The organism is Bacillus sp. SH7-1 (genome assembly GCF_008042405.1).
Taxonomy (GTDB): domain Bacteria; phylum Bacillota; class Bacilli; order Bacillales; family Bacillaceae_G; genus Bacillus_A; species Bacillus_A thuringiensis_N.
Genome location: NZ_QNUD01000030.1, coordinates 1 through 115,343, shown reverse-complemented (window position 1 = coordinate 115,343; position 115,343 = coordinate 1). Strand labels below are relative to the sequence as shown.

The window sequence follows — 115,343 nt, the reverse complement described above, 5'->3', positions numbered from 1 at the left end:
AATTACGAAGCGGCCAGTTGGGTTGATGAAGAATTTCGTTTCTCCATCCATTAATTCTGCTGGAACTACAGCCTTAATTACATGCTCTTTTAAATCGCGATCGATTTCTTCCCATGTAACATCTGGATGATGCTGTGTAGAAATTACAATTGTATCTACACGTACAGGTTTACCATTTTCATCATACTCAACTGTAACTTGCGTTTTTCCATCCGGACGTAAGTATGATAATGTGTCATCTTTACGTACTTCAGTTAAACGGCGAGCTAATTTGTGAGCAAGCGAGATTGGAAGTGGCATTAATTCTTGTGTCTCATTACATGCGAAACCAAACATTAAACCTTGGTCTCCTGCACCAATTGCCTCAATCTCAGCGTCAGTCATTTGACCTTCGCGTGCTTCTAGCGCTTGGTCAACACCCATAGCGATGTCAGCAGATTGCTCATCGATAGATGTTAAAACTGCACAAGTTTCTGCATCGAATCCGTATTTTGCGCGTGTGTAACCAATGCCTTGAATTGTTTCACGAACGATTTTTGGAATATCTACGTAAGTAGAAGTCGTAATTTCCCCCGCTACCAATACTAAACCAGTTGTTACAGTTGTTTCACAAGCTACACGTGCATTTGCGTCTTTTGATAAGATCGCATCTAAAATTGAATCAGAAATTTGGTCACAAATTTTATCTGGATGTCCTTCAGTTACAGACTCAGATGTGAACAGATGACGTTTTTTTGTCATGTGGTAAACCTCCCTACAGTAATTGTATATATTGTACGGAACTCATCCTTAATTTGCCACAAACTGCGACATACATTTATTCTCCCACAAGCATACAGAAAAACCTTTCCTACTTTACATAGAGGAAAGGTTTAATTTGCTACTTGCATACTGCTTTTTGCCCTTCGCTCTTATCGTTCGAGACCTGTAGCCTCGCACAGGTTTTAGCACCTATTCACCTGTATTTACCACTACAAGTGAGGTTGCTGGGCTTCATCGGGCCTGTCCCTCCGCCAGCTCGGGATAAGAGAGTATCCGTCCCAACCTATACTAAAGAAATGATATTCATTTGTCAATTAATATTCACATTTTCCTGAAAGTTTTTCTCAATGCGCCTAAATTGAAATATTAATAAGGAAATAATGTATTCACACAAACAAAAAGAAATAAATAGTATACATTATTTATATAATTGTGTTATACTCTTGTTGGGGATTACGAGAAATATTTCATTAAATGAAAAGGATGGTATATAAATATGAGTACTGTGAATGTCCAAATTGGTTTACACGAATTATTGAACGGAAGCAATGCACAGATTCAACTAAGTGTTCCGCAATTAGTGGAAAAAGTATTAATGCGAAATGAAGGGAAATTGACTTCGACTGGTGCCGTTTCTGCTTCAACAGGAAAATATACAGGACGTTCTCCTAAAGATAAATTTATTGTGAAAGAAGCATCGGTTGCTGACAAAATTGCTTGGGGAGCTGTGAATCAACCGATTTCTGAAGAACATTTTAATAAATTATATACTAAAGTTTTAGAATACTTAAAAGAAAAAGAAGAGTTATTCGTCTTCAATGGATTTGCAGGCGCTGACCGCAATTACCGCCTACCAATTCAGGTTATTAATGAATATGCATGGCACAATTTATTTGTACATCAATTATTCATTCGTCCAACTGAAGAAGAATTAACAACTCATGAATCAGAGTTCACAATTGTTTCTGCGCCGAATTTCAAAGCTGATCCAGCTGTTGACGGTACAAACTCTGAAGCATTCATTATGGTTTCATTCGAAAAACGTATCGTACTAATTGGTGGTACAGAATACGCTGGAGAAATGAAAAAATCAATCTTCTCTATTATGAACTTCTTACTACCTGAACAAGATATTCTTTCTATGCATTGCTCTGCAAACGTAGGTGAAGAAGGCGACGTGGCACTATTCTTCGGATTATCTGGAACAGGTAAAACAACATTGTCTGCTGATCCAAACCGTAAATTAATCGGCGATGATGAGCATGGATGGTCTGATAACGGTGTATTCAATATTGAAGGCGGTTGCTACGCAAAATGTGTAAACCTTTCTCACGAGAAAGAACCACAAATTTTCGATGCAATCAAATTTGGATCTGTTTTAGAAAACGTTATCATTAATAACCAAACGCGTATCGCAGACTATAACGATACTACTTTAACAGAAAATACTCGTGCTGCATACCCTATGCATGCGATCGACAATATCGTACTGCCAAGTGTTGCTGGACACCCAAATACAATCATTTTCTTAACTGCTGATGCATCTGGCGTATTGCCTCCAATCAGTAAGTTATCAAAAGAACAAGCTATGTATCATTTCTTAAGTGGTTACACTAGTAAACTAGCAGGAACAGAGCGCGGTGTTACATCTCCGCAAGCAACATTCTCAACTTGCTTCGGTTCACCATTCTTACCACTTGATGCATCTCGCTATGCTGAAATGCTTGGTGAAAAAATCGAGAAACACGATGCGAAAGTATTCTTAGTAAACACTGGCTGGACTGGTGGCGAATACGGCGTTGGAAAACGTATGAACTTAGGTTACACTCGTGCAATGATTCAAGCTGCATTAAACGGCGAACTTGCGAAAACAGAAACAGCTAAACATGACATCTTCGGTCTTGAAGTTCCACTTCACGTACCAGGTGTACCTGACGAAGTGTTAATGCCTGAACAAACTTGGGCTGATAAAGCTGCTTACAAAGCAAAAGCAATCGAGCTTGCAAATGAATTCAAAGAGAACTTCAAAAAGTTCGACAGCGTATCTGAAGACATTATTAACTTAGGCGGTCCAATCGCTTAATTGCAAACTTTCTGTTGGAATAACCCTTTTACTCATATGAATAAGTGTCGTGTAACCGTAAAGTTCCGCGTACTCACCGACAAAACCCAATGCGGCTTAACGGTTCACACACTTACATAAAAAAGAAGCTTACGTTTTTTACGTAAGCTTCTTTCTATATCTTCTCTCTTCATCCGTGATGTAGTTCGGAAAAATTACAGAAAATTCATTTTATAATTATTCACTTTTCGTTTTTTATGATAAAATTTACATATACAGGAAAGGGTGAGTCCTATGAAAAATTTTTCTCGTACAGGAAAAATATTATTCAGTTATGGAGCCATTCAAATGTTTTGGGGACTTGTGATGCTTAACGTTAATTTATTTGAGCATACAAGTGAAACGATAAAATACATCATTCTAATTACCGGACTAGTTTGTTGTATTATATCCAACTTTTTCAAAGAACCTAAGGGTCATACTAATACTTGATTTCATATTAACTTACTGGAAGCAGAAACCTGTATTTTATGCAAAGCTACGCTTCCTGTTGTACTATCCATCGCCGGATTCTCTATTCCATCTAAAAAGATGCTTTTTATCTTTTTAGCTCTTCGTTAATTCTTTTTCATCTTTCATGCTATAGTATCCTAAATTAACAACAATTAAGAAATAGCCGCCCATAATCCCTACTGCAAATGCCCACATCACCATGTGGTGCTCAATTTCGTACATAATAATAGCACCTAAAATAGCCGCAGCAAAACGATTAAACATACCAAGCGTCGGTGCTTTCGTTTTCTTTACGATACTATCTCCAAGCTTCTCAATTCGTCTCCCTAAAAGCCAAACGCAATACATACTTACGATAAGTCCAATTCCAGCGCCTAAAAAATGTGCTGAAAACGGTGTTAACATCCATCCTATTAACAAAATACCTAGTATATAATACGATTGAATTTTAAATGACCTTAATGACATACTAATCATGCTGTTCTCCTCTTCAGTAATTTTTATCTATCCAACAAAAAATTTCTTTCAAGTTTATACTGCTTACATCCATTTCAATCAAATCAAAAACAACATAAACGATATATTTACGTTGTTTAAATGTTTTTAGGAAATAATATTATACAAGATTTCAAACATCATATTCTTATAATTTGTGACGTTTTTCCAAACATTTTTCGTCCATTTATGAAAAAAGTGATATCAATCTATGAACATACGGATATGATGTAATAAGCACACAAATAAAGGGGGCGTCTAATGATTTATTTTTTAATGGCTCTCATCCACCTTATTATCCCTGCACTTATTGGACTTTCATTGTATTGGTACACGAAAAACCATAGTATTTTCTACGCTGTCCTCGGTGTCCTTCTTCCAGGTATTATTCTTATCACACTCTTCCGTATTCCATTTTTAAACTTAATCCCACTTATTACTGCTATCTTATTTCTCGTCTTCTTACCAAAAATAAAAAAATAGGAAAGCAGATCATAGGTGATCTGTTTTCCTATTTTGATATAGGTTCCCCCGCAATAGAATGAACTTTTACTTTCTCCGATTTCACAAACCATAGACCGAAAAAAATGATAATTCCACCGATTATTTGTTGAAACGATACATATTCATCTGCCCATACAGCTGCAAATAAAACAGCTACAAGCGGCGTTATATACATATATACCATCGTATGTGACGCCCCAATTTTTTGAACACCAACATACCACATCACTAAACCAAATACCGTTACAAAGAAAATCGAATATAGTAAAGCAAATAATGTCATTCCATGTGTAATGTGAAATGGCATTATAAATACGTGTGGTCCACTTAACAATAAGAGCGGAATCGCACCAACTAATGCTGACCATGCGGTAACACGTAGTGCTGAATATTTTTTAATTAATGGACCAGCTAAAACAGGATAAAGCCCCCAGCATATTGATGTAATGAGCCCAATCCCATTCCCATAAAAAGAACTAGCAAGTGAATGCCCTGCTACTAAAACTAATGCTGCCCCACCAAAAGCAATCATAGAACCGATTAACTTTCGAGAAGAAAATTTTTCTTGTTTCAAGAAAATCGCAAATAACGTTGTAAAAATAGGTGAAATAGAAATGAGTAAAGAGGCATTTGTAGCGGATGTATATTTGACAGTTTCCATAAATAATGTTTGATACAGTATAATACCTACAACGCTAACGATGATTAATCTAGGTATATCCTTTCGCTCCATATAAATCGACTTTTCAATAAAAAATGTAAGAAGTAACATAAGCGGTGCCGCCGATATCATCCGAAGTGCAGTAAACTCAATTGCTGTAAATTCTAAAAGTCCATATTTCGCAATCGTAAAATTAATACCCCAAATAATAACGACTGTTAAAAGTAATAACTCAATTCCCCATCTTCTCATGCGTATCCCCTCCGCAAATAAAATTATACAGAAAATTCAATCATATGTACATTTCATTATGTGAAAAGATCTTTATATCTTGCGAACCTTTTGGTACATGAAATTATATCGGCGATTTTCTGGATATATCAGCGCAACTCCGATTATATCGGCGATTTTCTAAATATATCGGCGCAACTCGAATTATATCAGCGATTTTTTAAATATATCGACTTACCAACAAAAAACGATAATAATAGCGACTTATCCAATAAAAAAAGGTGGTTCCAAAATACATTTTGGAACCACCTTTCCTTTACTACACTCGAACGTGTAACTTCATATTTGGATTATAAAACTGGCTCGGACTCTTCAACTGAAAAGTTCCTCCACCTTCATGCCAATCAACTGTTAACTTATCATCCATAAATACAAGCTTTGTGCGATCTGCGATAAAGCTAAACTGACTTGATTCAATATCTACATCTCGCTCATCTTTTTCTGCTACAGCTACTAAATCAATGATGCCGCTCATTACACAACCGCAACCTTCATTATCGTAAAATAACTTTATATATTTCGCTTCACTTGGAATCGTATCCATAATCTTTTTATATGCTGTTTCTGTTACAGTAACGTACATATGTTATTCATCCTCTCTTCTCATATCATTCATATATTGTACCACTATTTTTCTCGGAAAATATATACAGAAAATTAAGAACGATATACGGTATATGTACTAAAGGAGGTTGTATCACTTATGCTCAAATTACTGCGATACCCCATCTTCTTAGGCCTACTCGGTAGCTTTTTAATTTCTAGCGGAATGGTATTACAACATACACTTCCCTATTCTCCTTCTCCTGGTTGGATTTTAGGTTTTATTTGTTTCCTATCCGCTTCTTATTTTGCTATAAAAAAATAAAAATCACTTTAAAAATGTACGATTGATTTACAGTTAATTTTGACGTAGATGTTACTTTGGTTCCACAAGAAAAATGGTGGTTCTAACGGAAACACTGGGCCCACCGGTAGCACCGGTGCTACTGGTAGTGCCGGACCTTCCAGTGCTGGTTTCCAAAGTACCACCGCCTTTAGTCTAGCAGCCGCTCCCAACTATAAAAAAGGACAAGTTGTAACTTATACGAGTAGCGGCTATGTTGTAAAGAAAGATGCGCCTCAAGGTTTTCCTAATATATCTCCAGATTATATCGTATTAGTGAAAAGTGGACCTACGGGGAGTACTGGACCTTCTGGGAGCACCGGGCCCACTGGCTCTACTGGGCCGACTGGCACTGCGGGTAATGCTTCAGCAAAAAGTATTGTGTTTCAAGGAACAAACGCTGGTTTTCAACGTATAGCGGGTTCTCCTGGAATTGACTCTAATGTTATTCCATATGTCACTGTTGGATCTGGTAGTATAGTTGGTTTTGCTGCGTCTATAAATGTAAATAACTTACCTGCTGCTGTTTATACGATTGATATTTGCAGGAATGTCCCCACAAACCTCACTGCCCCTACCTCTAGTTACATTCTATCTACTATTACCGTAACTACTACTGACAAAATTACCGGAACTATAGTATTTTCCATTAAACCGACAGATACTGGCTCGGGACAAATTCAAGTGTTTAATCCTACTCCAGCAATAGGTCCCGCTACTATAAATTGGATTAGCGTTACAACTGGAAATCCAGTTTCTAGAGAAGATGCTATATCTCTTTATATTAACCCTGGAATTACTGAAAGTGCAGTATATTCTATTTTTCTAATCACTAATATTTAGTTCTCTCTTAAAAATAATTTATTTAACAAAAAAGAGATCACTCTCAAATAAGTGATCTCCCTTTTAAAAATAGTTTTTCATGATGTCGGTAATATAACCTTCACAGTCGTTCCAACCCCAACTTCACTTTTAAAACTCATTTTACCGTTGTGGTCTTTAATAATTTTTTCTGTAACTACTAAACCTAAACCAGTTCCCGTTTCTTTTGTTGTGTAAAAGGCTTCATTTAGCTTCGGAATTTTGTCTTTTGGAATACCGCAACCCTCATCCTTAACTTGAATAATGATTGCATCTTCTACAGTCACTTTAATCGTAATCGTTCCGCCAACTGACATTGCTTCAATCGCATTTTTAATTAAATTAAAAAATACTTGTTTTAATCGTTTTTCATCGCATGTAATTAATGGTATGTCTTTACTATAAATACCTTGTATGTGCACGCCTTGATTTAAAGCAGGCTTCCCCATAACTCGAATAACATAAGCGATAATCTCTTCTATATTATGAACTTCTGATTCTATTGATTTAGATTTCTCAAATCCACTAAGTTCTATAGCGATTATATGAATTCGTTCTACTTCTTGCTTCATAATATCACTATATATTTTATCCTCTGGATATTTAATCGCTTGCTTATTTACAAATTTATCCAAATTAGCTAGTGGTCTTTTAATTTTGTAACCAATAACTGTAGCCATTTTCCCAACAGTTGCTAGCTTTTCTGTTTGTTGTATTTCTTTATCCATCATCTCAAGCGTACGAACGTAAGATTGAAACCTCAAAAACATAATCCAACATATGACAGTAAATACGCTATATAATGCCATCGGGATTAAAACGAGTGAAGAGTGAATAATGATTCCTATGAGAGCGTATTTTCCAACAAGTATGCTTGGGACTAGCCAAAAATATCTTTTGTTCACAAAGAGTGGGGCAAATAAAATAAAAAATCCTTCTACTATATTCCCACCATCAAACTCAGCATCACTATCGTAGTAAATCATAAAATTATGGATAAAATCTAATAGGTTATATCCAATTAGTATAATATACTTCACTGCAAATGGATTCTTCCATTTCATGAAATATACTCCAATACAAAATAAGATCACCATTAGAAAATAAAGCCATAAACCTAAACCATCTTCAAATTGTCCTACTCCTTCTTGCTCTCCTCCTATTAAAGGTACAATAAATTCGTAGGCAAGATCGTATACAAAAAATATAATAAAAAATAAACTTAAAAATATTTTCAGCGCCTTCATTTCTTCATTTTTAAATATATCGTCTTTATTCATATGGTAACTCCTAGCTTTTCTCCCACTTGGATTTCACTATTTCCACGTTGCTTCGGGAGAATGATATCTATTCTGGTTCCAATATCTCTTTCACTTGAAATATGTAATTCACCAAGATGCTGCTCAGTAACAAGCCGATTCGCTACCGTAAGTCCCAAACCAATTTTATCTTGTTTCGTTGTATAAAAGGCCTCTGTAACACGAGCTAAATTTTCTTTCTTAATACCGTAACCATTATCGATTACACTTAGTATTACATAATCTTGTCCTTTATTTTCTAACCGTAACTCTAATATGCCACCTTGCTCCATTGCCTCCAGAGCATTTTTTATGACATATAGAAAGACTCCTCTTATTTTCCGCTCATCACATTCAACTTCTATCGTCTTTTCTTCCACATTAGAAATAAGCTGAACGTTGCATTCATTCATTTTTTCGCGAAGAATTGTTACTGCTTGTAATGCAATTTCACCTATATTATATTTCTTATAAATAGAAGGTTTACATGTAGCAACTTCCATCAATTCACTTATCATATTATTCATATTTTCTATTTCAAAAATCATCTGTTTGTAAATAGGGTCCTCTGCATGCTTCTCTCGTTGTAATTGCGTAAACCCTTTTAATGAAGCAAGTGGATTTTTAATTTCATGTCCCACTGTCGCTGCCATTTTTCCGATCACTGCTAATTTTTGTGATTCACTAGCAATCTTAATACTTTTCTTTACCGCTGAAAGGTATTGTATAAAGCGATTTAAAATGATATATGCCACTATTAATACGAGTGTATACATAATGAGGAACATAAACGCTTTTACTTCCTCTAATACAAATAAGTAAATTACATATTTCGCTACAATAGTTGAAAGTACAAACACAAAATATTTTTTATTTAAAAATATAGGTACAAAGAAGATGAGAATAATTTCTATTATATTTACCCCATCAAATGCCGCCTCATTATAAAGAATATACGAAAGTATATTAGCAATCTCTATTCCTAAGTATGCAAATATACATGCATATTTAACGAAATTCGCTTTCTCTTTCTTTATTAAATATACATTCACACCAAGTATTGCTGTTCCACAAATAACTTGCCATAATATGCTATGTCCCTTATCCGTTAGTGATTTATTTTCTAATACAATTGCATATAAAACTTGGTATGAAACAACTATGACATATAGCACCCACAAAAGGATTTTTGCATTCCTTTCTTCTTCTTTATATGATAAAAAACTTTCTTTCACTTCAACACCCCTTCAAAATAATATCTCGAAGAATACCATTTATTATAATAAATGATTTTCTTAGACAAACAAAGAGAAATCGAACATTTGAGGGAAATCATGCCAATACAGCGAATTATCTTCAGGCTATATAAGCATAAAAGCTATAAACAATAATACTTATATTATGGGCGCAAAAAAATAAAAAAGCATAACAACGCTTTTGGGAAAGAGTGTATGAATAGGAGGATCATTCATGTTTGTTACCGTCGAGAAAGATGTGCATATTTTTGTGCAAGACGTTAATCCCGGACCCGGTAGTAAAACTGTTTTCTTCGTCCATGGCTGGCCTTTAAATCATCAAATGTACCAATATCAACTCAATGTGTTACCACAGCACGGTTTCCGCTGCATCGCTATGGATATACGCGGAAACGGGCAATCTGATAAACCGTGGACTGGTTACACATACGATCGTTTAGCAGACGATATCGCCATTGTTCTGGAAGCACTTCAAGTAGAAAATGCTACATTAGTTGGTTTCTCAGTAGGTGGTGCTCTTTCTATTCGGTACATGTCTCGCTATAATGGTCATCGTATTTCTAAACTTGTATTAGTCGATGCTGTTTCCCCCTCTTTCGTTAAAAATCAAGAATCTCCCTATGGTGTCCCAAAAGAACAAGCAGATACCCTTATTAATCAAATGTATGCCAATCTGCCTAAATTTTTAAATGATGTATCTTTATCATTTTTTAATAGAAACTTAGGATCTGCTACATTAGAATGGTTTTCTTATCTCGGTATGCAGTCTGCTTCCTACGCTCTCATCAAAATATTACAAGCAGCCGCAAATGAAGACGTAACAAAAGATTTAAGTAAAATTAACGTCCAAACAAAAATATTCCACGGTATTCACGATCAACTTATCCCTTATAAAAGCGCTGAACTCACACAAAAGCGGATTAAAAACTCTCAGTTACATCCTCTTACAAATAGTGGTCACGGTTCTCCAATCGATCAAGCGGATGAATTAAATGAAGAACTTATAAAATTTTTACGTTCATAAAAACCTATGCCAAATCGCGTTGATATGAACGCAGTTTTTGAAAAGATTAAAATTTACATATTTCTCACAAATCAATCAATAAAACGATTTCATTTTCATTTATACTAAATGTACAGGTAATACTCCCTAAACCCAGCTTGTCTGGTTACCCCGTTAAATACTATAAAAAAGAACTTGTATCGTTATACAAGTTCTTTTTGTTTTTCTATTTAAAAAGTATATCTTTACTATACTGCTTTCCAGCAAGTAAATCATATTGGAGCATTTTATATTGCTCTAACATTTCTCTTTGTTCTTTTGTTAAATCTGTTATCTCTTCCCCATCTTTATTAACCTTTAACTCATCTCTCAGAACCGGTATTTCTTTATGCATTTCCGATAAAAATTGATAAAATGGTGATTGATTTAATCCTGCATAATCAAAAACAAGACTAGAAAAATAAATTGGACTTACTAAACCTAAATTGTCATTTGGCAAATCGAAATTCGCATACATTAACAATGGTGTTTCTGACATAATTAATCTTTCTCTCACCGTCTCTTCATTTTCTATATATCCTGCTTCTTTATAAATAGATTTGTTAGTTCCTAACATAGGTAAATGATCTCCAAAGAAGACTAATAAAGTAGGCCTGTCTAACTCATCAAGCTGCTCGATTAAATATTGCAACGCTTCATCCGACAGTCTTACCCCTTCTGTATATGCTTCTAATTCCGCTTTCGATTCCTCTTCTGTTAATCCACTAATTTCTATTTTATTTTCACCAAACATATTTGGTGTATATGGAAAATGATTTTGCATCGTCACCGCATGAATAAATGTAGGTTGTTTTCTCTTTTTTAATTCATCTATTATTTCTTTACTCATAGATAAATCACCAATATTATCTCCAACTACTTCTGTATTTTTCATCGTGTCTTCTGCATTAAAATTATCGAATCCTAATGTTTTATATACATCTTCCCGTTTATAAAACGATCGATTAAAGGCATGAATTGCACTTGCATAATACCCTTGCTTTTTCAATTCACTTGCAATAGATGGAACTTCTTTCTGACTTGGAATAGCTTGTTGATACGGTATAGAACCTGGCATTAAAAGGCTCATCGAGTAACTCGTTAATGCTTCAAATTCTGTATTCGCTGTATTCCCTCCAAATGTAGGAGCTATTGTTTGTCCCCCTGGGAAATTCTCTGTATAACGATGTAAATTCGGCACTGGATCTTCGCTAAATGAAAGATTCGTTAATTTTGTCGGATCCCAAAATGCTTCACTCATAATATATATAATGTTCGGCTTCTCTGCCTTTTTTTGCGCTTTTACTTTACCACCATATTGCTTTTCTATATCCTTTGCAATTTGCTGCATATTTTCTTTTGAATATTCCTCTGGCTCTTTTATGACTGTCGTATCTAAATTACTTAAAAATCCTATAACAAAACCATTCCCCTTATAATTTGAAGCTTGATTCCATGCGCGGATGTCTACCCCAGCTTTTGTAAATATATTATTCATAAAAGTAGTAGGGTAGTTACTATATGCATACAACATAAACGCAGAGCCACATATTAAAATTATCCTTATAATAATATGTGATTTTATAACTGGAATGTATTTTCTTATATACATAACTATAAATATAAGTAAAACAATACTAACTATCATCAGAAACATATTCCAAAAACTGAAATAATCCATAACCATCGGTATAACGGAATTCATATGGCCAATCTGTGTAAAATCAGACGGATAGAATGGCTCCCCTCTAAAAATGAGCTTAAAATGGTTCACCATCACAAAAATAATCAAAACTAAGCTAGTTATCGTTGTACTTAAGAAAACTTTTCCAATCAAATTATATGCAAAAACATATAACATATAAATAAATAATAGGCTTAATATATACTGTCCATATTGTAAATACACCCATGTATTTACTACTATAAGATTCATATCCTCCTGTATCAGGATATACATCCAATTCATTGTATGAGCAATTAAAAATAATACGACATAAACTCGAATAGCTGGCCTAAGCTTATGACTGATACCTTTATTTAAATGAATGATGTATAGTAGTACACTCCACAAAACAATAATGAGTATACTTAGCTGGATTTTCCCATTAAAAAATTCTTTAGTTTTCTCGAATTCGAAAGACCTTAACATAACAAAAAACAGCGTTTCTAAACAAATCGCCCACATTCCACTAAGAATGATAGAAATTAGTAGGTTCTTCCTCGGCTCCTGAGGAGAAAAACTAAGATAAAATTCATCTCTTCTTCGTTGTTGTGTTAAAACATTAAAAAGCAATTTATTCCCTCTTTCCTTTACCCCTTCGTCTCGCATCAAAAAACATATTGTCCTATACAAAATAACATATTTGTATGCAGTTAGTCTCCCTATGTGTTTGTATTATACATGTATATCCTTAATTTCCCCTTAAAAAATACAACTTCTTCATCTCTTCTATATTCTAGTAGCATAATAAATAAACTATACTTTACAAAATTGTTATCATAAAAAAAGAACCTATCAACACTGACAGGTTCTCCTTTATTTTAATAGAAATGGGCATATTTATTACACAAGAGAATACATCCATACTTTCCATATAATACATACAAGTACGATAACTACAAAATCAAAAAGATCTAATCTCGGTCCCTTTTTCATATTCATCTCTAGCCACATATGAACACACTTTATTTTTGTATACTTTTGAATGTTGCTCTTTGCAAATCGGTAAACGAGTACTTGCATAATAAAAAATCCGACTACGAAAATAAACAATAAAATGAGAAAATCGACCACAAAATTCCTCCCTATTTTTGCAGCGATTTTTCTACTATCTGATTTCTCAAAACCCACTCTTCAAATTGAGCACTTCCAAATTCCCAGCTAAGATCACGAGCATGTACAGAAAAAACGTAATAACCAGCATATTCGTCCATAAATCTACCTGTTTCGATCTCATCTTTCTGAAGACCATATGCTCCAAAATTAAAATACACATCCCACACGTCTTCATCCTTCCGCTTATAAGCAATCGATTCCATATCACATTCTGTTCCGAAATAATCAAGATGTAAATGTACGCTATCATCATATTCGTACTCCATTTTATCACCCCTTATATTTGTACTTCTTTATCACCCAAAAAATTCCTGCTATCTACACTCACATATGGGCACTTACCTACATATCATGCTTGTAGAGTGACTTCTAGGAGGTGTTATATAGTGAAAAAATTAATAGCTGTTTTTTGTATCATGTTACTAGCTGTTTTCACATTTGCTGCTTGCAGTAGTAAAAAAGAAGGTACGAAAGAACAAACTCAAAACATTCGGGTCGGCGAAGTTACCCATTCTCTCTTCTATGCCCCGTTATATGTTGGGATTAAAAAAGGATTTTTTAAAGATGAAGGATTAAATATTGATCTACAAACAACAGCTGGCGGAGATAAAACGATGACCGCCCTATTATCTGGCGGCATTGATATTGCTCTCGTTGGTTCTGAAACGTCCATTTACGTTCATCAACAAGGCGCAAAAGACCCTGTCATTAACTTCGCACAGCTTACACAAACAGATGGAACATTTTTAGTTTCACGTAAAAAATTAGACTCTTTTAATTGGAATGACGTAAAGGGTGTTACGTTTTTAGGACAACGTAAAGGCGGCATGCCGCAAATGGTTGGAGAATACGTTTTAAAGAAAAATGGCATTGATCCTCACAAAGATACAAACTTAATTCAAAACATCGAGTTTGCTAACATTGCAAATGCCTACGCATCTGGTACGGGAGAATTTGTACAGCTCTTTGAACCGACTGCAAGTATATTCGAAAAAGAAGGTAAAGGTTATATCGTCGCTTCGTTCGGAAATGAATCGGGTACTGTTCCTTATACATCGTTCATGGCAAAAGAAAGTTTCTTAAAAAAGGATAAAGCTGCTGCTGAAAAATTCACACGTGCTCTCTATAAAGCGCAGCAATGGGTTGATACTCATAGTCCAGAAGAGATTGCTGAAGCCGTTTCTCCGTTATTTAAAGACACTTCAAAAGACATTACAGTAAAAGTAATCGAACGGTATAAAAAGCAACATTCTTATGCGACAAATCCGCTATTAGATGCTGAAGAATGGAAACAGCTCCAAACGATTATGAAGGAAGCTGGCGAATTACAAAAAGAAGTTCCACATGAAGCGCTCGTCAATACAAAAATTGCCGAAAGCGTTATTAAGAAATAGAGGCGAAGTGTATGAGTTTTTTACAAATACGTAACGTTTCTCACTGCTTTTTCGCAAAAGAGAATGCCAAACTGATTCTCGAAGATATGAGTTTACAAGTAGAAGAAGGCGAATTCATTTCGATACTCGGTCCAAGTGGTTGCGGCAAAACGACACTCCTCTCCATTATTGCTGGGCTGCTTGATCCAATTGAAGGTATCGTCTTTTTAGATGGTGAGCCCATTACAACAAAAACTTCATCTATGGGGTACATGTTGCAGCAAGACTACTTGTTTCCTTGGAAAACAATTGAAGAAAATATTATGCTTGGACTTCACACCCGAAAAATTTACAATGAACAGACGAAAAAACATACTTTACAGCTTTTAAAACAAGTCGGTCTACATGACATAGAAGAGCAATACCCTCGTGAACTATCCGGCGGTATGCGTCAACGTGCCGCTCTCGTTCGAACGTTAGCGACCGACCCCAAAATTTTATTGCTAGATGAACCATTCTCAGCGCTCGATTATCAAACGAAATTGAAACTAGAAGATCTCGTTTTCAACTTACTACGTAAATATAAGAAAACTTCACTACTCGTGACACATGATATTGAAGAAGCAATTGCGATGAGTGATCGTATTTATTTACTACAAGCAAATCCCGGAAAAATTGCAAAAACATTTATCGTCCCAGAAAGCATCCGCTCTTTATCACCGTTAGAATCACGCCACCACCATGACTTCCCATCCCTCTTCCAAGATATATGGAAGGAGCTGGAACGCCTTGGATAATATAAAGCAACTACATGAACAGTTTCGGAAGAAAGAACGCAGACGCGCATGGTTAGCCAGGTCTTTACAACTTTTACTGCTCATTCTTTTCTTTGCACTATGGGAAATAGCTAGCAAAAAAGAGTGGATTGACCCTTTACTCTTTAGCTCTCCTTCAAGCATTTGGGATCTCTTCCTTAGTAAATGGCTTGACGGTTCGCTTTGGGTCCACATATGGACGACATTACTTGAAACGGGAGTAGGCTTCATTCTTGGAACAGTGCTCGGAGCCATTATCGCTACTTTCCTTTGGTGGATACCACTTCTCGCCCGCGTACTTGATCCATATCTCGTCGTCCTAAACGCCATGCCAAAAGTGGCACTTGGTCCGATTATCATTGTAATCTTCGGCCCAAATATTTCTTCGTCAATTGCAATGGGAGTAATCATTTCCATCATCATTACCATTCTCGTTATTTACAGCGCATTTCAAGAAGTCGATTCTAACTATATAAAAGTGATGGACACATTCGGCGCAAATAAATGGCAATGTTATAAACAAGTAGTTCTCCCTGCATCCTTCCCAGCCATTATCTCAACGTTAAAAGTAAACGTTGGTTTATCATGGGTCGGCGTTATATTCGGCGAACTTCTCGTCTCTAAACAAGGTCTTGGCTACTTAATTAGCTATGGATTCCAAGTATTTAATTTCACGCTCGTCTTACTGAGCGTATTACTCACCTGCGTCCTCGCCACACTTATGTATGTGTTTGTTGAGGCGTTTGAAAAACTTCTAATTGGGAAACGAAAAAAAAGCTGACTTAGGACGATAAACTATAGTCAGCTTCTTTCTTTTACTTTTTATCACACATCTTTGTTTCATTTTTAACGTTTCCATCCGCAACCGTAACTGTATGGAAACAATCTTTCACACGTACTGTAACGACATTATCTTTTCGATCTATCACATGATAATCATTAAACTTTTTATCCAATGCACTACGAATTTGCTCCCCTTCAAAAATCGGAAAACCGTGAGACATTACCCAAATGAGACCAGCAACAGCAAGAATCGTTTTCATACGTTTCATTACCTCCTCGAGAGTAAACTTATAGCCCCTACAACACGCGCATTATAATTGTGTCTAAATTGTGACATTTTTATACTAATTCTATTTTATAGTGATAGTTCCTTCTTCTTTTTAATAAAAAAGACAGAATTTTCAATTTTATCAACATAAAAAACGCAAAGAACTAAAATTCTTTACGTTTTCTTGGCTAAAATATACAACTCGCATTAATGTCCACTTTGTTGCTCTATCGTTTTCGAAACATCATATAATCCCGACAACACTTCCGCTCTCATTTTTACAAGCTCGGGGAACTGATAAAAGAACGCAATTTTTTTATACTTTAACTCCGATCCTTCTTTCACCTTTTTGGAATCTTGCAAAATAAACGCTGTAAACGTATCAGCAATATCTTCTGCTACATTTGTCGTTCCATACTGTGAGACAAACTCATCTTGCTTTTCTTTAAAAAACTCAATTTGAGTTTCTTCACTTTCTTCTACTTTCTTTTCTGTCCACTCCTGCTCAATAGGCTTCCAGAAAGAGTTATAAAATTGATTAATATAAGATTTTTCCTTCGCACATCCCTCTTGTAAGAAAAGATTTCCACATTTATTTTGGTACGTTAAAATATCTTTATCTTCTTCAAAAGCCTTTACATAGTTTTCATCTACGGGTATTTGCTTATGCCCGAGCGTCAATACGTGAGCTGTCTCATGAATTAATGTTTTCATCACTTCATCGATATTTACCGCAGAATCAAGTGTATCTAGGCTAAGAGTCCAGTCTTTCGGATTCTCCATACTCGGCATAACATGGGCAACAACACCGTCATAACCATCCGTTATTAAATCAAATTCTGTTATATTCCCGCGATATTTAGCTGGAATGAGTGTACGATACATATCCCATAAGTCTTCATGATACCCTCTATCTTGACGTTGTTGTAGCACCTCTTCTTTCGCTTCTTTATCTTCAGCGAATACTTTATTTAAACGTTTCCGTTCTATTTTTTCAAAATAAGGATCTACAATTTCATCACCATCGATATAATAAGAAGCTAAAAAGAAATAACTTTCATCATCCTCATCATCTTTTTTCTGCTCTACCTCTTTCGTATCCGCACTTTCATGCTCTTCTATTTCATAATCTTCTACTGCTTCAAGCTCAGATAATCCATTTATTTTTTCATATACTTTTTGAAGTTTCTTATCTCCTATTTCCATACATTCTTCTTCTGTTTTACACACTTCTTTTTCTTTCACACTCTTCATAGAACTTTCGCATCCTGCTAGTAAGCCGATTGCAACGATAACCCCTACTAACTTGCCATACAGTCTCTTCATACAGTCCTCCATCAATACATTCTACAAAAATATAATAATCATTTTTTAACGAATATGCGATAATTAATTATATAAACTGTAAGGAGGTTTCCCATGATTCGAGCAGTCTTATTCGACTTAGATGGAACACTATTAGACCGTCGTCAATCTTTAGAACAATTTATTCATGATCAATATAATCGCTTTACCTCTCACTTAATGAACATAGAAAAATTCGAGTATTGTTCTCGATTTCTCGAACTAGATAATAATGGCTATACGTGGAAAGATAAAGTCTATGCTACTCTTCTTTCCGAATACAACATTACCACTTTAACACCAGAGCAACTACTGCACGACTACATTACTAACTTCCAACATCATTGTATCCCTTTCCAAAACATGCATGAATTACTTCAACGTTTAACACAACAAAATATTAAAATTGGCATTATTACAAACGGCTTTACTGACTTTCAAATGAACAATCTTTGCGCATTAAACATACATACGTATACAAATACAATTCTCGTTTCCGAAGCGGAAGGAATTAAAAAACCGCATCCTGAAATTTTCGAACGAGCTTTAAAAAAGCTAGATGTTAAGGCCGCAGAATGTCTTTACGTTGGAGATCATCCAGAAAACGATGTGCTTGGTTCTGAACAAGCAGGGATCCTTGGTGTGTGGAAGAGAGATTCATTTTGGGATGACTTTGAGCATCCACGTGTAGTGAACGATTTGTTAGAGGTGCTTTCGTTTTTAGAGGTAAAGATGAAAACAATATGATAGTACATGGGATTTTATTAGCGATATGGCAAGAAATATTAACTTATCAACAAAAAATCATAAAGGAAGGGGAGGCCGTTATTCAAAAACGCCTCCCCTTTCTTTATGATTCATATACTGTAAACTGCGGTTTACTCGGATGATCTTTAACTTGCGCATCATCTGGAAACTTTGAAACTTTTTGATATAAAGCAATGTCACCGATACAACCTGCTGTTAGTAAAATCCCTAAAAATGAGATGGATTGCATATTCATAGCTAATCCAATTACAATTGGCAAAATTCCAGTTGGTAAAAACGGCAGCATTAACACTTTCTTCATTTGCTTTACTGTAATCGCCTGTTTAGAATGAGCATATGCAACACCTAATTTCCAATTGACGCCCCATGTTAGTTCACTCCACGGAACACCTCCGATATAACGAAATCCAATTAAATGTATTGCCTCATGAATACAAACGAAAACAATCATTCCAATAATCAAAAGAAACATAACGGGCAATGTAAATTCAAATTGAACCCCGCCTGAAAGAAATATATGCAAATAACCAATTCCAAACGCCAAAGCGAATATTATAAGAAATGCATAGACATTTAATTTAACCATCGAAACAGTAACAGTCGTTTCTTTTCTGTTATCCATCTTCCCCCTCCTAAAATGTAAATATATCTTTACAAAATTGTATAATATACCCAAAACGATGTAAAGATATACTTACATTTATCCTTACACATAAAAAAAGAAACCGGCCACTTTACTTCGTAAAACAGCCGATTTCTTCTATATGTTTCATCGTACGCGCCAATACATCGTCGCGCATTATAAAGCTAAATTTTCTATCCGTTTTAATGTTGTCAGGAATGTCTGTTAATAAAACAGATCCTTTCGTTTCTTCGTAATGCGTATGTGCTTCTACCGCACTAATCGTTGCAAAATAAATGTTTTTAATGATTATTTTGTCTTTTCCAGATACTTTATATTGTCCTAAGTAAGTTAAATCAGAAACTATGCCGCCAGTTTCTTCATGAACTTCTCGAACTGCCGCTTCTTCCGGTGTTTCCCCTAGTTCTACTTTACCACCTGGAAATTCAAGACCGCGACGTAAATGATGTGTTAATAACCATTGATCCCCGTACCGGCATACAACCCAAACATGCTTTGGCTCAGGAGAAAATGGATAACGTTCAAACGATAATTGTACAGTGTTGTGGTAATAATCTTTAAATTTGTACATGCCATTACTCCCCTATTGATGGTTACAAGTTTTTCCTACCACAAATTGTAGCATATTCTCGCTTTTCTGCATAATATTATCCAATTATAATCCATTGATTATTCCCATTTGCGCGACTAATTCTTTCGTCTCATGATTTCCTAAATCGTAAATCATTTTATATGCTTTTTGTAGTTGTTCATCATATCGGTCATTATTAGAATCGTGATGATACTCAACAAATGGAACGTGGGAGCGTACAAATGAACCTAAATCCTCTACATACGCTTGATCGAAATACTCTCTTAACTCCGTAATTTCCTCATCACTTGCGGAAATCTCAAAATTATACGTATCCGCCGTCTTCACTTGTGAAATTTGACCGTTTCCTATTGATATATAATATGTTTTTTTCTGTTCCATGTAACGCCCTTCTTTCATCCTTTTTATTTCTATTGTTTTCATCAATTACAAAATTATGTAAAATAAAGAAAAGGAGGGATTCCATGTTTAAAATATTAATTATCGGTATTATCATCGTCCTAGTCATCCTCGTACTCTCCGTCATGACGATTAATAAGGGATATGCTTATAAACATTCAATTGATAAACCAGAAGATAACCCACATACACAAAACAGCAAGAAGAATTCATAATACGCTGCATATACTACTTATTTTAGCCCACATCATATCCAGTATTCGTTTACTGGCAGGTCAGCATAACTTTCTACCACTTTCACCATTTCTATTAGGAGCTTTCATATTCCTCATTACCCTTGAACAAATAAAGAAAAAAGATTCAAGAATTGGATTTATTTGGATTTTCCTCATCATTAGCTATATAAAATAACAGGGGGGATATATATGCTAAAAGGATTACAGATTACTTTTGCACTCATTGCATTATGTATAGTAATCTACGGATATTTTACTGGTAATAGAGAAATGACGCCTTATATGTTCATTTTCTTAGGATTAATGGCTTTCACTATAGGACTAGGAGAAATAAAACAAGACAGAAAATCTAGTGGTATATTTGCTTTCATAGCTGGAGCTGGTGCTTTATTTCTTAGCTTCTCAGAACTATTCCGGTAAATAATCTATTTAAGGGGGAATTACATGCTAACTGGATTACGGATTGTTTTAGGACTTCTCACAATCTCTCTTTGCACTTATTCCCTTATTACTGATAACTTCATATTTACCTCATACATACAATTTGCTCTCAGCTGTTCCTTTATTCTTCTAGGGATTAACGAACTGAAATCTGGACGAAAATCCATGAGCATTCCGTTTTTTTCGTTTCTAGTCTTATATTCTTCTTTCTCATATCGAACTACTTTCGCTACATGTAGAATGAAATTCCAATCAATTTAGCATTTATAATTATTTTCTTTCTACTAGGAGGTTCAAATGCATATAAGAAAATTACAGCTAACCATCGTTTTTATTACTTTAATCTTATGTTTATACAGTACATTTACAATGAACTTTCAAATCTTTTCACCTATCATTTTATTTCTCTTTAGCTTATATGGCATTTTAGTAGGAATTGAGACGATTCAAAAACAACAAAGCAAATTGGAGTCATTAGCATCCGTTTAAGCATGTTTACAATTATTTTTGTTATTCCATTTATATTGTTCTACTAAAGGAGGATTATATGTTTAAAAACATTCGAATTATACTAGCAACGATTGCCCTCATCCTCGCTATATTTAGCCTCTTTGCAAATATCTCTATACTTTTGTCATTCGTATTTATCCTTTTAAGTATTATGTTTATCCTTTTTGGAATTGATGAAATGAAGAAACGGGAAAAAGCAAAAGCACTTGTTTATTTTCTCGGTTCTGCCTTTGTTTTATATGTTGGAGTATCTAGTTTATTTTCATAAAAAAGAAGAATATGGTCGCCCTTAATACAATAAAAAAACTGCCCTTTCACAGGCAGTTTTTCTTTATCCAAATACTTTCTCAAGTTCATCTTTATCTTGGCTTAACCAGAAGTTCATTAAGCGTTTTGCTCCCTCTAAATCGTGAAGCTTCGCTTGACCACATTGTGTTTCATTTGCAGCTGGAATTTCTGCAATTTGAACCGCATCTTTTAATGTTAATTCTAATAAATCAATGATTTCTCGAACTGTCGGTGTTCCGCTTACTACAAGGTAATATCCTGTTTGGCAGCCCATTGGTGAAATATCGATAATATCAAAATGCGGATAACGATCAATATATTTACGTAAATTAAATGCTAATAAATGTTCTAACGTATGAATAACATCTGGTTTCATTGCTTGTTTATTCGGTTGGCAAAAACGAATATCAAATTTATTTACAATACCGTCACTACCTACATTGTGAACTCCGCAATGTCTTACATAAGGTGCCTTTACAATCGTATGATCTAATTCAAAGCTTTCTACTGATGGCATACAACATCTCTCCCGCTTTTAATTTAATTCCGTTATATCCAATATGATATAACGGAAATACACATTAGTAAAGTATTATGTACAGTCGTGCTATAATACTTTAAGAATATGCTGAAAAGGAGACCGTTATGAAACAGATTTTTATTGGGATTATACACTTTTATCAAAAATTCATTTCTCCAATGACACCGCCAACTTGCCGCTTTTATCCTACTTGTTCTCATTACGGATTAGAGGCGTTTCAAAAACATGGTGCCCTCAAAGGCTTTTGGCTTACTTGTAAGCGTATATTAAAATGTCACCCTTTCCACCCGGGAGGATTTGATCCTGTCCCAGATAAAAAGGATGACAAAGTAAATTCTTAATTGTCGTAACCATTCACAACTAAATCTAATTTTCCTGTATCAGGATCAATAACAAGACCGTGAACAGGTACTTCTTCCGGAAGTAATGGATGGTTACGAAGTATTGATACGCTATGTTCTACACTTTCTTCTACACTAGAGAACCCTTGTAGGAATCTTTCTAAATCGATTCCAGAATAACGAAGTGTATCTAATTTCTCATCTGTTACACCGCGCTCTTTCATCTTCTCAATCGTACTGCTTGCTTGAATTTTTGCCATACCGCAATCGTGGTGACCAACTACACATACTTCATCAGCGCCAAGTTCGTATACAGCGACTAAAATACTACGCATAATACTGCCAAACGGATGTGAAATAACAGCTCCTGCTACTTTAATAATTTTCACATCACCGTTACGCATATTCATCGCTTTTGGTAACAATTCAACAAGACGTGTATCCATACAAGAGATAATTACCATTTTTTTATTCGGGAATTTTCCCGTTTCATATTCTTCGTATTTTTTTTCTTCAACGAATTTTTCATTGTATTGTAAAATCTCTTCTAATGACTTCATAGTAAAGAACCCTCTTTTCTCTCATTTACATTACTTATATAGTGTACCAAAATTTAAAAAACTCAAAAAGTATATTTATTTATAGTAAAAATAGGATATTTTCAGATAACCGACATAATTCTTTCAAAATATACACACACCTTTGTAACAAGTCCCCCCTATTTAAAACGTTTTTTCACTATAAACTGATTGTAGATAATGTAAAAAAGGAGTGAATATTCATTATGTCCGACGTTCTGTTACTGAGTCGTTTTCAATTTGCAATTACTATTTTTTATCACTTTTTATTTGTACCTTTGACAATCGGACTTGTTATTTTGGTAGCATGTATGGAAACTCAATACGCCCGCACATTGAATCCAACATATCGCAAAATGGCAAATTTCTGGGGTAAATTATTTACAATTAACTTCGTCATGGGGATTATAACCGGGATTACGATGGAATTCCAATTTGGAACAAACTGGTCTGAGTACTCCAAATATATGGGAGATATTTTCGGATCACCTCTCGCAATCGAAGCACTCGTTGCCTTCTTCTTAGAATCTACTTTCATGGGAATATGGTTATTCGGTAAAGACAAAATTTCACCAAAGTTCCGTGCCTTCTGTATGTGGATGGTTGCACTTGGAACAAATATTTCTGCCCTTTGGATTATTACAGCAAACGGTTTTATGCAAAACCCTGTTGGCTACGTCGTACGTAACGGCCGCGCTGAATTAAATGATTTCTGGGCACTTGTTACAAATCCATACGCTTGGAACATGTTCTTCCATACTGTAATTGGTTGTTATATTGTTGGTGCTTTCTTCGTTATGGCAATTAGTGCCTACCACTTATTACGTAAGAATGAAGTTGAATTCTTCAAAAAATCATTTAAGTTTGGCTTAATGTTAGGCTTATTCGCCGCAACAATTACACCGTTTATGGGTCATCAATCTGGTGTATCAGCAGCTAAATATCAACCAGCTAAAGGCGCTGCGATGGAAGCTGTTTGGGAAACTGGAAAAGGACAAGGTTTTTCGATTGTTCAAATTCCTGATGTAAAAAACGAAAAGAACTTTGAATTCCTAACGATTCCAAAGTTAGGAAGCTTCTTCTATACAAATTCATTTGATGGCGAAATTGTTGGTTTAAAAGATATTCCGAAAGAAGATCGTCCAAATGTTAACCTCGTGTACTATAGCTTCCGCTTAATGGTTGCACTTGGTATGTTCTTTATGGCATTAACTTGGTATGGCTTCTATTTAAACCGAAAAGGAAAACTAGAAAACTCAAAACGTTACTTAAAAATTACAATATGGTCTGTTTTACTACCATATATCGCAATTAACGCTGGTTGGATTGTTGCCGAAGTAGGTCGTCAACCATGGACAGTTTATAAACTAATGCGTACAGCAGAATCTGTATCACCTATATCTGTTCCACAAATTTGGTTCTCATTAATTAGTTTAATCTTGTTCTACACTTTACTTTTAATCGCAGACGTATATTTAATGCTGAAGTTCGCGAAAAAAGGACCAGCAGCACTAGAAGAACCTGCTACTGAGGGAGGTGCAGCTCATGTCTCATGATATGCTTGCAATCATCTGGTTTGGTTTATGGGGTGTGATTTGGACAGTTTACTTTATTCTTGATGGGTATGCGCTTGGTAACGGAATGATTTTCCCTTTCGTTGCGAAAGACCGACAGGAACGAAATCAATTACAAGAAGCAATCGGCCCGTTCTGGGGTGGTAATGAAGTGTGGTTAATTACAGCTGGTGGCGCAACATTTGCTGCCTTCCCAGTCACATATGCAAATATGTTTAGCTACCTATATACACCACTATTTTTAGTATTACTTGCACTGTTTGCTCGTGCTGCTGGACTGGAATTCATGCATAAAGACGATTCACCAATTTGGCAAAAAACTTGTAAATGGGCATTTACAATTGGTAGTTTCCTAATCGCTTTCTTATTCGGAGTTACGTTCGCTAACCTTTATTATGGACTACAAATCGGAAAAAATGGCTATGAAGGAAATTTACTTAGCTTACTAAATCATTACGGTATTTTAGGAGGTCTGTTCTTCACTGCTATATTCGTCGTATCTGGTGCCCTTTGGGTTATGATTAAAACGACTGGTGAAGTATCTGATCGTGCGTATAAAATCGCAAGACCATTTTCAATGGCAGCTGCTATCATTTTAGCTATTTTCTATGTAGCTACTGCTAATCGTACAAACTTATTCCACAATTTCACAGAATATCCGGTACTATTCATTCTTCCGGTACTTGCCATGTTAATGAGTGTACTCGCACTTATTATGGTGTATAAACATAAAATCGGCCTTGCATTTACATTCGTTTGCTTAACAATCGCAATGTTTATGACAACTGGCTTTGCAGGCATGTTCCCAAGAATGTTACCATCTCGTATTAATGATGCTTATAGTACAACGTTATACAACGCAGCTGGTAGTCAATTAAACTTAAAAATTATGTTCTTCGTTGCAATGGTCATGGTGCCAATTGTTATTGGATATCAACTTTGGAGCTACAGTATCTTTAAAAATAAAATTCATAAAGATTCCGCTAAAGGGTATCACTAAGATGAAAAAAGACACTTCTTTTGAAGTGTCTTTTTTATACGTATGATTTTCGATAGGATGTTATATTTCTAATCTAACAACTATAATACAGAAGAATCATTAACAGCTCACAGCTAGATTGTAGCACAGGGTAAGTTCATCATTTTATGCAATTTTACATATTTCTCTATAAAGTAAACTGTATTCCTTGATCATTCACGTCGCTATCTCCTACATCTGCTGTACTAATACCACTAAATGTTTGTACTTTCATTCCTGTATTCGATGATCCCGATCCATTATAAGCTTTCGTTTTTTCAATCGGCTGCACGTTATATTTATCCCCTAAATTAATCGTTCCATTGCAGTTTTCAATAATAACCCCTTCCACAACTGACGGCATTTTGTCACCTACTTTCATTTCCTTACTTTCATTTTATGAACAGCGCCTAAAAAAATAGCATGTTTCCATAAGAAAAAGCACTCAAACTGAGTGCTTTTTCTTATTTACCTTTTTTCTTTTTCTCACAAGCAATTCCATCGCCATCACGGTCTAAATGCTTACCGTAATAAGGACTATCTCTTGTAATGTCATAATATCCCGCATCGTTTGCTTCTTTACAATTAGCAAAACGTTTCGGATCTGGCTTTACTTCAGGTTTCACTTCTGGTTGTGGTTGTTTTGCTCCTGGTCTTTCTTCAAATGGTAACGTTGCATTATATAAGAACTGAACGTATTGCTCACGACTTACATGCATTTTAGGTGCGAATGTACCATCACCAGTTCCAGCCGTAATATAATTTGATTTAATTGCAGTAATCGCAGGATTCGCCCATCCATTTCTATCTACATCCGGGAAATTATGATCCCCTCTTATTTGCAATTGGAATCCTCTTGTCAAAATTTGTGCCATTTCTTCACGAGTTAACGAATCTTTCGGTCTAAATTTCCCTGTGTTATCTCCAACGAATACACCCATCTCTGTTAAAGCAAGAATCTCTTTTTTAAACATAGTTGAACGATCCGTAACATCTTTATATGGATTGTTATACTGTTCTTTTACTACCGGTTTTAAATGACGGAACATAAGAGCTGCAACTTGCTCACGTGTTACATCATCACCAAATCCAAAAATCCCATTTCCGTATCCAGCAACAACGTTTTTATTTGCTAAATCCATAATTGCTTTATAAGACCAATGATTGTTTGGAACATCTTTAAAACCTGCGCTTGCCTGCGCTGTTCCAATTGAAGTAAATGCTGTAGTTGCAACAAGTGCACCTGTTAAAATTAATTTCTTAAATCTCATACTTAAGTCTCCTTCTCTTTCCATAATAACCATTTAACAATATAACAAATTATTCAAATGTATTTTGTCATATTCTGTCGAACGTAAAAAAGAATCCAGCAGGATTCTTTTTTACTAAGCATGAATGGCAATTTTGGAGACAGTTGACTTCTTCAAAAATTTATTAGGGGTAATATTTTGAAAAAGAAAGCCTTTCATATGTAGGTTAACACCACTGGAATATATAGTAAATTGATAATGTTTATACGGAAGATTGCTAATGTTTAGTATAGATAGTTTCCACTATGCAAACAGTAAAAACTAGTTATACTAAACAACAAAAAGGTGCCTTTAAAGAAGACACCTTTTACGCTTTTCATAAACAAACACTATAAAACAGAATTATTTATTGTTATACGATTGTTAGATACAAAAAGTAGAGGGAAATGTTTGTATTAAATTCTGCTTTATAAAGTCTGTCTATCACTTATATTTTAATCTTCTTCATTTAAAAATAAATATAATATGCATAATTACATACCTAAAAGAAAAGACACCCCATAGAGTGCCTCTTCAACCATTTTACTTTTAATATATCGCCTTTTATACATTTTAACATATGTATACATGTATTTTATTGAGAAAATTCAAAATCCTTTTTCTTTCATTTCCAATTATAAAATCATGTAATATAAAAGGTATGTCAAATTCTTATACAAATTGAGGTGTACTATATTTATGTCTTTCGGAATTATCCCTCTTATATTATTTATTATTTTTCTTATCTCCTATCTAAAAGATCCACGAAAAATAATAAATGGGTTTTTATTTAATGCCTTTTTCTGTTTTTTCCTGCTTTTTTGTGTGATTATATCTGTGAATGCAAGTAGTGATGTCCTACGCTATATTATAATTTTACCTATTTTAGCACTTCTCATTATGCTTCCTTTCGGTTTTCTTGCCTTAATGTTTGGATTATTTCTTAATGCAAGAATTTTAATGAAGCGAGAAGGACGTCGGTTCACTAACTGTTTAACACTCCTTGCTGCTTTAGGGATGTTATTCTTTATGTTACTCCCTATTATAAATCCAGCAAGTTTGGTCTCATCACATTTAGAGCCTATTTTTGCAGGTATTTCTCTTATAAGCGTATATTTCTTCATACACTTATCTAACTTCTTAAGCGCTTATTTTCTATATCAATTCAACAGACCAAGGCGTAATCAAGATTTCATCATCGTTCTTGGTAGCGGCTTAATTAATGATAAAGTACCACCTTTACTTGCGAGTCGTATTAATAAAGCAATCGACTTTTACTGGAAACAAGCAGCTGTGAATACACCACCAACAATTATTTTCTCTGGTGGCCAAGGCCCAGATGAAGGCCTTCCTGAAGCAGAAGCGATGCAAAAGTATGCTGTTGAAAAAGGAATTCCGATTGAACATACAGTGCAAGAAAATCGCTCTGTAAACACATATCAAAATATGTCGTTCTCTAAAGAAATTATGGATTCTTTAAAACCAGACGGTAAGTATAGAAGTATCTTTACAACGAATAATTTCCACCTTTTCCGCGCCGGTATATATGCAAGACAAGCTGGTCTTAATAGCCAAGGAATCGGATCAAAAACTGCATTTTATTACTGGCCTAATGCAATGATTCGCGAATATGTCGCAATCGTCGTTATGGGACGTAAGCGCCATATGAAAATATGTGGAACTATTTTAGGTTTTGCTTTATTCTTAACAGTCATTAGTTTTATTGTTTCTTAATAGCTACAAAAAAATGATCTTCTTTCATGAAGATCATTTTTTTAGTTAAACAATTAACATAAACGCATACAAGACATTAATAATTCCTGAAACGATTCCAACAATAGCAAACACTTTACTTGTACCCGTCACTTTTTTATTTAAACCTAGTATAGAGAATACAATAGCTACCGTACCAACAAGCCCCCATAAATTAATAAACCAAGATATCAATCCCGTTATAAAGCCAACTAATGAAAAAACCTCTATGTCACTATTTTGCTGACTGGCTATTACTTTTTCATAATTGAGAATCTCCCCGCACTGCCCGCAAAACTTGTTGCCCTCGCTCGTTTCATTCCCACATTTCGTACAGTATCCCACAGAATCCCCTCCCTAAGATCAATGCCCAAAATGTATATATCCATACTATTCATTCTACTTTTCTATATCAAAATTATGACCACCATCTAACCTTCTACAGTTGTATTTAAAATAATAATATGGTGATAATATTCCCTGCATACATCCATTAAAGGAGAATTTTTTCAAATAAAATGTTAAAATAAAATTTAGGTGTGAATTACGTAACAAATAAGAAACTAGTTTGAAACGAGGAAATTATATGAAGAAAATTATCAAAAACAAGCCCAATAAGCTAAAAATTGCTTCAAAAGCTTTGATGATTATTATTGGGGCATTTATCACAGCGTACGGATTAGAAGCAGTATTAATTCCAAATAACGTATCAGACGGTGGTGTAACTGGTTTAAGTATCGTTAGTTCAAGATTATTTGGATTGCCATTAGGGGCTCTAATCGCAGTTATTAACATTCCTTTCGTTTGGTTAGGATATAAGCAGATCGGTAAAAGCTTTGCAATTTATTCTATTATCGGGATTGCTTCATTAGCAATAGGTACCGTTGTCATGCACGGAATACCAGCTATTATTGAAGGCGATACATTATTAGTTACAGTTGTTGGTGGTATTATCATCGGTTTTGGTATGGGACTAGCATTACGTAACGGCGGCGCATTAGATGGAATCGATATGCTAGCTGTATTGCTTTCTCGTAAGTTACCTTTCGGAACGAGTGACCTTATTTTATTCTTAAACATGTTCGTATTTATTTTCGTATCAACCGTATTCGGTCTTCAAGGAGCTATCCTTTCAGCAATTGCTTACTTTATTGCTTCGAAAGTGATTCATATCGTTGAAGTTGGTTTAAGTGGTTCGAAAGCATTTAAAATCATTACAAAAGAGCCTGAATTAATGGTAGAAACCATTCGCGATCGTTTAGGCCGAAGTGCAACATATAACGAAGTATATGGTGGTTATTCAAGAGAGAAATTCAAAGAAATTTCTTGTGTAATTAACCGTTTAGAAGAAAGTAAAATGAAAGAACTTATTAATGAAATCGATCCACACGCCTTTATTACAGTTTATGACGTAGCAGAAGTAAAAGGCGGTAACTTTAAGAAACGTGATATTCATTAATCGTTATGAAAAACGAGGGTGTGCCAACATTTTGGCACACCCTCTTCTTATTATTAAGCTTTTGTCGGTAAGTTAATATATTTCAATAATCGCTGATATATTTTTACTCGCCCCATCTTCCCCCGCTTTTAATCCATGCTACGTATTTTTGAAAGGTGGGCACTTCTTGTTGAAAACGAAGCGGAACATATAGAAAAAGAGTACATGTACATAGTATCCATAGAATACCTACTACAAAGTGAAATTTCATTGTTGTACTAATAAACAAGCTCAAGAATAATACGAGGAACATAATTACACTAAATCTTTTATACATAGTCATAATAATCTCCTCCTTATAACTTAATTGTACCAGCTATAAGGAATTAATTCCCATAATAAAAAGACCGAAAAGCAAATTTCACTTCTCGGTCTCTACACTATCTTCTCTTCGTAATCTTTCCTGAACCACCGACCCTCGTTTTCGGAGGAGATGTATTTCTTGGTGGCGTTTTAATAGATGATTTCGGCTTCACATCTGATCCGCTCGAACCACCTGGATTTTTCGTTATTTTCCCTTTGCTTCCAGTAGAAGGCGGAGGCGTGCTGCTTCCTTTTTTCGTAATACTTCCAGTATCTCCTACAGAAGATTTCGAATCTACATTATCGCCACGCTTAATGATAGATCCTTTCCCTTCCTTCGTAATTGGAGGCGGGGTTTTCTTTTCTTCTTTTGTAGGTGGTCTCTCTGGAATAACTGGTTTATGATTTTGTCTGTCATTATATCCGCGATAATCACCGGATGATGATTTTCGTGAACCGAATATATCGTTTAAAATACTTCCCATAATATATCCTTGCAAGAAGGATGGTTGGTAATTTTGACGGACAAACTCTTTATTACTTATTTCAATTAACGTATCAGATGGCTTCTCTTTATCCTTTTGCAGATTATAAATCTTATCAGAATAAACGAGGAACATTTGATTTTCGTCTTCTTTAGATGCTTGCTTCGGTTCTCTTTCATTAATGAGTTCCTTTGCGACTTCAGGAACTGACCGATTGGCGGCCCTATACACGTAAGATTCTTGTTTACCTTCTTTTGCGACAGATTCAAGTGGATAACGGTCTTGAATCGACTTTGTCTGTCCGCCCTGACAACCTGATAAGGCATATCCAGCAACAACAAGTAATATAACGATAGCAAGTATAGGGATTACGAACGATTTAATCATGGTAAACAATCGGTTTGACATGATTACGCCCCCTTACGTTGCTCTTATAATTTGTACATCAGCAGGAATAATTGCTTCTCCCTCATACATCATTGTGCGACCATTTTGCCATTCAATACGTAATAATTTTCGATTATCTGATTGGAATTCCCATACATGCTGTTCTTCTGAAGCAGAGAATGGTGTTTTCCCCATCACAACAACACGTCCGTTATATTGCTCTTCCATATGATACTCTGTATCATCCATTTCAATTGTCGTCGGAATTTCATCAATCGAATCTAAACGACCATCAATTGGTGTATATAATTTGTAATACGTATTTTCACGGTCTTCAATTTTTAAATAACGAATATCTTTCCCGTCTTGCAGTGTTAAAACAATTTCTTTACGAGAATGCATACTCGTTTTTCCAGTTAATTCGTACATAATTAATGAAACTTCAATCATATCGCCAGGAGCTAACGTTAACAAACTTTTCTCTGGTTTCGGCGGCTCTGGGCTCTTCATTATATTTTTAATTCGTTTAAATAAACTCATGATTTACCCCCTCCTTCTCTATTTATAAACAAGCACCTAAAATAAGTGCACCAACAATATGTAATGATCCAGCTAACATTGCATGCGCAACACTGCCTTCTTTCGTACCTTCTTCTAAATCTAAACCAGCCATTTTCTTTAACACAAATTCGATAAACATTTCTACCACTAATAAAATAACGAAAGAAACTGCTGATGCAAGTAGCGCTTGCCATAAGTCATTTGCTTTCGTTATCGATTGAGATAAAATGTACCCTTGCGCGAATAATTTCATAACGAAACGAGTTGTCACAGCTGTATTCCCATTTTTTATTTCTTTTAAATCATTGTATTTTGTAAAAATCGAATCAACCCACATAATTGCAAATAAAAGTACTGCACTCGCTCCAGTCCATACAAGCATGGCTAATACATTTGTCCATGTCATTGCAAAACCTCCTCTAAATATAATAGAAAACCGACATGAATTTGTTTAGACATGTCGGTTCATTTGTCTCTATTCTATATTATTTCTCATACTGCTTCATAATACGAGCTAATTCATCGTCAACAGCAGAATTTTTGTTTAAGCTTGCGAATTCATCATCTAATGATTTTTCTTTTTTGTACACTTCACCGCTCGCTTCTGCTTCAGCCTCTAATTGAAGAGCTTTCTCTTCCATACGGCTTAAACCAGCTTTCGCTGAATTTGAATCAAATCCAGACATTGCCTGATTAATATTCTTTTGTGCTTTCGCCGCATTTACACGTGCTACAAGTGTTTCACGTTTATTTTTCAGCTCTGTTAATTGCTTACGCATTTCTTCTAGCTTCAGGCGAAGATTATCAGCAGCAGCTTTGTTTTGCTCATAGCTTGCTTTATACTCATTCATCTTTTGCTCTGCATTTTGTTTTTCTTCAAGAGCACGACGCGCAAGGTCAAGATTGCTTGCTTGAACAGCCATATGAGCTTGCTCTTCACGTTTTTTCACAAGTGCTTCTTGCTCTTCAAATAATATTTTGAATTTCTTCTCAAGTGCAATTTGAGCTGCTACACTTTTCTCAGCTTCTTGTACATCCGCTTGCATATCGCGTAAATATTGATCCGTCATCTTAACTGGATCTTCCGCTTTTTCAATCATTGAATACACATTCGACATTGTTAAATCTCTTAATCGTTTAAATACAGACATCCAAATTCCTCCTATGATATACCTCATATTTCAAATTCACTACTTGGAAAACTGAAAAATCTCCCTTTACAGTAAAGAATAGTCATTTTTACAGCCTATGTGTTTATTATAACAAAACAAAGATGTACTTACATGTTATTTCCAAAATACATCCAATATAATATGACATTCTAGATACAATATTGCTTTTCTAATATATTCTCATTATTTCTCTTTAAAATTAACTTACTTTTGTGCACTTTCACTAAATTACATAAGTGTAATGTTACTGTAAGCTAACTCGATAGTTACGTTTCCATATTTCTTATACACTAATACCAGAAGCAACAAACAAGCTTCTCATCATTTCAGAACTAATACAAAAATGTATTTACTATAAAACAGATAAAAGGAGAAATCATCATGAAAAAATTAGTAGGAATCGGATTAGCAGCAGCAATTTCACTTGGAGCATTATCAGGTTGTTCTTTATTAGGAGAAAAAGCAAACGGTTTTGTACTGTACGGAACAGAAGATCAAGTAACACAAATTGCAGATAAAAACAAAAAAGAAGTGAAAGAAAAAGACTTCTATAAAATGAAAATGACAACATTAGAAGGTAAAAAAGTTCTTGTCATGGATAAGAAAACTGGTGAAGAACTTGTAAAAAAAGAGTTACTTAACAAAGTGGATGAAAAAGACGATACGAAACCACTTGATAAATTACCAGCTGTAACAGCAGAACAAGGTATATTATTCGCAAAAGAGAAAGTAGAAAATACTACACTTGATGGAGCGAAATTAAAATATGAAGGCAACACAATTATCGGAAGTGGCCGTGCATATACAGATATGTATGCGATTGTTGATGACGCAACTTACAGCAATGTAAAAGGTGAAGAAAAATCTGTAGGTGTATTAAAATTCGATAAGGATCCAAGTAAAGAATTCCCTGGAAAGAATGGTGTAGAATCATCACAACTTGTAAAAATTAAAAAGTAAAACAAAAAAGCTTTGCGAAATTCGCAAAGCTTTCTTCTATTTATGAGCAATTTGCTCCATATCCGGACTACAAGTATTCGACTGACATGACTTATTTAAAGAACATGCCGCGCATTTTCCTTTTTTACTTCTCTTTACAAAATTAACTAACGTGTATGCTGCATAACCAAAAATAATAGCTCCAATTATAATATTGACCATCATCACAATACATCTCCTTCTAGAATCCGAGTAAAGATCCAACTTGGTATATAATGAGCGTTAATACATAAGCAACTACGAGTGGATAAACGACTGAAAAAATCGTCCATTTCGCTGATCCTGTTTCACGTTTAATAACAGCTACCGTCGCTAAACACGGAACATATAATAAAATAAAGAACATAAATGCATAAGCTGATAATGCTGTATAATGTGCTCCCATTACATTTCCAAGCACATCTTCTTTAACCGCATAAATAATTGCCATTGTAGAAACGACAACTTCTTTCGCTAAAAATCCTGTTAAAAGGGATGCCGCAGCTTGCCACGTTCCAAAGCCGAGCGGTGCAAATAATGGTGCGATAAATCCACCAATCATCGCTAAGTAGCTATCTCCCATATCAACGCCAAATCCTGATGGACCTGCATAGTTTAATAACCAAATAACAACCGAACCACCGAAGATGAATGTACCAGCTTTACGAACAAATCCTTTCCCTTTCTCCCACGTGCTTAGCCATAATGTTTTTGCTTGTGGCACACGGTAAGGCGGTAATTCAATTACGAAAATAGACTTTTCCGCTTTCAAAATCGTAAGAGACATAATTTTTGTAACGAGTAATGCCAGAACAATACCTGCGACATATAAAGAAAATACAACAGTCGCCTGACTATTAGGGAAGAATACGCCCGCAAATAATGCATATACAGGTAAACGTGCTGAACAAGACATAAATGGTGTTACTAAAACTGTCAGTAAACGCTCTTTCTCTTGTTCAATCGTTCTCGCCGCCATAATTCCTGGAACGTTACACCCAAAACCGATAATCATCGGAATAAAAGCTTTACCGTTTAAGCCAAAGAACTCCATAATTCTATCCATAACAACTGCAATTCGCGCCATATATCCTGAGTCTTCTAATAATGAAATGAAAAAGAATAGTGCAAAGATTTGTGGAACGAATACTAATACAGCACCAACACCGGCAATAATACCTTCTGTAACGAGTGCTTGAATAAAATCAGAAGCTCCAATACTTGTAAGTCCAGCTGTCACCCAATCCGTAAGCTGGCCACCAAAAAACTCATCTAACATATCCGATAAAGGTGTACCAATCCACGTAAACGTAACCTGAAAAATAAAAAACATAACTGCTAAAAAGATTGGAAGTCCTAAAATTTTATGTGTAATTAACCTATCAATTTTTTCCGAAAAAGGAATTTTCCCTTCTTTCTCATGCTTCATAACATTTGTTTTTAACTTTTCAATATACGCTTCACGAGTCTTGTAAATATGCTCCTCTAACGTACAATCAAGTTTTCCTTCTAAGCGAGATCGAATGGCTATGAGTTCCTTATAAATTGGTAGTGCTTTCATTTCTTTTTCTACTACTTCGTTATTGCTTAGAAATTGAAGGGCTAACCATCTTGGATGCTCATAATTCTCTTTCTCTAAAAGAGAAATTACCTCTCCAATCCCTTCATCCATTCGTGCACCATATGAAATAATGAATGGCTTTTTCTCATTTTTGTCATTTTCTTTAAGAGTTGCAAGTAGTTCTTCACAGCCTTTTCCACTTCTTGCAACGACAGGAACGACTGTTACATCTAATAGTTCTGATAATCGTTTTACATCAATGACAATTCCTCTTTGCTTCGCCACATCAATCATATTTAAACCAATTGAAACGGGCTTACCAAATTCAAGTAATTGCAACGTTAAATGCATATTTCGTTCGAACTGCGAAGAATCCACAATATTTAACATATGCTGAAATTCTTCTGTTAATAGAAAGTTTGTTACAACACCTTCATCACGTGAAACTGGATTTAAATCATAGACGCCTGGTAAATCAATTAATGTTCCTTGCTTATCTTTTAATTTACCAACCTTCTTTTCTACTGTTACACCGCTCCAGTTTCCTACATACTCATAAGAACCAGTAAGTGCATTAAATAATGATGTTTTCCCTGTATTCGGATTCCCTAGCAAAGCTACCTTATTCACGCTAATTCCACCTTTATCATTTTCGCGTCACAATGACGAATACTAATTAACTGTCCACGACACTCCAATGTACAAGGACCTTTGAACATCGCTTTTTGCTTCATGCGAAGTTCACTTCCTTCAGAAAGACCAAAAGCAGCCAGTCTTCTCTTTAGTAACTGATCTAACGAATGAATACTTTTTACTAACACTTTCTCGCCAATTTTAATATCTACTAAGCTCATAACCTTCCCCCTCAGAAGAGAATGATAATTATTTTCAAAAAAATTATAGCATACTCTATTTCATTTGGACTATATCTTTTCGCTTCATATTTATTAACATTTCAATACAATTATATTTCAATAATTGTCATACTTGATTCATTTGCCATTCTCATCCATTTCGCTTACAATAAACAATAGCAAATAAAGAATCTCGTTATCACAGGGGGAGCCATGCCGCTGAGAGGGAACACTTCGTTCCGACCCTTCGAACCTGTTAGTTAATGCTAACGCAGGGATTGTGCAAACGTCCGAAATACATACCTCTTTTTATTTACGTATTTCGTATCCTCCTATGATAATGTTCTTTTTTGTACAACTTGGATTTAGGGGGAGACAACATGCGTAACACCAATTTACAAGCGATGATCGAATCTGCTATTCTTGCAGCCTTCGCCATGATTATCGACATTTTACCATTATCACTTAAACTTCCAACAGGCGGTTCCATCTCATTCGCTATGATTCCTATTTTTATTATTGCTTACCGCTGGGGCTTTAAATCAGCTTTCTTAGGTGGTTTAGTTTGGGGACTATTACAAATTGTCGTGGGAGATGCTTACATTTTAACACCTGTTCAAGCATTCATTGAGTACTTCATTGCCTTTGCTTTTATCGGATTTGCTGGCTTATTCTATCGTCCAATTCAAAAAGCACTTTTAACGTCTAATGAAAATAACTTAGAACAAACAAATTTAGGTAGCCGTAAAAACAAACCTTCATCAAAACAAAATCAAGGTAAGAAAGTCCTTGCTTATATTATCCTTGCTACATTTATCGGTAGCTTTGCTCGCTATTTCTGTCACTTTATTGCCGGTATTATTTTCTGGGGACAATATGCGCCGAAAGGTCAATCAGCTGTGCTATATTCATTAATCGTAAACGGCAGTACAATGCTCGGTTCTTTTATTTTATGTACAGTTTTACTTATATTTTTATTCCTCACTTCACCACGCTTATTCAAAAGCATCAGTGCTTATCAAATGAATACACAAAAAAAGGGCGCTTAATGAGCGCTCTTTTTTCATATCGTAATATTAATCAAAAATACAATAAATGCGCAAAAGAAAATAAATACCATTATACTTAGCCAATTGCTATGCACGGTTCATCGACTCCTTACATAACCCCATTTTCTAATCAGATTATATCGTTTGAAAATAAAGATTAGGTAAAGATAATATGAAAATAAATTAAAAAAGCGTAGATTATATTGTCTACGCTTTTTTCTGTAAATAAAAGTAAAATAACACACCATCTTCTGTATTCTTTACTCCATATTCAGCATCATGCAGTTCTAAAATATTTTTTGAAATAGCAAGACCAAGCCCTGTTCCACCTTGCGAACGCTGACGAGCTGCATCCACGCGATAAAAACGATCCCAAATTTTATCTAACTGCTCTTCTTCAATGTGAGTACCTTTATTTTCAATACATACTTTTATACGCTCTTTCTCATCTATTGTAGAAATAATAATATCTTCTTTATTTGGTGTATAACGTATAGCATTCGTAATGAAGTTCACGATGACTTGTTCAATCCGGCCTTGATTTGCCATTACTTCAAATGGACCTATATTTTTATGAACACGAAGTTCTTTTTTCTCTATTTCCACAGAAAGGTGTTCACATATATCTTCAATTATCGAATCAATATAAAATAAATCCTTTTTCATTTTATATGTACCTGACTCAAATTTAGCTAACTCAAGCATATCTAAAATTAACGTATCCATTTTGTCTACTTCTCGTTCCATCGCTTGAAAATAGTATTCTTTTTTATGTTCAGCTACCCCGTCTTTCAAAATAGAAATGCAGCTTTTCATAATACTCAGTGGTGTTTTTAATTCATGTGAAACACCTGAAATAAATTCTTTCCGCGTCTTTTCTAACTTTCTTTCCTTTTCAATATCTTGTTCTAGCTGTCCAATATGTGAATGGAGTTTATTGGATAATACATTAATATTTTTCGATAAATCCCCAATTTCATCTTTTGAATTAATCGGTATTTGTTCTGTGAAATCTAAATGCGCTATTTTCTTCGTTGTATCATTTATTTTTAATAACGGTTTTGCAATTTGTTTTGAGTAATAGAACGAAGCTAGAAAAATAAGAACAACTACAAATGCAATGATGTAAATGTAGTAATCTTGCACCATTTGTACAGCTTCATCTACAGGCTGTAAAGAAGCCATCGCATATATATATGTTACCGATCCGTCTTTTTCTTTTATTGGCTTGATTAATAATTTATATTTAATATCATTTTTTTCATAGTCCATTGTTTGTGTTGCATACTGTATTTGCTTGCTCTCTTTTAATAATAAATCCGTTTGAAATTCTTTTATGTTATCTAAGAATATACTATTTTTATAAATTGGATTTACAAGACCTTTTACATCTGGAAACTGTACTTTCGTAACAAACCCACCTATGTAAGCATCTGGTTCTTGGGCAGCTTGCTCCTGAACAGCCGGCTTCTTTTCCTTACCTACTTGTTCCTCAACTGCTTTCTTTTTCTCTTCATCTAATTTACTCATTTTCTCCTTAAATGCTTTTTCTAACGGTTTATTAGATCCGCTTAAATTCTGCTTAGATAACGAGAAAGAGAATGGAATAAAACTATCTTCTTTTTTCACTCCAGAAAAAGAAATTCCTTGGCCTAGAAACTGATCTGATGATTTATTATCAATCTCTTCTATATTGACGAGATTGTATAAAGGAATTTTGAATATTTGTTGTCCAAAGCTCTTTTGTTGCCTACGATCTATCGTTACCTCAAAATAAAAATCATCTGCATGCTTTAAATTCCCGTTCTGATCTAATGTCGTAATCCACGTATTATTTTCTCTTAAAAAGTCCTGCTCCAGCTTCTGAATTCCTTCTGCACTTCCTGCATAGTTCAAATAATTCTTTTCGAAGGAATTTAAATTCACTTTAATATCTTCCACTTTTCGATTCGCATAATATTGTTTAAAAAATATCGTTTGTCCAATAAATATCGTCGCTAAAATTAACATACATAATGCTGTTGTGAGGGTAAATAATTTTAGTACAATCCCTTTTCTCATATGTTCCCCTCAAATTTATAACCTGTTCGTACTACAGTTGTAATGTACTTTGCTTTCTCTCCCAATTTGTTTCTCAAATTACGAATATGGCTATTAACCGTTCGATCATCCCCAGCAAACTCATATCCCCAAATTCTTGAAATTAATTGCTCTCTTGTTAGGACAATTCCTTGATTTTTCATGAAATACACTAATATTTCAAACTCTGTATGTGTTAATGTAATATTTGCTCCATCAACAGTAACAGTACGTGACGGAAAATGGACATAAATGCCATGAATTGATAACATATCATCTTCATTCTCTAAAGGTTTCTTTGTTACTTTTCTACTTTCTAACAGCCTTTTCGCTCTTGCTAATAAAATTGGTGGGCTATACGGCTTCGTCACATAGTCATCCGCCCCAAGTTCAAATCCAAGTAACGTATCATCTTCATCTACACGTGCCGTCAGCATAATGATAGGAACCTCAGATGTTTTACGAATTCTTCGGCAAACAGACCATCCATCAAGTTCCGGCAACATAATATCTAAAATAACTAAATCAACCTCTTCTTCCTCAAATACAACTAAAGCTTCTTTCCCATCTCTTGCTTCAAACACTACATATTGCTCGCTCAAAAAATAATCTTTTAAAATTTCACGCAAAATATCTTCATCTTCCACAATTAAAATGTTTTTTGACATAACTTATGTATCCCCCTCTCGCTTTCAGAAACTACAACTTCATTTTGAATAACTAGCCTTTAACTTCGCCTCGATAATATATCTATCTGGTGCATCCCCTATATAATCAAATGGATAGCAAGTCGTCAGTGTTAATATCGATTCTTCTTTTTTTATAATAACAGTACGATCATCCGCATGGGTAATCCATATCTTTTGAATTTCATATGTGTAAGTTTTATTATCATACTCTAAAACAAGAGTGTCTTTTTCTTTTAACTCTCCTAAATCTGTAAATACAGTATCTCGGTGTCCACTCAGTACAGTATGTCCCCCTCCAGATGGCGTTGTCGTTACATCACTAACGAACATCCCAACTCCTTTTTTCAACGTTGCATCATCTGCTCCCCAATATATAGAAAACTTCTTTTTTATTTTCGGTATATGTAACATTGCTACCTTTTCTCCTTCTTTATGCTCTGTTTGAGAAGAAGGCACTTGAGAAGTTACGGGGGTTTCATGTGAAAGTTGATCATGTTGTATATTGTTAAGGCTCTTTATTTCTTCTTTCGTTAATTGTTGAGCAGAGCTTTTTCCTTTATACCACTCCATAGCATAATATGATCCCATAAATAGTCCTATAGCCATCAATATGATACCGATATAATTGAGTACCTTCATATTTCATCCCTCCATGCCAAAAATGGTAGGAATAACCTACCATTTTTAATATATGAAATTATTCCATTCTTTATAGGAAAATATTTTAATTACGCCTTAACTTTATTGCGACGATTCAAACCAAATAACGTCCCTATCCCTACAAGGCACGCGCTTAGTGCCATCATTGCTACATTATTAGATGCTGTATTTGGTAATTTTTCACCTTGTACAACTGGCTTTGCTACTTCTTTTTTTACTGCATCATTTTTTTGTTGTACTTGTGCTGCTTCTTTTTTTGCCATATCATTTTTTAACTGTTCTTGTGCTATTCTCTTTTTCTCTTCTTCACTCTTTTGCTGTATCTTAATTGCTTCTTCTTTTTTCGCCTTATCTTGCTGCACTTGCGCTGCATCTTCCTTTGCTACTGATCCAGTATCCGCACTTGCTACTGAAGAATATCCTACTGTTAAAAGTGCCATTGCACAGATCGGTAATAGTTTCTTTTTCATTTTATTTCTCTCCTTTTATACGTTTTACATCACTTCGCATCGGATGTATCACTAGAATAAACAAGAGATATAAATATAAGATGCAGATGAAATATATTTCATTTAAAGATTTCATTGTAAAAAAATAAAAAAACATCGCAATATATACGATGTTTTTTCGGGTGTGTGTCTCAATATTTACATGTTACTTTCGCGTGATTTAGAAGTAGAATGGGCCGGAGCGATAACTAATTGTCTCGGCTCAGTTTTCTTTAAGTGATTTTTGACGTTACACTTACGACGTTGAACAACCCAAGCCTTAATAGGGTTTGTCAAAATAATCTTTTGCTCTTCGTTAGGGGCCTCTTCTTCAAACTTACAACTTTCGCTCCATTTATTCCATTTCATTGTAAAATTAGAAGAAGAATGATCGTCTTCTCGATCAAACAAGTGCAAAAAATCCATTTCGTCAGCTAGCATTACGGTGTTGCTAGTTGCTAAAAAAGAAAAGGTCGTCCAACGTTTCTCCATGCCCTCCTACTCCTTTTTCACATATAGAGTGCCTAAAACTTAATTTACCTAAAATATGCTTGCCTTTTACCTTACACCCATAGTTTATCCAAAACACTACTATGCAACTATCGATTTGCCTTACAACTACCTTACATTTTTGTAAGAAACAAAAAAACCTTCACTCTCTATACGTGAAGGTTTCTCATTTTTCATCTATATGATCTTTCATATGATCGACTCCAGCTTCTTGCAGCTGCGACATCATACCGTGGGAAATTGCGCCTAATACTAAAGTCATTCCAATTAGTGAAATCCGAATCGCTGGTACATCAATTATGTAAGCCAAACTACCAAGAACAATTGTTAAAAGTAATGCTTTTATAAATGTTGCACTTGTATACTCTTTCTTTTTCATCATAATCACCCTTTATGGAAGCGTTTTCTTAATATAATCAGTATATCATATCATCTGACTATTTTGTGGGGATTTCTGTAAAAAACTTATATCTTCTTTGACTTTTTCCTTCCTATCCTTTACAGTCGAAATGTTCACAAGTTTTACACTGTAGGAGGACTCCAATGAATATTGAAATAAAAGACACTTTAATTTCTGAAGAACAATTACAAGAAAAAGTAAAAGAATTAGCGCTTCAAATCGAGCGTGACTTTGAAGGAGAAGAAATCGTAGTCATCGCTGTACTAAAAGGATCTTTCGTATTCGCTGCTGATTTAATTCGCCATATTAAAAACGAGGTAACAATCGACTTTATTTCTGCATCTAGCTACGGAAATCAAACAGAAACAACTGGAAAAGTTAAACTATTAAAAGATATCGACGTAAACATTACTGGAAAAAACGTAATTGTCGTAGAAGACATTATCGATTCTGGTTTAACACTTCACTTCTTAAAAGATCACTTCTTTATGCATAAACCAAAGGCACTCAAATTCTGTACGTTACTTGATAAACCTGAGCGTCGTAAAGTTGACTTAAAAGCTGAATATGTTGGCTTCCAAATTCCAGACGAATTTATCGTTGGCTACGGTATTGACTGTGCAGAAAAATATCGTAACTTACCATTTATCGCTTCAGTTGTAACGGAATAATCGTATAACTTAAAAAATCGATAGTACATAAAATTTATATCGGCGATTTTCAAAATATATCGACCGTATCTTAAATTATATCGGCGATTTTTCAAATATATCGACCGTAACTCAAATTATATCAGCGATTTTTTAAATATATCGACTTACCGACAATAACTGACAATCTTAGCACCCTATTAATAGGAAGAAGCTGTTCTGAAATACATCAGAACAGCTCCTTCTTTCCATTACAAAAAACAGGGAGAGATGAAATATGACAAAGACAAAATTTGAAAAAGTACTCCTCATCGTAAATCCAAAAGCTGGACAAGGCGACTTACATGCAAATTTAACGAAAATCGTACCACCTCTTGCCGCAGCTTTTCCTGACTTACATATCCTTCATACGAAAAAGCAAGGTGATGCAACAAAATATTGCCAAGAGTTTGCTAGTAAAGTAGATTTAATTATCGTCTTTGGTGGTGACGGAACAGTATTTGAATGCACAAACGGCTTAGCACCTCTTGAAACTAGACCTACACTTGCAATCATTCCAGGCGGAACTTGCAATGACTTCTCTCGTACACTCGGCGTTCCGCAAAACATTGCAGAAGCAGCAAAACTTATCACAAAGGAACACGTAAAACCAGTTGACGTCGCAAAAGCAAACGGACAACATTTCTTAAACTTCTGGGGCATTGGACTCGTATCTGAAGTATCAAACAATATTGATGCAGAAGAAAAAGCAAAGCTTGGTAAAATTGGTTACTACTTAAGCACAATTCGAACTGTCAAAAATGCTGAAACATTCCCAGTAAAAATCACGTACGACGGACAAGTATATGAAGACGAAGCTGTTCTTGTTATGGTTGGTAACGGTGAATATCTTGGGGGTATTCCTTCCTTTATTCCGAACGTAAAATGCGATGACGGAACACTTGATATTTTCGTAGTCAAATCAACAGGCATTCAAGCGTTTAAAGATTATATCGGAAAGAAACTATTTGAAGACTCAAATGAAAATGATATCTTCCACGTAAAAGCGAAATCCATTCATATTGAAACAGAAGAAGAAAAAGAAGTAGATACAGATGGAGAAAGTTCGCTTCATACACCTTGTCACATTGAATTATTGCAAGGGCACTTTACGATGATTTATAATCCTGCGGTTGTGTAATCAACACTTCATTATACTTTAATAATTACTAAACTTCGTATTTTTGCGAAAAATGCAGTATAATTAATAAGTAAAAGGTTGTTAACAAAAAACGTTAACAACCTTTTTATTTTTTCAAAAAACTTTTCACTTTAGAGGAGCGATCACATGTATTGGAGAAAAAATGATAAGCCTGTAGAAGATCCCGAAGCAATAGCTGTATGGGAATGCACGGCAGAAGACTGCCTTGGATGGATGCGTAAAAATTTTTCATTAGAAGAAGAACCAAAATGTCCATTATGCAAAAATGATATGAATAGTAGCGAGCGTTTATTACAAAAGCTCTAATTCCTACTTTTCTCCACTTTAATTATTAAAATAAAGGATTATCTTTCTCCTTATCTACAAGATGTATTTCCTATATGTGAATCGAAAGAAAATAGATAATAGCGTAGAACATTGAAACAGAAAAGAGATGGTTTTGCCATCTCTTTTCTGTTTCAAATTCCCCTTATCAAACCCTAGTTATGCACACCTGATTTTAACTAATAAAAACGAAAGACCTTATTACTATTTTCATTTACTAACAATCCCAAAATAAGCACGAACCGTCAACAAATAATAACCAATATAAATAATGCTATACACGCCAACGCTAATTAACAATGGCACTGCAATTTCATACGGAAGTACTGTCGATAATCCTGTTAATGCAAATAAAGTGTGCAATATACCAACTACTAAAGGAATAAAGAAGATAAATCTCATTTGTTTTGCGATTGCTTTTTTCATTTCTTTTTTCGTTACTCCAAGCTTTCGAAGAACGATGTAACGTTCACGATCTGCATGTGCCTCTGTTAATTGTTTAAAGTAAATGATCGAACCTGTTGCAAGTAAAAATACAAGTCCTAAGAACATACCACTAAACATCATTAAACCTGATACTTCAATACCATCACGGAAAATAGTATAGAAATCACTGAATTGTTCTCTTCCTTCTGCATCTTCTTCCGGTATTACTTTCTTTAAACTCTCCGTTAACACTTTACTATTTCTTTCGTCTTTCACATCAATATTTTTCACAGTATGAGAGCCAATTGTCTTCTTCGCTTGCTCATATACTTCGTCTGGAACAACAACTAGAAGTTCATATAAGTTTGTAATGTTTTTTGCTTGTACATCCTTTATTTGTACTGGTGCTACTTCTCCAATTGGGAATGTAGCTTTTCGATTTTTATATACGCCACTATCTCTCTTACCTTCACCGTACATGCCATCAAATGCATACAATTCGTTCTTCTTTAAATCTAAAGTTTCTTCATTTAAATATTTTGCGATTGTATTAAATGATGACTGTGCAATAAGTTCTGTTGTTCTTGATTGTAATGAAGTGCCATCACCGTATTCTCCTACTACTTTTACCGTCTCTAATTCATATTGATGAATGACTTCATTCTTTTCTTCTTTTAAAATCTCAATCACCTTACGATCCACATGATTATCTTTCACTTCATATGAATAACTAACTGGCTTATATTTTTTTGCTTGCATGTATGTGTTGTAATACATCGTAACAGACGTTCCAACTGCTGTTAACGTTACTGCGCTTAATACTGCAATTGTTGCTAACGATTTTGCATTTCCTTTAATGCGGTATAGTAACTGAGATGTCGTCACCATTTTCATTCCGTTATAAAATGAAGATTTTTTATTTCGTACTCTTTTTAATACAAAAACAGTAAAGAATTTAAATAATAAATACGTTCCAAGTACCGTGGCTAATAAAATGTAAAGTGCAAGTGGCATAAATTTATCGCTGCTTGCATTTTTAATAGCCGTTACTGACAAGAAATAACCTGATCCAATTAATAATAAAGAAATAATAGCCATTATTTTAGAATCTTTCGGTATGACTTCGCCTTCGTTATCTGCACGGAATAGCTCGATTAACTTAAATTGATAAATAACGCGGTATCCTTTAAACGATGTATACAAAATAATAAAACAAAAAATAACTGCTGTATCTATAACCGCTCCAATTGGCACTTCAAAATGAACATTTACATGTAGCTCTAACATATTTAAAAGTAGCTTTAGGAATCCTTTTGAAAGTAAACTACCAATTATAATTCCGATTACTAACGATAATAACCCCATTAACATGTTTTCATAAAAAAGCATTTTACCTATTTCTTTCTTTCGAATACCAAGTAAAGAATAAAGGCCTATTTCTTTCTTACGCTTTCGTGTAAAGAAACCATTCGAATATATAATAAATATCGCAACGAAAATAATGAGCATTACACTCGCAAGCTGGAACCCTCGTCCAATGTTATCTCCAGCTTCACTTATTTGTGAATTGTATTGCAGCGCCTTAAAGGTAAAATAAATGACGATGCTAAAAATCATAGAAGCAAAGTATATAAAATAATCTTTAAAATTCCGTTTTATATTACGAAGAGCGATACTAGATAAGCTCATTTGTCGCACCTCCAGATATGGAAGACATCATATCAATAATTTGCTGGAAAAATTGTTTACGTGTCATCCCTTTACGATGTAATTCTTTATATAACTTTCCATCTTTAATAAATACAACTCGTTTACAATAACTTGCTGCAAATGCATCATGCGTTACCATTAAAATCGTTACAAGATCTTTTTCATTTAATGTCTTCATACTTTCTAATAAATCTGTCGCTGACTTTGAATCAAGCGCACCAGTTGGCTCATCTCCAAAAATCATACTTGGATTTGTTACAATCGCTCTTGATGCTGCGCAGCGTTGTTTCTGTCCACCTGACGCTTCATACGGATACTGATTTAAAATATGATCAATTCCAAACTTCTTCGCAATTGCCTCAACGCGAGATTCTACTTCTTTCGCCTTCACTTTTGATAAAGCAAGTGGCAATGCAATATTCTCTCGTACTGTTAACGTATCTAATAAGTTATAATCTTGAAAAATAAATCCTAAATGATTACGGCGAAAGAGTGCCAATTCATCATCATTCATCTTCACAATATCTTTTCCATCAATTAAAATCTCACCTTTTGAAGGTGCATCAATAGTAGAAAGGACATTCAAAAGCGTCGTCTTACCAGAACCAGACGGTCCCATAATACCGACAAACTCTCCTTCTTTCACCTGTAAATGAATATCTTTCAACGCTTCAAACGTATTACCACCTGTATCATATATTTTCGAAATCCCTTTCGCTTCTAACATTGTTTTCATCTATCTATACCTCCTGTTATAATTCTTGCTGTTCTCTTTAAGCAACAGGATTCAGTATAGATATATTTTCTTAACAAATAGTGACGGGGTTTCTTAATATTTTCTTAAAAAGAAATTCCATAATCAAAAAAGCCTGCAGTTGTTACACTGCAGGCTTTCAAATGTTTAATAAATGGATTAAGCTAAATATGCTTGTTGTAATGCCTCTAAACCATCTTTATAAATGCCATGGAATAGATTAATTGCCTCTTCATCAGTAACCTCTACAGGAGTGAAGCTACCAGACCATTCAACTAATGATGTGTTAGCATCTTTACCTTCTTTAACACGAATTGTAGATAAATAATTCGTCACAGGGAACGGTGCTTGCATAATTGAATATGTGTAGTAGCGCTCTTTCTCATTAAATGCTTCTAAACGCTCTACAATCTCATCGCCATCAGGATTAGCTAAATGACGTACACGTCCGCCTTCCGTTACTTTACTGCTAGGAATATATGGTAACCAATCTGGAAGTGCATCAAAGCCTCCAATTAATTGCCATACTTGTTCAGGTGAAGCTGGAATTTCAATAGATGTAATAGTATTTGCCATTTTCATTACTCTCCTTTTTATTTAACGTTAATTGGTAGTGGTGCATTAGCTGCAACTAATTTTTGTTCACGCATTTCTTCCCAGAACGCTGCCGGAATTACTGTTTTCAATGCAGCTTGGTCTTCTGCAATTCTTTCTGGTTTACTTGCACCAGGAATAACAGCTGCAACCGCTGGGTTAGCCAGTGAAAACTGTAAAGCAGCAGCTTTAATACTAATTCCATGACGATCTGCAAGGTTTTTCATTTTATTAACTTTTGCAATGATTTCTGGTGACGCTTTTTGGTATTCGAAGTGAGCACCTCCAGCAAGAACACCTGAGCTATATGGTCCACCAACAACAATGTCCATATTGTTTTTTACAGCCGCAGGCATTACGCGTTCTAACGCACGCTCGTGGTCTAATAATGAATAGCGCCCAGCTAGTAAAGAAACATTTGGTTTTGCTTCTTCTAAGTCCAGCATAAGTTCAATTGATTCTACTTTATTTACTCCAAGGCCCCAGCCTTTAATTACACCTTCATCACGCAATTGAGTAAGTACACGGAATGCTCCTGTTCGAGCAATTTCAAATTGTGAAATCCACTCATCTCCATAAAAATCTTGTGCTACGTCATGAATATAAACAAAATCTAGACGATCTGTTTTTAAACGTTTTAAGCTATCCTCAATAGAACGAAGAGTTGCATCCGCACTGTAGTCGTTGATAATTTTATTTTTACGGCCAAATTCGAAAAGCCCGCCTTTTTCACCTAAATCACGTGTAGATGGATCTTCCAATTCATCTGAAATAATTCGACCTACTTTTGTACTTAAGAAGTAATCATCACGATTTCTTTTCGATAATGCTTCACCAAGACGAATCTCTGCTAAACCAGATCCATAAAGTGGAGCTGTATCAAAGTAACGAACACCATTATCCCAAGCAGCATCCACTGTTGCGATTGCTTCTTCCTCTGGAATATTACGGTACATATTACCTAGTGGTGCCGTACCAAAACCAAGTGTACCTTTTAATAAATCTTTCATTTAAAATCTCCTCCTAAAATCTATTTAAAAATGATGAATGGATGTAAATAATATGAAAAGGGATGACCGATCAAATGCACTATAAGGGATTCGAACGGCCCAAAAATATATACTTCAAAGCACGACAATTATTAAAAATCACATATTTGCTTTTGAGCTCCACACTACTCATTTCCCTCTCACGTATGTAATTATGTCTTATCTACAACACAATAAAAAGTACGCACTTTAAAGTGTTATAGATACAAATAAGTAACAATTTTATGTTTCAACGTCTGTAGCTTCAAAATAAAATGATTAAAAATGATTTTATAAAAAAAAACCCTATTTTGCGGAGGTAACTATAGAAATTATCAGTGAACATAGAAAGTTGTTATTATTTCTTCATAAAAAAAGACCACAACGAATCGAAATATGTTCGTTGTGGTCTTTTACCTTATTTAAAATATTAAATTACATTTCGAACAAAAAGGAGCAGAATTCCCTTTTCTAATTTTCGCATCACATTTTGGACAATATACGTATCGCTCTTCTATCTTTTGTCGTTCTATCATATGTAAAGATACTACCCTCATACTACACATAATCCCAATTAATATAAGACTAACAATGAGTAGCATACCTCTCACTCCTCCCCTCTAAATTTTACCATAAAATAACAAACCCGATTCTCTCATCAAGAATCGGGTTTATACTTACAATCCTAATTTTGCCTTCGCACCGTCAGGAATTTTATCTATCGTTACTTGCACTTTATCATGTAAAACCTTTCCCCTTGTAAGCACATGCCAGTACGAACCTTTTTGTAATTCACCTACTCCATCAATCGTTACTTCTTTTTCTTTCCCATCCCTATCGTAAGCTTTCACCGTATATTCATGGCCTTTATTTCCGCCTAACTCTTTTCCATCATTATCAATAATTGCGTAATGATTCTCTATATTAAGAAATGGGTTCATCTGATCTAATAGCTTACTCCCATTTAATAAATATGCCGCTCCTGCGACAATAACAAGCATCGCTCCAAAAATAAATCTTTGCATCTATATTCCGCCTTTCATTATGTTTTCTTTAAGATGTTTCTAAGTATAGAGCTTATTTCTTAATAAAAACTCGTACGGTTTCTTAACATTTTCTTAAACTAGAAGTGAAATATTAATTAGAAAGATCAAAACAATAAAAAGTAATTTTTTATACTGCAATTGACAAAATTACACTTATGGTGTAATTTTACACTATATTAAAAAAGGAGCTGCATGATGAATAAACAAGAATTTATTGAACTCGTTAATTCAAAATTAAAACTCATCCGTGTTGAAAATGATTTATCACAAGATAAAATGTCAGAAATTATTGGTTTATCGAAGAAAACATTAGTAGAAATTGAAAAAGGAAGACGCACACTAACATGGTCAGGTGCAGTTTGTGTCGTAACACTCTTTGAACAGAGCGATACAGTCCAGATGACATTTGGTGATGATGTGAATGAAATTATAAAAACAATCGCTTTTACACATTACAATACAAACTTCCCGAAGACGTTAGGGGGAAAAGTGTGGTGGCGACAAATAAAAGAATTAAACGGTTATCAAATACAACAAAATATTTTATCTCAACATTATAGAATTTTAGATAAAGAAGACCGTAGAATATGCCATTCATTCGAACTAGATGAAATTGAACAACGATTTATGGAAATGGCAAAAGCATCTCAATAAAAATATTTTATTTATACGAAATAATGAAAGGAATAAAAGGATATGAAAAAAATAATGATTACAACGTTATCCCTTGGCCTACTACTTGGATTATCAACTGTTGTTCTTGCAAATACAGGCTCAAAAACTGAAAGTTACGCGGAGGAGCTTGCGCATTTCAAATTAACTAACCCTAATATCACTCGCTCAGAAGTACATTCAATCATGAAGCAAAGAGAAGAGTTGGATGAACTATATAAACAAGTAGATGTATTAGAACTAAACTATGGCATTCGTGTTGATAATACAAAAGATCCTCATAAAGAACCGAAACACCGTGATGATTTACCAAAGTATCAGCGTGAGAAATGCATTCAGCTAAGTATCAAAATTTTGGAAAAAGAGCTCCAATTTTTAGATACTCAATATAAAGCTGGCCTCATAAAACGAGATGTTTATACAATAGACAAAAACAATTTTAATCACTTTAAAGACAAAGAGTTGCAAGAACTAAGTCAATAAAATAAATTCCGGAGTATAATTCAAATGAAGAAACAGATACATATCACTATTTTAAATACGTTAATCATTAGCACGTTAGTATTCAATTTATTTATTTTCACATCAAGAATGAGCTTTTTGCCTTGGTATATTGAAGATGGCTGGGGATACTTAGGTTTAATATTTACATCCTTTATTTTCTTAATTGCCTTCTTTATGTCCTGGCAACTTCACAAAGGTGGAGAAATCACGGCCTTACAAAAGTTCATTCCACTAGCTTCTGCTATACTTTCAATCTTCGTTCTAATCACTCCATCAAGTGATTTTATGACTATATTAGCTAATCTGATCAATACAATCCTATTAACACTTTATATAACTGTATTTCAGACAAAGCCTAATGTAAGTGATAAGGAGCTATTACACTAAAAGGGAGAGTTATTCTACAAAATAACTCTCCCTTCTATACTACTCTCAATAAGTCTAAAGCTTCATTCTACTTACTCATCACTGTACTTCTTCTTTGCCTATACACATAAACACCACCCGCAACAACAAAAACAATCCCGCCAAAATACACGCCATACTCTATCGCAACTGCTACAATCCTTTCAATATGTTGTCCAAATAAAGAACCGAGCACAAAATAAATGAGCGTCCAAACAAATCCTGTCGTATAGGAATACAAAGCATATATCCGAAATGACATATTATTCATCCCAACTAAATACGGTACGATATGTCTTACAACCGGTATGAAGTAACTTGTGACTAACGCATAATGACCATACTTCTCTACCATTTGTTGAGATTTCAAAAGATATTTCGCCTTTTTCTTTTTCATTAGCTTATCAAGTACTTTTGTACCAAATATTTTCCCTAGTATATAACCTAAAGAAAGTCCGGATACAACGCCTAAATATGTTAACAAAAATGCTGGAATGATACTTAATATCCCTAGTGAAGATACAAAGCCACCACTCATTACGATCATTTCATCTGGAATTGGCATACCGATGATCCCTAACCATAAACAGAAAAACAACGCCCAATAACCGTATTGTTCAATATAAGATAATAATTCGTACAATTCCATTATGCATATGCTCTCCTTAGCTCTTTTTTACAGCTAAAGACGTACGCTGGTGGGAAATTGAGCCACACTTTTTCTAGTGTAATTTCAGGGAAGAAAAGTTGTATAAATCCTTTTTTCACAAGTGAATATTGAAATGTAATAAATTTCCCATTCTCATGTATCGCTTCCATTACATTGTTTAAAATGCGCTTTGAAACTTCTTCTGGTAAAGAAGTAAAAGGCAATCCTGATAAGACGTAATCAACGCATTCTATATGGAACTCTTCCATATACTTCTTTATATTTTCAGCTGAACCATGTACAACAATGACGTTCTGCTCATCTTTAAACTTTCTCTTTAACTCTTTGCAAAACACTTCATTAATTTCAATAAGAAGAAATGTTGTTTCCTTCTTCTTTCTCTTCATAATTTCTTTCGTAAAGACTCCTGTACCAGGACCTAACTCTACAATGCATTTTGCTTTATTAAAATCAATTACATCTACCATTTTCTTTGCTAATATTTTTGAACTTGGCGCAATTGCACCAGTATGTTTCGGATGTTTAATAAATTCGTGTAAGAATGTTATGAGTTGCATATAAACCTCTCCTCATTCGTTCGATAGTTTTTAACTTGTTTCTAAGTATAACTATCGTTTCTTAATAAAAATTGAGGAGATTTCTTAAGATTTTATGAAGAATGTATCATTCATTCTTATACATGAAATCTTTCGTATTACATAAATAAATATCTCTTTTATATTTATTTATTTGATATAATGAATATAAAAAGGAATTTCATGGAAGTTACCATCGCTATGTCTATTTTCATACAACATGTGCAGAATTTAATGTGTAAATCACCTTTCATTATTATCCAATATATGTAATCCTTTTCGTGTAAGCGAAAAATTCAAAGAATAAGAAATTTATACCTTATAGAAACGAATGTAAATTTACGTATAAATATATTTCAAAACTATTTAAAAGGAGAAGATAATGAATAATTCCATCGACCTACAGTACTTATGTGATCTTGTACATAGCACTTTTCATGTACCTGTTCAATTTCTATCTACTGATAGAAAAATTGTGTATGAATCTACTTCTCATACGATTGGTAGTCCGTTTTATTCTTCTAAAGAAGAACATCTGAATGAACTTTTTCAAGAAAATGCTCTTTGTAATTTTCCAATTTTCAAAGGGAATAAGTATCTTGAAAACTTCATTATCATCCATATAACAAATCATGAACATATAAAAGGAACGATTATAATCGGCCCTACTACTTACCCAAAAGTATCAGATGAAATGGCTATTAAACTTATGAAATATTTCAACTGTAATGATAAAACGCAACAAGGAGTAGAGTACTATCAATTTCTACCTGAGATAAAAAAAAGTACGCTAATTGATATAAGCATTTGGTTACATTACGTCATTTTCAATGAAAAATTAGATCGCGATATTGTTTGGGAAAAAAATAAATTGCTCGAGGACGTTTCTTATAAAATCGTAAATCCTGATCTATATATTTCAAAACGTCGCCGGCATGATCCGCAAAATTATGACATATCATTGGAACGTAAATTTTTTTCTGCAATTAAAGAAGGCAATAAAGAAAAAGTCATACAATATGCATATTCCTTCCCACAAGAAGATTCAGCAATTTCATCCAAAGGAGATCAACTAAGAAACCAAAAAAATAATGGCATTATCGCCATTACGCTAGCTATTCGATATGCGATAGATGGTAATCTTCCATCACATGTTGCTTTTTCACTCGGTACTTTATATATCCAAACCATCGAAAAACTAGATAACATGTATTCCGTAAACAGATTAATTGAAGATGCATTATGTACTTTCGCAGAACGTGTGAAGGAATATAATAATCAAGCATATTCTAATTCCATTACTACATGCCTAAATCATATTCACAAACATATTTACGATGAAATAACTCTCAATGATCTTGCTAACCTTTTACATATTTCCCCTACTTATTTATCAAAGCTATTTAAAAAAGAAGTGGGAATCCCTTTAAGTGAATACATTCAGAGAGAACGAGTAGAAGAAGCTAAAAAGTTATTAACATTAACGACCTATCCTTTATCAGATATTTGTGCCTGGCTTAATTTTAATGATCAAAGTTATTTCACAAGAGTCTTTAAAAAAATTACTAGTATGACTCCTAGACAATATCGTGAAAATCATACAGTAATATAAAAACGCTTTCTTAATAGAAGGTGAGATAGTTATCATACTGGCTCACCTTCATCCATTTATTCTCCTTCATCCAAATTCACCTTAATAAAGTTTGAATCCCATTCAAAAAAGTACAAGAATGACAAATAATTACTATAAATAAGTGAATGAATTTGATAATTTTTTAGTATTAAGCAAATTCAGCTCAAAATCATCCACCATTATTTCGTTCTATACATAAGTTGCTTACTCAATTATAAGTAACAGCTACTTCCATAGTGATTAACCTTCCTATATAGAAAATATATTGTTAGGAGAATAGAAAGCATGAGTAGTACAAATATGTCAAAACCAGCTCCAACGACTATTATGTCTAAGCAATCTGCTGACATGAAAGAATCACGAAAAGTATCACCATACGATGGTAGAGAAAGAATTGAAGATACTTTATTACGTTCATTCATTTCAGAAAAAGAAATATTGATTACTTGTTATAAAGATGGTTATTTCCCTACAAACTATATGACTGTAATTGAATTAAATCCTTTGAAACGTTCTTTAATTTGCATAGATGCCTTTGACCGAAAACATACTTTTAGTTTTATCGATATAATCGATGCACGTTAATTATCTCTTCATTATAATGAGATCGTAAAAAAGCCATTCACCTCATAAAAAATGAAGTAAATGGCTTTCTTATTTTCTCGCAGCTTCACTTATTATTTCGCACTCACAATCTTATAATAAGAACGAACTGTTATGAAGTAATATCCAATATAAATGACACCGTATACTCCGATACTAATTAGAAGCGGAATCATAATTTCAAATGGTAGTATGTTCCCTAAACCTTTTAATGCAAACAAGCTGTGCAGGATTCCGATTACTAACGGGATTGCAAAGATAAAGCTTACTTGTTTTGCGATAGCTTTTTTCATTTCTTGTTTTGTGACCCCTATTTTGTGAAGTACAACATAACGCTCACGATCAGCATTTGCTTCTGTTAATTGTTTAAAGTAAATGATAGAACCTGTTGCTAGTAAGAATACAAGACCTAAGAACATTCCAATAAACATCATTAATCCTGTTCCTTCAAGTCCCATATGGAAACCAGTGTAGAAATCTCTAAATGGTGGCACCATTTCTGATTCACCAGCTGGCATCACTTTTGTTAATTTTTCTGTTAACACTTTACTATCTTTTTCATCTTTCACATCAATATTTTTTACAACGCGTGTTCCAAATGCTTGCTTCGCTTGCTCATACATTTCATCTGAAACGACAACAACTAATTCACCTAAATTTGTAATCGCAACGTCATTTGCACCTTGGATTTTTAATTGCTTCGTTTCGTTTCCAATTTGGAATACTGCTTTATTTCCTTTATATTGTGGACTAAACTCATGCCCTTCAATATATGAACTATCATATATAAATGCTTCACCAGCAACTACATTCACTGTTTCTGCGTCGATTTTTTTAGCAAGTTTATTAAATTCCGACTGAGACATAAACTGATATTTCTCTGAAATTGTGTAATTCATATTAAGAATGAAATCAACTTTGTTCCCTTCAAACTTCCCTTTTACAGGAACTGTCTCAATTTCAAATTGATCTTTGATCGGGTGATTTTTCTTCTCTTCTGCAAAAATTGCATTTACTTTCTTATCAAGCGCTGCATCTTTTTTCTCATAAGAATAGCTATATGGTGCAACTGCTTTTGATTGCGTAAATGTGTTGTAATACATCGTAACTGACGTACCAACCGCTGTTAATGTTACCGCGCTTAAAATAGAAATTGTCGCAAGTGACTTTGCATTTCCTTTAATACGATATAGTAGCTGTGACGTCGTTACCATATTCATACCGTTATAAAACGATGATTTATTCGTTCTTGCACGTTTCAATACGAATACTGTAAAGAACATAAATAGTAAGTACGTACCTAATACTGTTGCCAGTAAAATATAAAGTGCAACTGCCATAAAGTCTGCATATTTAACTGCCTTCATGAACATTAATGCTAAGAAATAACCTGAACCGATTAAGACAACTGAAATTAATGCCATAATGACAGATCCTTTTGGCATTGCTTCTCCTTCACGTTCTGCGCGGAAAAGTTCAATTAACTTAAAGCGATAAATTAAACGATATCCTTGAAGTGATGTATACAAAATAATCACAAAGAAAATAAGTGCTGTATCAATAATGGCAGCCATCGGTACTTCAAAATGAACATTTAAGTTTAATCCCATCATATTTACTAACAACTCAAGGAATAATTTTGAAAGGACACTACCAATCGCAATCCCGATTACTAATGACATTAATCCCATTAACATATTTTCATAAAAGAGCATTTTACCAATTTGTCTTTTACGAATACCTAATAACGAATATAAGCCAACTTCTTTTTTACGCTTCCTTGTAAAAAAACCGTTCGAATATATAATGAACACTGCTACGAAAATGATAAGCATCACACTGGAAACTTGGAATGCTCCGCTAATTTTTTTTGAAGCTTCCGCTGCTTTTTCCATTTGTGAATTATATTGCAGTGCTTTAAATGTAAAGTAAATAACGATACTAAAGATCATAGATGCAAAATATACAAAGTAGTCTTTAAAGTTCCGCTGTATGTTGCGGAGGGCAATGCTAGATAAGGTCATCAGCCATACCTCCAGAAATAGAAGACATTACATCAACGACTTGTTGGAAGAACTGTTTACGCGTTAACTCGCCGCGGTGCAATTCTTTATATAACTCACCATCTTTAATGAAAATAACTCGTTTACAGTAACTCGCCGCAAACGCATCGTGCGTTACCATTAAAATTGTAGAGTTATCATATTCATTTAACGACTTCATACTTTCTAATAAATCTGTTGCTGATTTAGAATCAAGTGCTCCCGTTGGCTCGTCCCCGAAAATCATACTTGGATTTGTAACGATTGCGCGTGATGCCGCACATCTTTGCTTCTGTCCACCAGATACTTGATATGGGAACTGACTTAAAATATGATCAATACCGAATTTCTTTGAGATTTCAAGAACGCGGCGATCAATCTCACTCGCTTTCACCTTTGATAACGCAAGAGGTAACGCAATGTTCTCTTTTACAGTTAACGTATCTAATAAGTTATAATCTTGGAAAATGAAACCTAAATGATCGCGACGGAATAACGCTAACTTATCATCATTCATTTTCACGATATCTTTTCCATCAATTAAAATTTCACCGTTCGTCGCATTATCAATTGTAGAAAGAACGTTTAGTAAAGTCGTCTTACCAGAACCAGAAGGTCCCATAATTCCAACGAACTCACCTTCTTTTACTTGTAAGTTAATACCTTTTAACGCTGCAAATCTATTACCACCCGTGTCATATACTTTTTCAATATTTTTTGCTTCTAACACTGTTTTCATCTCGACATCCCTCATTTCTTCTATTCTCTATCTTCAACTATATACACTCTCTACTCTTGCCACTATCGATGTTTCTTACACAAACATGACAGTTATGTAAGGCACATAAGTAAAGAAATCAAAAAGTTAACGTAATGAATCAAAGTACTTTGTTACTATAACATTGGGATATCATGCCATCCATTCATTCTCCTTACAGGAACATTACAATTTTGTAAGGTACAAAATGTACCCTACAAAGTTGTGCACAAAATGTCGGATGGAGCTATTTCGTTCCTGCTATTCTATGTACAGAGGAGGTCATCATATGGATTCACTTAAAAATATGAATGCTGCAATGCGCTATATTGAAAACAACCTAACAAATGAAATTAATTTTAAAGAAGTCGCGAAACTAGCTTACTGCTCGGAATATCATTTCAAAAGAATGTTTTCTTTCCTAGCTGGCATATCACTATCAGAATATATTCGTTGTAGACGTCTTACGCTTGCTGCTTTTGAACTAAAAAATAGCGATGCAAAAATCATTGATGTCGCTATCAAATATGGCTATAACTCACCAGATTCATTTTCTCGTGCCTTTCAAAATTTGCACGGCATAACACCTTCAGAGGCCAGAAATAGTAGTCATTCTTTGAAAGCTTATTCACCAATGACCTTCCAGTTATCGATTCAAGGAGGAAATGAAATGAATTATCGAATTGAAGAAAAAGAACCATTTCGAATTATAGGTATTACAAAACGCGTACCGATTGTATTTAACGGTGTAAATGAAGAAATTGCTTCTATGTGGAAAAGTTTAAATCCAGATTCCATCCAAACATTAAAGTCACTTTCAAATGTGGAACCGAATGGAATCATTAGTGCTTCTACTAACTTTTCTGAAGGAAGAATGGAAGAAAAAGGAGAACTCGACCACTACATTGGAGTAGCCACAACAAAGGATTGCCCAGTGCAATTCGCACAACTTGAAGTCACAGCTTCAACGTGGGCTATATTTGAAGCTGTCGGTCCATTTCCTGATGCACTGCAAAATGTATGGGGGCGTATTTATTCTGAATGGTTTCCTTCTTCGAACTATGAACTAGCGGAAGGGCCAGAAATATTATGGAATGAACAGAAAGATATATCTTCTCCAAACTTTAAAAGTGAAATTTGGATACCGGTTTTGAAGAAGTGATAAAAAAACAAAGCTGCTTTTCCTTTTAAGGAAAAGCAGCTTTGTTTTACATTTTTAGTTCTTTTTTATAAGCGACATAGGAATATCCCATCGTTAATCCTACTGCACCGATAATAATTCCAACCATTACGAAAGATTTCCACGTTACTGGTAAAAAAACACTTAAAATCATAATAATCCCTAATGCAACAAACACCTTTCCGCTAAAACGGTGCGTTTTTCTCCACACTTCTTCGTTACTTAACGTCCACGGTGTTTTTATACCTACAAAGTAATTTGGTTTACATTGTGGTAAATAGTTTCCGATGACTATAAATAAAAGACCAACTAATAATTCTGGCACTCGATTAATGAATAAGTTGTATCCTAATCCACTTGTAATAATATCTATATTTCCTACAAATAGCAGCAGTAGTATTCCGTTATTCATCATCATAAAAGCTTTAGAAAATTTCTCGTAGTTTGCTTTCTTTGGATCAATCTTTGGCAACACGTTTAGAAAAGTATATAAAATAATCATAATTCCAACCATAGAAAGCATTCCATACAATTTAGAAGAATATCCATCTACTTTACCGCCGCTCCAATGCGTTGCAATTGTATCCGGTAAATGTGGCCAAGCAAACGCCCAAGCTAAACAAGTTATAACAATTAAAAAGATTGCAAAAAGATGCTTTTTCATTTCCCCTCTTCCCCCTTATTCGTAAACGTAAACACCCAAGTCAATAAATCTTGAAAGACAGTTGTGTTTAAAGAGTACACAACGAATTGGCCTTTTTTTTCATCTTGAATAAGTTCAGCATTTTTAAGTGCGTTTAAGTGGTGTGAAATACTTGGTTTTGTCATATTGAAATGTTCAGCAATCTCACCAGCGGTTAGATCACCTTCTTTTAATAAGTCTAAAATTTTTCGCCTTGTTGGATCTGCTAATGCTTTGAATGCTTGATTCAATGTCTTTCTTCCTTTCGATAATTAGACATTTAGATACTTATCTAAATGTTAAAATGATTTCAGTTGATTGTCAATTATATACGAGGCCCTTTTTACTTTTCACACTTTTGACCTATACTGTTTACTAGCTTACCTTTCAACATAATGAAAAGACTTGAAACACATGATACACTATAGCTACAATTGTTTTTTTAGGAGGAATATACATATGTATAAAATTTTAATCGTTGAAGACGATCCAAATATTTCATCATTACTACAATCTCACATTCAAAAGTACGGTTACGACGCTGTTGTTACTGAAAACTTTGATGATATTATGGAATCGTTTAACGCTGTAAAGCCACATCTTGTTTTACTTGATGTAAACTTACCGAAATTCGATGGGTTCTACTGGTGCCGTCAAATCCGTCATGAATCTACTTGTCCTATTATTTTCATTTCAGCTCGTGCTGGTGAGATGGAACAAATTATGGCGATTGAAAGCGGTGCGGATGATTATATTACAAAACCGTTCCACTATGACGTTGTAATGGCAAAAATTAAAGGTCAATTACGCCGTATTTACGGTGATTATGCGCCAAATATTTCTGAACGTATCGTTGAGGTAGAAGGTTTAAAACTATTCCCAGAACGTCCAGAAATTCATTTTGGATCTGAGCAAGTTCTTTTAACGAAGAAAGAGGCTATTTTAGCAGAAATGTTATTATCTAAATTCCCTCGTACAGCGAGCCGTGAAGATTTATTAGCTGCGCTTTGGGATGACGAGAGCTTCGTTGAAGAAAACACATTAAACGTAAACATTACGCGCCTTCGTAAAAAGTTCAATGAGCTTGGTATTGAAAATGCTATTGAAACAGTGCGCGGACTTGGGTATCGTTTTAACGCAACTTGGAGTGAATAAGCATGAAGCTATTTCTACGTGATCATTTTGCATTTTTTCTACTGTACGTATTAAACTTCGGTATCATCTTCGTTCTTTATGATGCAGTAGATGGATTTCAAAATAATAAATTTTACTTCGTCGTTTTAAGCTTATACTTATTTATTTGTTTCCTCGCTTACCGTTACGTTCGCAATCGTAGAATGTACCATAGATTAAGTGAACAACCAGAAAAAATGGAAGATGCGTTTATTGAAAGAGCAACAGCTCCGATGCCTCATGGTGTAAATGAACTCGTGCGCACGCAATATCGTCTATTCCAAAAAGAACTACAATCGTACGAAGTAAAACAACAAGAACATCAATTATTCATTAACCACTGGGTGCATCAAATGAAGACGCCTGTTTCTGTTATGCAACTTATGGTATTGGAAATGGAAGACGAGCATTTAATTCCAAAGTTTAAAAAAGAATTAGAACGTCTAAACCAAGGGCTTGATATGGCTTTATATATGGCAAGGTTAAATAACTTCCATGAAGACTTCCATGTTGAGACGATTTCATTAAAAGATACCGTAACAAAAAATATTAATGGATTAAAAGAACTATTCATTCGAAACGGAGTCTTCCCTGTTTTAGAAGTTCATTCTGATTTAAAGGTTGCTTCTGATGCGAAATGGCTAAAATTTATCATCTATCAGTTAATGACAAATGCAGTTCGTTACTCTGGTGAGCGCGGAAAGAAAGTATTCTTATCCGCTTACCGAAACGGAAAAGATATTATTTTAGAAGTTCGTGATGAAGGTGTTGGTATTCCGCAAGAAGATATTCGAAGAGTATTCGAACCGTTTTACACTGGGAAAAATGGCCGTACATTCGGAGAATCTACTGGAATGGGACTTTATATCGTAAGTAAAATTTGTGATTATTTAGGTCACTCTGTCAAACTAGATTCTGAAGTTGGTAAAGGAACGACGATTAAAATCATCTTCCACAACGCTGCAAATAATCAAGCAGAACATACGGAGAAGGTGACCGAAGCATGATCGTGACATATGCTAGCAAAATGTATGAGAACTTACTCTCATACATTTTTTACAATAAAACTACATATTTGCCTTCTAGCAGGAGGTACGTATTATGACCTTTTGGCAGTTTGCCTTTAAAAATGTAACACGTAATTCCAGAGCTTATTTTGCTTATTTCGTAAGCAGCTCGTTTTCCATCGCTGTTTTCTTTTCATTCGCTGTTTATTTATTCCATCCGAAATTACAAAATTTTGGCATAGTCTCTGAAATTTCAGGATTAATGATATTTTCAGAGGTAGTAATTGTATTTTTCTCTTTCTTCTTTTTACTATATTCCATTGGAACTTTTTTAAAAGTTAGAAAAAAACAATTCGGCGTTTTGACCGTTTTAGGAATATCGAGAAAACAATTACATCGTCTCGTTTTTATGGAAAATATGTTAATCGGTATTTTATCTATCTTTTTCGGTATGCAGTTTGGACTTGTATTTTCACAATTTTTCTTATTAGTCACAGCAAAAATTACGCACGTACCAGGCATATATTTATACTTGCCTATTAACGCGTTTATTTTAACAACAATTGTTTTTCTAAGTCTCTTTATCGTTGTATCTACATTCACACCGATGCTTATCCGTACAAAAAAAGCGGTACGTCTTTTAAAAATAAATGTCGGAAAACAAAAAGAAAAAAAACCATCCATACTCGTTTCTTTATTTGGTGCGATTTGTTTATTAGGTGGCTATGCGTTAGCTGGAAATCCTAAATATTTCGTATCAGTAAGCCCGCAAGTAGGTGTTATCTATATGTTTTCAAGTATTTTTGTTATTCCAACGCTTATTACAATCGGAACCTATTTCTTCTTTTCACAAATTAGTTTCTTACTTATTTATATTTTAAAGAAAAGAAGAAAGTTTTATATGAAACGAATTAATATGCTTTGGATTTCGGATTTAGCCAACCGTATTCGAACGAATATTAATATGCTGTTTATTGTAGCGATGCTATCTACAATCGCTTTCACAATGATTACATTCTTATATGGATTCGGGAAGTTTATTAAGCTAGAAGTTAATAGAACTTCTCCTTTCCCAATTTCTTATTTTTCCTATGATGCGAATCCTTTTGTTACAGAGCATTTAAATTGGCTTGAGCAACAATTACAAAAAGAGCATTTCCCTTATGAGAAAATAAAAGCTGATATATATGAAGCGCCACTAAAAGAAGATAAAGATGTAAATATTTATAATGACGTATACGCAATTAAGCAAAGTGACTACAACAAGCTTGCGGATTCTTTACGAATGAAACAACTATTTGTGAATGATAATGAAGCATACGTGTTAACGGGAACATCTTATGTAACTATATTCAACGAATTTGAGCAAAGTTATAAAAGAGATTACATTACACTCTCTAGTACAAATACAAAATTAAAAGTAAAAGGCTATGAACATATCAATGCAATTCCATCTGATTTTTCATATCAAACGATCGTGTTGCCTGATATTGTCGTGAACAACTTACCTAACACGGTAAAGCATATATCAGCATATAATTACAAAATTCAAAACTGGGAACAGACATATGAGATTGCTGATAATTTTATAGAAAAAGTGCAAAAAGATCGAAATAAATTCCAGTATGAAGGACCTCTTATTCGATCCTTTGAATCAGCAGGATCGTTATATAAAATAACATCCGGTAGTGCCGCGTACTTCCTAATCGGGACATTTTTAGGAGTTATTTTCTTCATTGGAGCTGGTAGCGTTCTTTACTTTAGAATGTATACAGATTTGACGAACGAACAAGAAAAATATATAACGATTTCTAAGATCGGTGTGACAGATAAAGAGATGAAACGATCTGCAACCATTCAGCTTAGTATTTTGTTTTTCGTTCCTTATATTATGGCATCCATTCATACAATGTTCGCAACGAAAATGCTACAAGATGTAATTGGTTTATCTTTGTTCAAAGAAGTTTCAGCCGTTCTTATTATTTTTGGAGTCGTTGAAATTGTATTTTTCTTATTCATTCGTTCGCTTTATATGCAAAAATTATCACAGTATACGAATGGACAAATTATTTAAAACAAACTTGATGAAAAGAGTATTTCTTATATTCTTTTCGTCTTCATCCTACTAGGAGGTCTAGGTGAATGACATTTTGGCAGTTTGCATTTAAAAACGTCACAAGGAACGCCAGAGCTTATTTCGCCTATTTTGTAAGCAGTGCGTTTTCCATTGCTATTTTTTTCTCATTTGCAGTTTATTTATTTCATCCGAAATTGCATATGACAGACGTAAATTCTGCTCTGAACATACTAATGACAATTTCAGAGGTTGTCATTGTGTTCTTTTCATTTTTCTTTTTACTATATTCAATCGGTACTTTCTTAAAAGTACGAAAAAGGCAATTTGGGATTTTAACAGTACTTGGCATATCTCAAAAACAATTAAAGAGACTCGTATTTCTAGAAAACATGCTAATTGGTGTCCTATCTATATTTTTTGGAATTCAATTAGGACTTGTCTTTTCACAGTTCTTTTTATTAGTTACTGCCAAGATTACACATGTACCTGGTTTATATTTATATTGGCCTACAAGCGCCATTATTTTAACTAGCATCATCTTCCTTGGACTTTTCATTCTCGTATCATCTTTTACACCGATGCTCATCCGTACGAGAAAAGCTGTACGTCTTTTAAAAGAAGGAACAAAACAAAAAGAAAGAAAAGCATCCGTGCTCGTCTCTCTATTTGGTGCGATATGTTTAATATCTGGATATGCGTTAGCCGCAAATCCATTATATTTTCTGTCACTAGGTGATATCATTGGGCTTTTATATGCCGTCTCTAGTATATTTGTTATCCCATCGCTTATTGCAGCTGGGACGTATTTTTTCTTTTCACAAATTAGTTTTTTACTCATCCGCATATTAAAAAAGCGCAGAAAGTTTTATATGAAACGCATTAATATGCTTTGGATTTCTGATTTAGCATCACGTATTCGAACGAATATTAATATGCTCTTTATTGTGGCGATGCTATCAACGCTCGCTTTTACAATGATTACATTCCTATATGGTTTTGGGAAGTTCACAAAGTTTAATGAAATAAGAAAAAATCCTTTCCCATTTACTTATTTATCACATACTGAAAACACGTTAGGTGATGAACATTTAAACTGGCTAGAGCAAAAATTTAATGAAGAGCACTTTACTTATACAAAATTTAAAACGGATATATACGAAGTATCTTTAGCTGAAGATAACACGCAACTCTATCATGCAATGAAACAAAGTGACTACAATGTACTCGCTAAAGTATTACAATGGGAACCTCTCACCGTTCATAACAATGAATCTTATATCCTTATGAAAGAAATAGATGATCATTTCATTGGAACATTTTATGATAAAGAAAAAAGAGATAGTCTTACACTTACTCAAAACTCTTTACATTTGAAAGTGAAGGATTATAAAAGTACTAGTCCGTTTCCAAACTGGTTAGTACCGAAGTTACTCATTTTATCTGATGAAAATATAGAAACCCTATCAACCATTTCCAAACAAATGAGTGTATATAGCTTCAAAGTGCCGAATTGGGAAAAGGCATATAATATCGGTGCAGCATTTATAACAAAAATCAGTAATGACAATGCAGCTATTCAAGCAGAACATGCACCATTCCATGCAAGTGAAGCAAGTAACTCTCTATACAAAACGAAATTAAATGTAGCCTCATTTTTCTTAATAGGAACTTTCCTAGGAGTTATTTTCTTTATCGGTGCTGGTAGTGTTCTTTACTTCCGTATGTATACTGACTTAACAAACGAGCAAGAAAAATATATAACGGTTACGAAAATCGGCTTAACAGAGTCTGAGATGAAGCGGTCTGCCACCATTCAACTTGCTATTTTATTCTTTGTCCCTTACATTATGGCATCCATCCATACGATGTTCGCGACAAAGATGTTACAAGAAGTGTTAAATCTCTCGTTCTTCGCTGAGATTACAGTCGTACTGATGATTTTTGGAACAGTTGAAATTCTATTTTTCCTTTTAATTCGTTCCTTTTATATGCAAAAATTATCACAACACATTAAGTTTTAAAGGATAGAAAGGTGATTACTATGGAAGAAGTATTACACATAAAAAACGTCTCAAAAGTGTATGAGGGAAAAGTCCCTCATACAGCTTTAAAAAATATAAATTTGCACGTAGATAAAGGTGAATTTGTTGCTATAATGGGACCATCTGGTAGCGGTAAATCTACGTTTTTAAACGTTATTTCTACCATTGATTCTCCGACTGCTGGTGATGTCGTGATTAACGGAAAAAAACCACACACATTTCGTAGAGAGAAGTTAGCTATTTTCCGCCGCCAAGAGTTAGGATTTGTTTTCCAAAACTTTAACCTACTAGATACACTTACAATCGGTGAAAATATCGTACTACCTTTAACATTAGATAATGTTCCATTAAAAGAAATGGATGAAAAGCTTGATAACATTTCAAAAAAGCTTGGCATTGATCATATTTTAGACAAGCGTATCTTTGAAGTTTCTGGGGGACAAGCACAGCGTACCGCTGTAGCTCGTGCTGTTATTCATCACCCTTCTCTTCTACTTGCCGATGAACCGACAGGAAACTTAGATTCAAAAGCGGCAATTGACGTAATGGAGCTATTTACGAAATTAAACAAAGAAGAAGATGCAACAATTTTAATGGTTACTCACGATCCATTTGCAGCAAGTTATTGTAATCGTGTTATTTTCATTAAAGATGGAGAGCTTTACAACGAACTGCACCGCGGATTGTACCGTGAGAAGTTTTATCAAGAAATATTAGATGTTTTAGCATTACTAGGAGGAAGACGTGGATGACATTTTGGCAGTTCGCATTTAAAAATGTCTCGCGTAATTCAAAAGCATATTTCGCTTATTTTGTAAGTAGTGCGTTTTCGATAATGGTTTTCTTTTCATTTACTGTATACGCGTATCATCCACGCTTACAAAGTGTACAAGGCTTTCAAGATCGGGATCCTCTAATGAATTTAGCTAGTACAGCACAGCTTGTGATCGTTATGTTCTCGTTCTTCTTTCTGTTATATTCAATTGGAACATTTTTAAATGTTCGGAAGCAGCAATTCGGGATACTCACTATTCTTGGTATCTCACAGAGACAATTAAAAAGATTATTATTTACTGAAAACATGATAATTGGGATATTATCTATCTTTATCGGTATACAGGGTGGCCTTGTATTTTCTAACTTTTTCTTATTAGTCACTTCGAAATTAACAAGTGCGAAAGGCCTTTATTTATATTGGCCAACAGAAGCGATTATCGTTACAACCGTAACCTTTATCACTTTATTTTTAATCGTTTCTACGTTTACACCAATGTTTATTCGTACTCGAAAAACAACGCAGCTTATTAAGGGAGTTAACAAAGAGAAGAGTGAAAAAAAACCATCTATACTCATTTCGCTATTTGCTGTAATTTGTTTAGGGCTATGCTATTATATCGCTGGTTATCCGCGAGGCTACGTAACGGAAAAAAATGTGCAAAATGGATCTGTCTTTTTTATTATGTTATCTATTTTACCACTCGTAGTAGTCGGGACATATTTATTCTTTTCACAAACATTTCTTCTTTTTATCTATATTTTAAAGAAGCGTAGAAAGTTTTATTTAAAACAAATAAATATGTTATGGATTTCAGATTTAGTTTCTCGTACCCGCAGTAATATTAATGTACTCTTTATCGTTTCTATGCTATCTGCACTTGCATTTACGATTATTATTGGATTATTCGCTGCTAATAACAATACGAAAGCATCAGTACTAGAGCGATATCCTGTCCCCTTCACTTATACGTCAGAAGGTGACAATTCCCTTGAACAAAAGCATATTACTACAATTGAAACTGAACTTACAAATAATAATTTTCCTTACAGAAAATATAAGTTTACAGTATTAAAAGATACAGCTTCAAAAGAAGACATTATGCTTATGAAGATGAGTGATTATAACGCAATCGCTAAACAATTGAAAAGACCGGAAGTAACAATCGATTCTACAGAAGTGTATATTATTTCTCGCCACTCACCAGAACTGCTAGATCTTGTATCAAATCCATTTGCAAAGCAAAATACGATTACACTTGGATCTAATAAAAAAGAATTTCATATTAAAGGGTTTATTAATAAGGGAATCGAACCATCCTTTGCATTCCCACATTTAGTTGTCGTACAAGATTATGTATTTGATAATATGATTCCTCATATTGAAACAACCGTAATCTACAACTACTTCGTAGAAAACTGGGAAAATGCAATAGTTCCAACCAAAAATATGTTACGTGTTATTAGTAGTGATGCACGTGCGTTCTACGAAAAGCATACAGAAGAGAACGCTCAAGCTCCTTTCTTCATACATACGGCTACGGATGAACTCATTTACGGTAAAGGAAATGCGGTCGCTCAATTCTTTATTTGGGCATTTCTCGGCTTTATTTTCTTTATCGGTGCGGCTAGTGTTTTATACTTCCGTATGTATAATGACTTAACAAATGAAAAACAAAAATACATTACCATTACAAAGCTTGGCTTAACTGAATCAGAAATGTTTCGTTCTGCAACGATTCAATTAGGAATTTTATTTTTCGTTCCTTACATCGTTGCTGGTGTTCACACGTTATTTGCGGTTAAGTTTTTACAAAGCATGTTTTCTTTCTCATTACTAAAAGAGACATGTATCGTACTCACCTTTTTCGGGATTATCGAGATTATTTTCTTCTTCTTAATCCGTTCTCTGTACATTAATAAATTATCACAGCATATGAAAATATGAATAAAATGGCCTTGTGCGTATTGCACAAGGCCATTTTCAATAGTTTTTAATTAGCAACAATATCCACCATAACCGCCGCCATAACCGCCGTAACCACCATAACCACAACCGCCGCCACCGCCGAAGCAGCTAGCACCGATGATGATTAATAAAATAAACAATACGATTAGAAGCGCAAAACCGCCACCGCACCCATGTCTGCGGTTACAATCATCATGTCTGTGTTCACACTTTTCGCTCATTACTCTATTCCTCCTTTAGTATCATTCATAACAAGTTCACCTTGCTCTAAATGAGGGGATTCCATTTATAGTATGTTTTCAGGGCGAATAGGAAGCTTGGCTTACTTAAAAACGGGCTTGTTTTAGGAATTAGGCTTTATTAAAAAGTGAATTAGCCTTATCCAGATGTAAGCATAAAGCATTTGACATAATCTTAATTTCTTACTAATATCTAATTGAACGATCAATCAATTTTTTGATTATATATTCAAATCATATAAATTAGGAGTTGGATAGCGTGACTGATTCTTTTATTGCAGAGGCTAGGCGTGAACAAATTATTCTTGCATGTATCGATACATTAGAAGAAGTTGGATATAACAACTTAAGCTTAACGAAGGTAGCAAAAAAAGCTAAGATTAGCACTGGACTGATTTCTTATCATTTTAACGATAAGCTTTATCTTATGAATCGGACATTACAATTTTTAGTTGATAAACAACATAAATTTATTAGCAATCGAGTACTATTAGCCCAATCTGAAATAAACAAACTAGAGGCTTTTATTGAAGCACATTTGGCTTATCAAGAAACTCATTACAAAAATAATATTGCCTTAATTGAGATTGTCTTTAATGCAAGAAATGAAGAAAATATCCCTTATTACAGAATCGAAGACGAAGAAGATGATGATGCTCTTAGAACGATGTTATTAGATATTTTGAAGACTGGTCAACAAAATGGAGTGTTTTCTAACTCTTTCCGAATTGACACATTGGCTTCATTTATTTTAGGAGCAATTGAAGAAAGAATGCTGCAGGCGAATTCATCGATATCTATAGAAAATTACTCAGATGAGCTCATAAAAATGGTGAAGAAACTCACTATTTAAATGCCCTGATTTTGAAAAAATATATATTAAGAAAGGATGAACTACAAATGAAAAAGGTATCTGTCATTGGATTAGGTTTTTTAGAAAAATTACTTGCTATAGTAAGTCCAATTCTTTTAGGCGTTATTGGATATTTTTCACCTAAATTAATAGAGATTATAAAAAAGATTCCTCTCTTTTCTGATTCAAAAATTATAGAACTTTTAAATTTTATTAATCCCTTCTGGCTTCCTGTTATCCTCATGCTCATTGGTGTTATTGCAGGAATTTTATTTTCTTTAATTATTTATAGTGAAGCTTTAAAAATGAACATTACTTCGGAAAGCATTCACGTGAATAAGGACGATCAAAAGAAGCAAATTACCAGGTCAAATGTAAAAGCCGTTTTTCTAGATAAGCGTCAAGTGGTTATCATTGATCAAGAAGACCGAGAATGGTTACGTGAAAGATCTGATATAAATCCACTTAAAATTAAAGATATTTTCTTGCTGCACGGTTTTCCATGGGTGGAACAAGATCCTTATAAACAGGACTATAGTCTATGGAAATTAGAGGATGAGCGATTTAGTAAAAATGTAAATACCATTTTGTATGAAAGACGAAATGCCATTCGAGAAGGAAACTCGAAAAAAAAGAAGCATTTACGCAAAGATTTGAATGAACTAGGGGTCTTTGTCAAAGACGAAGGAGAAGATCAGTATATTCGTTCTATTAAGTAATAGAATGACAAAAAGAACAAATATAAAAAAGAGGTCTATCCATAAGTCAGTGAAACCGACTTATAGATAGACCTTTTCTTTTTACAAAAAATTGTTTCGTCTCGCATATTTGTGCAGTTATATAAGAAATTTCAAAATCTATAAATGTGAAAATTATTCCTTACTTTTGAATCCCCTAAAGAAACATATTTAATACAAGTGCAAAACCAAATGCAATAAAGGATAATAATGTCTCCAGTACCGTCCACGTTTTAAACGTTTCCTTCACCGTTAATCCTAAATACTCTTTTACAAGCCAGAACCCTGCATCATTTACGTGAGAAAACATTAATGAGCCTGCACCGGTTGCAATAACAAGCAACTCTAAATTCACACCAGACATGTGCTGAATAACTGGTGAAACAATCCCTGCTGCTGTCGTTAATGCTACTGTAGCTGAACCTGTTGCAATTCGAATTAAACCAGCTACCATGAAAGCTAATACGATTGGTGATAAAGAAATATGTTCTGCCATTTGTGCAATAGCTGTTCCAACGCCGCTTTCAATTAATATTTGTTTAAATCCACCGCCTGCACCAATTATTAAAATAATAGAACCGACAGGCAATAAACTTTCATCTGTTAATTTTTTAATCATCTTTTTATTAATTCCTTGTCTTATTCCAAGTAAATAAAATGCTGCGAAACATGAAATAAGTAAAGCAATTACTGGGCTTCCAATAAATACAAAAAATTCAGTTATCTTTTTCGGTAATGAAATATATGGCGCAACTACTGATAAAATCATCAATACAACTGGTAATAAAATAATAAAGAATGAAACTTTACGACTCGGTAAATCAGTTGAGACAGTCGTAACTCGAATAAGCTCTGGTTCATTTTCAGGTATAACCCTTTTATGTACCCACTTTGCAAATATCGGTCCTGCGATAATGGCTGTTGGTAACGCGATAAGTAATGAATATAAAAGTACCTTTCCTAAGTTCGCGTTATAAATACCGATTGCTGTCATCGCCCCGGGATGTGGTGGCACAAGCCCGTGTACTATCGATAATCCTGCAATAACAGGTAATGCGATTAATAAAATGTTTTGCTTCGTTGTTTTTCGAATCGAGATAACGAGTGGTAATAAAATGACGATTCCAACTTCAAAAAACACGGGAATCCCTATAACAAATCCTGCAAATAACATAGCCCAAGGTAATTTTTTTACGCCGAAAAATCGAATAAAGAAATCTGCAACTTGCATGCCTGCCCCTGAATCAGACATCATTTTCCCTAATATAGTTCCAAGTGCTAAAATGCCAACTAAATGCCCTAGTACACTACCAACACCAGTTTCATAGGCAGCCACTATTTTCGTTAAGTTCAGTCCAGACATAATAGCTAAAAATAAACTCGCAACTGTTAAACTAATAAATGCATGCCACTTCCACCATGATACCCCTAAAATAACAATCGCAATTGCAAGTAACGTGACGATTAATAAGTATATATCCATCTCTCATTCCCCTTACTTTATAAAAAAAGAGGGAAAATCCCCTCTTTTTTATACGTCATAATTCACTACATAATGCTGCATTTCTGTATTGTAGTAGCCTTCGCTATATTCAATTACTTCGCCAACTTCATCGTAAGAATAGCGCATTCGTTTTAATAGCGCTGTGCCCTCTTTTTCACCTAACGCTTCTGCAACGAAACTAGGTCCAAGTCCAACAGCAAATTCATCTCTGAAGTTTTCTAAATGAATGCCTCGGTCTTCAACTAAATCATAAAGCGATTGCAAGTCAAAGTCCGATAAATCTGTACTTGCCATTTTCGCTGAGAAATAGTGCGTATAATGAATGTACGGTGCATCATTTAACGTATATAAACGTTCAATACGAAAACTCTCTTTACCGAATAATCGAAATGGCACTGTTCCTTCTTCATTCTGAACGATTTCTGCTTTTAGCAATTTCTTCTGTACTTTATATCCTTCTTCCACTAACACTTCAGTAAATTTCTTACCCTTTGACAATTTTGTCGCAGAAGTGTTACGGATGACTTTCGTTCCTTTACCGCTTTTCTTTTCCAAATATCCTTCTTGAGCAAGTTCTTTAATCGCATTTCGTACTGTAATTTTACTCACTTTGAACTCTTCTTCTAACTGTGGTTCGGAAGGAATATTCGTATGAATCGCATATACACCATGCAATATTCGATCACGAATAATGTTTTTTATTTGTAAATATAATGGTCCTTTTTTCCTCGTTACGTTCACCGTTACACCCACTACCTTTCTACATCACCTACTGATGCCGTCATTGCTCGAAGTATATCCTTCTCTGATGACATTGGCGTATCACCGACGATTGTATGTGCAAGCATTCCAGCTACTGACGCAAATGAAACAGCTTTCTCTGGTGCAAACTCTTCTATCTCGCCATGAATAATCCCGCTCGTATAAGCATCTCCAGCACCTATTCTATCATATACAGAAAACGTAAGTGTTTTTGCAAAAGTGAACGCACCATCTTTACATATAAATCCGCGAAGCGAGTGTGTATTATCACTATTAATAGAGCGATGTGTACCAGCGATTGTAGCGATATGATACGTTTCAGCTACTTTTGGAAGCAGATCAACAAGTTGTGCTTCTCGCTCCGTTTCTTCTGTTTTCATTCCAAGAACAAACATCGCATCTTTTTCATTCATCATAACGATATCAGCAAGAGCCAGCATTTCTTCATAATGCGGTTTCGCCTGCTCATATCCGTCTTCTTCCCAAAGAGATGGACGATAATTGCAATCAAAAACGACAGTGCCTCCGTTTTCTTTAACTGCTTTCGCTAAAGATTTCATATGATGGCGCACCGTATCATTCATCGCAAGTGTAATCCCGCAAAAATGAACGATATCAATTTCCTTTGCGATTTCTTCAAATTGATACATTTCTTCACATGCCGTATTGAAGCTACTTTCTAATCGATTCGAATATGTAACGCGGCTTGCACGTGCTCCAAATCCATTTTCTAAAAAGTACATGCCGACATATTTACCGCCTCTTGAAACAAGCGAGGTTTGCACACCTAACTTTTGAACGTACGATAATGCCGCATCTCCAACCGAATTTTCCGGTAAAGTTGAAATAAGAAGTCCTTCATGCCCGAGATGAGAAAGCGCGGCTGCAACGTTCACACCTGTACCAGAAAATGAGTATTTTAATGTATTTGCTTGCGACAACAATTCATATCCTGGTACTTGCAGGCGCATCATTACTTCACCAAATGCCGCGATTTTCTTACGCATATTGATCAACTAACTTCTTCACTACTGCTAATAATTCACGAACATCTTCTGTTTTCGTATTGCCAGTCTCTTTATCAATAATAGAAGAGTACACATGCGGGATAACTTGCTCTACGTTTGCTTCAAGCGCAATACGTACAATTGTTTCAAAGTTTTCTTTATCGATTCCGCCCGTTGGCTCTAATGCGAATCCTTCTTCCGCACAAGCTTTCGCAACTGCGCGATATTCTTCTTCATGAGCTAGCCCTTTCATCGGGAAGTATTTCAATGAATTTCCGCCCATATCACGTACAAGTGCGATCGCTGTTTTAATTGGAACGATTGCTTTTTCTTCTCCAGCAGCACTAATTGGACCAGTAGAAATATTTACGTACCCTACTTTTCCTGTTGGGGATACTAAACTATTAATCCAGCTATCTTTTCCGCCAAGATTTGCACGTGTCGCTCCAACTGAAGGGAACACTTGGTTAATATGGCTACCAGGATAATGTTTCACAATTTCAGCTACAACTGCTGCTTGGCGATTATCTCCTGCTCCTAGCCCGATCGATACAGCGTCATCAATTTCTTTTCCGTATGCTTTCATCGCTGTAACTGCTTCTTCTACAGTTGGATAATCCTTTGATAAAACACCCACTACTACATAACCTTCTGCTGCTTCAAAAATATCTTTTGCGTTTTCGATATTGTTCGCTAATACATTTAATGCTACGCGGCCTTTATAAAAACGTTTTTGAATGTTTGTCATTTTAGTTTCCCCCTACAATTTCTCTCAATTTTTCTTCAATCACATGTATGTCATCACCTTGAAGTGGACGTGGATCAATATCAAAGAATCCTTGTCTTACTCCGTAATCACGTGTGTAAATTGCAATTTTCCCTTCGCGTAATGCTGTCACAACGTCTTTTGCCGATTTATTTAACTCTTTTTCGTTAATATGAATACGAGCTCTAAAGATTGCTCTTCCCGCTTCATCTTGAACGATCGTTACATTTACACCGGTTAATTCTTTTAGCGGCATAAGTACTTGTAATAACTCTTTTTCTTGCTCACTCTTATCTTCTTTTACTCCGTACTCATCAAGTGCTTGAAGTAAACCGAAAGTTGTTTCTTTCCCAACTTTCATACTTCTTCCGATACAATGTAATTGTACTTTCAGCCAATCAATATACTTTCTTTTACCGCCAACAATACCAGAAGTAGGTCCTTCAATTGCTTTTGAACCACTATAAATGGCAAGGTCTGAATACTTCACATATTTTTGAATGTCTTCTTCAGCTGCCGCATCGACGATAAGTGGTACGTTATTTCGCTGCGCAACTTCCCATGCTTCTTCAACAGAAATCATATTTTTTTGCACGGCATGATGGGATTTCACATATAGAATCGCTGCTGTATTTTCACCAATCGCATCTTCAATATGCTCTGCTTTCCCTTCATTTGCGTAGCCAACTTCAACGAGCTTACCTCCGCCTAAATAAATCATCGTTTCAACTGGAGCACCGTATTGAACGTTATGACCTTTTAACATGATTACTTCGTTTTTCGCGATGATCTCTTGATGAAGTCTTTCACTTTTACGGCGATTCCCTTCTGTAACGATACCAGCGATAGAAAGCGCAATTCCGCTCGATGCCGAGTTCACAACAACCGCTGCCTCTGCATCTAGAATTCTCGCAATATGGTCTCCTGCTTTATCTACTAAATCAGCAATTTCTACATAATTTTGTCCACCATGTTTCATCGCATCCATAACTGTATCTGTAGGAGCGGATACACCTAAAATACTCATTCTACCGCTCGCATTAATCACTCTTTTTAATCCGTACTTAGCATTCAATGAATGACCCATTGATTACAACCCCTTTCGTATCAATTCTTCTTTCAGCAATGCGCTGATCCCCTTCTGAATCAATTAACGTAACCTTCTCATCTTTCACCGTAAATAAAGTTAAGTTCGCAATATCTCCTTCTTGAATGCGGCCAAGCTCTGGTTTCTTCAGCCATTCTGCTGCATTTTTCGTAACCGCATCAATCACTTCTTCTAGCGGATAACCTAAGTAAAGGAATTTCGAAAGAACGTGAGCCATACTATACACTGGACCGTGTATACGATTCTTCCGGTAAATATCTGTACTAATTGTATGAAAGGAAATATCGTGACGCTTCGCCGCTTCTGCTACTTTAAAAGAAAAACTAGCATTCCCGTGACCAACATCTAAATGTACGCCGCGATTCACTGCATCTAGTAACACAGGTAGCGGTTTGCCTTCTTCATCAAATAAATTATTTTCTTTCCCGTTTAAGTAATGTGTAATCACATCATCCTTTTCTAAAAGAGGTACAACTTCCTCAATGCGAGGAGGTGCTGAACCGATATGTACCATAATCGGTAATGATGTTTCACGGGATAAAGAGCGTGCTACATGCAGCGGTTCAATTCCACTATCACAAACGACGCTTTTACTCATTCTCGCCTTTAATCCAACGATTACATCTTTATACTTTTCTACTGCTTCTATTACTTTCTCTTTATCTATCCATTCCATATTGGATAGTTCATCAATTCGTTTCAAACCGATGCGAGAAATATTTAAAAAGGCAAATAAATTCGTTTTCGCCTGCTCTCTACTTTTTACTAAATCTGCAATGCGATCAGCTCCGCAACTACCTGCATCAACAATTGTCGTTACCCCTTGCTTAACGCCAATTTCATCCACCTCATCGCCATACGGATCAAACTCTGAAAAAGCATGAACGTGTAAATCAATCCAGCCACTCGATACGTAAGTACCTGAGTAATCAAGAACCTTTCCACCCTCGCCAGCACCAGCTTTCGTCACCTGTGCGATTTTATTATTTTCAATTACAATGTCAATCTCTTCCCCGTTCACACGTTTCACATTACGTAGTACGAATCGTTCTGTCATTGTATTTCCACCCTTTTCTATAAGAAGCCATAAGAATACGCTTACATTGAAATTTCATTTTATATGTCTTTCACACGTTTAGCGTAACACAAAAAAAAGAAGAAGTAAATATAACGTTATAATGTTTAAAAGTAAATAAAAAGATGCTGCTCCAAAACGGAACAACCTCTTTATCTATTCCTGAACCGTCACAATAACCCCATCCATATTATTCCCCGAAATTTCATACTGCTTATTCGCTGGAACATTCACTTTCCTATTCCCAGAAACTTTATAATAAGAAACCGTATATTTCGTACCTTCCACATCAGTTGTGATTTCTTTTTGCTCTTTTAAGAAGTCTAAGTATTCCTCTAATGTAATTTTCTCCTTTTGCATAATGGCACTATGCGGTAAGCCGACATAACGAATGTGCCATGGTTCATATTGAATGCCAGTAATATGACTTTTATTTTTCGGATAACGTAATACAAAGCCGTGCTTCCATACGTTCTCTTCAATCCATTTTCCTTCAGGCGCTTTTTCCATTTTCTTTTGCGTTGAACCAACGTCCAGTGATAACCCTAAATTATGTTCACTATATCCTGCTGGGAGTGCATAATCAGATCCCATTTTTTCATATAGCTGTCTTTGCTCTTGGAAATCTCGATAGCCGCTATTCATTAAGAAATGTTGTACGCCATCTTTTCCAGCCGCATCGACAACGTTCAAAAACTTTTTTACAACATTTTTTGATAAACGAAGGTTTCTATCAAATATTACGTAGCCTCTCACTAATTCACTATTATGATTTACATTTATAATATCAGACCTAATACTATCTTTTTTAACTGGATAATCCCTGTTAACTAATAATAAATCGCCCTTATAAATTTGTTCCTTCGTAATCTCTTTCTCCTCGGGATTTGCTGCCTTTACTAGCTCATCTTTCTCGACAATTTTAACGTCGATTTCCTTTTGAAATAACGGTGATATATAAACGCCTACACATACTGTGCACGCTATAAAAAAAGAAATAAATACCCACTTTTTCATTTCTAGTTCCTCCTTAACGTAACTTACGTATAGAATAGAAAAAACTATTAAAATAAAAAGTGGGATAAAGTTTAAATTTTTATTAAATTGTTAAGTTCTCGCCTTTTGGCAATCGCACTTCAAACATTGTTCTAACTACATTACTTTCAACAGAAATTTTCCCATCATGCTGTTCAACAATATTTTTCGCAATAAATAGCCCAAGGCCAGTCCCGCCACGGTTCTCTGACCTCGCTTTATCACCTGTATAAAACATATCAAAAAGATACGGTAGGTCTTCTTCTGGAATGCTATCTCCGTAATTCATAACTTGTACGACAACTTCTCCATTATCGATATACCCATTCAGATCAACAAATTGCCCATCATATCCGTATCGAACAGCATTTGTTAACAAGTTTTCAAATACTCTAGCTAACAATTTTCCATCACCGTTAATCGGCAAATGAGGATCAACATTCAATCTAGCTTCTAAATGGTGTTTTTCTAGTAACGGATACAATTCCTCATCTAGCTGTATAAGCAGCTCACTTATATCAATCGGCTTTTTATTTAGTTGTAACATGCCATAATTCATACGTGTAATTTCAAATAATTCATCAATTAAGCTTTCAAGCCTTTGTGATTTCGTATATGCAATTGTGGAGAAATGTTTAATTTGTTCTTTTGTTAAATTCTCATCTTTAAGAATTAAATCTAAATAACCTAAAACAGATGTTAACGGCGTTCTTAAATCGTGAGCTAAGTTAACAATAAGCTGGTCTTTACTACTTTCCGCAAAGTCTCCTCTTTCCACCGCTTCTTTTAACTTTTCACTCGCAACATTTATTTCACGTGCGATATTTCCAAATTCATCATTTGATGAAACGCGCACTTCATTTGTAAAATCTCCGTTCGCCAAATGATGAATTCCGTTTGAAATCTCATCAAAATATTTTAAATACGGTCTAGTAAGGAAGAAGAAAAACATAATAGACAGAGGTATGAAAATAATTAAAAAGAAATTAACATCCCCAATTTGTCTTATCATAAAACGCAATTGAGCTAACGGATCTTCAAAACGAACGACTGATTTATAATAAATCCGTAACCCTTCATAAATGATATACGTTACACCAGCAGCACATATCATACTTAACGCAAATAGCATAACCATCTTCGAGCGAAAACTTCTGATCTTTTTAGCCATTGAAAGTATACCCTACTCCCCACACTGTTTTTATTAGCTTATCTTTTCTTTTATCTTCCCCAAGTTTTTTCCGCAATGTACGAATATGTACCATAACTGTATTTCCGCCTTCATAATAATCATCTGCCCATACTTGCTGAAAAATATTTTCCACATTGTACACTTTCTTCGGATGGCTCGCTAATAAATATAAAATATCAAACTCTTTCGGTGTTAATTCAACTTGTTCTCCGTACACATTTACTGTTCTTCGCTCAGGATCAATCACGACCCCGCCTACCTCTAAAGCAGATTTACTCTCCGCTACTTTCGGTTGATTTAACGTAAGAAACCTACGCAATTGTGCATTTACGCGCGCAACTAATTCAATCGGTGTAAAAGGTTTCGTCATATAATCATCTGCACCTAATACAAGACCTGTCACCTTATCAAAGTCCGAAGTTTTCGCACTTAAGAAAATGATTGGCATATGGTGCTTCGCGCGAATTTGGCGCGTCACCTCATACCCATCCATTTTCGGCATCATAATATCTAAAACCACTAAGTCGATTGGCTGCGTTTCAATAATATGAATTGCCTCTTCTCCATCAGCTGCCTTCACGACGTGGTACCCTTCTTTTTCTAAATGTATCTCAATTAAATCAGCAATTTCCGCCTCATCATCCGCTATTAAAATTGAAATGCGCTTCATTTTACTCCCCCTTTATACGCTCGATTGTAAACTAGTCTATCCAATTTGTACAATACGAAAAGGTTACTCAGGAGAGTAACCTTAGTGAATGAAATTATATCAGCGATTTTCCAAATATATCGACCACAACTTGAATTATATCGACCGTAACTTGAATTATATCAGCGATTATTGAAATATATCGACTTACCGACAATTAACGACGAAATTCGCCCGCTATTTTAAAGACTCAACCTACCGCTCAAAAACAATCCGCTGCTTCGATATTTCTTCCAATCTTCCGTGGTCAACTTTATACTCAGCATCAACGCTTTGCGGTACAATCACTTTCCCGCCCTCAAGCGTCACTTCCGGCGAAATAATATCCTTCTCCCAATGCCTATTAGAAGCTGATATATCACCAGGAATCGTAAAGTTCGGCAATGAAGCAAGCGCAACATTTTGTGCTCGTGAAATCCCCATCTCTACCATACCACCGCACCAAACAGGGATATTATGCTCCATACAATAATTATGAATTTGAATCGATTCTGTTAATCCGCCCACTCGCCCTGGTTTAATGTTAACGATACGGCAACTGCCAAGTGTAATCGCAACGCGCGCATCTTCTAAACTATGAATACTTTCGTCTAAACAAATCGGCGTTTCAATCTTCTTCTGCAGCTGTGCATGATCAAGAAAATCGTAATCTGCTAGCGGTTGCTCAATCATCATCAATTGGAATTCATCTAGTCGTTTCAGACTCTCCGTATCCGCTAATGTATACGCTGAATTTGCATCAGCCATTAACGGGATATGCGGAAACTCTTTACGTATTTCTTTCAATAACTCGTAATCATGCTCTGGCTTTATTTTTACTTTAAAACGCTCGTATCCTTCTTCTGCGTACTTCTCTATTTGTTTTAACATAACCGGAATCGTATTGATCCCAATTACAACACCGACTTCAATTTCAGTCCTAGTTCCGCCAAGCAATGTCGCTAACGATTTCTTTTGACGCTTCGCATATAAATCCCAAACAGCCCCTTCAATTCCGGCCTTTGCCATTCGGTTTCTTTTTATATGCTGAAACAAACTCGGTATTTCATTCGGATGAGAAATTTCAGCCTTTAATAAATCAGGTAATAAAAAGTCTCGCAGTACATGCAGCGCTGTCTTTACTGTTTCTTCCGTATACCATGGTTCAGAAAAAGCAACGACTTCACCAAATCCAATGCACCCTTCCGTATCTTCTAATTCAATGACGATACTCTCACGCGTTTCATACGTTCCGTAGCTTGCAGCAAACGGGATTACAAGTGGCATTTCCGTTATATAAAGTGTCGCTTTTTTTATCTCCACCTACATCTCCTCCACTAATTGTCTTAACTCTCGTCTTAACAATTTTTTCGAGGCGTTTCTTGGTAATTCCTCTAAGAAACATGCTTTCTTCGGCACCTTATATTTCGCTAATTTCTCCTCGCAAAAATGAAGAATTTCTTCTTCTGTTACCGTCCCGCTTTTTACAACAAAAGCAGCCGGTACTTGTCCCCATTTATCGTCAGTCATACCGACAACACCAGCTTCCGCTACCATCGGGTGAGAAAGCAACACTTCTTCAATTTGAGCCGGATATATATTCTCTCCGCCAGAAATAATTAAATCACTGCGGCGATCTAATACGTATAAAAATCCTTCTTCGTCTAAATAACCGAGATCTCCAGTATGAAGCCATCCGTTTTGAATCGTCTCACGCGTCGCATCTTCACGGTTAAAGTAACCGCCTGTTACGTTTGGCCCTTTTACTACAATTTCGCCTTCCGTACGCGGCGGCACTACTACACCGTCTTTTTCAATACGAAGTTGGCACTGAAATAGTGGCTTTCCAGCTGATCCTACTTTCGTTAACATATAATCTGCGGATAACGTACAAATTTGCGATGATGTTTCTGTCATACCGTACGTTTGATATACAGGAATTCCTTTTTCCACACACGTTTCTAATAACGGTTTCGGCGCTGGTCCTCCGCCAAGTAGCATGCATCGTAAAAAAGAGGGATATGTTCCTTCTCCAAGTCTCTCTAATAAATCAGTTAACATTTTTGATACGACAGAAATAATCGTTACGCCTCTCGTTTGAAGTGCTTTATGAATAAAATCAGCATCATATTTCGGAACGAGTAAAATGCGCATGCCGTACATAATGTTTTTCATTAAAAGAGAAAGACCGCCAACGTGGAACATCGGCATACAAGCTAACCAGCAATCATCATCACGAAGTCCTAAATTAAGCGAAGAACCAACCGCGCTTGCCCAATGATTTCCGTACGTTAAAATAACGCCTTTCGGTTTCCCTGTCGTCCCAGACGTATATATAATTGTCATCGCTTCTTCTAAAAAGAATTCTTCTTGTATAGATGCTTCCGCCTTCGGTCCATTCATCACTTCAGCAAATGAATAGACAGGAACAGCATTAGCATCAAAATCTTGATCCGTCACTAAACAAACAACTTCAGCATCATCCATTTGCCAAAGTAGCTCTTCTCTTGAAAGACGCGTATTTAAAAGTACAGCTACAGCACCTACGTAAGATAGGGCATGAATCACTGTAATCATCTCCATACCATTTTTCATCAGAACAGCCACCTTTTGCCCACGCTTCACTCCTACATGTGTGAGGTGTTCACAAACAGATATTACTTCTTCATGTAGCTGCATAAAAGTAACCTTTTCATCCTTTATTTCAATTGCAGTACGATCTGGTGTTAAAAATGCACGTTGCATTAACCAATTCGGCATCGTCTCCATCACTCATTCTCCTTTCATGAAAGAAAGAGACTTGATATGACATCAAGTCTCTTAGTTGTTTTGTTTCCGGTTTGATCTTTTGGTCTTATCCAGCTGCGCCTCCTAGCCCCTTCCGTCTAAGAACCTTCCGCACGAGAAAGTAAAAAACACTTTCTGTGCGAAAGAACCTTAGCCAACGGGGCTAAACAGTCGGCTCCGCTTTTAAAACATCCAGCTACAGCAGCTAGAATGTTCGGTGGCTTCACTTCTTCCTACGAGGCAAAAAGCGCCTCTAAGTCAGAAGCTCCATCCCCCTCACATTCTAAGCGAGCCGCTTCCGCTTTTGATCAAGGGAAACGAGGGAATTGACCGAAGTCCGGACTGCGTTTTTCTTTGAATGCGTCGCGACCTTCTTTTGCTTCGTCAGTTGTGTAGTACAGTAACGTTGCATCTCCAGCTAGTTGTTGAATACCAGCTAGACCGTCTGTGTCTGCGTTGAATGCAGCTTTTAGGAAACGAAGTGCCATTGGGCTGTTTGCTAAGATTTCTTGTGCCCATTGTACTGTTTCTGCTTCAAGTTGTTCTAATGGTACTACTGTATTTACTAAGCCCATATCAAGCGCTTCTTGTGCGTTATATTGACGGCATAGGTACCAAATTTCACGAGCTTTCTTGTGACCTACCATACGAGCTAGGTAACCAGCTCCGTATCCACCGTCAAAGCTTCCTACTTTAGGACCTGTTTGTCCGAATACAGCGTTGTCTGCAGCAATTGTTAAGTCACATACGATATGAAGTACGTGTCCACCACCAATTGCATAACCTGCTACCATTGCGATAACTGGTTTAGGAATTGCGCGAATTAGACGTTGTAAGTCTAATACGTTAAGACGTGGAATTTGGTCGTCGCCTACATATCCGCCATGACCGCGAACTTTTTGGTCGCCGCCAGAACAGAATGCACGTCCACCTTCACCTGTTAAAATGATAACGCCAACATTTGCATCATCACGAGCATGTGCAAAAGCGTTGATTAACTCCATTACCGTTTTTGGACGGAATGCGTTATGTACTTCAGGACGGTTAATCGAAATCTTTGCGATACCATTGTATGTTGAATAAATAATATCTTCGTAATTGCCTTCTTTTACCCATTCAATAGCCATTACAACTACCTCCTTGTATATTTCTGATCTCCTCTATAAGTGCGTCTTCCCTCTTAGATGAAAAAAGCATCACTGCATAGTTTTTAGAAATCCCTTTACTATTGTATCAAACTTTTCCGGTTGTTCCACATGAATTGCATGGCCAGCACCATCAATTTTGACAAATTTCGCGTCAGAGACGCATTTTTCGATATTTTTTAATATGCGGAAGAACTTTTCATCATGCTCACCGTTTATTAAAAGAACAGGCATTTTTAAGTTTTTCAGCTCATTCCACCATGAAGGCTGAGCCCCTGTTCCCATACCGCGCAAGCTATTTGCGAGCCCTTTTGGATTGTTAGCAAGTCGCTCTTTTCGCACTGCTTCTTGTACGTTTTGTGCTAAACGTTTCTGCGTTTCAAACAGCGGAATACTTTCCCACATCGATACAAAACTTTCGATGCCTTCTCGCTCAATTTTCTGAGCAAGTCGCTCGTCTTTTTCACAGCGTTCTTTTCGCTCATCTTCACTTTCAAGACCAGCTGTACAATTTTCTAATAAAAGAGAACGTACATATTCCGGATATAGACATGCCATCGTAATCGCCAGTCTACCGCCCATTGAATAGCCAAGTATGTGCGCCTTTTCAATATGAAGGTACTCTAGTAGTTCTTTCATTTGCAATGCCGCATTTCGAATATCATAATGCGTCACATCTTCAGGGCCTTCCGTTTTTCCGTGCCCAACAATGTCTACTAAAATAACTTGAAATTGCTCGCTCCAAGAAGGAACAAATGAACGCCACGTTTCCATACTTCCCGTAAAACCATGAAGAAGTAGAAGTGGTTCCCCGCTTCCGACTACTTCATATTCATACGATACACCTTGCAGCGTTACGTTCATTTTGATTCACCTTGCAATGATGTAGTAATTACGTCCTGTGTTTTCGCCCATAATTTGCGGTGCAATATTAAATTTTCATCACGGTTCGTACAAATTTCTACAACGTGTAAACCTTCCGCCCTTGTTCCCTTTTGTACCTCTTCGCGGAATTGCTCCCAACCATTTACACGGCTAAATGAACCACCGTACATGTTGACAACATGCTCATAATCAAGACCAATCGGTGTTCCAAATAACGACTCGAAATGTTCCTTTTTCTCATACTGTGGTAAGAACGAGAAAATACCGCCACCGTCATTATTTACAACGACAATAGTTATATTTAATTCATGTAATTTTGCGGCTAATAATCCGTTTAAATCGTGATAAAATGATAAATCACCGATCACTAATACGAGCGGTTCACAAATAATGCTCGCTCCTAAAGCTGTCGAAATGATTCCATCAATCCCGTTTACACCGCGGTTTGCCATTACTTGAATATTTTTATCCGATGTGAAGAAGAATGAATCTGTATCACGAATTGGCATACTATTACTTGCAAATAACGTTGCTCCTTCTGGTAATACGCGGACAATATCCGTAATAACTTTCCCTTCAAATGCCGTTTCATATGTTTCTATTTCACGAAGCGTTCCCTTCGTTTTTTCGTTTATATGTTTCCACATTCCGAACCAATCATTCTTTTTCATAACTGGCATTTTTTCTATTAGTGCACTGCAAAATGCAATATCACTTGCTTGGACAACTTCTGTTGCAACAAGAGCTGGGTCTCTCCATTGCCCAGATTCATCAACAACGATATGAACGGCTTTCGTTTGTTTTTTGATGAACTGCGTTAATGCTTTCGAAACAGGCATACCGCCAAAGCGAATCATAACTTCTGGCTTCCACGTTTCCTTTAACAGCTCATTTCGTAAAAATGTATCGTAACAGTCGATTACCATCGTTTTATCGTGATGTCCACTACGAATATTAGAAAGTGGGTCCGCTAATATTGGATATCCCGTTTTTTCAGCTAATTCCGCCACAAACGCTGCGATTTCCGAATGACTATCATCTCCACAAATAATAAGCCCCTTTTCCATATGTGAAAGGCGCCCTACAAGAGAGTCTACATATTCACTCGGCATCATCACGTTCCCTTGCTGAACTACTCCTGTATATTCCCCGCGTCCTTTATCCCATAAACTTTCTAATGAGAAGTCCGGGATAAGCGGTTCGCGAACTGGAAAATTAAGATGAACAGGCCCTTGCGGCGCTAAACAAGCACTTGCTATCATGCGTTGCGTCGTCATGCGAGCATAATGATACATCGCTTCACTCGCTTCTGGAAGTGCCATTTCTGTAAATTGCTTCACAAACGTACCGTATAAATTAAATTGATTCATTGCTTGCGGTGCACCGACATCTCTTAATTCATGCGGTCTATCCGCTGTTAAAACGATAAGCGGCACTCGTGAATGAAAAGCTTCACATACAGCTGGATAATAGTTCGCTGCTGCCGTTCCTGACGTACATAATAATGCAACAGGACGTTTTTTCGCTTTTGCGATACCGAGCGCAAAAAATCCTGCGGATCTTTCATCTACATGTAAATATGTGTTCATTCCTTCATGTTGTTCCATTAGTAGAGCTATCGGCGTTGACCGTGAGCCTGGACTAATGACAACATCACATACATTTAGACGCGTCAGTTCATCCACGAACGCGCCTAAATAATATGATAATGCTTCTATATGATTGTTCATTTCATTAATTCCTCCAAAGCACCAAGCATCGGTCTAAACTTCAAACTTGTTTCTTCATATTCAAGCTGCGGTACTGAATCAATTACAATCCCGCAACCGGCAAATAAGGATGCTTTCTCGCCGTTTAATAATCCGCAGCGAAGTGCAACCGCAAATTCACCATTTCCTTCATCATCTATCCAGCCAATCGGTGCACCATATAATCCTCTATCTAACAATTCAACATCACGAATCAGTTTCATCGCTTCCAAACGAGGTGTCCCGCCAAGAGCTGGTGTTGGGTGTAATTCTTCTACCATTGTTAAAAGACTCGCATCGCCTTTTGCCTCTACAGGTGTATATAAATGAATTAAGTTTTTCGTTGTTAATAAGCCCGGACTTTCCGGAATATTAACGGATTCGCAGTGTTCATTTAATACCGACCTGATCATGTTCACAACATAACCGTGCTCAGCTAAATTCTTTTCATCATGAAGAAGCGCATTACTATTTCGCTTACTTTCTTCTATAGATTGACCATGACCAGTTGAACCAGCAAGACACATCGAAGTAAACTTCTCATCTTCTTTGCGAATTAATCTCTCTGGCGTCGCTCCTAAGAAGCATGCTCCTTTATAATCAAAAGAAAATACGTAACAATCCGGTTGTCCAATGCGAAGCGCTTCTAAAACGAGAGCAGAATCAATATGATGATTCATCTCTACTTTTAGCTCCCTCGCTAATACAACCTTCTGCACGTTCCCCTGCTTCATCTCATCTTGCACTTTCTCAATGGCCTTCATCCAGCCTTTCGGATCCACTTCTATTTTAGATGTAACTGTTAATTTTGATCCTTCTAATGCACATTTACTCTCCCCAAAAATTTTCTCTTCTAAAGAAACAATTTCGTTATAAAGAGTTTCTGCACAATCTGTTGCTGAAACGAATGTATTCATTGTTAACCATGCTTTTTCATTTTTTACAGTTAATAAAAATGCCGGTAGTGAAAATGTCGTATCATCAAATTCTTTCCATAAGTCCGTTTTCTCTTTTTCTTGGTCAAATGAAAATCCACCAAATAAAAGAGGACCTGTTCCAAATTCGTATTTTTCTCTTTGTACAAATGCGTTCTTTTTTACTTTATCCCACTCGTCACGAGCCGTTTGAAAGCGTTTGTGAGAAGAGGTTGCTATAGTGAAAACAGAGCCAATTCCAGCAAATATTACATGCTGAGCTGGGTCTGCAAAATAACATCTATTTTCGAATGCAATCCTTTTTCCTGCTGCATAAAACAGAAGCGGATCCATCCAGTCTATTTGTTTTACAAAGCTCACCAATATTTTTTCGTCAGTTGCACGCTTAATGGCCGCACTTAGAACTTCTTGCAAGCCTATTTGTTTCGTTTGAATCACAATTGTCTCCCCCCTATGGGCGAAAAATAGTCATAATTACGCTTGATTTTAAGATACACCTCAAACGAAAGGCCTGTCAACGTTTAGCATTTCTGAGAAATTCACCTTCTCTTCCTAGAAAATAAACGTTGACACTAAATGATGCTTTTTCTACACTTAGTTGTGTACAATATGTGACCAAAGGAGGATTCAACATGGAAATGAACGTCGAAACGAATTCCTCTCCTACGGCGCCAAAGCCAAGTAAGCAAACAGGCTGGCGCATTTGGTGGAGTTTACTACGTCCCCATACATTAACAGCAGCTTTCGTTCCTGTTTTCATCGGAACAGCCTATGCAATGCAGGTCGGAGGTATAAATCAAATACATCTCCCTCTTTTCCTTATAATGCTTCTTGCTTGTCTTCTCATTCAGGCAGCAACAAACATGTTTAATGAATACTTTGATTATAAAAGAGGACTTGATCACGAAGGTTCAGTTGGTATCGGCGGCGCTATCGTTCGCGATGGCATTCAGCCAAAAACAGTACTTAACTTAGCATTTGGATTTTTCGGCATCGCAATACTATTAGGTGTTTATATTTGTATGAATTCTAGCTGGTGGCTTGCGGCAATCGGTCTTGTTTGTATGGCCGTTGCTTACCTTTATACAGGCGGTCCACTTCCAATTGCCTATACACCATTTGGAGAGTTAACAGCCGGATTATTTATGGGTGTCATTATTATTGGGATTTCATTCTTTATTCAAACTGGAACTGTAACATCAGAAGTCATTTTACTATCGATTCCAAGTTCCATTTTAATTGGTGCCATTTTACTAGCCAATAACATTCGTGACTTAGATGGCGATAAAGAAAACGGTCGTAAAACGTTAGCAATTCTCGTGGGACGTGAAAGAGCCGTTGGTGTACTTGCTTCTATGTTCATCGTTTCCTACATTTGGACAATTGCTTTAATTATCGTGGGCATCGTATCACCATGGATGCTTATCGTATTTTTAAGTGCACCGAAAGCATTTAAAGCAACGAAAGGCTTTATCGGCAAAAGCATTCCAATGGAAATGGTACCTGCAATGATTGCAACTGCAAAAACAAATACAATCTTCGGTCTCCTCATGGGAATCGGATTATTGCTTGGATATTTCCTTTAAAAGGAGCTGCTGACGCAGCTCCTTTTTCATATACCAATTTCAGAGGTAAAATTCATCTCATAATTCCTACTCCCAACGCTCATACTATGTAAAGAAACTGAATTGTAGGAAGGTGGACGACTATGTTAACTCCACAACAAATAAATCAATTTAAATCCGTTTTAGAAAAACAAAAACAAGAACTAGAGCAAACGATACAAACACATGAAAATGAAGATCGGGCATCTGAACGCGATTCCGTTGGAGAATTATCTAGCTACGATAATCACCCAGCTGATATGGCAACAGAGCTATATGAACGTGAAAAAGACTTTGGACTTATTGAGCTCTGGCATAAACAGCTAGAAGATACGAAACATGCCCTGCAAAAAATAGAAGCGGGTACGTATGGCATTTGCGAAGTATCTGGCGAAGAAATTCCATTCGAAAGATTAGAAGCAATGCCGACTGCTACAACATGCATACAGCACACAACGAACAAATTAAATATGAATACGCGGCCAGTTGAAGAAGAAGTATTGTCTCTTTCTTTCCAGAAACACGATGAAGATCATTCTGTTGAATACGATGCAGAAGATGCATGGCAAGATGTCGCAAATTATGGAACATCTGAAACACCGTCTGATTTAGAAAGACAAGATTCAAAAAACTATAATGGCATGTACGTAAATAGCGAAGAGAATGTAGGCTACGTAGAGGATTTTGAGAATTTTATCGGTACAGATATGTATGGGAAAAATCCGCAAGTTTTCGCTACGGAAGAGCATGAAGAATATGAACAAATGCTTGATGACTTTGAAGAGCGTACTTTTAAAGGCGAATTATCTTCAAATGAATCTAGCTCTAAAGAATAAAAAAAAGCATTCCGAAAATCGGAATGCTTTTATCGCTAGCTAATTAGTTTTTTGTAACGTTAGCAGCTTGTGGTCCACGGTTACCTTCAACGATTTCGAAAGAAACTTCTTGACCTTCTTCTAAAGTTTTGAATCCGTCACCTTGGATAGCTGAGAAGTGAACGAATACATCGTCTCCACCTTCAACTTCGATGAAACCGAAACCTTTTTCGCCGTTAAACCATTTAACTTTACCTGTTTGCATGTCATGTACCTCCTAAATAAAAATGAAACTATGAATCCACATGAAAAGGTGGATATAAAGGACATGAATGTATAACAAGCTTACAGCCTTTAATTCAACGTGCTTTATTTCCGTACCACATTATGTAGCTCAATAGTGACTTCACTATATCACGCTATATCAAAAACGTCAAATGAGAACACTTTCATTTCATCATTTTTTATAATCCTAGTATAACCTTAAATTTTCATTCTATTTTTATTCGAAAATTAACAAAACTATAGTGTTCTAATTCTTATAATTTCTGTACAATATAATTACTACATATTTATGAGGTGAAAAAAATGCAAGCACATGAAATCGAGTATAAGTTATACGGCGATGATATGCAGTTTGTTGAAATTGAGTTAGACCCAGAAGAAAGCGTTATCGCAGAGGCTGGCGCAATGATGATGATGGAAGATTACATCGAAATGGAAACAATCTTCGGTGATGGTTCTGGCCCATCTGGAGGTTTATTCGGAAAATTAATGGGCGCTGGTAAGCGTCTCGTTACAGGCGAAAGCATGTTTATGACTGTATTTACAAATACAGGTCACGGCAAGCGTCACGTATCCTTTGCTGCTCCTTATCCGGGCAAAATTGTTCCTGTAGATTTAACAGAATATCAAGGAAAAGTAGTTTGCCAAAAAGATGCATTTCTTTGTGCGGCAAAAGGCGTTTCTATCGGAATCGAGTTTACGAAAAAAATCGGAACTGGTTTCTTCGGCGGTGAAGGTTTCATCATGCAGAAACTTGAAGGTGACGGACTTGCTTTCATGCACGCAGGCGGAACCGTATATAAGCGTGAATTGAAACCTGGCGAAAAGCTTCGCATCGATACAGGTTGTCTCGTTGCCATGACAAAAGACGTTAACTACGATGTCGAGTTCGTTGGAAAAGTAAAGACAGCTCTATTTGGCGGCGAAGGTTTATTCTTCGCAACGTTAGAAGGACCTGGAACAGTTTGGATTCAGTCCTTAACACTTAGCCGCTTAGCAGCACGCCTGACAAGCCCAGCAGCACAAAGCAGTGGTGAAGGCAGCGTTTTAGGTGGACTTGGTCGTTTATTAGATGGCAAAGAGTAATGCATAATAGTAGCAGGGATATAACCTAGCCGAACTTTTTGACTAGGTTATATCCTTTTTATTTTTCCTTTCGACGAATACCATGCACTATTATGATGACTTCTCAAATAAAGTGATACTTTATTCAATCCGACTCCTACCTACCTTCTTTGCTCTAGCCGAATTTTGAAGTGGGAGTCTTACTGTCAGTTAAAGCCGGATAAACAAAAATAATGATAATGTCTTTAAACACTCAGTACAAAGCCCTTGCAATCGCAAACTGTAACATTTAAGATTACGTTTATAAGGAGTGATACAAACTTGAATAGTGAATTTATGATTGCAGTGCATTGTTTAGTTTATCTGAATCATGTACCTGGAAATATGGCGAATAGTGAACAATTAGCTGATAACATTTGTGCTAATGCAGCACGAATTCGTAAAGTCATGCGAATGTTAAAAAAGAATGATTTAATTTCTACGAAAGAAGGACTAAACGGTGGTTATATTTTTAAGCATGATCCTAAAGATGTAACACTCGGGGACATTTACGAACTCACTTCTACTAGTTCTTTATCCTCTAATTGGAGATCTGGTAATGTAGATAAAGATTGTACAATTTCTTCAGGAATAGGCCATGTAATGACTGACATATTTATCGAAGGCGATAAACATTATAAATTATTTTTAGATCAACTAAATATACAAGATGTTATAAATAAATTATTTAAATAGATGCTTTCATTTTGGTATAAATACTTTTACAAATTATACCAAAATGAAAGTATGTTATAAATGTAACGAGTTTTGGAACAAATAATAATATGTGTGCTTTTTTAACTTTCTTCAACAATCGGGCCATATTATTGAAAAATATTTTTAACGAAAGGCTCCAAAACGACGCTTGGCGACGTTCCACTACACTTGTTAGGTGTTTTTAATAAATCTAAAAGGCTATACATAAAAAAATTCTTTTTTTCTTCCCTTTTATCATGAGTTACATGAATAAAGGAAAGTCCTATTTTGAAACACAATCGCTGCAAATGTTCACTTAAAAACATTTTTTGCCACATGAAGAAATTCCTTAACTGCAGGAGAAGCATTTGCAATAGAATGACAGGCAAGTGCTACTTCACGGCTGTTTTCAATATTTAGTTTGCTGATTTTTATGTTTTGCTGTGTCTTTAAATATAATTCTGGACCTATCGTAACGCCAAGTCCTTCCTGTACCATATTAGCGATGGTTGTACAGTCGTGTACTTCAAAAAGAATAGATGGTTTAATTTGCGCTTCTGCAAATAATTCCTCAACATGTGATTGGTACATCCCTGTTGGCATAATAAAGGATTCATCCATTAAATCATTCATTTCTACTGTTTCTTTAAAATGGAATTGATGATCAGGGTGATAAGCGACTACCATCTTGTCTTTAATCAAAGGAACTAAATCGAAATTTGGGTTTGATTTTCCTTTTACTACAAATCCAATGTCAATAATGCTTGAACCCAACCATTCCGTAATCTCTTCATAGGTTCCTTCGTAAAATTTAAATTCTATTTTAGGATGTTTTTTTCGGAATTTTGTAAGTAACTTAGGCAATAAGCAAGAAGAAGCACTTGCAAAAGTGCCGATACGAATAATACCTGTTTCCAAGCTTGTCATAAGCGCAATTTCTTGATTAATGACTTCCAGTCTTTTCAATATTTCTCTAATATGCGGCAGAATTTTTTGCCCTATTTCTGTAAGTGTTATTCCTTTTTTTCGATCACGAATTAATAAAGAAACCCCCCATTCAGATTCTAAACTCGCAACTGCATGACTCACGGCTGATTGAGTCATATTTAATATTTCAGCAGTTTCTGTAAAACTTCCTAGCTCGACTACTTTTGCAATGATTTCGTAGCGCACAATAGTCATGAGTAATTACTCATCTCCTTTATTAAAAACATCAATTTCACTTATGTTAACATAGGACTTAAAATAAAAACAGTAGTTCAAATATAAGGAGATGTATAAATTGAAAAATAATATAAATCAACTAATCGTCATACTTTTAGCTTTAGGAGCTTTTGTAACAGGAACAGCAGAGTTTGTTGTTTCTGGAATTTTAGAACTGATTTCTTTTGAATTAGATGTTTCAATATCAATAGCTGGTCAGTTGATTACGGTTTATTCTTTATCTTATGCCATTGGAGCTTTGATCTTTGTCATGCTAACGTCTAAATTGAACCGTAAAAAAGTGCTTTTATATGCTATCTCTATATTTATTCTAGGAAATCTAGTTGCATTTTTCAGCTATAATTTTGTCCTTCTTATGTTATCCAGAGTCATTATGGCGATGAGTGGAGGGCTATACATTGTTGTTGCCACCAATTATGCTGCGCAAATTGCAGTTCCAGAAAAAAGAGGTAGTGCTATGGCAACAGTCATTACAGGTTTCACTGTTTCATTAGTACTTGGAGTGCCTATCGGAACATTTTTAGCTGGACATTTTGATTGGCACTATATTTTCTTAATCATTGCGTTTGGCACAGTTTTTTTAATGATAGGACTTTACAAATTATTACCAGATACAAAAGGAAATCAACCGATGCCATTTACACAACAGCTACAAACTATGAAAGATAAACGAATCCTTACGGGTTTAATGACAACGATCTTTTGGATTTTAGGCTATACGATGGTATTTGCCTACATTGCTCCATTATTAAGTCATACTGCTGGCTTTTCTATTAAAATGACAAGTATCGCTTTATTTGTTTTAGGCACTTTTGCTTTTATTGGTTCACGCTTTGGAGGATATGCGGTAGACAGATGGGGACCTAATAGAACAATATCATTAAGTTTATGTGTTCATATCATCTCTTTATTTGTACTAGCATTTACACAGTATAGGGCAGTTGGTGTATTTGTCACACTAGCTTTTTGGGGAGTAGCAACTTGGACAACGACACCAGCAAAGCAGTTTTATCTGATTTCACTAAAACCACAATCCTCTGAAACAGTACTCAGTTTTAATACCGCCTTAATGAATGTGGGAATGATGCTTGGCTCTGCATTAGGAGGAATCATTATTCAATATACTAATATAGAAAATTTAAGCTGGATTGGTGGATTATTCGTTATACTTGCACTTATTTTTATCAGATATTCTTTCTACCTAAATAAAAAAGTTATGAAGCACCATCGACTTTAATGAATTAAAAAGTAATTTCTAAACTCAACTGCCTTGCTATTCAGTTGGGTTTTTATTTTTTTAATACTCTCCGATATTTAGCATTTTATAAAAAATCTTGTTGGAGGTTATGAAAGGGGAAATCATAACCCACATTTGCAGTTGTGAAGGGAGAGGAAATGCATGTTAGAACGATCGTACCGAATGGCAAGTTCGCTGTGCATTTAACGCCTTTTGTAAACGAGTATTGAAGAAGAGAACAAGGAACTTTCATTAGAGTATGACTAATGAGTATAGGATTTGATAAATATCTTAGTTATTCCATTAAAGGGGCTTTTTTATGTTTACTTATAGTGCAAAATAGCGCTTAAAATAAGCACAAATTACCTCCTAAAGTAACAGTCTAACAATTTATATCAAAAAGAAAATTTACGTCATTTATCGAAATTATCTACACTAGCACCCGAACAAGCTCAAGCATTTCAAAAGTTTAGTAGACAAGTTATGACTGAAGGTGCTTTATCGAAGAAAGAAAAAGAAATCATTGCCGTTGCAGTAGCACATGCAACAGAATGTCCATATTGTATTGATGCACATACAGTAAGTGCAAAACGTGCTGGTGCATCCCTTGAAGAATTAACAGAAGCCATCTTTGTAGTCGCTTCTGTTGAAGCTGGTGGCGCAATCACACATAGTACACATATGCAAAATGCATTAGACCCCAGTGCCGACGATGTACTATATCGCCGATCAAATTTACAAAAGTTATCAAATTTAAAACAATTTGCGCCTGAAGGCTTCTCAGCATTTATGGAGTTTAACATGGTAGCAACGAAAGAAGGAACTCTAAGCAAAGAACTAAAAGAATTAATTGCTATCGCTATCGGACATACGACAGAATGCCCATATTGTATCGACGTGCATACAAAATCTGCAGCAAAAGCCGGAGCAACAAAAGAAGAAATTGCAGAAGCTATTTTAGTTGCAGCTGCTTTACGAGCAGGTGGTGCCTACGCTCATATGGCTAACATGATTGAAAGCTATCAACAATAGAAGACTTTGAAAAAGTATCCTCATACAACGGATGCTTTTTCTTTTATCCCGCTATTTGCCCTCATAATCCACATCACGTAACTATAGGTTCAAGCTTTTTTTCAAAAGAATGAATCAAGTCCCTCACTGCATATATTGAACTATACCTTTTCTTAAGGAGGCTCCCTTAATGCGTACTCCTTTATCCTTTGATAAAGATACTGCCATACTGTTAGCTTCTTGTTGTGAGTTAACATATGAACAATATAAACAAAATGGAATTTTTGAAATACCAGATGGTTTTCAATATGTACAAGGCTTTCAAGGAAAAACAATTCAAACGACAGATTGGTTTGGATTCATACTAGAATCTGAGGATACAATTATTATAGCTTTTCGGGGTACACAAACAGATACAGACTGGATTATCGATTCACTCGTCAACCAAAAGCCATATCCATATGCTTTAAACAGCGGAAATGTCCATAATGGGTTTCTTTCTATTTATGAATCTTGCCGAGATTCTATTATGGATATGCTCGTATCATTACCGGCCCATAAGAAACTTCTTGCAACAGGTCATAGCTTAGGCGGCGCGCTCGCTACACTACATATACTCGATGCGCGTATTAACACCGCCTTCGCACAGTATGGTCTGTATACATTTGCCTCTCCAAAAGTGGGCGATATTGCATTTCGTAATTATTATAAACTACAAGTAGCTAGTAGCTTTCGCTTTGTTAATTTATTTGATGTCGTTCCTCTTCTCCCTCCGCGCAATGTCCATTTTAATGAACAAGACTGGGAATATGCACACGTTCATCACAACATGACTTTTACGAAAAACACAAAGTCTATTACAAATAATCATTCCATTACAACATACAAAACATGTCTGACTTCTCATTTTTAACCAGTAAAGAATTGGAAATTAAATATCCTTATACTATAATAATATATGAATTTACTTTTGGATGAGGGGACCTTACATGCTAAAATTTATCTTTGCACTTTTTCTCATTGTAATTTTTTCGTTTACAGGTTTCTTTACATTTTCATACTTTGCGACAGGAGAATATGATGGAACAGGTATCATATATACCACCATCCCATTTCTTTCTTAAGCAAAAAAAGAAAACCGAGCTTAATCTTATTAAGCTCGGTTTTTCAAGTCGTTATATTCCTCTTTTAAAAGTGAATACTTTAGCATCCATATACGTATTATCCATTTTCACATTTTGTCTCAATGTACCTTCAAAAGGGACCTTCACTTAATACTGTTTAACCGTGTTACCAATACCCCAAATCTCATTACTATACTGTAAAATCGTTCGATCGCTCGCAAAATGACCAGATTGTGCAATATTTAAAATCGACATTTCTAGCCACTTCGTTCGGTTTTCATAAGCCCTACCAACAGCTTCTTGCCTTTCCGCATATGGACCAAAATCTCGCAGAACGAAGTATTCATCATTTTGAATAACGAGAGAATCGTAAATTGCTTCAAATTCAGCTCCCGACTGTGCAAAGAAACCATTCGTTAACTGATCTACTACCTTTTTAATGTGCCCATTGTGGTGATAATAATCACTTGCACGATATCCACCATTTTGATAGTAATGAAGAACCTCTTCGGCCGTTAAACCGAAAATGAAACAGTTATCATCACCGACCCTATCTTTTATTTCAATATTCGCTCCGTCCAACGTGCCGAGTGTAATCGCACCATTCATCATAAATTTCATATTACCTGTTCCTGAAGCTTCTTTACTCGCAGTGGAAATTTGTTCACTTACATCCGCCGCCGGGAATATATCTTCCGCTAGAGACACTCGGTAGTTTTCTAGAAAGATAACTTTCATATATTGACTTACGTACGGATCATTATTTACTTTCCTTGCAAGTTCATTGATTAATTTAATAATTTTTTTCGCATAGTAATAGCCAGGTGATGCTTTCGCTCCAAAGATAAAAGTACGCGGATAAAATGTAAAACTAGCATCCTCTTTCAAACGATTATACAAATATAAAATATGAAGAACATTTAATAATTGTCGCTTGTAAGCATGTAGTCTTTTCACTTGCACATCAAAAATAGAATTTGGATCAATTGTAATCCCCATTGTATGATGAATACGCTCCGCTAAAATCTCTTTACGCTCTTGTTTTACCTCTGCAAATTTCTCTTGGAAACTCGCATCGTATTGAACTAATTGTAGCTCTTGAAGCTTAATCGGCTCTTTCTTCCACTCTGTTCCAATCGCCTCTGAAATAAGGTTCGTCAGCTGTGGATTCGCCTTCATTAACCAGCGTCTATGAGCGATTCCATTCGTTTTATTATTAAACTTATCTGGATAAAACTCATAAAACAATCGCATTTCACGTTGCTTTAAAATTTCCGTATGAATTTTTGCTACACCGTTTACGCTATGGCTGCCGACAATTGCTAAATGAGCCATTTTCACAAGATCATGCGCAATAATCGCCATCTCTTCAATACGATGCCATTCATACGGATAATGTTCCCAAAGTTCATGACAGAAACGTTCATTAATCTCTTCAATAATCATATAAATTCTCGGTAATAACGGTTTAAAAATGTGAATTGGCCACTTCTCAAGCGCTTCTGATAACGTCGTATGATTCGTATAAGAAATCGTTTGCGTCGTTATATGCCAAGCTTCTTCCCATGCTAGTTTTTCTTCATCTAATAAAATACGCATCAGTTCTGGAATCGCCAAAACTGGATGTGTATCATTAATATGAATCGCAATTTTCTCATGTAATTGACGAAGGTCACCATATCTTTCTCTATGCATACGAACGATATTTTGCAAACTTGCTGATACGAGGAAATACTGTTGTTTCAAACGCAGTATTTTCCCCTCATCATGCGTATCATCTGGATATAAAAACTCCGATACCGCTTCTGTTTCACGCTTATATTTCAAAATATCTTTGCAATTTTGCGGGAAAGGAACTGGTTCCGCATTCCAAAGTCTAAGTGTATTTACAGTACTCGTCTCATAACCTACTACTGGAACGTCATACGGTACTGCCATAATCACTTCTGCATTCGTATGCCTGAACTCTAAACGTCCATCAATATAGAGCGGTTCAACATTGCCGAAATAACTTACTTCTACAGCTTGATCATGCCTTCTTACTTCCCATACGTTTTCATGAAGAAGCCACTGTTCTGGAAACTCAACTTGATAACCATCCACAATTTTTTGATCAAATAAGCCATGTTTGTAACGAATTCCACAGCCATGACCTGGTAAGTCTAAAGATGCAAGTGAATCAAGGAAACAGGCTGCTAATCGTCCAAGTCCACCATTCCCAAGACCTGCATCTGCTTCCACCTCTTCTAACTGTTGCAAAGAAATCCCAAGCTCAGAAAGTCCTTGCTCACATACATCCCTAATACCTAAATTTAATATGTTACTTCCAAGCAAACGCCCAAGTAAAAACTCAATGGATAAGTAATACATTTGCTTTCGCTCTCCAGACCGATAACTTTCGTTCGTTGCAATCCATTGACTATTCATATACTCACGTACCATGTACCCAAGCGTATTGTATTGATCACGAGTTGTAGAGTCTTTGAAACTTTTACCATACATCGTCTCTAACTTTTCTAGAAAAGCTGATTTGAAACTTTCAACATGAGTAAACATTTCTTCACCACCTACACGTTATTCCATGAGACTTTTATACAATTTCTTATAGGCAAGAGCTGATTTCTCCCAGCTATAATCTTCAGTCATCGCTTGCTTTACAAGCTGCTCCCATACCGGTTTATCGTGGTAAAATTCAATCGCCCGGCGAACCGTGTGCAACATGTCATGTGCATTAAAGTTCGTGAAACTAAAACCATTTCCTTCTCCGGTTTCTTCATCATAAGATTGTACAGTATCATTTAATCCGCCTGTTTCCCTTACAATTGGAATTGTACCGTACGCTAATGCGATAAGTTGTCCAAGACCACAAGGCTCAAACAGTGATGGCATTAAGAATAAGTCACTTCCCGCATATACTTGATGAGCTAATTCCTCATTAAAGCCGATATACACTTTTACCTTCTCAGGATACTCGTATGCCATCCACTCAAAGAATTGCTCATATTCAGAATCACCTGATCCTAAAATAATACATTGTACATCTTCCTCCATTATTTCGCGGAATACAGTACGTACTAAATCAAGACCTTTTTGCTTCGTTAATCTCGTTACCATTGAAATAATCGGTGTATCTTCTTTTTCTGGCAAACCAAAATAACGCTGCAATGCGCGTTTATTTTCATTCTTGTCATATAATGACTCCGCATCATACTGAGCAGTAATATACGAATCCGTTTCTGGATTATATACGCTCGTATCAATTCCATTTACAATGCCGCTAAGCTTATCATTATATTTTCGTAACAACCCATCTAACTTCTCACCGAAAAACTCATATTGAATTTCTTCTTTGTATGTCGGGCTAACCGCTGTAATTTGATCAGAAGCGATAATGCCACCCTTCATAAAGTTCACATTTCCATAAAACTCTAACTGCTCACTATGAAAATATTCATCACCAAGTTCTAACAAGTCGTACATCACTTCAGGAGGAAATACACCTTGGAACTGCAAGTTATGAATCGTATACACCGTTTTAATATGCTCATATAATGGATTATCTTGATACTTTTCACGCAGTAAGAAATTCACCATAGCTGTATGCCAATCGTGGCTATGAAGCACATCCACTTCAAAATCAAGATGCGGAATACACTCTAAAACTGCTTTTGAAAAATAAGAAAAACGCTCTCCATCATCATAATGACCATATAGAGAATCCCTCTTAAAATAATATTCATTATCTATTAAGTAATACGTAATCCCGTCTTGCTCACCTTTTAAAATTCCACAATATTGATTTCTCCAGCCAAGCTGGACGTTAATTACTTTATGTAGCGTACATCCATCCCTTAATTTTTGCGGAATAAGACTATAATTTGGGAGTATAATGCGAACTTCCACACCTAATTTTTTCAGCTCTTTTGGGAGCGCACCTGCTACATCAGCTAATCCTCCCGATTTAACAAATGGTACACATTCTGATACTGCAAATAAAATATTCACTTGTTGTCCCACTGCACGAAAAGCTTATACTACTTCTCTTGCAGCTTCCTCCCTTCGAGTTTTCATTTGAATTAAAACTTTAATCAGTGGAGGAAAACCCCCACTGATTTCTTAAGAATAACTATTAATCGTACTGTTTTGAACGCTTCCTTTTTCTACAACATACGGCTCATCGGCGTTTCCTTTTAAGACAACACCGTCACCAATTTTCACATCTTTATCAATAATAACACCGTCTATTATACAGTTATCTCCAATTTGGCTCTTTTGCATAATAATGCTATTACGAACAATTGAACCTTTCCCAATTTTAACAGAACGGGAGACAACACTATTTTCTACTTCACCTTCAATAATACTGCCGTTTGCAATCATTGTATTTTTCACAGCTGCACCCTTTAAGTAACGAGTTGGCGGCTCATCTTTTACTTTCGTAAAGATTGGTGCTTCTTTCTTAAATAGTTGCTTCCAAATAGCAGGCTGCAATATTTCTAAGCTATGTTTATAGTAACTTTCAATTGAATCAATAATAGCTACATATCCAGTATGTTCATACGTAGCAATATGCAGTGATTTTCCGCGCTTTTCTCTCACTACATCAAATAAACTGTATTGCTCCACATCTTTATATGCTTCAAATAAATCTAACAATAATTGCTTCTTTAACACGTATGTTTGCAGCGAAACCCCTTCATGACAAACTTCCGTAATGTCAGCTGCCGTATGTATATGTCGCTCTAACACCGCTTGAAAATTTAATGCTGTTACGAGATGGCTATTCGTAATAACGACATACTCTTCTCTGGCTCTTAGAAAATAATCAATATGTCTTCTAAAATGTGCAAAAGATCCAAATTCGTCTTGATCACATTGGCAATTTGGCGGGAATAAAAACAGTCCGTCTCGTTTTCTATCTAAATCCCACTGTTTGCCTGAACCAACGTGGTCCATTAGTGAACGGTTTTTATGGCTTGTAAAAACTGCCACACTATGAATATTAGAATTCACCATATTTGAAAGCATGAAATCAATGAGTCGATAACGGCCCCCAAATGGTAACGCCGCTAGTGAACGATGCCCTGTTACTTTCTTTAAGGAAGGAAAGCTTCCCGTTGCATTAATAATTCCCAACATTTTTTCTCCCATTCATTTCATCCCCCTTCTCTATTTCCCTTCAGCAATGAGTACTACATCGTCAACATTCTTTTCTGGACGAATGATTGTTCCATCTTCAATAACCATTTCCGATCCAACAATTGCTCTTTCAATCACAACATTTTTACCAATCTTCGCTCCTGGCATAACGACAGAATCAATAACCATACTACCTTCTTCCACCGTCACCCCTTGGAATAAGACAGAATGCTTCACGTCCCCTTCAATGACGCATCCTTCATTAATAAGTGACTCTTCTACTTTTGCCTTTTCAGCAATATATTGAGGCGGTTCGTTTGGATTCACAGAATAAATACGCCAATTACGATCGTTTAAGTTCAGCGATGTTTCATCGCGAAGTAAATCCATATTCGCTTCCCATAAACTCTTCACCGTTCCAACATCTTTCCAATATCCTTCAAACGGATACGCCATTAGCTTCTTCCCTTCATCTAATAAAAGCGGAAGTACATCTTTTCCGAAATCATTACTAGATTCAGGATTTCTTGCATCCATCTCTAAATACTCTTTCAAAATAGCCCAATTAAAAATATAGATTCCCATTGATGCAAGATTACTTCTTGGAAATTGCGGTTTCTCTTCAAATTCAACAATCTCCATCTCTTCGTTCGTATTCATAATGCCAAAGCGACTCGCTTCATCCCAAGGCACTTCAATAACAGAAATCGAAACGTCCGCTTCTTTCTCAATATGATAATCTAGCATTTTACTGTAATCCATTTTATAAATATGATCGCCTGATAAAATAAGGACATACTCTGGTTCGTACTGACTTAAATAGTTTAAGTTTTGATAGATGGCACTTGCCGTACCTGTGTACCACTTCACACCTGAAGACTCCGCATAAGGAGGTAATACTGTGACTCCACCGCTTACTCGGTCTAAATCCCACGCATTGCCGATTCCGATATAATTATGAAGTTCAAGTGGTTGATATTGCGTTAAAATCCCAACCGTTTCAATACCAGAATTCGCGCAGTTACTTAGCGTAAAATCAATAATGCGATATTTGCCACCAAATGGAACAGCTGGCTTGGCTAAATTTTTTGTTAATGCACTTAAACGACTACCTTTTCCCCCTGCTAGTAACATTGCTACGCACTTTTGTTTTTGAGCCATCTTGTTTTTTGCTCCCCTTTCTCGTCTTCACTGGTCGTAATATGGATACGCCAAATGGTGGAATTGTAATTTCTACATGTGCCGCTTGATTATGATACGGTTCTTGAATCGCCTTAAGACGCTTCTTATTCACTTGCCCTGATCCGCCATATTGCTCAGCATCACTATTTAAAATCTCGTTATAATACTCGAAATCTGGTACACCTACTTTATAGTTTTCATATGTAGCTTTCGTAAAATTACATACGACAACTAACGCATCTTCTTGTTTATCCCCTTGGCGGATAAAAGAGAAAATACTTTGCTCATTATTATTAGCATCAATCCACTGAAATCCTTCAGGCGAATGATCAAGCTGCCAAAGTGGTTTAGAGCGCTTATACAATGCTATGAGCTCTTTAAAGTAATCATGCATATAACGATGCATTTCAAAATCATGTAAATTCCAATCTAAATCTCCAAGGTCTTTCCACTCATCAAACTGCCCAAATTCTCCTCCCATGAAAAGTAATTTCTTTCCTGGGTGAGTAAAGAAATATCCATATAACAAACGAAGTTGAGCAAACTTATCCCAGTAATCTCCTGGCATTTTATTTAATAACGACTTTTTCCCATGAACGACTTCATCATGAGAAAGCGGTAATATAAAGTTTTCAGAGTAAGCATATAGTATAGAAAACGTCATTTTCTCATGAATATACTTCCTGTACTCAGGCGCACACTCCATATACTTCAGCACATCATTCATCCAGCCCATATTCCATTTGTAATTGAACCCAAGCCCACCTTCATACGTTGGGGCTGTTACAAGTGGCCAAGCTGTTGAATCTTCTGCTGTCATAAGAAAATCTTCATCTTCTGCAAACACCGCTTCATTTAACTCTCGTAAAAATGCAACAGCGTGCTCATTACTTTGCTCTTGCCCTTCTTTATTCCAATACAACATATTCGCAACTGCATCCACCCTGAAACCGTCAATATGGAAATATCTCATCCAAAATAACGCATTTGAAATTAAGAAATTACGTACTTCCCTCTTTCCTAAATCAAAATTAACAGTTCCCCATACTGGATTTTCTTGCACATCTTTATCTTTATATTCATAAGTCGGTGTCCCATCAAACAAATATAAACCGTGAGCATCTTTACAAAAATGCCCCGGCACCCAATCTAAAATGACACCGATTCCATATTTATGACATTCATCGACAAAATGCATCAAATCATGTGGCGTGCCGAATCTACTCGTTGCTGCATAATATCCCGTCCCTTGGTATCCCCAAGAACGATCATATGGATGCTCAACAAGCGGCATAATTTCAATATGTGTAAATTGATGTTCCACCACATAAGGAATGAGTTCTTCTGCCATTTCCCTGTAAGAATACAGTGTTCCGTCTTCTTTCTTTTTCCAAGAACCGAAATGTAATTCATAAACTGTCATCGCTTCTTTATAAATCGATTTTTTCTTTTTCTTACGGCTCCAGTTTTTATCATTCCATTCATATCCTTTTATATCAAAAACTACAGATGCCGTATTCGGTCTTACTTCTGCATATACAGCATACGGATCTGCCTTAAAAATGACATCACCAGCTATCGTTTCAATCGCATATTTATATATTTCTCTTTCTTCAATATGCGGTATAAATAGGGACCAAATTCCCTCTTCTGTCATTTGTAGCATCTTATGTTGCTCATAATCCCATTCATTAAAATCTCCAACAACACTCATTGCTTTCGCATGAGGAGCCCATACTGTAAATCGTACACCTCGCATCTCATCTTCCGTCACAACATGTGCGCCAAAGATGTTATAACTGTCATAGTACTTTTCTGTATGAAACTCATCTCGTTTCACTTCTTCACAATTTATTACACTCAATATGTTCACCTCACTAAGATGACAGAATTTTTTATACTTTACCAATTCTGCGAAAAACTGAAATATCCTTGTTAATTTATAAAAAATATACGTTTTTTTCTTAAAAATGTTTAATTTTTTTCACATTTCTATATAAAATATCGAATTTTGACGAATATTCATTGAAAACGCTTCATTTCCTACTACCCTTTTATCCTATTATTTATTTCTCAACCCCTATTTTATTAGATTCATACTGTTTTTCACGCTATTTTTCACTTAAATTCGTAGTAATATAATCTGTCATAAAAAAATGTTTCTCAACATTTTTTGTCACAATTTTATTGAAATGGAAAATTCATAAGCATATACTTGTTCTCAATAAAGAACGACGACTTTTCGTAACTACAATTCATAGCGGACTACTATGTTTACTTATTTATCCTTGTTACGAACGGTCGTCATAAAAATTTAATTAGGGGGCTTTCTTATGTCATTAAAACAAAAGGTTGGAATGGGAGTTGTCACAGCTTCACTTGGCTTATCCCTTACATTCGGCGGTGTATTCGCCTATTTCAGTGATTCTGAAACATCGAATAATTCATTTCAAGCGGGAACACTAGACCTTTCTATTAATCCAAGTGTAATCGTTGATGTGAAAGATTTAAAGCCTGGTGATTTTATTGAAAAAAATTTCAAGCTTGAAAATAAAGGGTCATTGGATATTGCAAAAGTAGCACTTGAAACATCCTATGAAGTTACAGATGCAAAGAAAAATAATGATGATGAAGATTTAGGCGATCACATCATCGTTACATTTTTAGTGAATGATGGAAAGCCATCTAATCCAAACGATGATCATGAGATTTTGTGGGAAACAAAACTATCAGAATTAAAAACTATGAAACCCGAAGATGTAGCTACTTCTCTAGAACGTCATAACTTAATAGACGGCATCCCATCCGGTGAAACAGATTCCTTACACGTTCTCTTCTCCTTTGAAGACAACGACCAAGATCAAAATAAATTCCAGGGTGATTCCTTACAGTTAAACTGGACATTCCATGCAGAGCAAACACCAGGCACAGAGAAATAATTTTTAAAATATAAATTATCGGAGGCTTATACATGAAAAAGAAAAATCGTTTTGTTACCGGAATTGTAACGGCTGGCGTTCTGTTTTCAACTGCCTTTCCGTTCAATGTACTTGCTGAAAATCCTATTAACCAAATTGACTCTTCAAACGCCCAGTCTTTACTATCAAAACTTTCTAAAGAACAGCGTCAGGCATTACAAACGTTAGATGCCAATCCTGGTTTTACTATTTCGCCAGATATTAATACGAGTAGTTCCGAACCAGTAAATATCATTGTAGAATTTCAAACTGCGCCAGTAAAGATTAATGAATTAAAACAAAAAGAAAAAGGGTTACAGGCTGCTCCTGAAAATATAAAAGCACGTATTGATCAAGAACATGAGGAATTCCAAAAAGGACTAAAACGTCTTTATCAATTCAGCCCATCAGTAAAGTCAGGGAATTTCCAGTCTGTACAAATTAAACGTTCTTATAAACATGCTATAAATGGGGTTGCGCTAACATTACCTGCAAATACAGTTGAAGAATTGTTACGAATTGGGGTTGTAAAACGTATTTGGAAAGATTACGAAGTGAAATTAAATTTACCAAAACAAGCAGAGCAGAAAGCACCTCAAAAACTAACAGATAGTATTCCGCAAATTGGAGTAGATAAGTTACATAGCGAGGGCATTACCGGAAAAGGAATTAAAGTTGGGGTATTAGATACAGGTATTGATTACAATCATCCAGACTTAAAAGACGTGTATAAAGGATATCGTGCAAAACCGGATGAAGATTCTAGTAAGATAGACCCAAACTCCGTAAAAGGTTGGGACTTTATTAGTAACGATGCTGATCCGATGGAAACAACCTATACAGAGTGGCAACAATCTGGTGCTCCTGAATTTGATGATCGTGGTTCTTCCTTCTACACAGCCCACGGTACTCACGTAGCAGGTATCGTTTCTGCTCAAAAGAAAAACACATCAGATTCCGCAGTAAAAGGTGTTGCACCTGACATTGAACTGTATAACTATCGTGTACTCGGTCCATACGGAAGCGGAGATAGTTCTGGTATTATTGCTGCAATCGATAAATCTATTTCTGACGGTATGAACGTTATTAACTTATCGTTAGGTGATGATAGCAACAATCCGCTTGACCCAACGTCTATCGCTGTCAATAACGCGATGCTTTCCGGTGTTGTTACAGTCGTTGCTGCTGGGAACTCTGGTCCAAATCCAGCGACACTCGGATCACCAGGTGCTTCTCCATTTGCGATTACGGTCGGGGCAAGTGACAGTTCTATTTCCTTACCAAAACTATCAGGTCGTGCTGGACAGGTACAATTCCCTAACTTAATTTTATTTGGCAAAAACTTCACTGATAAAATAGAAGATTTCAAAGGACAATCTTTACCTATTGAATCTGTAGGAATCGGTACGCCTGACGAATTTAGTAAAAAAGATGTAAAAGGAAAAATCGCTCTCGTTGCACGTGGCACACTCTCATTTGATGAAAAAATCGCAAATGCGAAACAAGCTGGTGCAAAAGCCGTTATTATTTATAACAATGTGGACGGAGAAATTCCTTTCTACGTTGGCGAAAGTACAAAATACATTCCAGCATTCCGCCTAACGAAAGAAGACGGTGAAAAACTAAAAGCTCAAATCGAACAAGGTAATACATCCTTTACCTTTGACGAACTTAGTTATATTCAAACAGAAGGCGATCATCTTGCAGACTTTAGCTCACGCGGCCCTGTTACATCAAATGATGATATTAAACCAGATATTACAGCGCCTGGTGTTGCTGTACTTTCAACAGTGCCTGAATATATTAACGATCCACAAGAAGGCGAAAACTATGACGTTTCCTATGAGCGTATGCAAGGAACATCTATGGCTTCTCCTCATATCGCGGGCGTTGCTGCTCTTATTTTACAAGAACACCCAGAATACTCTCCATTCGATGTAAAGGCGTCTCTTATGAACACAGCTGATGATTTAAAAGAAAAGTATTCTGTATATGAAGTTGGAGCTGGACGAGTAGATGCGTACAACGCCGTTCATACGGAAACAAGTTTTAAAGTGCTAGATACAACAAAAACAGTTGTAAATGATGAAGTAATTGAAGTACCAGAAGAAACCGGATCCATTGCATTCGGGAAGTTTTATCAAAAAGACGGTGAAGCACTTGAACAAAAACGAAGTATAAAAGTGAAAAATCATAATAAACAAGAGAAAAAAGAATTCAAAACAGAAATTTCTTACACACCAGCATCTTCTGCTATTAACGATGCTACCGCAAACGGTGTAAAAGTTTCTGTTCCAGAGACAATTACTCTTGATGCTGGCAAAACAGATGAAATTGAAGCAAAAATTAATGTTCCAGCCGGTGTAAAACAAGGCCGATATGAAGGATATATTCATATTACAAATACGAAAAATAAAGAAGAAACGTATCAAATTCCGTTCTCTATTCGTGTATCAGAGCCTGGTATTGAAAATGCGATATTATCAAGAAAAGCAATTTCAACTGATACATCGAAATTTAATCCATACGGTGAATCATATGTTCACGGGGCATTCCAATTAAATAGCGAACTTGAAACGTTAGATCTTATCGTGAAAGATTCCAAAACAAATAAGGCTCTTGGCTTCATTGGAACGTTAAACACGAGTGGACTAAAAACGGATGTATATTACTACTTAGATTCATTCTTTAACGGCAGAGTGTATCCTTTCACAAATGATCCTGCGAAACCAATTGGTGATGAGAAAATCAACTTACCAGAAGGAGACTACACAATTGAGTTTGTTGGCTATGATAAAGCCGGGAAAGCACGTGTGAAAGGTGATTATGTCGTAATTGATAATACACCACCTGAAGTGAAATTAACTGGATTAAAACCTGGTATTTATGAATTAAATGAAGAGAATTATACAGTGGAAGATGGCAAAAAGGCACTATGGATTAAAGGAAATGTGTACGATTCAAACGTTGACTACTTAAAAGGAAAAGGATTAAACATTACGCAAGAAGCGAATGGCGTTATGTATTATGACTATTCTCCATACTTGCATAAGTTTTTACCTATTAATGCAAATGGTGACTTTAAAGTTGGCATTACTCCTGAATCCTTTAAAGTGGAAGGTCCAATGAACACAGGCGTATATATTTTCGATTATGCAACTGCAGGTCCTGACTATCCAAATGGTGTAAATAACTATTGGTTTATCCCACAAGGAGCTCAATATGCGAAAACTAGTTATGATAAAAAAGAAGTATACAAAAATGATGAACTTACTGTAACCCTAAATGCGAAACACGTAAAACAATTTGTTGCTGGGGAATTTAACGTAAAGTTCCTAGAGAAGAACTTCAAATTTGCAAATGCGAAATTTAATCCTGCTTTTGAAAAACTCCTTGCTGAAAAAGGGGTAACAGCAAAAGTAAATGAACCGAAACTAGAGGCAGGCTCTGTTACAGTTGGCGGTGCTATCGATGACAAAAACTTCGCTGGATTAGATGGTGATTTCCCATTCATTGATGTAACGTTCAAATTAGAAAATGATGAGTTTTATGAGGCAAATGCTCAATTAGAGTCACCAGTGTTTGTATACTGGAAGCCAGGAGAAACAGAGCCAAATAGAATGCGTGTCCTTCAAGATCAATCATTCTCAGTAATGTCCTTAAATTCACTAGTAGAAGGAAATATTAAACCTGGTGCATTCTTAAATGAACGTGGATATTTAGATGAAAAGTTCGATTATACAAAGCTTGGTGTAAAAGTATATGCGACTGATTCTTACCGTCATAAGTTTGAAGGCTCACTAGATAAATACGGATACTTCAAATTAAATGGCCTTCCTGTTAATAAACGCGACTACAACTTATATGTAGAAGTGCCAGGGCATTTAACAAGCCAACTAACAACAAAATTAGGTACTGAAAAAGATGGTAAGCTGCTTGGCCAATATTATTATGCACGCCTTGATGAAAACCTTGCAGGTGATGTAAATGGTGATAAAGTAATTGATATAAAAGATGCTGAAATTATCGCTAGCAACTATGGTAAAAAAGGACTATCTGTGAAAGACGGAGACCTTAACAAAGATGGTATTGTCGACGAAAAAGATATTCGCTTCGTTGAAAAGAACTTCTTGAAAAAAGGACCAGATGCTTCTAAATCACAAACACCTGTGGAAAAATCAAAAAGCGGTACACTGGTAGATATTTTAAAGAAATTAGGATTAACACCTAAAAAATAATAAAGAGCACTCTACGTAAAGTAGAGTGCTCTTTTCTATAAACGACCCTAATCCAGCAAAAGGGGTATATTGGGGATATACAAGGGAAACCGGAAAAGGAATTTATATTAAATTATATAAATTCAGAGGTAGAAAGCAGTGTCCCGCCCCTGAATGATTTATCAATTACTATAGTACTGGTGCCATTGTTTCTTTTAATACTTTTACAGAATGAGCGAATTTCGCTTTTTCATCTTCATTTAACTCAAGTTCTACAATTTCACGTACGCCTTCGCGGTTAATAACAGCTGGGACACCCACGAAAGCATCTTTCTCACCGTATTGTCCTTCAAGGTATGCAGATACAGTTAATACGCTGTTCTCGTTGCTTAAGATTGCTTTAGTTACACGAAGTAGTGACATACCGATTCCGTAGTAAGTTGCACCTTTACGCTCGATGATATGGTAAGCTGCATCACGTACGTTTTCGAAAATTTTATCTAAGTCTTCTTGTTTGTACTGTTCGTTGTTAGCTAAGATTGTTTCTAGTTTTTGTACACCGATAGTAGCGTGGCTCCATACTGGAAGTTCAGTGTCACCGTGTTCACCAACGATGTAAGCATGAACGTTACGTGGATCTACATCTAAGTAGTCACCTAACATGTAACGGAAACGAGCAGAGTCTAAAGTAGTACCAGAACCGATTACGCGCTCTTTTGGTAGACCAGATTCTTTCCAAGTTACGTAAGTTAAAATATCAACTGGGTTAGTTGCGATTAAGAAGATTCCATCGAATCCGCTATCCATAATACCGCGAACGATTTGTTTGAAGATTTTTGTATTTTTCTCAACTAAGTCTAAACGAGTTTCACCTGGCTTTTGTGGTAATCCAGCAGTGATAACTACTAAGTCTGCATCTTTACAATCTGCATAGCTACCGCTCCAAACTTTTGTTGGTGATGGAGAGAATGGTACCGCATGGCTTAAGTCCATTGCTTCCCCTTCTGCTTTTGCTTCATTAACATCTACTAATACGAATTCTTCAGCTACACCTTGGTTGATCATTGAGTAAGCGTAACTACAACCTACAGCTCCTGTTCCTACTAATACTACACGATTGATACCTTTTTTCATGGTAATTTCCCCTCTCTATTGTTCACATCTATTTTTTATGATTGTTTAAGTAATTAATTAAAATACTAATTTAATGTTGTTTAACTTCTTTACACTCATATTGTAGCACGTATCATTGTGAATTACTTCACAAATTATGACCTATTTGTGAACTTTTTCACATAAAGTGTAAAGTTATTGGAATAGGTGTGGAATCCATTTCAATGGAGGCGTTTTCTTTAGATTGTGAAAGGGGATTTTCTTATGTTTTTTGTCGGTAAGTGAAATTAGATCAGCGATTTTTAGAATATATCGACCGTAACTCCAAATATATCAGCGATTTTTTAAATATATCGACCGTAACTCAAATTATATCAGCGATTTTTGCAACATATCGACTTACCGACAAAACTCGACAATGATAACAGTATAAAAAACGCCATCCTTTCTGTATATTTCTACAAAAAGAATAGCGTTTTTGGATTATATGGATACAAATTTATCTTAGCTGAATAGCGATATTTTTTTCATACACGTCAAATTAACATACCATCACTTATTAACAGTCAATAGACATGGAAACCTAGCAAAGCTCTTCAATTATTGTAGCAACACAGTCGTTTTCAAATCTTCAGCACCTCCATTTTTTAATGTAGCATTTAGACCACTAAGATACGTAGGTTCAATTGTTAAGGATTTTGGAGGATTATCCATTGGTGGAAGAGCTAAAACAATATGGTGTCCGTATAGTCCCGTGCTACCAACTTGTAAGCTGACTCCTTCGTAGATTTTTCCTTTATCATCAGTGACAGTATAATCAAGTGCTGGCCAGCTATCATTAACTTCCATTTCATTTGGATAATCAAAGGTCAAATCAATCCTCGTTGAAAGTGAAGAAAAGGCTACTTGATCTACTGTTAATGCATACAGATTATCTTTCGTTAATGTTTTTATATTAGGAGTAAATTTACGAATCTCACCTTCAACTTTTGTAAGAGGAAATGCTACGTTCCATGTACCTGTTTTTCCAAATAAATCTTCTCCATGGACTGAAACATCAATTTTATCACCAAATTCACCGTAATTAGCCAGAGTGAATTCATGCCGCTCGATAATGGTGTTTCGTCCTTTTGACTTCTGTGAAGTAGAACCAATTGCAGCTCTAACTTCTTTCCCATTAATGGTTACATAACTAAATCCAGCTTTCTCTTCATTGCTATTGGAAATAGTATTTTCTCCTTTGTATTCCACCGTGATCACTAAACGTCCGCCATCGTAAACAGCTTCTTTCACATTCATCGTTAAACCACTATGGTTATCTTGTCTTTCAATGGATGTAGCAAGCTCATCCTTTTCAATTTTATCAGAAGCAATATCATTAAATTGTGCATAAATGGGGCCTATAACTGGAACACTCGATAATGTCTTTGCCATAGCAGGAGAAATGAATCCAAAACCTAAAAGAGAAACACATATTCCACAAGCAACAAGACTAGAATACTTGATTGTTTTTTTCCTACGATATTGATTTTTCTTAGCTTGAAGCATGGCTGTTTTTTCTCTTTGAATTAACCGGTCTTCTGGTATAGGAATATCATTGATATGGTGATTAAATTCATCTTTATTCATAACTATATCCCTCCTTTAAAATGGGGCGTAAGGCTTGCTTTGCTCGATGTAATTGAGATTTTATCGTTCCTTCTGGAGAATTAAGAACCTCAGCAATTTCCTTAATAGATAAATCGTGATAATACCTTAATAAAATAATAGTTTTGTAAGTAGGATCTAAGAAATTAAATGCCTCGGTTAAATCCAATGATTGTTCTAATGTATTCATGCTCTCTTCTGTACATAAATTAGCAAATATTTTATCATTCGCAACAAATTGTCTAGAGGATTTTCTTACAAAATCAATGGATTTAAAAACAAGAATTTTGATAATCCAACTTTGAAATTTCTCCGGCTTTTTTAATTTTTTCAGTGAAAGATATGCTTCATAAATTGTTTCTTGGTATATATCCAGTGCATCTTGTTCATTTCTTACATAAGAATAGGCTGTTCGATATAATTTTGGGCGAACAAAAGTAATGAGTTGTTCAAATGCATGATCATTTCCTCTTATTGCTTGTTTTACTAAATAGGCTATGTCCATTTTTATTTCTTCCTCCCTTTACTAATATAGTCGAATGAGAGAATAAAAAGGTTGCAAAAATAAGTGCATATACATCAATCTTCTACAATTTATTGCAATGATTAATACCCAGCATTAAAGAAAAGACACCAGAAATCCATAAAAAAAGCAGACTATTCAAAGTCCACTTTTACACAACAAAAAAGAGATAGCAGATTATGCTATCTCTTTTAGTATGACCCGTACGGGATTCGAACCCGTGTTACCGCCGTGAAAGGGCGGTGTCTTAACCACTTGACCAACGGGCCAATTACTGGCAGAGAAGAAGGGATTCGAACCCTCGCACCGCGTTAGCGATCTACTCCCTTAGCAGGGGAGCCCCTTGAGCCACTTGGGTACTTCTCTATAAATATGGCTCCGCAGGTAGGACTCGAACCTACGACCGATCGGTTAACAGCCGATAGCTCTACCACTGAGCTACTGCGGAACAATTATGGTGGGCCTAAATGGACTCGAACCATCGACCTCACGCTTATCAGGCGTGCGCTCTAACCAGCTGAGCTATAGGCCCATAATTGAAAAGCGGGTGAAGAGAATCGAACTCTCGACCAGAGCTTGGAAGGCTCTTGTTTTACCACTAAACTACACCCGCATTAAATTGTAAATGGTGAGCCATGAAGGACTCGAACCTTCGACCCTCTGATTAAAAGTCAGATGCTCTACCAACTGAGCTAATGGCTCATTTTGAAAGTGGTGCCGACTAGAGGACTTGAACCCCCAACCTACTGATTACAAGTCAGTTGCTCTACCAATTGAGCTAAGTCGGCTTGCGACTTCAAAATGGTGGCTCGGGACGGAATCGAACCGCCGACACGAGGATTTTCAGTCCTCTGCTCTACCGACTGAGCTACCGAGCCTTTATGTAAAATGGCGGTCCCGACCGGGGTCGAACCGGCGATCTCCTGCGTGACAGGCAGGCATGTTAACCACTACACCACGGGACCATTTGGTTGCGGGGACAGGATTTGAACCTGCGACCTTCGGGTTATGAGCCCGACGAGCTACCGTGCTGCTCCACCCCGCGATGATAAAATATTTACTTTAGAAAAAAATGGAGGAGGTAGAGGGATTCGAACCCCCGCGCGACTCTCGCCGCCTGTCGGTTTTCAAGACCGATCCCTTCAGCCGAACTTGGGTATACCTCCGAGATGTAAACGTCTAATGGTGGACCTTGTAGGACTCGAACCTACGACCGGACGGTTATGAGCCGTCTGCTCTAACCAGCTGAGCTAAAGGTCCTTTATGGTAGCGGCGGAGGGGATCGAACCCCCGACCTCACGGGTATGAACCGTACGCTCTAGCCAGCTGAGCTACACCGCCATAAATGATATTAAAATAAGTGGAGCCTAGCGGGATCGAACCGCTGACCTCCTGCGTGCAAGGCAGGCGCTCTCCCAGCTGAGCTAAGGCCCCATGTTTTTGGGAATATCGGGAAGACAGGATTTGAACCTGCGACCCCCTGGTCCCAAACCAGGTGCTCTACCAAGCTGAGCCACTTCCCGTTAATAAAAGCGCGCCCGAGAGGAGTCGAACCCCTAACCTCTTGATCCGTAGTCAAACGCTCTATCCAATTGAGCTACGGGCGCATATGGTGCCGAGGGCGGGGGTCGAACCCGCACGGTGGTCACCCACCGCAGGATTTTAAGTCCTGTGCGTCTGCCTGTTCCGCCACCCCGGCATGTCATATTGAAAATTGGAGCGGAAGACGGGATTCGAACCCGCGACCCCAACCTTGGCAAGGTTGTATTCTACCACTGAACTACTTCCGCAAGACATGTTTGAG

119 protein-coding genes, 18 tRNA genes, 2 pseudogenes and 2 riboswitches (1 of these 141 running past the window's edge) are annotated in these 115,343 nt (G+C 35.7%); of the genes and pseudogenes, 50 read left to right on the top strand and 89 right to left on the bottom strand.

The genetic code is table 11. The features are described 5' to 3' along the window. On the bottom strand, window positions 1-741 hold the 5' portion of the coding sequence (gene metK, locus DN390_RS22450; protein WP_000163118.1) for a methionine adenosyltransferase. Its footprint begins 459 nt before the window's first position; 741 of the gene's 1,200 nt are visible here — the first part of the coding sequence; the start codon lies at window positions 739-741; the stop codon falls past the left edge of the window. A 167-nt stretch (window positions 742-908) separates the two neighbouring features. After that, window positions 909-1,030: riboswitch (SAM riboswitch) on the bottom strand. A 228-nt stretch (window positions 1,031-1,258) separates the two neighbouring features. Here metK and pckA point away from each other — a divergent pair. Then, on the top strand, window positions 1,259-2,845 hold the full coding sequence (pckA, locus tag DN390_RS22445) for a phosphoenolpyruvate carboxykinase (ATP) (RefSeq protein ID WP_147808479.1): 1,587 nt from the start codon (window positions 1,259-1,261) through the stop codon (window positions 2,843-2,845). Between the two features lie 273 nt (window positions 2,846-3,118). Beyond that, window positions 3,119-3,316, top strand: coding sequence for a hypothetical protein (locus DN390_RS22440; RefSeq protein ID WP_147808478.1), 198 nt, complete (start codon window positions 3,119-3,121; stop codon window positions 3,314-3,316). A 114-nt stretch (window positions 3,317-3,430) separates the two neighbouring features. Here DN390_RS22440 and DN390_RS22435 read toward each other — a convergent pair whose 3' ends face one another. Then, window positions 3,431-3,814 carry an ATP synthase subunit I gene (locus DN390_RS22435; RefSeq protein ID WP_060632637.1) on the bottom strand — a complete coding sequence of 128 codons (384 nt, stop codon included), beginning with the start codon at window positions 3,812-3,814 and terminating at the stop codon, window positions 3,431-3,433. Between the two features lie 279 nt (window positions 3,815-4,093). Here DN390_RS22435 and DN390_RS22430 point away from each other — a divergent pair, with 279 nt between their 5' ends. After that, window positions 4,094-4,315, top strand: coding sequence for a hypothetical protein (locus DN390_RS22430; protein WP_000639043.1), 222 nt, complete (start codon window positions 4,094-4,096; stop codon window positions 4,313-4,315). A gap of 28 nt (window positions 4,316-4,343) precedes the next feature. Here DN390_RS22430 and DN390_RS22425 read toward each other — a convergent pair whose 3' ends face one another. Both DN390_RS22425 and DN390_RS22420 read right to left on the bottom strand, forming a co-directional pair. Then, window positions 4,344-5,249, bottom strand: a complete 906-nt coding sequence (locus DN390_RS22425; protein ID WP_147808477.1) for a DMT family transporter — start codon at window positions 5,247-5,249, stop codon at window positions 4,344-4,346. A gap of 298 nt (window positions 5,250-5,547) precedes the next feature. Beyond that, window positions 5,548-5,871: an iron-sulfur cluster biosynthesis family protein gene (locus tag DN390_RS22420; RefSeq protein WP_060632639.1), complete on the bottom strand. Its 324-nt coding sequence runs from the start codon at window positions 5,869-5,871 to the stop codon at window positions 5,548-5,550. A gap of 120 nt (window positions 5,872-5,991) precedes the next feature. Here DN390_RS22420 and DN390_RS30765 point away from each other — a divergent pair, with 120 nt between their 5' ends. Both DN390_RS30765 and DN390_RS22415 read left to right on the top strand, forming a co-directional pair. Further along, window positions 5,992-6,156 carry a hypothetical protein gene (locus DN390_RS30765; protein ID WP_179955771.1) on the top strand — a complete coding sequence of 55 codons (165 nt, stop codon included), beginning with the start codon at window positions 5,992-5,994 and terminating at the stop codon, window positions 6,154-6,156. 48 nt (window positions 6,157-6,204) lie between these two features. After that, a complete protein-coding gene (locus tag DN390_RS22415; RefSeq protein ID WP_147808476.1) occupies window positions 6,205-7,017 on the top strand; it encodes a collagen-like protein in 813 nt (270 codons plus the stop codon). A gap of 77 nt (window positions 7,018-7,094) precedes the next feature. Here DN390_RS22415 and DN390_RS22410 read toward each other — a convergent pair whose 3' ends face one another. Together DN390_RS22410 and DN390_RS22405 are read right to left on the bottom strand one after the other, a co-directional pair. Next, window positions 7,095-8,315 (bottom strand): ATP-binding protein, encoded by a 1,221-nt coding sequence (locus tag DN390_RS22410; protein WP_147808475.1) that lies wholly within the window; start codon window positions 8,313-8,315, stop codon window positions 7,095-7,097. Further along, window positions 8,312-9,568, bottom strand: coding sequence for an ATP-binding protein (locus tag DN390_RS22405; protein ID WP_147808474.1), 1,257 nt, complete (start codon window positions 9,566-9,568; stop codon window positions 8,312-8,314). The genes DN390_RS22410 and DN390_RS22405 overlap by 4 nt, the downstream gene beginning before the upstream one ends. Window positions 9,569-9,803: 235 nt before the next feature. Between DN390_RS22405 and DN390_RS22400 the strand changes: the two genes are divergently transcribed. After that, window positions 9,804-10,613 (top strand): alpha/beta fold hydrolase, encoded by an 810-nt coding sequence (locus tag DN390_RS22400; RefSeq protein ID WP_147808473.1) that lies wholly within the window; start codon window positions 9,804-9,806, stop codon window positions 10,611-10,613. Window positions 10,614-10,818: 205 nt separating this feature from the next. Here the strand turns inward: DN390_RS22400 and DN390_RS22395 are convergent, their stop codons facing one another. From DN390_RS22395 to DN390_RS22385, 3 genes are all read right to left on the bottom strand, one after another. Next, the gene (locus DN390_RS22395; protein WP_147808504.1) at window positions 10,819-12,963 is read right to left on the bottom strand and encodes an LTA synthase family protein; all 2,145 of its coding nucleotides are present in this window, start codon (window positions 12,961-12,963) and stop codon (window positions 10,819-10,821) included. A 234-nt stretch (window positions 12,964-13,197) separates the two neighbouring features. Beyond that, window positions 13,198-13,428, bottom strand: coding sequence for a hypothetical protein (locus DN390_RS22390; RefSeq protein WP_060632643.1), 231 nt, complete (start codon window positions 13,426-13,428; stop codon window positions 13,198-13,200). 11 nt (window positions 13,429-13,439) lie between these two features. Next, window positions 13,440-13,736, bottom strand: a complete 297-nt coding sequence (locus DN390_RS22385) for a DUF3986 family protein (protein WP_060632644.1) — start codon at window positions 13,734-13,736, stop codon at window positions 13,440-13,442. A gap of 120 nt (window positions 13,737-13,856) precedes the next feature. On the opposite strand from DN390_RS22385, the gene DN390_RS22380 reads away from it, so the two are divergent. From DN390_RS22380 to DN390_RS22370, 3 genes are read left to right on the top strand one after another with little or no spacing between them, the layout of a single operon-like run. Further along, entirely contained in the window at window positions 13,857-14,864 is a 1,008-nt protein-coding gene (locus tag DN390_RS22380; protein WP_060632645.1) for an ABC transporter substrate-binding protein, read from the top strand. Window positions 14,865-14,875: 11 nt separating this feature from the next. Further along, entirely contained in the window at window positions 14,876-15,640 is a 765-nt protein-coding gene (locus DN390_RS22375) for an ABC transporter ATP-binding protein (protein ID WP_147808472.1), read from the top strand. Further along, window positions 15,633-16,439: an ABC transporter permease gene (locus tag DN390_RS22370; RefSeq protein WP_016135516.1), complete on the top strand. Its 807-nt coding sequence runs from the start codon at window positions 15,633-15,635 to the stop codon at window positions 16,437-16,439. Before DN390_RS22375 ends, DN390_RS22370 begins: the two co-directional genes overlap by 8 nt. A 34-nt stretch (window positions 16,440-16,473) precedes the next feature. Here the strand turns inward: DN390_RS22370 and DN390_RS22365 are convergent, their stop codons facing one another. Together DN390_RS22365 and DN390_RS22360 are read right to left on the bottom strand one after the other, a co-directional pair. Beyond that, entirely contained in the window at window positions 16,474-16,701 is a 228-nt protein-coding gene (locus DN390_RS22365; RefSeq protein WP_000849109.1) for a hypothetical protein, read from the bottom strand. Between the two features lie 215 nt (window positions 16,702-16,916). Next, on the bottom strand, window positions 16,917-18,035 hold the full coding sequence (locus DN390_RS22360) for a recombinase family protein (protein WP_147808471.1): 1,119 nt from the start codon (window positions 18,033-18,035) through the stop codon (window positions 16,917-16,919). A gap of 93 nt (window positions 18,036-18,128) precedes the next feature. On the opposite strand from DN390_RS22360, the gene DN390_RS22355 reads away from it, so the two are divergent. After that, the gene (locus tag DN390_RS22355) at window positions 18,129-18,800 is read left to right on the top strand and encodes an HAD family hydrolase (protein WP_147808470.1); all 672 of its coding nucleotides are present in this window, start codon (window positions 18,129-18,131) and stop codon (window positions 18,798-18,800) included. Window positions 18,801-18,903: 103 nt separating this feature from the next. Here the strand turns inward: DN390_RS22355 and DN390_RS22350 are convergent, their stop codons facing one another. From DN390_RS22350 to DN390_RS22340, 3 genes are all read right to left on the bottom strand, one after another. Then, window positions 18,904-19,443, bottom strand: coding sequence for a DUF3267 domain-containing protein (locus tag DN390_RS22350; protein WP_147808469.1), 540 nt, complete (start codon window positions 19,441-19,443; stop codon window positions 18,904-18,906). 112 nt (window positions 19,444-19,555) lie between these two features. After that, window positions 19,556-20,035, bottom strand: coding sequence for an antimutator 8-oxo-(dGTP/GTP)ase (mutTA, locus tag DN390_RS22345; protein WP_000276383.1), 480 nt, complete (start codon window positions 20,033-20,035; stop codon window positions 19,556-19,558). A gap of 84 nt (window positions 20,036-20,119) precedes the next feature. Beyond that, a complete protein-coding gene (locus DN390_RS22340; RefSeq protein WP_000435821.1) occupies window positions 20,120-20,437 on the bottom strand; it encodes a hypothetical protein in 318 nt (105 codons plus the stop codon). 83 nt (window positions 20,438-20,520) lie between these two features. Between DN390_RS22340 and ytzI the strand changes: the two genes are divergently transcribed. The 5 genes and pseudogenes from ytzI to DN390_RS22315 all read left to right on the top strand — a co-directional run bounded on the left by ytzI (window position 20,521) and on the right by DN390_RS22315 (window position 21,910). After that, window positions 20,521-20,670 (top strand): YtzI protein, encoded by a 150-nt coding sequence (gene ytzI / locus DN390_RS22335; RefSeq protein WP_141439171.1) that lies wholly within the window; start codon window positions 20,521-20,523, stop codon window positions 20,668-20,670. After that, complete coding sequence (locus DN390_RS22330) at window positions 20,663-20,866, top strand: hypothetical protein (RefSeq protein ID WP_147808503.1); 204 nt, start codon at window positions 20,663-20,665, stop codon at window positions 20,864-20,866. The genes ytzI and DN390_RS22330 overlap by 8 nt, the downstream gene beginning before the upstream one ends. A gap of 14 nt (window positions 20,867-20,880) precedes the next feature. Further along, window positions 20,881-21,111: a YczI family protein gene (locus DN390_RS22325; protein WP_060632651.1), complete on the top strand. Its 231-nt coding sequence runs from the start codon at window positions 20,881-20,883 to the stop codon at window positions 21,109-21,111. 318 nt (window positions 21,112-21,429) lie between these two features. After that, window positions 21,430-21,668, top strand: a pseudogene (locus DN390_RS22320) (hypothetical protein). 11 nt (window positions 21,669-21,679) lie between these two features. Continuing rightward, the gene (locus DN390_RS22315) at window positions 21,680-21,910 is read left to right on the top strand and encodes a YczI family protein (protein WP_147808468.1); all 231 of its coding nucleotides are present in this window, start codon (window positions 21,680-21,682) and stop codon (window positions 21,908-21,910) included. A 63-nt stretch (window positions 21,911-21,973) separates the two neighbouring features. Here DN390_RS22315 and luxS read toward each other — a convergent pair whose 3' ends face one another. Next, window positions 21,974-22,447, bottom strand: coding sequence for an S-ribosylhomocysteine lyase LuxS (gene luxS / locus DN390_RS22310; protein WP_147808467.1), 474 nt, complete (start codon window positions 22,445-22,447; stop codon window positions 21,974-21,976). Window positions 22,448-22,575: 128 nt separating this feature from the next. Here luxS and yidD point away from each other — a divergent pair, with 128 nt between their 5' ends. After that, window positions 22,576-22,812, top strand: a complete 237-nt coding sequence (yidD, locus tag DN390_RS22305; RefSeq protein WP_000809327.1) for a membrane protein insertion efficiency factor YidD — start codon at window positions 22,576-22,578, stop codon at window positions 22,810-22,812. On the opposite strand, the gene DN390_RS22300 is transcribed toward yidD, so the two are convergent. Continuing rightward, window positions 22,809-23,372 carry a beta-class carbonic anhydrase gene (locus DN390_RS22300; protein WP_000838170.1) on the bottom strand — a complete coding sequence of 188 codons (564 nt, stop codon included), beginning with the start codon at window positions 23,370-23,372 and terminating at the stop codon, window positions 22,809-22,811. The genes yidD and DN390_RS22300 overlap by 4 nt on opposite strands. A gap of 224 nt (window positions 23,373-23,596) precedes the next feature. Here DN390_RS22300 and cydA point away from each other — a divergent pair, with 224 nt between their 5' ends. Together cydA and cydB are read left to right on the top strand one after the other, a co-directional pair. Further along, window positions 23,597-24,946 carry a cytochrome ubiquinol oxidase subunit I gene (gene cydA / locus DN390_RS22295; RefSeq protein WP_060632654.1) on the top strand — a complete coding sequence of 450 codons (1,350 nt, stop codon included), beginning with the start codon at window positions 23,597-23,599 and terminating at the stop codon, window positions 24,944-24,946. Continuing rightward, on the top strand, window positions 24,936-25,964 hold the full coding sequence (gene cydB / locus DN390_RS22290; protein ID WP_063223644.1) for a cytochrome d ubiquinol oxidase subunit II: 1,029 nt from the start codon (window positions 24,936-24,938) through the stop codon (window positions 25,962-25,964). Before cydA ends, cydB begins: the two co-directional genes overlap by 11 nt. Window positions 25,965-26,130: 166 nt before the next feature. On the opposite strand, the gene DN390_RS22285 is transcribed toward cydB, so the two are convergent. Both DN390_RS22285 and DN390_RS22280 read right to left on the bottom strand, forming a co-directional pair. Beyond that, the gene (locus DN390_RS22285) at window positions 26,131-26,364 is read right to left on the bottom strand and encodes a spore germination protein (protein ID WP_011040784.1); all 234 of its coding nucleotides are present in this window, start codon (window positions 26,362-26,364) and stop codon (window positions 26,131-26,133) included. 82 nt (window positions 26,365-26,446) lie between these two features. After that, window positions 26,447-27,253: an S-layer homology domain-containing protein gene (locus DN390_RS22280; RefSeq protein WP_147808466.1), complete on the bottom strand. Its 807-nt coding sequence runs from the start codon at window positions 27,251-27,253 to the stop codon at window positions 26,447-26,449. Window positions 27,254-27,970: 717 nt separating this feature from the next. On the opposite strand from DN390_RS22280, the gene DN390_RS22275 reads away from it, so the two are divergent. Beyond that, entirely contained in the window at window positions 27,971-29,005 is a 1,035-nt protein-coding gene (locus DN390_RS22275; RefSeq protein WP_147808465.1) for a YdcF family protein, read from the top strand. Window positions 29,006-29,050: 45 nt separating this feature from the next. Here the strand turns inward: DN390_RS22275 and DN390_RS22270 are convergent, their stop codons facing one another. Next, a complete protein-coding gene (locus tag DN390_RS22270) occupies window positions 29,051-29,368 on the bottom strand; it encodes a zinc ribbon domain-containing protein (protein WP_147808464.1) in 318 nt (105 codons plus the stop codon). A 241-nt stretch (window positions 29,369-29,609) separates the two neighbouring features. Between DN390_RS22270 and DN390_RS22265 the strand changes: the two genes are divergently transcribed. Next, window positions 29,610-30,482 carry a YitT family protein gene (locus tag DN390_RS22265; protein WP_147808463.1) on the top strand — a complete coding sequence of 291 codons (873 nt, stop codon included), beginning with the start codon at window positions 29,610-29,612 and terminating at the stop codon, window positions 30,480-30,482. A gap of 103 nt (window positions 30,483-30,585) precedes the next feature. Here DN390_RS22265 and DN390_RS22260 read toward each other — a convergent pair whose 3' ends face one another. The 5 genes from DN390_RS22260 to DN390_RS22240 all read right to left on the bottom strand — a co-directional run bounded on the left by DN390_RS22260 (window position 30,586) and on the right by DN390_RS22240 (window position 33,408). Continuing rightward, complete coding sequence (locus tag DN390_RS22260) at window positions 30,586-30,804, bottom strand: hypothetical protein (RefSeq protein ID WP_147808462.1); 219 nt, start codon at window positions 30,802-30,804, stop codon at window positions 30,586-30,588. A 97-nt stretch (window positions 30,805-30,901) separates the two neighbouring features. Then, entirely contained in the window at window positions 30,902-31,717 is an 816-nt protein-coding gene (locus DN390_RS22255) for a DUF4247 domain-containing protein (RefSeq protein ID WP_060632658.1), read from the bottom strand. Window positions 31,718-31,729: 12 nt separating this feature from the next. Beyond that, window positions 31,730-32,236 (bottom strand): DUF4178 domain-containing protein, encoded by a 507-nt coding sequence (locus tag DN390_RS22250; RefSeq protein ID WP_060632659.1) that lies wholly within the window; start codon window positions 32,234-32,236, stop codon window positions 31,730-31,732. A 22-nt stretch (window positions 32,237-32,258) separates the two neighbouring features. Next, complete coding sequence (locus DN390_RS22245; RefSeq protein WP_000220322.1) at window positions 32,259-32,663, bottom strand: DUF350 domain-containing protein; 405 nt, start codon at window positions 32,661-32,663, stop codon at window positions 32,259-32,261. Between the two features lie 79 nt (window positions 32,664-32,742). Next, window positions 32,743-33,408 carry a PspA/IM30 family protein gene (locus tag DN390_RS22240; RefSeq protein WP_000110298.1) on the bottom strand — a complete coding sequence of 222 codons (666 nt, stop codon included), beginning with the start codon at window positions 33,406-33,408 and terminating at the stop codon, window positions 32,743-32,745. Window positions 33,409-33,810: 402 nt separating this feature from the next. On the opposite strand from DN390_RS22240, the gene DN390_RS22235 reads away from it, so the two are divergent. Further along, entirely contained in the window at window positions 33,811-34,389 is a 579-nt protein-coding gene (locus tag DN390_RS22235; RefSeq protein ID WP_147808461.1) for a lipoprotein BA_5634 family protein, read from the top strand. 36 nt (window positions 34,390-34,425) lie between these two features. Here DN390_RS22235 and DN390_RS22230 read toward each other — a convergent pair whose 3' ends face one another. From DN390_RS22230 to DN390_RS22220, 3 genes are read right to left on the bottom strand one after another with little or no spacing between them, the layout of a single operon-like run. Next, the gene (locus tag DN390_RS22230) at window positions 34,426-34,593 is read right to left on the bottom strand and encodes a FeoB-associated Cys-rich membrane protein (RefSeq protein ID WP_000989595.1); all 168 of its coding nucleotides are present in this window, start codon (window positions 34,591-34,593) and stop codon (window positions 34,426-34,428) included. A 16-nt stretch (window positions 34,594-34,609) separates the two neighbouring features. Then, complete coding sequence (gene feoB, locus DN390_RS22225; protein ID WP_147808460.1) at window positions 34,610-36,598, bottom strand: ferrous iron transport protein B; 1,989 nt, start codon at window positions 36,596-36,598, stop codon at window positions 34,610-34,612. After that, window positions 36,595-36,822 carry a FeoA family protein gene (locus tag DN390_RS22220; protein WP_147808459.1) on the bottom strand — a complete coding sequence of 76 codons (228 nt, stop codon included), beginning with the start codon at window positions 36,820-36,822 and terminating at the stop codon, window positions 36,595-36,597. The genes feoB and DN390_RS22220 overlap by 4 nt, the downstream gene beginning before the upstream one ends. 194 nt (window positions 36,823-37,016) lie before the next feature. Continuing rightward, window positions 37,017-37,118, top strand: a riboswitch (TPP riboswitch). 84 nt (window positions 37,119-37,202) lie between these two features. Between DN390_RS22220 and thiT the strand changes: the two genes are divergently transcribed. Continuing rightward, entirely contained in the window at window positions 37,203-37,871 is a 669-nt protein-coding gene (gene thiT / locus DN390_RS22215) for an energy-coupled thiamine transporter ThiT (protein WP_147808458.1), read from the top strand. A gap of 207 nt (window positions 37,872-38,078) precedes the next feature. On the opposite strand, the gene DN390_RS22210 is transcribed toward thiT, so the two are convergent. From DN390_RS22210 to DN390_RS22185, 6 genes are all read right to left on the bottom strand, one after another. Further along, complete coding sequence (locus tag DN390_RS22210) at window positions 38,079-39,932, bottom strand: sensor histidine kinase (RefSeq protein WP_147808457.1); 1,854 nt, start codon at window positions 39,930-39,932, stop codon at window positions 38,079-38,081. Beyond that, a complete protein-coding gene (locus DN390_RS22205; protein WP_147808456.1) occupies window positions 39,929-40,618 on the bottom strand; it encodes a response regulator transcription factor in 690 nt (229 codons plus the stop codon). Before DN390_RS22205 ends, DN390_RS22210 begins: the two co-directional genes overlap by 4 nt. Window positions 40,619-40,657: 39 nt before the next feature. Continuing rightward, complete coding sequence (locus tag DN390_RS22200; protein ID WP_147808455.1) at window positions 40,658-41,278, bottom strand: class D sortase; 621 nt, start codon at window positions 41,276-41,278, stop codon at window positions 40,658-40,660. An 89-nt stretch (window positions 41,279-41,367) separates the two neighbouring features. After that, window positions 41,368-41,769: an LPXTG cell wall anchor domain-containing protein gene (locus DN390_RS22195; RefSeq protein ID WP_098951580.1), complete on the bottom strand. Its 402-nt coding sequence runs from the start codon at window positions 41,767-41,769 to the stop codon at window positions 41,368-41,370. 177 nt (window positions 41,770-41,946) lie between these two features. Further along, the gene (locus DN390_RS22190; RefSeq protein WP_098951578.1) at window positions 41,947-42,279 is read right to left on the bottom strand and encodes a hypothetical protein; all 333 of its coding nucleotides are present in this window, start codon (window positions 42,277-42,279) and stop codon (window positions 41,947-41,949) included. 184 nt (window positions 42,280-42,463) lie between these two features. Beyond that, window positions 42,464-42,679, bottom strand: a complete 216-nt coding sequence (locus DN390_RS22185; protein ID WP_002073368.1) for a hypothetical protein — start codon at window positions 42,677-42,679, stop codon at window positions 42,464-42,466. A gap of 161 nt (window positions 42,680-42,840) precedes the next feature. Here DN390_RS22185 and hpt point away from each other — a divergent pair, with 161 nt between their 5' ends. The 3 genes from hpt (at window position 42,841) to DN390_RS22170 (ending at window position 44,854) form a co-directional block, all read left to right on the top strand. Beyond that, window positions 42,841-43,368 (top strand): hypoxanthine phosphoribosyltransferase, encoded by a 528-nt coding sequence (gene hpt / locus DN390_RS22180; protein WP_002123365.1) that lies wholly within the window; start codon window positions 42,841-42,843, stop codon window positions 43,366-43,368. Between the two features lie 256 nt (window positions 43,369-43,624). After that, complete coding sequence (locus DN390_RS22175; protein ID WP_098951575.1) at window positions 43,625-44,527, top strand: diacylglycerol/lipid kinase family protein; 903 nt, start codon at window positions 43,625-43,627, stop codon at window positions 44,525-44,527. 147 nt (window positions 44,528-44,674) lie between these two features. Continuing rightward, window positions 44,675-44,854, top strand: coding sequence for a cold-inducible protein YdjO-related protein (locus DN390_RS22170; protein ID WP_000289925.1), 180 nt, complete (start codon window positions 44,675-44,677; stop codon window positions 44,852-44,854). Window positions 44,855-45,082: 228 nt separating this feature from the next. On the opposite strand, the gene DN390_RS22165 is transcribed toward DN390_RS22170, so the two are convergent. The 6 genes from DN390_RS22165 to DN390_RS22140 form a co-directional block, all read right to left on the bottom strand. After that, on the bottom strand, window positions 45,083-46,987 hold the full coding sequence (locus DN390_RS22165) for an ABC transporter permease (protein ID WP_147808454.1): 1,905 nt from the start codon (window positions 46,985-46,987) through the stop codon (window positions 45,083-45,085). After that, window positions 46,974-47,744 carry an ABC transporter ATP-binding protein gene (locus tag DN390_RS22160; RefSeq protein ID WP_147808453.1) on the bottom strand — a complete coding sequence of 257 codons (771 nt, stop codon included), beginning with the start codon at window positions 47,742-47,744 and terminating at the stop codon, window positions 46,974-46,976. The genes DN390_RS22165 and DN390_RS22160 overlap by 14 nt, the downstream gene beginning before the upstream one ends. A gap of 177 nt (window positions 47,745-47,921) precedes the next feature. Continuing rightward, a complete protein-coding gene (locus DN390_RS22155; protein WP_147808452.1) occupies window positions 47,922-48,338 on the bottom strand; it encodes an SRPBCC family protein in 417 nt (138 codons plus the stop codon). A gap of 17 nt (window positions 48,339-48,355) precedes the next feature. Beyond that, complete coding sequence (locus DN390_RS22150) at window positions 48,356-49,366, bottom strand: aldo/keto reductase (RefSeq protein WP_147808451.1); 1,011 nt, start codon at window positions 49,364-49,366, stop codon at window positions 48,356-48,358. Window positions 49,367-49,806: 440 nt separating this feature from the next. Beyond that, window positions 49,807-49,986, bottom strand: coding sequence for a hypothetical protein (locus tag DN390_RS22145; protein ID WP_029440251.1), 180 nt, complete (start codon window positions 49,984-49,986; stop codon window positions 49,807-49,809). Window positions 49,987-50,061: 75 nt separating this feature from the next. Then, window positions 50,062-50,409, bottom strand: a complete 348-nt coding sequence (locus DN390_RS22140; RefSeq protein WP_147808450.1) for a YxeA family protein — start codon at window positions 50,407-50,409, stop codon at window positions 50,062-50,064. Window positions 50,410-50,625: 216 nt separating this feature from the next. Between DN390_RS22140 and DN390_RS22135 the strand changes: the two genes are divergently transcribed. The 3 genes from DN390_RS22135 to DN390_RS22125 are packed head-to-tail and all read left to right on the top strand — an operon-like array spanning window position 50,626 to window position 51,993. After that, on the top strand, window positions 50,626-51,084 hold the full coding sequence (locus DN390_RS22135) for a helix-turn-helix transcriptional regulator (RefSeq protein ID WP_098951566.1): 459 nt from the start codon (window positions 50,626-50,628) through the stop codon (window positions 51,082-51,084). 42 nt (window positions 51,085-51,126) lie between these two features. Continuing rightward, window positions 51,127-51,585, top strand: a complete 459-nt coding sequence (locus DN390_RS22130) for a hypothetical protein (RefSeq protein ID WP_147808449.1) — start codon at window positions 51,127-51,129, stop codon at window positions 51,583-51,585. Between the two features lie 24 nt (window positions 51,586-51,609). Then, the gene (locus DN390_RS22125; protein WP_098911447.1) at window positions 51,610-51,993 is read left to right on the top strand and encodes a hypothetical protein; all 384 of its coding nucleotides are present in this window, start codon (window positions 51,610-51,612) and stop codon (window positions 51,991-51,993) included. Window positions 51,994-52,060: 67 nt separating this feature from the next. Here DN390_RS22125 and DN390_RS22120 read toward each other — a convergent pair whose 3' ends face one another. Together DN390_RS22120 and DN390_RS22115 are read right to left on the bottom strand one after the other, a co-directional pair. After that, complete coding sequence (locus tag DN390_RS22120; protein ID WP_147808448.1) at window positions 52,061-52,660, bottom strand: DedA family protein; 600 nt, start codon at window positions 52,658-52,660, stop codon at window positions 52,061-52,063. Beyond that, window positions 52,660-53,238 carry a class I SAM-dependent methyltransferase gene (locus DN390_RS22115; protein WP_147808447.1) on the bottom strand — a complete coding sequence of 193 codons (579 nt, stop codon included), beginning with the start codon at window positions 53,236-53,238 and terminating at the stop codon, window positions 52,660-52,662. Before DN390_RS22115 ends, DN390_RS22120 begins: the two co-directional genes overlap by 1 nt. Window positions 53,239-53,638: 400 nt before the next feature. Between DN390_RS22115 and DN390_RS22110 the strand changes: the two genes are divergently transcribed. Then, entirely contained in the window at window positions 53,639-54,868 is a 1,230-nt protein-coding gene (locus DN390_RS22110; RefSeq protein ID WP_147808446.1) for a helix-turn-helix domain-containing protein, read from the top strand. Window positions 54,869-55,174: 306 nt separating this feature from the next. Then, window positions 55,175-55,474, top strand: a complete 300-nt coding sequence (locus DN390_RS22105) for a YolD-like family protein (RefSeq protein ID WP_147808445.1) — start codon at window positions 55,175-55,177, stop codon at window positions 55,472-55,474. Between the two features lie 92 nt (window positions 55,475-55,566). On the opposite strand, the gene DN390_RS22100 is transcribed toward DN390_RS22105, so the two are convergent. Both DN390_RS22100 and DN390_RS22095 read right to left on the bottom strand, forming a co-directional pair. Then, complete coding sequence (locus tag DN390_RS22100; RefSeq protein ID WP_147808444.1) at window positions 55,567-57,516, bottom strand: ABC transporter permease; 1,950 nt, start codon at window positions 57,514-57,516, stop codon at window positions 55,567-55,569. Beyond that, window positions 57,503-58,273 carry an ABC transporter ATP-binding protein gene (locus tag DN390_RS22095; RefSeq protein WP_147808443.1) on the bottom strand — a complete coding sequence of 257 codons (771 nt, stop codon included), beginning with the start codon at window positions 58,271-58,273 and terminating at the stop codon, window positions 57,503-57,505. The genes DN390_RS22100 and DN390_RS22095 overlap by 14 nt, the downstream gene beginning before the upstream one ends. Window positions 58,274-58,580: 307 nt before the next feature. Here DN390_RS22095 and DN390_RS22090 point away from each other — a divergent pair, with 307 nt between their 5' ends. Next, the gene (locus tag DN390_RS22090; RefSeq protein ID WP_147808442.1) at window positions 58,581-59,453 is read left to right on the top strand and encodes an AraC family transcriptional regulator; all 873 of its coding nucleotides are present in this window, start codon (window positions 58,581-58,583) and stop codon (window positions 59,451-59,453) included. A gap of 46 nt (window positions 59,454-59,499) precedes the next feature. Here DN390_RS22090 and DN390_RS22085 read toward each other — a convergent pair whose 3' ends face one another. Together DN390_RS22085 and DN390_RS22080 are read right to left on the bottom strand one after the other, a co-directional pair. Further along, on the bottom strand, window positions 59,500-60,135 hold the full coding sequence (locus tag DN390_RS22085; RefSeq protein ID WP_147808441.1) for an SdpI family protein: 636 nt from the start codon (window positions 60,133-60,135) through the stop codon (window positions 59,500-59,502). After that, window positions 60,132-60,404, bottom strand: a complete 273-nt coding sequence (locus DN390_RS22080; RefSeq protein ID WP_001070526.1) for an autorepressor SdpR family transcription factor — start codon at window positions 60,402-60,404, stop codon at window positions 60,132-60,134. The genes DN390_RS22085 and DN390_RS22080 overlap by 4 nt, the downstream gene beginning before the upstream one ends. A gap of 208 nt (window positions 60,405-60,612) precedes the next feature. Here DN390_RS22080 and DN390_RS22075 point away from each other — a divergent pair, with 208 nt between their 5' ends. The 6 genes from DN390_RS22075 (at window position 60,613) to DN390_RS22050 (ending at window position 69,174) form a co-directional block, all read left to right on the top strand. Beyond that, window positions 60,613-61,308 carry a response regulator transcription factor gene (locus tag DN390_RS22075; protein ID WP_000276732.1) on the top strand — a complete coding sequence of 232 codons (696 nt, stop codon included), beginning with the start codon at window positions 60,613-60,615 and terminating at the stop codon, window positions 61,306-61,308. A 2-nt stretch (window positions 61,309-61,310) separates the two neighbouring features. Beyond that, window positions 61,311-62,333 (top strand): sensor histidine kinase, encoded by a 1,023-nt coding sequence (locus tag DN390_RS22070; protein WP_000765345.1) that lies wholly within the window; start codon window positions 61,311-61,313, stop codon window positions 62,331-62,333. Between the two features lie 94 nt (window positions 62,334-62,427). After that, window positions 62,428-64,407: an FtsX-like permease family protein gene (locus tag DN390_RS22065; RefSeq protein WP_147808440.1), complete on the top strand. Its 1,980-nt coding sequence runs from the start codon at window positions 62,428-62,430 to the stop codon at window positions 64,405-64,407. 68 nt (window positions 64,408-64,475) lie between these two features. Next, the gene (locus DN390_RS22060; RefSeq protein WP_147808439.1) at window positions 64,476-66,431 is read left to right on the top strand and encodes an ABC transporter permease; all 1,956 of its coding nucleotides are present in this window, start codon (window positions 64,476-64,478) and stop codon (window positions 66,429-66,431) included. Between the two features lie 20 nt (window positions 66,432-66,451). Then, complete coding sequence (locus tag DN390_RS22055) at window positions 66,452-67,204, top strand: ABC transporter ATP-binding protein (RefSeq protein ID WP_000393244.1); 753 nt, start codon at window positions 66,452-66,454, stop codon at window positions 67,202-67,204. Beyond that, the gene (locus DN390_RS22050) at window positions 67,201-69,174 is read left to right on the top strand and encodes an ABC transporter permease (protein WP_147808438.1); all 1,974 of its coding nucleotides are present in this window, start codon (window positions 67,201-67,203) and stop codon (window positions 69,172-69,174) included. The genes DN390_RS22055 and DN390_RS22050 overlap by 4 nt, the downstream gene beginning before the upstream one ends. A 50-nt stretch (window positions 69,175-69,224) precedes the next feature. Here DN390_RS22050 and DN390_RS22045 read toward each other — a convergent pair whose 3' ends face one another. Continuing rightward, window positions 69,225-69,416, bottom strand: a complete 192-nt coding sequence (locus DN390_RS22045; RefSeq protein ID WP_001290393.1) for a YjcZ family sporulation protein — start codon at window positions 69,414-69,416, stop codon at window positions 69,225-69,227. Between the two features lie 277 nt (window positions 69,417-69,693). Between DN390_RS22045 and DN390_RS22040 the strand changes: the two genes are divergently transcribed. Both DN390_RS22040 and DN390_RS22035 read left to right on the top strand, forming a co-directional pair. After that, on the top strand, window positions 69,694-70,287 hold the full coding sequence (locus DN390_RS22040) for a TetR/AcrR family transcriptional regulator (RefSeq protein ID WP_147808437.1): 594 nt from the start codon (window positions 69,694-69,696) through the stop codon (window positions 70,285-70,287). Window positions 70,288-70,334: 47 nt separating this feature from the next. Further along, window positions 70,335-71,006: a YqeB family protein gene (locus DN390_RS22035; RefSeq protein ID WP_147808436.1), complete on the top strand. Its 672-nt coding sequence runs from the start codon at window positions 70,335-70,337 to the stop codon at window positions 71,004-71,006. Window positions 71,007-71,181: 175 nt separating this feature from the next. Here DN390_RS22035 and gntP read toward each other — a convergent pair whose 3' ends face one another. The 15 genes from gntP to DN390_RS21960 form a co-directional block, all read right to left on the bottom strand. Then, entirely contained in the window at window positions 71,182-72,507 is a 1,326-nt protein-coding gene (gene gntP / locus DN390_RS22030) for a gluconate permease GntP (RefSeq protein ID WP_147808435.1), read from the bottom strand. Window positions 72,508-72,555: 48 nt separating this feature from the next. Then, a complete protein-coding gene (locus tag DN390_RS22025) occupies window positions 72,556-73,281 on the bottom strand; it encodes a GntR family transcriptional regulator (RefSeq protein ID WP_098265902.1) in 726 nt (241 codons plus the stop codon). After that, window positions 73,281-74,297 carry a sugar kinase gene (locus DN390_RS22020; RefSeq protein ID WP_147808434.1) on the bottom strand — a complete coding sequence of 339 codons (1,017 nt, stop codon included), beginning with the start codon at window positions 74,295-74,297 and terminating at the stop codon, window positions 73,281-73,283. The genes DN390_RS22025 and DN390_RS22020 overlap by 1 nt, the downstream gene beginning before the upstream one ends. Next, window positions 74,290-75,045: a 2-dehydro-3-deoxy-phosphogluconate aldolase gene (gene dagF / locus DN390_RS22015; RefSeq protein ID WP_140969995.1), complete on the bottom strand. Its 756-nt coding sequence runs from the start codon at window positions 75,043-75,045 to the stop codon at window positions 74,290-74,292. The genes DN390_RS22020 and dagF overlap by 8 nt, the downstream gene beginning before the upstream one ends. A gap of 1 nt (window position 75,046) precedes the next feature. Then, window positions 75,047-76,150 carry a DgaE family pyridoxal phosphate-dependent ammonia lyase gene (locus DN390_RS22010; RefSeq protein WP_147808433.1) on the bottom strand — a complete coding sequence of 368 codons (1,104 nt, stop codon included), beginning with the start codon at window positions 76,148-76,150 and terminating at the stop codon, window positions 75,047-75,049. Continuing rightward, window positions 76,128-77,228, bottom strand: a complete 1,101-nt coding sequence (locus DN390_RS22005) for an amidohydrolase/deacetylase family metallohydrolase (protein WP_147808432.1) — start codon at window positions 77,226-77,228, stop codon at window positions 76,128-76,130. The genes DN390_RS22010 and DN390_RS22005 overlap by 23 nt, the downstream gene beginning before the upstream one ends. A gap of 174 nt (window positions 77,229-77,402) precedes the next feature. Then, window positions 77,403-78,263 (bottom strand): M15 family metallopeptidase, encoded by an 861-nt coding sequence (locus DN390_RS22000; protein ID WP_147808431.1) that lies wholly within the window; start codon window positions 78,261-78,263, stop codon window positions 77,403-77,405. An 82-nt stretch (window positions 78,264-78,345) separates the two neighbouring features. Beyond that, window positions 78,346-79,452 carry a sensor histidine kinase gene (locus DN390_RS21995; protein ID WP_147808430.1) on the bottom strand — a complete coding sequence of 369 codons (1,107 nt, stop codon included), beginning with the start codon at window positions 79,450-79,452 and terminating at the stop codon, window positions 78,346-78,348. Further along, entirely contained in the window at window positions 79,445-80,143 is a 699-nt protein-coding gene (locus tag DN390_RS21990) for a response regulator transcription factor (protein WP_098951529.1), read from the bottom strand. Before DN390_RS21990 ends, DN390_RS21995 begins: the two co-directional genes overlap by 8 nt. A gap of 234 nt (window positions 80,144-80,377) precedes the next feature. Continuing rightward, window positions 80,378-81,484 (bottom strand): o-succinylbenzoate synthase, encoded by a 1,107-nt coding sequence (gene menC / locus DN390_RS21985; RefSeq protein ID WP_147808429.1) that lies wholly within the window; start codon window positions 81,482-81,484, stop codon window positions 80,378-80,380. Further along, window positions 81,485-82,930, bottom strand: coding sequence for an o-succinylbenzoate--CoA ligase (locus DN390_RS21980; protein ID WP_147808428.1), 1,446 nt, complete (start codon window positions 82,928-82,930; stop codon window positions 81,485-81,487). A 326-nt stretch (window positions 82,931-83,256) separates the two neighbouring features. Further along, entirely contained in the window at window positions 83,257-84,075 is an 819-nt protein-coding gene (menB, locus tag DN390_RS21975) for a 1,4-dihydroxy-2-naphthoyl-CoA synthase (RefSeq protein ID WP_060632697.1), read from the bottom strand. A 69-nt stretch (window positions 84,076-84,144) separates the two neighbouring features. Next, a complete protein-coding gene (gene menH / locus DN390_RS21970) occupies window positions 84,145-84,957 on the bottom strand; it encodes a 2-succinyl-6-hydroxy-2,4-cyclohexadiene-1-carboxylate synthase (protein ID WP_147808427.1) in 813 nt (270 codons plus the stop codon). Continuing rightward, entirely contained in the window at window positions 84,954-86,708 is a 1,755-nt protein-coding gene (gene menD, locus DN390_RS21965; protein ID WP_098289049.1) for a 2-succinyl-5-enolpyruvyl-6-hydroxy-3-cyclohexene-1-carboxylic-acid synthase, read from the bottom strand. Before menD ends, menH begins: the two co-directional genes overlap by 4 nt. Next, window positions 86,705-88,099, bottom strand: a complete 1,395-nt coding sequence (locus DN390_RS21960) for an isochorismate synthase (protein ID WP_147808426.1) — start codon at window positions 88,097-88,099, stop codon at window positions 86,705-86,707. The genes menD and DN390_RS21960 overlap by 4 nt, the downstream gene beginning before the upstream one ends. A 194-nt stretch (window positions 88,100-88,293) precedes the next feature. Between DN390_RS21960 and DN390_RS21955 the strand changes: the two genes are divergently transcribed. Next, complete coding sequence (locus tag DN390_RS21955; RefSeq protein ID WP_000425740.1) at window positions 88,294-89,247, top strand: 1,4-dihydroxy-2-naphthoate polyprenyltransferase; 954 nt, start codon at window positions 88,294-88,296, stop codon at window positions 89,245-89,247. Window positions 89,248-89,369: 122 nt separating this feature from the next. Further along, complete coding sequence (locus DN390_RS21950; RefSeq protein ID WP_147808425.1) at window positions 89,370-90,101, top strand: yteA family sporulation protein; 732 nt, start codon at window positions 89,370-89,372, stop codon at window positions 90,099-90,101. 43 nt (window positions 90,102-90,144) lie between these two features. On the opposite strand, the gene cspD is transcribed toward DN390_RS21950, so the two are convergent. Next, the gene (gene cspD / locus DN390_RS21945; RefSeq protein ID WP_001193049.1) at window positions 90,145-90,345 is read right to left on the bottom strand and encodes a cold-shock protein CspD; all 201 of its coding nucleotides are present in this window, start codon (window positions 90,343-90,345) and stop codon (window positions 90,145-90,147) included. A 323-nt stretch (window positions 90,346-90,668) separates the two neighbouring features. Between cspD and DN390_RS21940 the strand changes: the two genes are divergently transcribed. Continuing rightward, window positions 90,669-91,451 (top strand): TIGR00266 family protein, encoded by a 783-nt coding sequence (locus DN390_RS21940; RefSeq protein ID WP_097950316.1) that lies wholly within the window; start codon window positions 90,669-90,671, stop codon window positions 91,449-91,451. 300 nt (window positions 91,452-91,751) lie between these two features. After that, window positions 91,752-92,165: an RrF2 family transcriptional regulator gene (locus DN390_RS21935; protein WP_255444117.1), complete on the top strand. Its 414-nt coding sequence runs from the start codon at window positions 91,752-91,754 to the stop codon at window positions 92,163-92,165. 312 nt (window positions 92,166-92,477) lie between these two features. On the opposite strand, the gene DN390_RS21930 is transcribed toward DN390_RS21935, so the two are convergent. Then, a complete protein-coding gene (locus tag DN390_RS21930) occupies window positions 92,478-93,347 on the bottom strand; it encodes a LysR family transcriptional regulator (RefSeq protein WP_098711007.1) in 870 nt (289 codons plus the stop codon). 91 nt (window positions 93,348-93,438) lie between these two features. On the opposite strand from DN390_RS21930, the gene DN390_RS21925 reads away from it, so the two are divergent. From DN390_RS21925 to DN390_RS31300, 5 genes and pseudogenes are all read left to right on the top strand, one after another. After that, window positions 93,439-94,626, top strand: a complete 1,188-nt coding sequence (locus DN390_RS21925; protein ID WP_147808424.1) for an MFS transporter — start codon at window positions 93,439-93,441, stop codon at window positions 94,624-94,626. A 453-nt stretch (window positions 94,627-95,079) separates the two neighbouring features. Next, window positions 95,080-95,289: pseudogene (locus DN390_RS31310) on the top strand (carboxymuconolactone decarboxylase family protein); the annotation flags it as partial. Between the two features lie 18 nt (window positions 95,290-95,307). Continuing rightward, complete coding sequence (locus DN390_RS31305; protein WP_255444128.1) at window positions 95,308-95,658, top strand: carboxymuconolactone decarboxylase family protein; 351 nt, start codon at window positions 95,308-95,310, stop codon at window positions 95,656-95,658. A 169-nt stretch (window positions 95,659-95,827) separates the two neighbouring features. Continuing rightward, window positions 95,828-96,550 (top strand): lipase family protein, encoded by a 723-nt coding sequence (locus DN390_RS21915; RefSeq protein WP_060632704.1) that lies wholly within the window; start codon window positions 95,828-95,830, stop codon window positions 96,548-96,550. 76 nt (window positions 96,551-96,626) lie between these two features. Next, window positions 96,627-96,761 carry a hypothetical protein gene (locus DN390_RS31300; RefSeq protein ID WP_060632705.1) on the top strand — a complete coding sequence of 45 codons (135 nt, stop codon included), beginning with the start codon at window positions 96,627-96,629 and terminating at the stop codon, window positions 96,759-96,761. A 147-nt stretch (window positions 96,762-96,908) separates the two neighbouring features. Here DN390_RS31300 and glgP read toward each other — a convergent pair whose 3' ends face one another. The 5 genes from glgP to glgB form a co-directional block, all read right to left on the bottom strand. Beyond that, window positions 96,909-99,317: a glycogen phosphorylase gene (gene glgP / locus DN390_RS21905; protein WP_060632706.1), complete on the bottom strand. Its 2,409-nt coding sequence runs from the start codon at window positions 99,315-99,317 to the stop codon at window positions 96,909-96,911. A gap of 18 nt (window positions 99,318-99,335) precedes the next feature. After that, on the bottom strand, window positions 99,336-100,766 hold the full coding sequence (glgA, locus tag DN390_RS21900) for a glycogen synthase GlgA (RefSeq protein WP_098198932.1): 1,431 nt from the start codon (window positions 100,764-100,766) through the stop codon (window positions 99,336-99,338). Window positions 100,767-100,877: 111 nt separating this feature from the next. Further along, entirely contained in the window at window positions 100,878-101,912 is a 1,035-nt protein-coding gene (gene glgD / locus DN390_RS21895; protein ID WP_060632707.1) for a glucose-1-phosphate adenylyltransferase subunit GlgD, read from the bottom strand. 18 nt (window positions 101,913-101,930) lie between these two features. Then, the gene (gene glgC / locus DN390_RS21890; RefSeq protein ID WP_000057613.1) at window positions 101,931-103,061 is read right to left on the bottom strand and encodes a glucose-1-phosphate adenylyltransferase; all 1,131 of its coding nucleotides are present in this window, start codon (window positions 103,059-103,061) and stop codon (window positions 101,931-101,933) included. Next, a complete protein-coding gene (gene glgB / locus DN390_RS21885; protein WP_147808423.1) occupies window positions 103,009-104,946 on the bottom strand; it encodes a 1,4-alpha-glucan branching protein GlgB in 1,938 nt (645 codons plus the stop codon). The genes glgC and glgB overlap by 53 nt, the downstream gene beginning before the upstream one ends. 469 nt (window positions 104,947-105,415) lie before the next feature. Between glgB and DN390_RS21880 the strand changes: the two genes are divergently transcribed. Next, window positions 105,416-106,021, top strand: coding sequence for a CalY family protein (locus DN390_RS21880; RefSeq protein WP_147808422.1), 606 nt, complete (start codon window positions 105,416-105,418; stop codon window positions 106,019-106,021). 32 nt (window positions 106,022-106,053) lie between these two features. Further along, window positions 106,054-110,277 (top strand): S8 family serine peptidase, encoded by a 4,224-nt coding sequence (locus tag DN390_RS21875; protein WP_147808421.1) that lies wholly within the window; start codon window positions 106,054-106,056, stop codon window positions 110,275-110,277. Between the two features lie 168 nt (window positions 110,278-110,445). Here DN390_RS21875 and DN390_RS21870 read toward each other — a convergent pair whose 3' ends face one another. The 21 genes from DN390_RS21870 to DN390_RS21770 form a co-directional block, all read right to left on the bottom strand. Next, entirely contained in the window at window positions 110,446-111,390 is a 945-nt protein-coding gene (locus DN390_RS21870; protein ID WP_000715344.1) for an L-lactate dehydrogenase, read from the bottom strand. A 579-nt stretch (window positions 111,391-111,969) separates the two neighbouring features. Beyond that, window positions 111,970-112,998, bottom strand: coding sequence for a DUF4179 domain-containing protein (locus DN390_RS21865; RefSeq protein WP_098289042.1), 1,029 nt, complete (start codon window positions 112,996-112,998; stop codon window positions 111,970-111,972). After that, the gene (locus DN390_RS21860; RefSeq protein ID WP_147808420.1) at window positions 112,991-113,521 is read right to left on the bottom strand and encodes a sigma-70 family RNA polymerase sigma factor; all 531 of its coding nucleotides are present in this window, start codon (window positions 113,519-113,521) and stop codon (window positions 112,991-112,993) included. Before DN390_RS21860 ends, DN390_RS21865 begins: the two co-directional genes overlap by 8 nt. A gap of 215 nt (window positions 113,522-113,736) precedes the next feature. Further along, window positions 113,737-113,808, bottom strand: a tRNA-Glu gene (locus tag DN390_RS21855). 6 nt (window positions 113,809-113,814) lie between these two features. Beyond that, window positions 113,815-113,905: transfer RNA gene (locus DN390_RS21850), tRNA-Ser, on the bottom strand. 7 nt (window positions 113,906-113,912) lie between these two features. Then, window positions 113,913-113,987 (bottom strand) — tRNA-Asn (locus DN390_RS21845). Window positions 113,988-113,994: 7 nt separating this feature from the next. Next, a tRNA-Ile gene (locus DN390_RS21840) sits at window positions 113,995-114,071 on the bottom strand. 10 nt (window positions 114,072-114,081) lie between these two features. Beyond that, a tRNA-Gly gene (locus DN390_RS21835) sits at window positions 114,082-114,152 on the bottom strand. A 13-nt stretch (window positions 114,153-114,165) separates the two neighbouring features. Further along, window positions 114,166-114,241 (bottom strand) — tRNA-Lys (locus tag DN390_RS21830). 10 nt (window positions 114,242-114,251) lie between these two features. Beyond that, window positions 114,252-114,327, bottom strand: a tRNA-Thr gene (locus DN390_RS21825). Between the two features lie 14 nt (window positions 114,328-114,341). Beyond that, window positions 114,342-114,417 (bottom strand) — tRNA-Phe (locus DN390_RS21820). Window positions 114,418-114,428: 11 nt separating this feature from the next. Then, window positions 114,429-114,504, bottom strand: a tRNA-Asp gene (locus DN390_RS21815). Between the two features lie 3 nt (window positions 114,505-114,507). Continuing rightward, window positions 114,508-114,584, bottom strand: a tRNA-Met gene (locus DN390_RS21810). Window positions 114,585-114,612: 28 nt separating this feature from the next. Continuing rightward, window positions 114,613-114,705, bottom strand: a tRNA-Ser gene (locus tag DN390_RS21805). 17 nt (window positions 114,706-114,722) lie between these two features. Next, a tRNA-Ile gene (locus DN390_RS21800) sits at window positions 114,723-114,799 on the bottom strand. A 4-nt stretch (window positions 114,800-114,803) separates the two neighbouring features. Beyond that, window positions 114,804-114,880 (bottom strand) — tRNA-Met (locus DN390_RS21795). A gap of 20 nt (window positions 114,881-114,900) precedes the next feature. Continuing rightward, a tRNA-Ala gene (locus DN390_RS21790) sits at window positions 114,901-114,973 on the bottom strand. Between the two features lie 15 nt (window positions 114,974-114,988). Further along, window positions 114,989-115,062 (bottom strand) — tRNA-Pro (locus DN390_RS21785). A gap of 10 nt (window positions 115,063-115,072) precedes the next feature. Next, window positions 115,073-115,146, bottom strand: a tRNA-Arg gene (locus DN390_RS21780). Between the two features lie 3 nt (window positions 115,147-115,149). Next, window positions 115,150-115,238, bottom strand: a tRNA-Leu gene (locus tag DN390_RS21775). Between the two features lie 16 nt (window positions 115,239-115,254). After that, a tRNA-Gly gene (locus DN390_RS21770) sits at window positions 115,255-115,329 on the bottom strand. Between the last annotated feature and the right edge of the window lie 14 nt (window positions 115,330-115,343).

Bases quoted from the DNA above. Each gene is read 5' to 3' on its own strand.
- pckA (WP_147808479.1), top strand. From the start codon at position 1,259: ATGAGTACTGTGAATGTCCAAATTGGTTTACACGAATTATTGAACGGA.
- DN390_RS22440 (WP_147808478.1), top strand. From the start codon at position 3,119: ATGAAAAATTTTTCTCGTACAGGAAAAATATTATTCAGTTATGGAGCC.
- DN390_RS22435 (WP_060632637.1), bottom strand. From the start codon at position 3,814: ATGATTAGTATGTCATTAAGGTCATTTAAAATTCAATCGTATTATATA.
- DN390_RS22430 (WP_000639043.1), top strand. From the start codon at position 4,094: ATGATTTATTTTTTAATGGCTCTCATCCACCTTATTATCCCTGCACTT.
- DN390_RS22425 (WP_147808477.1), bottom strand. From the start codon at position 5,249: ATGAGAAGATGGGGAATTGAGTTATTACTTTTAACAGTCGTTATTATT.
- DN390_RS22420 (WP_060632639.1), bottom strand. From the start codon at position 5,871: ATGTACGTTACTGTAACAGAAACAGCATATAAAAAGATTATGGATACG.
- DN390_RS30765 (WP_179955771.1), top strand. From the start codon at position 5,992: ATGCTCAAATTACTGCGATACCCCATCTTCTTAGGCCTACTCGGTAGC.
- DN390_RS22415 (WP_147808476.1), top strand. From the start codon at position 6,205: ATGTTACTTTGGTTCCACAAGAAAAATGGTGGTTCTAACGGAAACACT.
- DN390_RS22410 (WP_147808475.1), bottom strand. From the start codon at position 8,315: ATGAATAAAGACGATATATTTAAAAATGAAGAAATGAAGGCGCTGAAA.
- DN390_RS22400 (WP_147808473.1), top strand. From the start codon at position 9,804: ATGTTTGTTACCGTCGAGAAAGATGTGCATATTTTTGTGCAAGACGTT.
- DN390_RS22395 (WP_147808504.1), bottom strand. From the start codon at position 12,963: ATGCGAGACGAAGGGGTAAAGGAAAGAGGGAATAAATTGCTTTTTAAT.
- DN390_RS22385 (WP_060632644.1), bottom strand. From the start codon at position 13,736: ATGGAGTACGAATATGATGATAGCGTACATTTACATCTTGATTATTTC.
- DN390_RS22375 (WP_147808472.1), top strand. From the start codon at position 14,876: ATGAGTTTTTTACAAATACGTAACGTTTCTCACTGCTTTTTCGCAAAA.
- DN390_RS22365 (WP_000849109.1), bottom strand. From the start codon at position 16,701: ATGAAAACGATTCTTGCTGTTGCTGGTCTCATTTGGGTAATGTCTCAC.
- DN390_RS22360 (WP_147808471.1), bottom strand. From the start codon at position 18,035: ATGAAGAGACTGTATGGCAAGTTAGTAGGGGTTATCGTTGCAATCGGC.
- DN390_RS22355 (WP_147808470.1), top strand. From the start codon at position 18,129: ATGATTCGAGCAGTCTTATTCGACTTAGATGGAACACTATTAGACCGT.
- DN390_RS22350 (WP_147808469.1), bottom strand. From the start codon at position 19,443: ATGGATAACAGAAAAGAAACGACTGTTACTGTTTCGATGGTTAAATTA.
- mutTA (WP_000276383.1), bottom strand. From the start codon at position 20,035: ATGTACAAATTTAAAGATTATTACCACAACACTGTACAATTATCGTTT.
- DN390_RS22340 (WP_000435821.1), bottom strand. From the start codon at position 20,437: ATGGAACAGAAAAAAACATATTATATATCAATAGGAAACGGTCAAATT.
- ytzI (WP_141439171.1), top strand. From the start codon at position 20,521: ATGTTTAAAATATTAATTATCGGTATTATCATCGTCCTAGTCATCCTC.
- DN390_RS22325 (WP_060632651.1), top strand. From the start codon at position 20,881: ATGCTAAAAGGATTACAGATTACTTTTGCACTCATTGCATTATGTATA.
- DN390_RS22315 (WP_147808468.1), top strand. From the start codon at position 21,680: ATGTTTAAAAACATTCGAATTATACTAGCAACGATTGCCCTCATCCTC.
- luxS (WP_147808467.1), bottom strand. From the start codon at position 22,447: ATGCCATCAGTAGAAAGCTTTGAATTAGATCATACGATTGTAAAGGCA.
- yidD (WP_000809327.1), top strand. From the start codon at position 22,576: ATGAAACAGATTTTTATTGGGATTATACACTTTTATCAAAAATTCATT.
- DN390_RS22300 (WP_000838170.1), bottom strand. From the start codon at position 23,372: ATGAAGTCATTAGAAGAGATTTTACAATACAATGAAAAATTCGTTGAA.
- cydA (WP_060632654.1), top strand. From the start codon at position 23,597: ATGTCCGACGTTCTGTTACTGAGTCGTTTTCAATTTGCAATTACTATT.
- cydB (WP_063223644.1), top strand. From the start codon at position 24,936: ATGTCTCATGATATGCTTGCAATCATCTGGTTTGGTTTATGGGGTGTG.
- DN390_RS22285 (WP_011040784.1), bottom strand. From the start codon at position 26,364: ATGAAAGTAGGTGACAAAATGCCGTCAGTTGTGGAAGGGGTTATTATT.
- DN390_RS22280 (WP_147808466.1), bottom strand. From the start codon at position 27,253: ATGAGATTTAAGAAATTAATTTTAACAGGTGCACTTGTTGCAACTACA.
- DN390_RS22275 (WP_147808465.1), top strand. From the start codon at position 27,971: ATGTCTTTCGGAATTATCCCTCTTATATTATTTATTATTTTTCTTATC.
- DN390_RS22265 (WP_147808463.1), top strand. From the start codon at position 29,610: ATGAAGAAAATTATCAAAAACAAGCCCAATAAGCTAAAAATTGCTTCA.
- DN390_RS22260 (WP_147808462.1), bottom strand. From the start codon at position 30,804: ATGACTATGTATAAAAGATTTAGTGTAATTATGTTCCTCGTATTATTC.
- DN390_RS22255 (WP_060632658.1), bottom strand. From the start codon at position 31,717: ATGTCAAACCGATTGTTTACCATGATTAAATCGTTCGTAATCCCTATA.
- DN390_RS22250 (WP_060632659.1), bottom strand. From the start codon at position 32,236: ATGAGTTTATTTAAACGAATTAAAAATATAATGAAGAGCCCAGAGCCG.
- DN390_RS22245 (WP_000220322.1), bottom strand. From the start codon at position 32,663: ATGACATGGACAAATGTATTAGCCATGCTTGTATGGACTGGAGCGAGT.
- DN390_RS22240 (WP_000110298.1), bottom strand. From the start codon at position 33,408: ATGTCTGTATTTAAACGATTAAGAGATTTAACAATGTCGAATGTGTAT.
- DN390_RS22235 (WP_147808461.1), top strand. From the start codon at position 33,811: ATGAAAAAATTAGTAGGAATCGGATTAGCAGCAGCAATTTCACTTGGA.
- DN390_RS22230 (WP_000989595.1), bottom strand. From the start codon at position 34,593: ATGATGGTCAATATTATAATTGGAGCTATTATTTTTGGTTATGCAGCA.
- DN390_RS22220 (WP_147808459.1), bottom strand. From the start codon at position 36,822: ATGAGCTTAGTAGATATTAAAATTGGCGAGAAAGTGTTAGTAAAAAGT.
- thiT (WP_147808458.1), top strand. From the start codon at position 37,203: ATGCGTAACACCAATTTACAAGCGATGATCGAATCTGCTATTCTTGCA.
- DN390_RS22210 (WP_147808457.1), bottom strand. From the start codon at position 39,932: ATGAGAAAAGGGATTGTACTAAAATTATTTACCCTCACAACAGCATTA.
- DN390_RS22205 (WP_147808456.1), bottom strand. From the start codon at position 40,618: ATGTCAAAAAACATTTTAATTGTGGAAGATGAAGATATTTTGCGTGAA.
- DN390_RS22200 (WP_147808455.1), bottom strand. From the start codon at position 41,278: ATGAAGGTACTCAATTATATCGGTATCATATTGATGGCTATAGGACTA.
- DN390_RS22195 (WP_098951580.1), bottom strand. From the start codon at position 41,769: ATGAAAAAGAAACTATTACCGATCTGTGCAATGGCACTTTTAACAGTA.
- DN390_RS22190 (WP_098951578.1), bottom strand. From the start codon at position 42,279: ATGGAGAAACGTTGGACGACCTTTTCTTTTTTAGCAACTAGCAACACC.
- DN390_RS22185 (WP_002073368.1), bottom strand. From the start codon at position 42,679: ATGATGAAAAAGAAAGAGTATACAAGTGCAACATTTATAAAAGCATTA.
- hpt (WP_002123365.1), top strand. From the start codon at position 42,841: ATGAATATTGAAATAAAAGACACTTTAATTTCTGAAGAACAATTACAA.
- DN390_RS22175 (WP_098951575.1), top strand. From the start codon at position 43,625: ATGACAAAGACAAAATTTGAAAAAGTACTCCTCATCGTAAATCCAAAA.
- DN390_RS22170 (WP_000289925.1), top strand. From the start codon at position 44,675: ATGTATTGGAGAAAAAATGATAAGCCTGTAGAAGATCCCGAAGCAATA.
- DN390_RS22165 (WP_147808454.1), bottom strand. From the start codon at position 46,987: ATGAGCTTATCTAGTATCGCTCTTCGTAATATAAAACGGAATTTTAAA.
- DN390_RS22160 (WP_147808453.1), bottom strand. From the start codon at position 47,744: ATGAAAACAATGTTAGAAGCGAAAGGGATTTCGAAAATATATGATACA.
- DN390_RS22155 (WP_147808452.1), bottom strand. From the start codon at position 48,338: ATGGCAAATACTATTACATCTATTGAAATTCCAGCTTCACCTGAACAA.
- DN390_RS22150 (WP_147808451.1), bottom strand. From the start codon at position 49,366: ATGAAAGATTTATTAAAAGGTACACTTGGTTTTGGTACGGCACCACTA.
- DN390_RS22145 (WP_029440251.1), bottom strand. From the start codon at position 49,986: ATGCTACTCATTGTTAGTCTTATATTAATTGGGATTATGTGTAGTATG.
- DN390_RS22140 (WP_147808450.1), bottom strand. From the start codon at position 50,409: ATGCAAAGATTTATTTTTGGAGCGATGCTTGTTATTGTCGCAGGAGCG.
- DN390_RS22135 (WP_098951566.1), top strand. From the start codon at position 50,626: ATGAATAAACAAGAATTTATTGAACTCGTTAATTCAAAATTAAAACTC.
- DN390_RS22130 (WP_147808449.1), top strand. From the start codon at position 51,127: ATGAAAAAAATAATGATTACAACGTTATCCCTTGGCCTACTACTTGGA.
- DN390_RS22125 (WP_098911447.1), top strand. From the start codon at position 51,610: ATGAAGAAACAGATACATATCACTATTTTAAATACGTTAATCATTAGC.
- DN390_RS22120 (WP_147808448.1), bottom strand. From the start codon at position 52,660: ATGGAATTGTACGAATTATTATCTTATATTGAACAATACGGTTATTGG.
- DN390_RS22115 (WP_147808447.1), bottom strand. From the start codon at position 53,238: ATGCAACTCATAACATTCTTACACGAATTTATTAAACATCCGAAACAT.
- DN390_RS22110 (WP_147808446.1), top strand. From the start codon at position 53,639: ATGAATAATTCCATCGACCTACAGTACTTATGTGATCTTGTACATAGC.
- DN390_RS22105 (WP_147808445.1), top strand. From the start codon at position 55,175: ATGAGTAGTACAAATATGTCAAAACCAGCTCCAACGACTATTATGTCT.
- DN390_RS22100 (WP_147808444.1), bottom strand. From the start codon at position 57,516: ATGACCTTATCTAGCATTGCCCTCCGCAACATACAGCGGAACTTTAAA.
- DN390_RS22095 (WP_147808443.1), bottom strand. From the start codon at position 58,273: ATGAAAACAGTGTTAGAAGCAAAAAATATTGAAAAAGTATATGACACG.
- DN390_RS22090 (WP_147808442.1), top strand. From the start codon at position 58,581: ATGGATTCACTTAAAAATATGAATGCTGCAATGCGCTATATTGAAAAC.
- DN390_RS22085 (WP_147808441.1), bottom strand. From the start codon at position 60,135: ATGAAAAAGCATCTTTTTGCAATCTTTTTAATTGTTATAACTTGTTTA.
- DN390_RS22075 (WP_000276732.1), top strand. From the start codon at position 60,613: ATGTATAAAATTTTAATCGTTGAAGACGATCCAAATATTTCATCATTA.
- DN390_RS22070 (WP_000765345.1), top strand. From the start codon at position 61,311: ATGAAGCTATTTCTACGTGATCATTTTGCATTTTTTCTACTGTACGTA.
- DN390_RS22065 (WP_147808440.1), top strand. From the start codon at position 62,428: ATGACCTTTTGGCAGTTTGCCTTTAAAAATGTAACACGTAATTCCAGA.
- DN390_RS22060 (WP_147808439.1), top strand. From the start codon at position 64,476: ATGACATTTTGGCAGTTTGCATTTAAAAACGTCACAAGGAACGCCAGA.
- DN390_RS22055 (WP_000393244.1), top strand. From the start codon at position 66,452: ATGGAAGAAGTATTACACATAAAAAACGTCTCAAAAGTGTATGAGGGA.
- DN390_RS22050 (WP_147808438.1), top strand. From the start codon at position 67,201: ATGACATTTTGGCAGTTCGCATTTAAAAATGTCTCGCGTAATTCAAAA.
- DN390_RS22045 (WP_001290393.1), bottom strand. From the start codon at position 69,416: ATGAGCGAAAAGTGTGAACACAGACATGATGATTGTAACCGCAGACAT.
- DN390_RS22035 (WP_147808436.1), top strand. From the start codon at position 70,335: ATGAAAAAGGTATCTGTCATTGGATTAGGTTTTTTAGAAAAATTACTT.
- gntP (WP_147808435.1), bottom strand. From the start codon at position 72,507: ATGGATATATACTTATTAATCGTCACGTTACTTGCAATTGCGATTGTT.
- DN390_RS22020 (WP_147808434.1), bottom strand. From the start codon at position 74,297: ATGCGTAAGAAAATCGCGGCATTTGGTGAAGTAATGATGCGCCTGCAA.
- dagF (WP_140969995.1), bottom strand. From the start codon at position 75,045: ATGACAAACATTCAAAAACGTTTTTATAAAGGCCGCGTAGCATTAAAT.
- DN390_RS22010 (WP_147808433.1), bottom strand. From the start codon at position 76,150: ATGGGTCATTCATTGAATGCTAAGTACGGATTAAAAAGAGTGATTAAT.
- DN390_RS22005 (WP_147808432.1), bottom strand. From the start codon at position 77,228: ATGACAGAACGATTCGTACTACGTAATGTGAAACGTGTGAACGGGGAA.
- DN390_RS22000 (WP_147808431.1), bottom strand. From the start codon at position 78,263: ATGAAAAAGTGGGTATTTATTTCTTTTTTTATAGCGTGCACAGTATGT.
- DN390_RS21995 (WP_147808430.1), bottom strand. From the start codon at position 79,452: ATGGCTAAAAAGATCAGAAGTTTTCGCTCGAAGATGGTTATGCTATTT.
- DN390_RS21990 (WP_098951529.1), bottom strand. From the start codon at position 80,143: ATGAAGCGCATTTCAATTTTAATAGCGGATGATGAGGCGGAAATTGCT.
- DN390_RS21980 (WP_147808428.1), bottom strand. From the start codon at position 82,930: ATGGAGACGATGCCGAATTGGTTAATGCAACGTGCATTTTTAACACCA.
- menB (WP_060632697.1), bottom strand. From the start codon at position 84,075: ATGGCTATTGAATGGGTAAAAGAAGGCAATTACGAAGATATTATTTAT.
- menH (WP_147808427.1), bottom strand. From the start codon at position 84,957: ATGAACGTAACGCTGCAAGGTGTATCGTATGAATATGAAGTAGTCGGA.
- menD (WP_098289049.1), bottom strand. From the start codon at position 86,708: ATGAACAATCATATAGAAGCATTATCATATTATTTAGGCGCGTTCGTG.
- DN390_RS21955 (WP_000425740.1), top strand. From the start codon at position 88,294: ATGGAAATGAACGTCGAAACGAATTCCTCTCCTACGGCGCCAAAGCCA.
- DN390_RS21950 (WP_147808425.1), top strand. From the start codon at position 89,370: ATGTTAACTCCACAACAAATAAATCAATTTAAATCCGTTTTAGAAAAA.
- cspD (WP_001193049.1), bottom strand. From the start codon at position 90,345: ATGCAAACAGGTAAAGTTAAATGGTTTAACGGCGAAAAAGGTTTCGGT.
- DN390_RS21940 (WP_097950316.1), top strand. From the start codon at position 90,669: ATGCAAGCACATGAAATCGAGTATAAGTTATACGGCGATGATATGCAG.
- DN390_RS21930 (WP_098711007.1), bottom strand. From the start codon at position 93,347: ATGACTATTGTGCGCTACGAAATCATTGCAAAAGTAGTCGAGCTAGGA.
- DN390_RS21925 (WP_147808424.1), top strand. From the start codon at position 93,439: ATGTATAAATTGAAAAATAATATAAATCAACTAATCGTCATACTTTTA.
- DN390_RS31305 (WP_255444128.1), top strand. From the start codon at position 95,308: ATGCAAAATGCATTAGACCCCAGTGCCGACGATGTACTATATCGCCGA.
- DN390_RS21915 (WP_060632704.1), top strand. From the start codon at position 95,828: ATGCGTACTCCTTTATCCTTTGATAAAGATACTGCCATACTGTTAGCT.
- DN390_RS31300 (WP_060632705.1), top strand. From the start codon at position 96,627: ATGCTAAAATTTATCTTTGCACTTTTTCTCATTGTAATTTTTTCGTTT.
- glgP (WP_060632706.1), bottom strand. From the start codon at position 99,317: ATGTTTACTCATGTTGAAAGTTTCAAATCAGCTTTTCTAGAAAAGTTA.
- glgD (WP_060632707.1), bottom strand. From the start codon at position 101,912: ATGGGAGAAAAAATGTTGGGAATTATTAATGCAACGGGAAGCTTTCCT.
- glgC (WP_000057613.1), bottom strand. From the start codon at position 103,061: ATGGCTCAAAAACAAAAGTGCGTAGCAATGTTACTAGCAGGGGGAAAA.
- DN390_RS21880 (WP_147808422.1), top strand. From the start codon at position 105,416: ATGTCATTAAAACAAAAGGTTGGAATGGGAGTTGTCACAGCTTCACTT.
- DN390_RS21875 (WP_147808421.1), top strand. From the start codon at position 106,054: ATGAAAAAGAAAAATCGTTTTGTTACCGGAATTGTAACGGCTGGCGTT.
- DN390_RS21870 (WP_000715344.1), bottom strand. From the start codon at position 111,390: ATGAAAAAAGGTATCAATCGTGTAGTATTAGTAGGAACAGGAGCTGTA.
- DN390_RS21865 (WP_098289042.1), bottom strand. From the start codon at position 112,998: ATGAATAAAGATGAATTTAATCACCATATCAATGATATTCCTATACCA.
- DN390_RS21860 (WP_147808420.1), bottom strand. From the start codon at position 113,521: ATGGACATAGCCTATTTAGTAAAACAAGCAATAAGAGGAAATGATCAT.